This is a genomic window from Bradyrhizobium sp. HKCCYLRH3099 (assembly GCF_051167855.1).
Lineage (GTDB): Bacteria > Pseudomonadota > Alphaproteobacteria > Rhizobiales > Xanthobacteraceae > Bradyrhizobium.
Genome location: NZ_JBNPTW010000008.1, coordinates 114,803 through 227,183 on the forward strand (window position 1 = coordinate 114,803; position 112,381 = coordinate 227,183).

The 112,381-nt window shown below is 66.7% G+C and carries 105 protein-coding genes (2 of these 105 cut by a window edge); 54 read left to right on the forward strand and 51 right to left on the reverse strand.

The features are described from left to right. The 4 genes from gudD to ACQR1Y_RS17720 all read left to right on the forward strand — a co-directional run. Positions 1-88 carry the final stretch of a glucarate dehydratase gene (gudD, locus tag ACQR1Y_RS17705; RefSeq protein WP_434877549.1) on the forward strand. The gene continues 1,268 nt to the left of window position 1, outside the view, so 88 of the gene's 1,356 nt are visible here — the last part of the coding sequence; its start codon lies beyond the left edge, outside the window; the stop codon is at positions 86-88. 57 nt (positions 89-145) lie between these two features. Then, positions 146-1,594 (forward strand): aldehyde dehydrogenase family protein, encoded by a 1,449-nt coding sequence (locus tag ACQR1Y_RS17710; RefSeq protein WP_434877550.1) that lies wholly within the window; start codon positions 146-148, stop codon positions 1,592-1,594. A 261-nt stretch (positions 1,595-1,855) separates the two neighbouring features. After that, the gene (gene garD, locus ACQR1Y_RS17715; protein ID WP_434877551.1) at positions 1,856-3,394 is read left to right on the forward strand and encodes a galactarate dehydratase; all 1,539 of its coding nucleotides are present in this window, start codon (positions 1,856-1,858) and stop codon (positions 3,392-3,394) included. Between the two features lie 177 nt (positions 3,395-3,571). Continuing rightward, positions 3,572-4,369 carry a class II aldolase/adducin family protein gene (locus tag ACQR1Y_RS17720; protein ID WP_434877552.1) on the forward strand — a complete coding sequence of 266 codons (798 nt, stop codon included), beginning with the start codon at positions 3,572-3,574 and terminating at the stop codon, positions 4,367-4,369. 39 nt (positions 4,370-4,408) lie between these two features. On the opposite strand, the gene ACQR1Y_RS17725 is transcribed toward ACQR1Y_RS17720, so the two are convergent. Continuing rightward, positions 4,409-5,497, reverse strand: coding sequence for an SMP-30/gluconolactonase/LRE family protein (locus ACQR1Y_RS17725; protein WP_434877553.1), 1,089 nt, complete (start codon positions 5,495-5,497; stop codon positions 4,409-4,411). Positions 5,498-5,730: 233 nt separating this feature from the next. Here ACQR1Y_RS17725 and ACQR1Y_RS17730 point away from each other — a divergent pair, with 233 nt between their 5' ends. Continuing rightward, complete coding sequence (locus ACQR1Y_RS17730; protein ID WP_434856092.1) at positions 5,731-6,309, forward strand: hypothetical protein; 579 nt, start codon at positions 5,731-5,733, stop codon at positions 6,307-6,309. A 706-nt stretch (positions 6,310-7,015) separates the two neighbouring features. On the opposite strand, the gene ACQR1Y_RS17735 is transcribed toward ACQR1Y_RS17730, so the two are convergent. After that, positions 7,016-8,464: a PLP-dependent aminotransferase family protein gene (locus ACQR1Y_RS17735; RefSeq protein WP_434877554.1), complete on the reverse strand. Its 1,449-nt coding sequence runs from the start codon at positions 8,462-8,464 to the stop codon at positions 7,016-7,018. A 65-nt stretch (positions 8,465-8,529) separates the two neighbouring features. Between ACQR1Y_RS17735 and ACQR1Y_RS17740 the strand changes: the two genes are divergently transcribed. Then, positions 8,530-9,252 (forward strand): pyridoxamine 5'-phosphate oxidase family protein, encoded by a 723-nt coding sequence (locus tag ACQR1Y_RS17740; protein WP_434877555.1) that lies wholly within the window; start codon positions 8,530-8,532, stop codon positions 9,250-9,252. A 359-nt stretch (positions 9,253-9,611) separates the two neighbouring features. On the opposite strand, the gene ACQR1Y_RS17745 is transcribed toward ACQR1Y_RS17740, so the two are convergent. From ACQR1Y_RS17745 to ACQR1Y_RS17775, 7 genes are read right to left on the reverse strand one after another with little or no spacing between them, the layout of a single operon-like run. Further along, entirely contained in the window at positions 9,612-10,658 is a 1,047-nt protein-coding gene (locus ACQR1Y_RS17745) for an ABC transporter substrate-binding protein (protein ID WP_434877556.1), read from the reverse strand. Further along, the gene (locus ACQR1Y_RS17750; RefSeq protein ID WP_434877557.1) at positions 10,655-11,827 is read right to left on the reverse strand and encodes an NAD(P)/FAD-dependent oxidoreductase; all 1,173 of its coding nucleotides are present in this window, start codon (positions 11,825-11,827) and stop codon (positions 10,655-10,657) included. Before ACQR1Y_RS17750 ends, ACQR1Y_RS17745 begins: the two co-directional genes overlap by 4 nt. Next, positions 11,811-13,205 carry an FAD-dependent oxidoreductase gene (locus ACQR1Y_RS17755; protein ID WP_434877558.1) on the reverse strand — a complete coding sequence of 465 codons (1,395 nt, stop codon included), beginning with the start codon at positions 13,203-13,205 and terminating at the stop codon, positions 11,811-11,813. Before ACQR1Y_RS17755 ends, ACQR1Y_RS17750 begins: the two co-directional genes overlap by 17 nt. Continuing rightward, on the reverse strand, positions 13,198-13,491 hold the full coding sequence (locus ACQR1Y_RS17760) for a (2Fe-2S)-binding protein (protein WP_434877559.1): 294 nt from the start codon (positions 13,489-13,491) through the stop codon (positions 13,198-13,200). Before ACQR1Y_RS17760 ends, ACQR1Y_RS17755 begins: the two co-directional genes overlap by 8 nt. A 4-nt stretch (positions 13,492-13,495) precedes the next feature. Next, positions 13,496-14,290, reverse strand: coding sequence for an ABC transporter permease (locus tag ACQR1Y_RS17765; RefSeq protein WP_434877650.1), 795 nt, complete (start codon positions 14,288-14,290; stop codon positions 13,496-13,498). 5 nt (positions 14,291-14,295) lie between these two features. Further along, a complete protein-coding gene (locus ACQR1Y_RS17770) occupies positions 14,296-15,153 on the reverse strand; it encodes an ABC transporter permease (RefSeq protein WP_434877560.1) in 858 nt (285 codons plus the stop codon). Next, positions 15,150-16,205 carry an ABC transporter ATP-binding protein gene (locus tag ACQR1Y_RS17775; RefSeq protein WP_434877561.1) on the reverse strand — a complete coding sequence of 352 codons (1,056 nt, stop codon included), beginning with the start codon at positions 16,203-16,205 and terminating at the stop codon, positions 15,150-15,152. Before ACQR1Y_RS17775 ends, ACQR1Y_RS17770 begins: the two co-directional genes overlap by 4 nt. Before the next feature lie 177 nt (positions 16,206-16,382). Here ACQR1Y_RS17775 and ACQR1Y_RS17780 point away from each other — a divergent pair, with 177 nt between their 5' ends. After that, a complete protein-coding gene (locus tag ACQR1Y_RS17780) occupies positions 16,383-17,204 on the forward strand; it encodes an IclR family transcriptional regulator (RefSeq protein ID WP_434877562.1) in 822 nt (273 codons plus the stop codon). Between the two features lie 189 nt (positions 17,205-17,393). Here ACQR1Y_RS17780 and ACQR1Y_RS17785 read toward each other — a convergent pair whose 3' ends face one another. The 6 genes from ACQR1Y_RS17785 to ACQR1Y_RS17810 all read right to left on the reverse strand — a co-directional run bounded on the left by ACQR1Y_RS17785 (position 17,394) and on the right by ACQR1Y_RS17810 (position 24,131). Next, positions 17,394-18,404 (reverse strand): CobW family GTP-binding protein, encoded by a 1,011-nt coding sequence (locus ACQR1Y_RS17785; protein WP_434877563.1) that lies wholly within the window; start codon positions 18,402-18,404, stop codon positions 17,394-17,396. Further along, entirely contained in the window at positions 18,401-20,008 is a 1,608-nt protein-coding gene (locus tag ACQR1Y_RS17790) for an amidohydrolase family protein (protein WP_434877564.1), read from the reverse strand. Before ACQR1Y_RS17790 ends, ACQR1Y_RS17785 begins: the two co-directional genes overlap by 4 nt. Before the next feature lie 259 nt (positions 20,009-20,267). Further along, a complete protein-coding gene (locus ACQR1Y_RS17795; RefSeq protein WP_434856105.1) occupies positions 20,268-21,098 on the reverse strand; it encodes an ABC transporter permease in 831 nt (276 codons plus the stop codon). 81 nt (positions 21,099-21,179) lie between these two features. Further along, positions 21,180-22,211 carry an ABC transporter substrate-binding protein gene (locus ACQR1Y_RS17800; protein ID WP_434856106.1) on the reverse strand — a complete coding sequence of 344 codons (1,032 nt, stop codon included), beginning with the start codon at positions 22,209-22,211 and terminating at the stop codon, positions 21,180-21,182. Positions 22,212-22,242: 31 nt separating this feature from the next. Next, the gene (locus ACQR1Y_RS17805) at positions 22,243-23,307 is read right to left on the reverse strand and encodes an ABC transporter ATP-binding protein (protein ID WP_434877565.1); all 1,065 of its coding nucleotides are present in this window, start codon (positions 23,305-23,307) and stop codon (positions 22,243-22,245) included. Next, the gene (locus ACQR1Y_RS17810) at positions 23,307-24,131 is read right to left on the reverse strand and encodes an ABC transporter permease (RefSeq protein WP_434877566.1); all 825 of its coding nucleotides are present in this window, start codon (positions 24,129-24,131) and stop codon (positions 23,307-23,309) included. Before ACQR1Y_RS17810 ends, ACQR1Y_RS17805 begins: the two co-directional genes overlap by 1 nt. Before the next feature lie 436 nt (positions 24,132-24,567). Between ACQR1Y_RS17810 and ACQR1Y_RS17815 the strand changes: the two genes are divergently transcribed. The 6 genes from ACQR1Y_RS17815 (at position 24,568) to ACQR1Y_RS17840 (ending at position 33,781) form a co-directional block, all read left to right on the forward strand. Beyond that, complete coding sequence (locus tag ACQR1Y_RS17815) at positions 24,568-25,458, forward strand: ABC transporter substrate-binding protein (RefSeq protein WP_434877567.1); 891 nt, start codon at positions 24,568-24,570, stop codon at positions 25,456-25,458. A gap of 333 nt (positions 25,459-25,791) precedes the next feature. Further along, positions 25,792-27,420, forward strand: a complete 1,629-nt coding sequence (locus ACQR1Y_RS17820; RefSeq protein ID WP_434856110.1) for an amino acid ABC transporter permease/ATP-binding protein — start codon at positions 25,792-25,794, stop codon at positions 27,418-27,420. Between the two features lie 193 nt (positions 27,421-27,613). Further along, entirely contained in the window at positions 27,614-28,855 is a 1,242-nt protein-coding gene (locus ACQR1Y_RS17825; protein WP_434877568.1) for an acetamidase/formamidase family protein, read from the forward strand. Positions 28,856-29,137: 282 nt separating this feature from the next. Then, complete coding sequence (locus tag ACQR1Y_RS17830) at positions 29,138-31,471, forward strand: acetamidase/formamidase family protein (RefSeq protein WP_434877569.1); 2,334 nt, start codon at positions 29,138-29,140, stop codon at positions 31,469-31,471. A 189-nt stretch (positions 31,472-31,660) separates the two neighbouring features. Continuing rightward, on the forward strand, positions 31,661-32,044 hold the full coding sequence (locus tag ACQR1Y_RS17835) for a RidA family protein (RefSeq protein WP_434877570.1): 384 nt from the start codon (positions 31,661-31,663) through the stop codon (positions 32,042-32,044). A gap of 141 nt (positions 32,045-32,185) precedes the next feature. Next, the gene (locus ACQR1Y_RS17840; RefSeq protein ID WP_434877571.1) at positions 32,186-33,781 is read left to right on the forward strand and encodes a gamma-glutamyltransferase family protein; all 1,596 of its coding nucleotides are present in this window, start codon (positions 32,186-32,188) and stop codon (positions 33,779-33,781) included. 22 nt (positions 33,782-33,803) lie between these two features. Here the strand turns inward: ACQR1Y_RS17840 and ACQR1Y_RS17845 are convergent, their stop codons facing one another. Further along, positions 33,804-34,664, reverse strand: a complete 861-nt coding sequence (locus ACQR1Y_RS17845) for a LysR substrate-binding domain-containing protein (RefSeq protein WP_434877572.1) — start codon at positions 34,662-34,664, stop codon at positions 33,804-33,806. A gap of 151 nt (positions 34,665-34,815) precedes the next feature. Between ACQR1Y_RS17845 and ACQR1Y_RS17850 the strand changes: the two genes are divergently transcribed. Continuing rightward, a complete protein-coding gene (locus ACQR1Y_RS17850) occupies positions 34,816-35,559 on the forward strand; it encodes a haloacid dehalogenase type II (protein WP_434877573.1) in 744 nt (247 codons plus the stop codon). Positions 35,560-35,576: 17 nt separating this feature from the next. On the opposite strand, the gene ACQR1Y_RS17855 is transcribed toward ACQR1Y_RS17850, so the two are convergent. The 4 genes from ACQR1Y_RS17855 to kynU form a co-directional block, all read right to left on the reverse strand. Then, positions 35,577-37,082 (reverse strand): amidase, encoded by a 1,506-nt coding sequence (locus ACQR1Y_RS17855; protein ID WP_434877574.1) that lies wholly within the window; start codon positions 37,080-37,082, stop codon positions 35,577-35,579. A 207-nt stretch (positions 37,083-37,289) separates the two neighbouring features. Then, positions 37,290-38,117 (reverse strand): alpha/beta hydrolase, encoded by an 828-nt coding sequence (locus ACQR1Y_RS17860; RefSeq protein ID WP_434877575.1) that lies wholly within the window; start codon positions 38,115-38,117, stop codon positions 37,290-37,292. 31 nt (positions 38,118-38,148) lie between these two features. Then, entirely contained in the window at positions 38,149-38,988 is an 840-nt protein-coding gene (gene kynA / locus ACQR1Y_RS17865) for a tryptophan 2,3-dioxygenase (protein WP_434877576.1), read from the reverse strand. After that, positions 38,985-40,178 carry a kynureninase gene (gene kynU, locus ACQR1Y_RS17870; RefSeq protein WP_434877577.1) on the reverse strand — a complete coding sequence of 398 codons (1,194 nt, stop codon included), beginning with the start codon at positions 40,176-40,178 and terminating at the stop codon, positions 38,985-38,987. The genes kynA and kynU overlap by 4 nt, the downstream gene beginning before the upstream one ends. A gap of 256 nt (positions 40,179-40,434) precedes the next feature. Here kynU and ACQR1Y_RS17875 point away from each other — a divergent pair, with 256 nt between their 5' ends. Further along, positions 40,435-40,839, forward strand: coding sequence for a DUF4864 domain-containing protein (locus tag ACQR1Y_RS17875; RefSeq protein WP_434856549.1), 405 nt, complete (start codon positions 40,435-40,437; stop codon positions 40,837-40,839). A 5-nt stretch (positions 40,840-40,844) separates the two neighbouring features. On the opposite strand, the gene ACQR1Y_RS17880 is transcribed toward ACQR1Y_RS17875, so the two are convergent. From ACQR1Y_RS17880 to ACQR1Y_RS17895, 4 genes are all read right to left on the reverse strand, one after another. Beyond that, the gene (locus ACQR1Y_RS17880; RefSeq protein ID WP_434877578.1) at positions 40,845-41,240 is read right to left on the reverse strand and encodes a thioesterase family protein; all 396 of its coding nucleotides are present in this window, start codon (positions 41,238-41,240) and stop codon (positions 40,845-40,847) included. A 228-nt stretch (positions 41,241-41,468) separates the two neighbouring features. Beyond that, the gene (locus tag ACQR1Y_RS17885) at positions 41,469-41,795 is read right to left on the reverse strand and encodes a tautomerase family protein (RefSeq protein ID WP_434877579.1); all 327 of its coding nucleotides are present in this window, start codon (positions 41,793-41,795) and stop codon (positions 41,469-41,471) included. 12 nt (positions 41,796-41,807) lie between these two features. Beyond that, positions 41,808-43,406, reverse strand: coding sequence for a histidine--tRNA ligase (gene hisS / locus ACQR1Y_RS17890; RefSeq protein ID WP_434877580.1), 1,599 nt, complete (start codon positions 43,404-43,406; stop codon positions 41,808-41,810). Between the two features lie 429 nt (positions 43,407-43,835). After that, positions 43,836-44,915: a branched-chain amino acid aminotransferase gene (locus ACQR1Y_RS17895; protein ID WP_434877581.1), complete on the reverse strand. Its 1,080-nt coding sequence runs from the start codon at positions 44,913-44,915 to the stop codon at positions 43,836-43,838. A 346-nt stretch (positions 44,916-45,261) separates the two neighbouring features. Here ACQR1Y_RS17895 and ACQR1Y_RS17900 point away from each other — a divergent pair, with 346 nt between their 5' ends. The 3 genes from ACQR1Y_RS17900 (at position 45,262) to ACQR1Y_RS17910 (ending at position 48,399) form a co-directional block, all read left to right on the forward strand. Next, positions 45,262-45,813, forward strand: a complete 552-nt coding sequence (locus ACQR1Y_RS17900) for a MarR family winged helix-turn-helix transcriptional regulator (RefSeq protein WP_434877582.1) — start codon at positions 45,262-45,264, stop codon at positions 45,811-45,813. Further along, a complete protein-coding gene (locus ACQR1Y_RS17905) occupies positions 45,810-46,541 on the forward strand; it encodes a response regulator (RefSeq protein ID WP_434877583.1) in 732 nt (243 codons plus the stop codon). The genes ACQR1Y_RS17900 and ACQR1Y_RS17905 overlap by 4 nt, the downstream gene beginning before the upstream one ends. A gap of 469 nt (positions 46,542-47,010) precedes the next feature. Further along, positions 47,011-48,399 (forward strand): ATP-binding protein, encoded by a 1,389-nt coding sequence (locus ACQR1Y_RS17910; RefSeq protein WP_434856126.1) that lies wholly within the window; start codon positions 47,011-47,013, stop codon positions 48,397-48,399. A gap of 281 nt (positions 48,400-48,680) precedes the next feature. Here the strand turns inward: ACQR1Y_RS17910 and ACQR1Y_RS17915 are convergent, their stop codons facing one another. Continuing rightward, a complete protein-coding gene (locus ACQR1Y_RS17915) occupies positions 48,681-49,232 on the reverse strand; it encodes a DUF3617 domain-containing protein (protein WP_434877584.1) in 552 nt (183 codons plus the stop codon). 98 nt (positions 49,233-49,330) lie between these two features. Next, the gene (locus tag ACQR1Y_RS17920; protein ID WP_434856128.1) at positions 49,331-49,636 is read right to left on the reverse strand and encodes a hypothetical protein; all 306 of its coding nucleotides are present in this window, start codon (positions 49,634-49,636) and stop codon (positions 49,331-49,333) included. Positions 49,637-49,803: 167 nt separating this feature from the next. Here ACQR1Y_RS17920 and ACQR1Y_RS17925 point away from each other — a divergent pair, with 167 nt between their 5' ends. The 4 genes from ACQR1Y_RS17925 (at position 49,804) to ACQR1Y_RS17940 (ending at position 52,563) form a co-directional block, all read left to right on the forward strand. Next, the gene (locus ACQR1Y_RS17925; RefSeq protein ID WP_434856129.1) at positions 49,804-50,283 is read left to right on the forward strand and encodes a hypothetical protein; all 480 of its coding nucleotides are present in this window, start codon (positions 49,804-49,806) and stop codon (positions 50,281-50,283) included. 107 nt (positions 50,284-50,390) lie between these two features. After that, positions 50,391-51,095 (forward strand): ribonuclease T2 family protein, encoded by a 705-nt coding sequence (locus tag ACQR1Y_RS17930; RefSeq protein WP_434877585.1) that lies wholly within the window; start codon positions 50,391-50,393, stop codon positions 51,093-51,095. Positions 51,096-51,234: 139 nt separating this feature from the next. Beyond that, entirely contained in the window at positions 51,235-52,095 is an 861-nt protein-coding gene (locus tag ACQR1Y_RS17935; protein WP_434877586.1) for a 23S rRNA (adenine(2030)-N(6))-methyltransferase RlmJ, read from the forward strand. 252 nt (positions 52,096-52,347) lie between these two features. Beyond that, entirely contained in the window at positions 52,348-52,563 is a 216-nt protein-coding gene (locus ACQR1Y_RS17940; RefSeq protein WP_006612991.1) for a cold-shock protein, read from the forward strand. Positions 52,564-52,807: 244 nt separating this feature from the next. Here ACQR1Y_RS17940 and ACQR1Y_RS17945 read toward each other — a convergent pair whose 3' ends face one another. Further along, positions 52,808-53,443: an outer membrane protein gene (locus tag ACQR1Y_RS17945; RefSeq protein WP_434856132.1), complete on the reverse strand. Its 636-nt coding sequence runs from the start codon at positions 53,441-53,443 to the stop codon at positions 52,808-52,810. A gap of 246 nt (positions 53,444-53,689) precedes the next feature. On the opposite strand from ACQR1Y_RS17945, the gene uvrC reads away from it, so the two are divergent. From uvrC to ACQR1Y_RS17980, 7 genes are all read left to right on the forward strand, one after another. After that, complete coding sequence (gene uvrC, locus ACQR1Y_RS17950) at positions 53,690-55,753, forward strand: excinuclease ABC subunit UvrC (protein ID WP_434877587.1); 2,064 nt, start codon at positions 53,690-53,692, stop codon at positions 55,751-55,753. Between the two features lie 309 nt (positions 55,754-56,062). After that, positions 56,063-56,398, forward strand: a complete 336-nt coding sequence (locus ACQR1Y_RS17955) for a GIY-YIG nuclease family protein (RefSeq protein WP_434856134.1) — start codon at positions 56,063-56,065, stop codon at positions 56,396-56,398. Positions 56,399-56,664: 266 nt separating this feature from the next. Further along, positions 56,665-57,282 carry a CDP-diacylglycerol--glycerol-3-phosphate 3-phosphatidyltransferase gene (pgsA, locus tag ACQR1Y_RS17960; protein WP_035647124.1) on the forward strand — a complete coding sequence of 206 codons (618 nt, stop codon included), beginning with the start codon at positions 56,665-56,667 and terminating at the stop codon, positions 57,280-57,282. Then, positions 57,279-57,530 (forward strand): molybdopterin converting factor subunit 1, encoded by a 252-nt coding sequence (gene moaD, locus ACQR1Y_RS17965; RefSeq protein WP_434877588.1) that lies wholly within the window; start codon positions 57,279-57,281, stop codon positions 57,528-57,530. Before pgsA ends, moaD begins: the two co-directional genes overlap by 4 nt. 21 nt (positions 57,531-57,551) lie before the next feature. After that, positions 57,552-58,016, forward strand: coding sequence for a molybdenum cofactor biosynthesis protein MoaE (locus ACQR1Y_RS17970; RefSeq protein ID WP_434877589.1), 465 nt, complete (start codon positions 57,552-57,554; stop codon positions 58,014-58,016). Continuing rightward, on the forward strand, positions 58,016-58,981 hold the full coding sequence (prmB, locus tag ACQR1Y_RS17975) for a 50S ribosomal protein L3 N(5)-glutamine methyltransferase (RefSeq protein WP_434877590.1): 966 nt from the start codon (positions 58,016-58,018) through the stop codon (positions 58,979-58,981). Before ACQR1Y_RS17970 ends, prmB begins: the two co-directional genes overlap by 1 nt. A 306-nt stretch (positions 58,982-59,287) precedes the next feature. Next, entirely contained in the window at positions 59,288-60,631 is a 1,344-nt protein-coding gene (locus ACQR1Y_RS17980; RefSeq protein WP_434877591.1) for an aspartate aminotransferase family protein, read from the forward strand. 163 nt (positions 60,632-60,794) lie between these two features. Here the strand turns inward: ACQR1Y_RS17980 and ACQR1Y_RS17985 are convergent, their stop codons facing one another. After that, positions 60,795-61,406, reverse strand: a complete 612-nt coding sequence (locus ACQR1Y_RS17985; RefSeq protein ID WP_434877592.1) for an imm11 family protein — start codon at positions 61,404-61,406, stop codon at positions 60,795-60,797. Positions 61,407-61,648: 242 nt separating this feature from the next. Between ACQR1Y_RS17985 and ACQR1Y_RS17990 the strand changes: the two genes are divergently transcribed. The 3 genes from ACQR1Y_RS17990 (at position 61,649) to ACQR1Y_RS18000 (ending at position 64,961) form a co-directional block, all read left to right on the forward strand. Next, on the forward strand, positions 61,649-62,200 hold the full coding sequence (locus ACQR1Y_RS17990) for a phage holin family protein (RefSeq protein ID WP_434877593.1): 552 nt from the start codon (positions 61,649-61,651) through the stop codon (positions 62,198-62,200). A 334-nt stretch (positions 62,201-62,534) separates the two neighbouring features. Continuing rightward, positions 62,535-64,091 (forward strand): EAL domain-containing protein, encoded by a 1,557-nt coding sequence (locus ACQR1Y_RS17995; RefSeq protein WP_434877594.1) that lies wholly within the window; start codon positions 62,535-62,537, stop codon positions 64,089-64,091. A gap of 15 nt (positions 64,092-64,106) precedes the next feature. Continuing rightward, on the forward strand, positions 64,107-64,961 hold the full coding sequence (locus ACQR1Y_RS18000) for a TIGR01459 family HAD-type hydrolase (protein WP_434877595.1): 855 nt from the start codon (positions 64,107-64,109) through the stop codon (positions 64,959-64,961). A gap of 70 nt (positions 64,962-65,031) precedes the next feature. Here ACQR1Y_RS18000 and ACQR1Y_RS18005 read toward each other — a convergent pair whose 3' ends face one another. Further along, the gene (locus ACQR1Y_RS18005) at positions 65,032-65,427 is read right to left on the reverse strand and encodes a response regulator (protein ID WP_006613531.1); all 396 of its coding nucleotides are present in this window, start codon (positions 65,425-65,427) and stop codon (positions 65,032-65,034) included. 266 nt (positions 65,428-65,693) lie between these two features. On the opposite strand from ACQR1Y_RS18005, the gene ACQR1Y_RS18010 reads away from it, so the two are divergent. From ACQR1Y_RS18010 to ACQR1Y_RS18060, 11 genes are all read left to right on the forward strand, one after another. Beyond that, a complete protein-coding gene (locus tag ACQR1Y_RS18010) occupies positions 65,694-66,674 on the forward strand; it encodes a bifunctional riboflavin kinase/FAD synthetase (protein ID WP_434856143.1) in 981 nt (326 codons plus the stop codon). Positions 66,675-66,999: 325 nt separating this feature from the next. Continuing rightward, positions 67,000-70,011: an isoleucine--tRNA ligase gene (gene ileS / locus ACQR1Y_RS18015; RefSeq protein ID WP_434877596.1), complete on the forward strand. Its 3,012-nt coding sequence runs from the start codon at positions 67,000-67,002 to the stop codon at positions 70,009-70,011. A gap of 194 nt (positions 70,012-70,205) precedes the next feature. Beyond that, complete coding sequence (lspA, locus tag ACQR1Y_RS18020) at positions 70,206-70,703, forward strand: signal peptidase II (RefSeq protein ID WP_434877597.1); 498 nt, start codon at positions 70,206-70,208, stop codon at positions 70,701-70,703. A gap of 184 nt (positions 70,704-70,887) precedes the next feature. Next, positions 70,888-71,583 (forward strand): hypothetical protein, encoded by a 696-nt coding sequence (locus tag ACQR1Y_RS18025; protein ID WP_434856146.1) that lies wholly within the window; start codon positions 70,888-70,890, stop codon positions 71,581-71,583. 177 nt (positions 71,584-71,760) lie between these two features. After that, positions 71,761-73,146: a M16 family metallopeptidase gene (locus ACQR1Y_RS18030; RefSeq protein ID WP_434856147.1), complete on the forward strand. Its 1,386-nt coding sequence runs from the start codon at positions 71,761-71,763 to the stop codon at positions 73,144-73,146. Then, entirely contained in the window at positions 73,146-74,525 is a 1,380-nt protein-coding gene (locus ACQR1Y_RS18035; RefSeq protein WP_434877598.1) for a M16 family metallopeptidase, read from the forward strand. Before ACQR1Y_RS18030 ends, ACQR1Y_RS18035 begins: the two co-directional genes overlap by 1 nt. Before the next feature lie 331 nt (positions 74,526-74,856). Further along, positions 74,857-75,276, forward strand: a complete 420-nt coding sequence (gene arfB, locus ACQR1Y_RS18040) for an alternative ribosome rescue aminoacyl-tRNA hydrolase ArfB (RefSeq protein WP_006610408.1) — start codon at positions 74,857-74,859, stop codon at positions 75,274-75,276. A gap of 457 nt (positions 75,277-75,733) precedes the next feature. Beyond that, on the forward strand, positions 75,734-76,051 hold the full coding sequence (locus ACQR1Y_RS18045; protein ID WP_434877651.1) for a c-type cytochrome: 318 nt from the start codon (positions 75,734-75,736) through the stop codon (positions 76,049-76,051). 1 nt (position 76,052) lies between these two features. Then, positions 76,053-76,448, forward strand: a complete 396-nt coding sequence (locus ACQR1Y_RS18050) for a VOC family protein (RefSeq protein ID WP_006610406.1) — start codon at positions 76,053-76,055, stop codon at positions 76,446-76,448. Positions 76,449-76,497: 49 nt separating this feature from the next. After that, positions 76,498-77,046: a gluconate 2-dehydrogenase subunit 3 family protein gene (locus ACQR1Y_RS18055; RefSeq protein WP_434877599.1), complete on the forward strand. Its 549-nt coding sequence runs from the start codon at positions 76,498-76,500 to the stop codon at positions 77,044-77,046. 38 nt (positions 77,047-77,084) lie between these two features. Then, positions 77,085-78,653: a GMC family oxidoreductase gene (locus tag ACQR1Y_RS18060; RefSeq protein ID WP_434877600.1), complete on the forward strand. Its 1,569-nt coding sequence runs from the start codon at positions 77,085-77,087 to the stop codon at positions 78,651-78,653. Between the two features lie 222 nt (positions 78,654-78,875). Here ACQR1Y_RS18060 and ACQR1Y_RS18065 read toward each other — a convergent pair whose 3' ends face one another. Beyond that, the gene (locus ACQR1Y_RS18065; RefSeq protein ID WP_434877601.1) at positions 78,876-79,187 is read right to left on the reverse strand and encodes a ribbon-helix-helix domain-containing protein; all 312 of its coding nucleotides are present in this window, start codon (positions 79,185-79,187) and stop codon (positions 78,876-78,878) included. A 168-nt stretch (positions 79,188-79,355) separates the two neighbouring features. Here ACQR1Y_RS18065 and mutL point away from each other — a divergent pair, with 168 nt between their 5' ends. Next, positions 79,356-81,206: a DNA mismatch repair endonuclease MutL gene (gene mutL, locus ACQR1Y_RS18070; RefSeq protein WP_434877602.1), complete on the forward strand. Its 1,851-nt coding sequence runs from the start codon at positions 79,356-79,358 to the stop codon at positions 81,204-81,206. Positions 81,207-81,412: 206 nt separating this feature from the next. On the opposite strand, the gene rsmD is transcribed toward mutL, so the two are convergent. Together rsmD and ACQR1Y_RS18080 are read right to left on the reverse strand one after the other, a co-directional pair. Continuing rightward, the gene (gene rsmD, locus ACQR1Y_RS18075) at positions 81,413-81,967 is read right to left on the reverse strand and encodes a 16S rRNA (guanine(966)-N(2))-methyltransferase RsmD (RefSeq protein WP_434877603.1); all 555 of its coding nucleotides are present in this window, start codon (positions 81,965-81,967) and stop codon (positions 81,413-81,415) included. 246 nt (positions 81,968-82,213) lie between these two features. Next, the gene (locus ACQR1Y_RS18080; protein WP_434877604.1) at positions 82,214-84,322 is read right to left on the reverse strand and encodes a pseudouridine synthase; all 2,109 of its coding nucleotides are present in this window, start codon (positions 84,320-84,322) and stop codon (positions 82,214-82,216) included. Positions 84,323-84,453: 131 nt separating this feature from the next. Between ACQR1Y_RS18080 and ACQR1Y_RS18085 the strand changes: the two genes are divergently transcribed. Continuing rightward, entirely contained in the window at positions 84,454-84,900 is a 447-nt protein-coding gene (locus ACQR1Y_RS18085) for a nucleoside deaminase (RefSeq protein ID WP_434877605.1), read from the forward strand. Between the two features lie 2 nt (positions 84,901-84,902). Here the strand turns inward: ACQR1Y_RS18085 and ACQR1Y_RS18090 are convergent, their stop codons facing one another. The 9 genes from ACQR1Y_RS18090 to ACQR1Y_RS18130 form a co-directional block, all read right to left on the reverse strand. Further along, entirely contained in the window at positions 84,903-85,808 is a 906-nt protein-coding gene (locus ACQR1Y_RS18090; protein WP_434877606.1) for an alpha/beta fold hydrolase, read from the reverse strand. Positions 85,809-85,856: 48 nt separating this feature from the next. Further along, the gene (locus ACQR1Y_RS18095) at positions 85,857-87,170 is read right to left on the reverse strand and encodes a cytochrome P450 (RefSeq protein ID WP_434877607.1); all 1,314 of its coding nucleotides are present in this window, start codon (positions 87,168-87,170) and stop codon (positions 85,857-85,859) included. Next, positions 87,170-87,886 (reverse strand): methyltransferase domain-containing protein, encoded by a 717-nt coding sequence (locus ACQR1Y_RS18100; RefSeq protein ID WP_434877608.1) that lies wholly within the window; start codon positions 87,884-87,886, stop codon positions 87,170-87,172. Before ACQR1Y_RS18100 ends, ACQR1Y_RS18095 begins: the two co-directional genes overlap by 1 nt. Further along, complete coding sequence (locus ACQR1Y_RS18105; protein ID WP_434856160.1) at positions 87,883-88,374, reverse strand: hypothetical protein; 492 nt, start codon at positions 88,372-88,374, stop codon at positions 87,883-87,885. Before ACQR1Y_RS18105 ends, ACQR1Y_RS18100 begins: the two co-directional genes overlap by 4 nt. 49 nt (positions 88,375-88,423) lie before the next feature. Next, complete coding sequence (locus tag ACQR1Y_RS18110) at positions 88,424-91,654, reverse strand: AAA family ATPase (RefSeq protein ID WP_434877609.1); 3,231 nt, start codon at positions 91,652-91,654, stop codon at positions 88,424-88,426. A gap of 135 nt (positions 91,655-91,789) precedes the next feature. Further along, positions 91,790-93,073, reverse strand: a complete 1,284-nt coding sequence (gene purD / locus ACQR1Y_RS18115; RefSeq protein ID WP_434877610.1) for a phosphoribosylamine--glycine ligase — start codon at positions 93,071-93,073, stop codon at positions 91,790-91,792. A 72-nt stretch (positions 93,074-93,145) separates the two neighbouring features. Continuing rightward, complete coding sequence (locus ACQR1Y_RS18120; protein WP_434856163.1) at positions 93,146-93,460, reverse strand: winged helix-turn-helix domain-containing protein; 315 nt, start codon at positions 93,458-93,460, stop codon at positions 93,146-93,148. Positions 93,461-93,464: 4 nt separating this feature from the next. Continuing rightward, on the reverse strand, positions 93,465-94,013 hold the full coding sequence (locus ACQR1Y_RS18125; RefSeq protein WP_434856164.1) for a hypothetical protein: 549 nt from the start codon (positions 94,011-94,013) through the stop codon (positions 93,465-93,467). A gap of 13 nt (positions 94,014-94,026) precedes the next feature. After that, entirely contained in the window at positions 94,027-94,950 is a 924-nt protein-coding gene (locus tag ACQR1Y_RS18130; RefSeq protein ID WP_434877652.1) for an alpha/beta hydrolase, read from the reverse strand. A gap of 189 nt (positions 94,951-95,139) precedes the next feature. Between ACQR1Y_RS18130 and xseA the strand changes: the two genes are divergently transcribed. After that, on the forward strand, positions 95,140-96,753 hold the full coding sequence (xseA, locus tag ACQR1Y_RS18135; protein ID WP_434877611.1) for an exodeoxyribonuclease VII large subunit: 1,614 nt from the start codon (positions 95,140-95,142) through the stop codon (positions 96,751-96,753). Positions 96,754-96,760: 7 nt separating this feature from the next. Here xseA and ACQR1Y_RS18140 read toward each other — a convergent pair whose 3' ends face one another. Continuing rightward, entirely contained in the window at positions 96,761-97,591 is an 831-nt protein-coding gene (locus tag ACQR1Y_RS18140; RefSeq protein WP_434856166.1) for a dienelactone hydrolase family protein, read from the reverse strand. Positions 97,592-97,763: 172 nt separating this feature from the next. Here ACQR1Y_RS18140 and ACQR1Y_RS18145 point away from each other — a divergent pair, with 172 nt between their 5' ends. Next, the gene (locus tag ACQR1Y_RS18145) at positions 97,764-97,991 is read left to right on the forward strand and encodes a DUF2093 domain-containing protein (protein ID WP_434877612.1); all 228 of its coding nucleotides are present in this window, start codon (positions 97,764-97,766) and stop codon (positions 97,989-97,991) included. Here the strand turns inward: ACQR1Y_RS18145 and lpxK are convergent. From lpxK to ACQR1Y_RS18175, 6 genes are all read right to left on the reverse strand, one after another. Then, positions 97,988-98,995, reverse strand: coding sequence for a tetraacyldisaccharide 4'-kinase (lpxK, locus tag ACQR1Y_RS18150; RefSeq protein WP_434877613.1), 1,008 nt, complete (start codon positions 98,993-98,995; stop codon positions 97,988-97,990). The genes ACQR1Y_RS18145 and lpxK overlap by 4 nt on opposite strands. After that, positions 98,985-100,292 carry a 3-deoxy-D-manno-octulosonic acid transferase gene (locus ACQR1Y_RS18155; protein WP_434856169.1) on the reverse strand — a complete coding sequence of 436 codons (1,308 nt, stop codon included), beginning with the start codon at positions 100,290-100,292 and terminating at the stop codon, positions 98,985-98,987. The genes lpxK and ACQR1Y_RS18155 overlap by 11 nt, the downstream gene beginning before the upstream one ends. Beyond that, positions 100,285-101,040, reverse strand: a complete 756-nt coding sequence (locus ACQR1Y_RS18160) for a lysophospholipid acyltransferase family protein (protein ID WP_434877614.1) — start codon at positions 101,038-101,040, stop codon at positions 100,285-100,287. The genes ACQR1Y_RS18155 and ACQR1Y_RS18160 overlap by 8 nt, the downstream gene beginning before the upstream one ends. Positions 101,041-101,055: 15 nt before the next feature. Next, positions 101,056-101,298: a DUF4170 domain-containing protein gene (locus ACQR1Y_RS18165; RefSeq protein ID WP_006610384.1), complete on the reverse strand. Its 243-nt coding sequence runs from the start codon at positions 101,296-101,298 to the stop codon at positions 101,056-101,058. A gap of 66 nt (positions 101,299-101,364) precedes the next feature. Beyond that, a complete protein-coding gene (locus ACQR1Y_RS18170) occupies positions 101,365-102,111 on the reverse strand; it encodes a 3'(2'),5'-bisphosphate nucleotidase CysQ (protein ID WP_434877653.1) in 747 nt (248 codons plus the stop codon). A 73-nt stretch (positions 102,112-102,184) separates the two neighbouring features. Then, the gene (locus ACQR1Y_RS18175) at positions 102,185-103,579 is read right to left on the reverse strand and encodes a TldD/PmbA family protein (RefSeq protein ID WP_434877615.1); all 1,395 of its coding nucleotides are present in this window, start codon (positions 103,577-103,579) and stop codon (positions 102,185-102,187) included. A gap of 284 nt (positions 103,580-103,863) precedes the next feature. Between ACQR1Y_RS18175 and ACQR1Y_RS18180 the strand changes: the two genes are divergently transcribed. Further along, the gene (locus tag ACQR1Y_RS18180; protein ID WP_434856172.1) at positions 103,864-104,388 is read left to right on the forward strand and encodes a DUF6101 family protein; all 525 of its coding nucleotides are present in this window, start codon (positions 103,864-103,866) and stop codon (positions 104,386-104,388) included. Here ACQR1Y_RS18180 and ubiA read toward each other — a convergent pair whose 3' ends face one another. The 3 genes from ubiA to ACQR1Y_RS18195 form a co-directional block, all read right to left on the reverse strand. Next, positions 104,389-105,321, reverse strand: a complete 933-nt coding sequence (gene ubiA, locus ACQR1Y_RS18185; RefSeq protein ID WP_434877616.1) for a 4-hydroxybenzoate octaprenyltransferase — start codon at positions 105,319-105,321, stop codon at positions 104,389-104,391. Continuing rightward, entirely contained in the window at positions 105,318-105,998 is a 681-nt protein-coding gene (locus ACQR1Y_RS18190) for a hypothetical protein (RefSeq protein WP_434856553.1), read from the reverse strand. Before ACQR1Y_RS18190 ends, ubiA begins: the two co-directional genes overlap by 4 nt. 206 nt (positions 105,999-106,204) lie before the next feature. Next, positions 106,205-106,672: a hypothetical protein gene (locus ACQR1Y_RS18195; protein WP_434877617.1), complete on the reverse strand. Its 468-nt coding sequence runs from the start codon at positions 106,670-106,672 to the stop codon at positions 106,205-106,207. A 163-nt stretch (positions 106,673-106,835) separates the two neighbouring features. On the opposite strand from ACQR1Y_RS18195, the gene ACQR1Y_RS18200 reads away from it, so the two are divergent. From ACQR1Y_RS18200 to ACQR1Y_RS18225, 6 genes are all read left to right on the forward strand, one after another. After that, on the forward strand, positions 106,836-107,585 hold the full coding sequence (locus ACQR1Y_RS18200; RefSeq protein ID WP_434877618.1) for a 16S rRNA (uracil(1498)-N(3))-methyltransferase: 750 nt from the start codon (positions 106,836-106,838) through the stop codon (positions 107,583-107,585). Between the two features lie 117 nt (positions 107,586-107,702). Further along, complete coding sequence (locus ACQR1Y_RS18205; RefSeq protein WP_434877619.1) at positions 107,703-108,863, forward strand: ATP phosphoribosyltransferase regulatory subunit; 1,161 nt, start codon at positions 107,703-107,705, stop codon at positions 108,861-108,863. Then, complete coding sequence (gene hisG / locus ACQR1Y_RS18210) at positions 108,860-109,837, forward strand: ATP phosphoribosyltransferase (RefSeq protein ID WP_434877620.1); 978 nt, start codon at positions 108,860-108,862, stop codon at positions 109,835-109,837. Before ACQR1Y_RS18205 ends, hisG begins: the two co-directional genes overlap by 4 nt. Before the next feature lie 71 nt (positions 109,838-109,908). Next, on the forward strand, positions 109,909-110,949 hold the full coding sequence (locus ACQR1Y_RS18215; RefSeq protein ID WP_434877621.1) for a glycosyltransferase family 2 protein: 1,041 nt from the start codon (positions 109,909-109,911) through the stop codon (positions 110,947-110,949). Next, on the forward strand, positions 110,946-111,788 hold the full coding sequence (locus ACQR1Y_RS18220; RefSeq protein ID WP_434877622.1) for a ChbG/HpnK family deacetylase: 843 nt from the start codon (positions 110,946-110,948) through the stop codon (positions 111,786-111,788). Before ACQR1Y_RS18215 ends, ACQR1Y_RS18220 begins: the two co-directional genes overlap by 4 nt. Before the next feature lie 186 nt (positions 111,789-111,974). Next, positions 111,975-112,381, forward strand: partial view of a DUF2076 domain-containing protein gene (locus tag ACQR1Y_RS18225; RefSeq protein WP_434877623.1) — the start only. The gene runs 409 nt beyond the window's last position; the window shows 407 of its 816 coding nt (coding positions 1-407); the start codon lies at positions 111,975-111,977; its stop codon lies beyond the right edge, outside the window.

Consider the following 112,381-nt stretch of genomic DNA (forward strand, 5'->3'; position numbering starts at 1 on the left):
GCTCGGCGCACGAGACGACGCCGTCGCGATGCAGTATCTGATCCCCGGCTGGACCTTCGACGACAAGCGGCCCTGCCTCGTGCGGTAACGGACCTGATCGGCTAGATTGTGCCAGCACAGTCGCGCAAGCCTGGAGAGTTTTGACATGAACGCGATCCTCAAGAATTTCATTGCCGGCGAGTGGGTCGACGGCAGCGGGGTCACCCGCAACATCAACCCGTCGAACACCAACGATGTCGTCGGCGAATACGCCAAGGCCGACAAGGCGCAGACCGAGAAGGCGATCGCCGCCGCCAAGGCCGCCTTCCCCGCCTGGTCGCGCTCGACGCCGCAGGAGCGCTATGACGCGCTGAACAAGATTTCTGCCGAGATCCTGTCGCGCAAGGAAGAGCTCGGCCGCCTGCTCGCCCGCGAGGAAGGCAAGACGCTGCCGGAGGGCATCGGCGAGGTCGCACGCGCGGGGCAGATCTTCGCGTTCTTTGCCGGCGAGGCGCTGCGCCTGACCGGCGAGAAGGGGGCCTCGGTCCGTCCGGGTCTCGATGTCGAGATCACCCGCGAGGCGGTCGGCGTCGTCGGCATGATCACGCCCTGGAATTTCCCGATCGCCATTCCCGCCTGGAAGATCGCCCCCGCGCTCTGCTACGGCAACACGGTGGTGTTCAAGCCGGCCGAGCTGGTGCCGGGCTCGGCGCATGCGCTCTCCGAGATCATCGCGCGCTCCGGCATTCCGGCCGGCGTGTTCAACCTCGTCGTCGGCTCCGGCTCGGTGGTCGGCCAGACCTTGCTCGAGCACCCCGATGTCGCGGCGATCTCCTTCACGGGTTCGGTCGGCACGGGCCGCAAGATCGCGCAGGCCTGCGTGCTGTCGAACCCGATGAAGAAGTTCCAGTTGGAGATGGGCGGCAAGAATCCGCTGGTCGTGCTCGACGACGCCGACGTCAAGGTCGCGGTCGAAGCCGCCGCCAACGGCGCCTACTTCTCGACCGGCCAGCGCTGCACGGCCTCGTCGCGCCTGATCGTCACCGAGGGCATCCACGACAAGTTCGTCGAAGCGCTGACCGAGCGCCTGAAGGGCCTCGTCGTCGACGACGCCGTCAAGCAGGGCACGCATATCGGCCCTGTCGTCGACGGCAACCAGCTCGAGCAGGACCAGCACTATCTCAAGATCGGCCAGGACGAAGGCGCCAAGCTGGCCTGGGGCGGCGAGCTGCTCAACCGCGAGTCTCCCGGCTTCTACATGCAGCCGGCGCTGTTCACCGAAGCCAACAACACCATGCGCATCGCGCGTGAGGAGATCTTCGGACCGGTCGCCTGCGTCATCCGCGCCAAGAACTACGACGAGGCGCTGGCGATCTCCAACGACACCGAGTTCGGCCTCGCCGCCGGCGTCTGCACCACCAGCCTGAAATACGCCTCGCACTTCAAGCGCAACAGCGAGGCCGGCATGGTGATGGTCAACCTGCCGACCGCCGGCGTCGACTATCACGTCCCGTTCGGCGGCCGGAAGGGCTCGAGCTACGGCGCCCGCGAGCAGGGCTCCTACGCGCGCGAGTTCTACACCACGGTGAAGACGGCCTACACCTTCCCGGTGTGAGCCTGACGATCGTGAACTAACAGCCGGGCCGCATCCGCGGTCCACTCCCTCTCCCCGTTCTTCACGGGGAGAGGGCTGGGGTGAGGGGCAGCCGCACGGGAAGTGCTCGCGGTGAGACCTGTACCCCCTCACCCGGATTGTATCTTCGATGCAATCCGACCTCTCCCCGCAAGCGGGGCGAGGTGAAGAGAGTTCGGAGCAAGAAGACCGGTGGGCACGCTTCGCTTTGCCCACCCTACGAGTTGAGGGAACGGAGCCAGCATGAACCAGCAGGTCGTGAACCAGGAGCCGCGGGTCATCAAGCTCAACGCGCGCGACAACGTCGCGATCGTGGTCAACGATTTCGGCCTGCCTGCCGGCACCAAGCTTCCCGACGGACTGACGCTGAAGACCTTCGTCCCGCAGGGCCACAAGACCGCGCTGGTCGACATCGCCGAGGGCGCGCCGATCATCCGCTATGGCGAGATCATCGGCAGCGCCAAGTCGCCGATCGCCGCCGGCGAGTGGGTGGATGAGGCCCGCATCGACATGCCCGAGGCCCCTGCCCTCGACCAGCTCGAAATCTCCACCGCCGTCCCCGCGCCGCTGCCGCCGCTCGAAGGCTACACCTTCGAGGGCTATCGCAACGCCGACGGCTCGGTCGGCACCCGCAACGTGCTGGGCATCTCCACCTCGGTGCAATGCGTGAAGGGCACGCTCGAATTCGCGATCAAGCGCATCAAGAGCGAGCTCTTGCCGAAGTACCCCAACGTCGACGACGTCGTCGCCCTCACCCATGCCTATGGCTGCGGCGTCGCGATCACGGCGCCTGACGCCGTGGTGCCGATCCGCACCTTGCAGAACCTCGCGCTCAACCCGAATTTTGGCGGCGAGATCCTGGTCGTCGGCCTCGGCTGCGAGAAGCTCGCGCCGGAGCGGCTTCTGCCGGAAGGCACTGAAGACTCGATCGTGCGCATGCAGGACGAAGCGTTCGACGGCTTCGGCGCCATCGTCGACGCCATCATGACTCAGGCCGACCGCCGTCTGGCCGAACTCAACAAGCGCACGCGCCAGACTTGCCCGGCCTCCGATCTCGTCATCGGCCTGCAATGCGGCGGCAGCGACGCGTTCTCCGGCGTCACCGCCAATCCCGCGGTTGGCTTTGCCGCCGATCTCTTGGTGCGCGCCGGCGCCACCGTGATGTTCTCGGAAGTCACGGAAGTGCGCGACGCCATCCAGCTGCTGACGCGACGCGCCATCAACGAGGAGGTCGGCCGCGCGCTGATCCGCGAGATGGACTGGTACGACGCCTATCTCGCCCGCGGCGGCGCCGATCGCAGTGCCAATACGACGCCGGGCAACAAGAAGGGCGGGCTCGCCAACATCGTCGAGAAGTCGCTCGGCTCGATCGTCAAGTCCGGCTCGGGCCCGATCCACGGCGTGCTGGCGCCGGGCGAGAAGGCCAAGCAGAAGGGCATGCTGTTCGCGGCGACGCCGGCCTCCGACTTCATCTGCGGCACCCTGCAGCTCGCCTCTGGCATGACGCTCCAGGTGTTCACCACCGGCCGCGGCACGCCCTACGGCCTCGCTGCCGCGCCCGTCATCAAGGTCGCGACCCGCACCGAGCTGGCGCGGCGCTGGAAGGACCTGATCGACTTCGACGCCGGCCGCATCGCCACCGGCGAGATGACCATCGAGGAGACCGGCTGGGAGCTGTTCAAGCTGATCCTCGACGTCGCCTCCGGCCGCACCAAGCCCTGGTCCGACCGCTGGGGCATCCACAACGACCTGACGCTCTTCAATCCGGCGCCGGTGACCTGAGGCCGACGTGCTCACCCCGCTATGAGAATTGCCTTGCTCAAACCTCTCCCCGTCATTGCGAGCGCAGCGAAGCAATCCAGAGTCCCGCCCACCATCCTGGATTGCTTCGCTTCGCTCGCAATGACGCGTAGGGTGAAGCAACGAGCCTCGACAACGAAGGCCGGGAGGAAGAGCCAGATGTCCAGCTTCAGCCGCTTCGCCGCGATCGCCGTCGCTACCCTCCTCTCCATTGCGACGTCCCACGCGCAAGACGCCATCTCCGGCGTTCCGCGCGAGCTGCTCGAGGACATCGCGACCGGCAGCCGCGTGCTCGCCGATCTCGGCGTGGTCGATGCCTTCGGCCATGTCAGCGCGCGGCACCCGACCAATCCCAAGCACTTCCTGATGGCGCGCTCGATTGCGCCGGCGCAGGTGACGGCCAACGACATCATGGAGTTCGACGAGAACGGCGAGCCGGTCGACGCCAGAAACCGCGCCGTCTTTCTCGAGCGCTTCATCCATGCCGAGGTCTACAGGGCCCGTCGCGACGTCAACGCCGTCGTGCACACCCATTCGCCCGGCGTGGTGCCGTTCAGCGTCAGCCGCACACCGTTGCGGCCGCTGTATCACAACGCTGCCTTCCTCGGCGAGGGCGCGCCGGTGTGGGACATCAGCAAGGAGTTCGGCGCCACCGACATGCTGGTGCGCAACAATGCCATCGGCAAGTCGCTGGCGGCGGCGCTCGGCGACAAGGCCGTGGTGCTGATGCGCGGCCATGGCGACGTCACGGTCGGTCCCGCCGTGCAGGCGGCCGTGTTCCGCGCCTACTACACCGACGTCAATGCGCGGCTGCAGGCGCAGGCCATCGGCCTCGGCTCTGACGTCACCTATCTCAGCGCCGAGGAAGCTGCCAAGGCCGACGGCGTCAACATGGTGATCATGGACCGCGCCTGGGCGCTGTGGAAGCAGAAGGTTCAGGCGCCGGCGGCGAAGTAGTGTCCCGATCTTCGCCACCGTGCTGATCATAAAACCCTCCTACACCGCGCCTTCCGTCTCGACATAGAGCGCGTAGAGCGAATGCGACGCCGCCATGTAGAGACGGTTGTTCTTCGGACCGCCGAACGTCAGATTGGCGCAGCGCTCCGGCAGCCGGATGAAGCCGATCGGCTTGCCCGAGGGATTGAACACCATGACGCCGTCGAGATCCTCCGACCTGCCCTTGAGCGGAAACACCTTGCGGCCGTTGACCTCCAGCGGCTCGGAAGCCAGCGCGCCGTTCGAGCCCCAGCCGCACCAGAGATTGCCATCGCGGTCGACGCGGAAGCCGTCGAGTGAGCCCTGGTCGGCCGCATCGATCAGCTTCACCTTGTTGCCGACCGTGCCGTCGGCATTGACGTCGTAGCTCCAGATGCTGCGGTTCGGCGTGCCCTTCCACTCCACGACATAGAGCTTCTTCTCGTCGGGCGAGAACGCGAGCCCGTTCGGATTGACGAGGTCGGTGATGACGGCGGTCAGCTTGCCGTCGGTGCCGATCCGGAACACGTTGGTCGTGGCCTGCTCGGACTTCGCCTTGAAGCCTTCCCAATTGCCGTTGATGCCGAACAAGGGATCGGTGAACCAGATCGTGTCGTCGGACTTCACGACGATATCGTTCGGCGCGTTCAGCCGCTTGCCCTCGAAGCTGTCGGCGAGCACGGTGACTGTGCCGTTCTTCTCGGTGCGGGTGATCCGGCGGGTCACCGAATGCTCACAGCTCACCAGCCGCCCCTGGCGATCCCGCGTGTTGCCGTTGGCGTAGTTGGCCGGGCTGCGGAAGACGGTGAAGCTGTCGTCCTTCTCGCTGTACTTCATGATCCGGTTGTTCGGAATATCGCTCAGCAGCAGATAGCCTTCGTCCGGGAAATAGGCCGGACCCTCGGCCCAGCGCATCCCGCTGGCGAGCTGCTCGACGGTCGAGCTGTAGAGGCGATACTTGGCAAAGCTCGGATCGAGGATCTCGACCGCGGGATCGGGATAGCGCTGGTTCGGCTTGAAAGCAAAGGATTGCGCTCTCGCCTGGCCGGAGATGGCGAGCGCCGCACCGCTCAGCGCGGCCGACAGGATGCCGCGACGCGACAAAGTCATCAGTTTCCTCCAAATGGTTCTTGTGTTGGGCCATGGCTTGGCCGTGTCTTTCCCATAGATGCTGGCTGTGGAACTTTCTATTGCTTTTGCGGTATCGATCGCACCACGCCCCGCCCTGCTGCATCACGCCACATGCGAGGGGGCCCGACCGTTCGCGGCCCGGACCTCTTTTTGCCGCAAAGTTGACACATCGCTCAATGCGAGAGATGATTCCTGCCAGGCCTATCCCGCGCATGCCCCTGCCCATTCTTCGCCTCGCCGCCGTTGCGCTCGGTCTGAGCCTGGCCACGCCATGCAGCGCTCAGCAGCCGGTGGCGGCGGCGACCTCGCCGGAGGAGCAGCCCGACATCGATCTTTACGCGCTGATGTCCGGGACCTGCCGCACGCTGAAGGTCGACGGCCGGGATTTCCCCTGCAAGACCGTCGCGTTCTTCCATAGCGAAAAGGGCCGGGCGCATTTCACGGTCGCACTCGACGATCCCGCCGACGAGAGCCACATCATCGCCTTCTCCGGGGTCAACGGCCGCCGCTCGATCCAGAACATCTACGAGCTGCCGATCGACCGCATGCTGCTGAACTCCAAGCACCGCCCGAAGGTCGACGGCATTCCGGTTCCTGCCACGCAGAGCTCGTCGGGACACTGCCGGCAGGTCGGCAACTTCGCGCTGCTCAAGGTGACGAGCGTGACCTGCTCCGCCAAGGACGACGCCGGCCGCGCCTATGAGCTGCAATTCGTCTCCGACGGCACGCCGATCACGTTGCGCCGGGTGCGGCAGACGATGACCAACGCCGAGCACAATCCGTATCAGTAGTGCAGCGCGACGGCATCGGACGTTCGATTTCACACATTCAAACATCGACATGAAAGCGCGATCTCGCGGCATGTGATGCCCGAGTTGTTCGATCCGTTCGTCCCTCGCAAGACATGCAAGGGCGCAGGGAATGCCGGGTGACAGCTTCACCCATGGCCCGCCTGCGGAAAAGAATGCAGGCGGCAGGTACCACAGGCAAAGCCGAAACACGCCGGCATTCCCTGCGCGATGGTCTTCACGCTTATACGCAGTCTCCCTGGTGCGCCGGGCTTGTTGGCCACCATCACCACGCGGCACGTCAGTGCCATCGCGGCTTGATACCAGCGTCGGGGTATCAGGACGCTGCGACTTCACGTCCGCGAGCGATCGTTCGTCCGCGCCCTCGTTTCCGAGGACGCTGCGATCTCTCGCGGCCACCGCATCCCCGCCTCGCGTGTCGTGACGATCGCGCGCAACGCCCCTTGCAGTGAGGCGGGATGCGCGGAGATAAACATGAATTCCGGAAAAACGAAAGCAAAAAATGCGGTCGCACGATCATCCATGCGGATTTCATTGACCGGATTGAGAAAAAGCTCGCGGAGCGATTAGGGGCGACGCGCCTGCAAACCGCTACAAACAAGCTCAACAACTCATCAGCACGTCGTCGGCACGAGTGATTTGCCCGTCGTGTCGGATCGGCAACAGCCTCCTTCTCACGATCGACATGTCAGCGCCCGCGCGACGCAGCCGACAGCACCTCCTTCGCGGCCCGCGCGAGATCCCTGGCCGCGTTTGCCAGATCTCGCGTGGCGAAGCCCGAATAGCCCAGGATGAATCCATCCGGCCCGCGCTGAACGATCCGCGCGTCCGACAGCAGCCGGCATTCGACGCCGGCGCGGTCGCGGATCAATCTCGCCGCGCCCTTCGGCGCTCCCGGCGGCAGGGTCGCCAACAGATGCAGCCCCTGCGATGGCGCGGCGAGCTGCAGGACGTCCCTGCCATGCCTGGCGAGCGCCTCGGCGACGGCGTCGCGCGCCTGGCGGTAGCGCGGGCGCATGCGCCGCATATGGGCCGAGATGACGCCATCGGCCATCAGGTCCGCCAGCGCATCCTGCATGAACACCGGCGGGAAACGGTCCTGTGCCGCGCGCGCGCCGACGACGCGCGCGACCAGCGCGGGCGGCACCACGAGATAGCCCAGCCGCAGGCCGGCAAACAATGTCTTGCCGAAGGTGCCGAGATAGATCACGCGCTCAGCACCGATCCCGGCCAGCGCGGTCAGCGGCGGACCGGCAAAGCGGTATTCGCTGTCGTAGTCATCCTCGAAGATGTAGGCATCCGCCCTGCGCGCCCAGTCGAGCAGCGCGATGCGTCGCGCCATGCTCATCGCGACGCCGGTCGGAAACTGATGCGAAGGCGTGACATAGGCCGCCCTCGCCGTTCGATCGGCGCTCTCGCCCGCGCTCACCACGATGCCCTCGCCGTCGACCGGCACGGGCACGAGCTTCGCGCCGGTCGTGCCCAACGTATGGCGCGAGGCGACATAGCCGGGATCCTCGAACCAGACGGCGTCGCCAGGCGCAAGCAGCGCATCGATGCACAGCCGCAGACCGTGCTGCGTGCCGCTGACGATCAGGATGCAACTGGGATCGCAGCGAACGCCGCGATTGGCGGCGAGGTAATGCGCGACCTGGGTGCGCAGATGCAGGCTGCCGCGCGGGTCGCCGTAACCGAGATCATCAGGCAGCGCCTGCGCGATGCGGCGTCGGCTGGCGGCAGCGAGGCGCTTCAACAGCGACGGATCGACCAGCGTGACGCCGAGCGCAAACGGATGGCGCGCGGGAATGCGGATGTCCAGCTCGGCCACCGGCGCGGCCGTCTGCGGCGCAGGCAATTGCGTGGCGACATAGGTGCCCGCACCATGCCGCGGTTCGACCAGGCCGTCGGACAACAGCGCCTCGTAGGCTGCGACGATCGCGTTGCGGCGGACGCCGAGCTGTTCGGCGAGGCCGCGTGACGAGGGCAGCCGCAGGCCGGGTGCGAGCAGCCCGTCGACGATGGCGGAGCGCAGGGCCGCATGCACCTGCTGCGACTGACCGCGAATGGCGCGGTCGAGCCGGATCGGCAGCGCCAGCACGACGTTGCGGCGACGCGAAGTGGTTGCGGACTTTGGCATCGAAGTGGAACTCCCGGCAACCACTTTGCCATGGCATGACGTCGCCCGCAAACAGGAGACAAGCGATGACCGAGCAGCAGGTGGCGAGCTATCCCGTCGACGAGACCAACCGGGTCAAGCGCCGCCATGACCGCGGGCGCTACGATCATGCGACCGTTCATGCGCTGCTCGATTCCGCCGCGCTCTGTCACGTCGCCTATGTCATCGACGGCCAGCCCTACTGCACGCCGACGCTGTATTGGCGCGAGGGCAGCACGCTGTATTGGCACGGGTCGAGCGCCAGCCGCATGCTGCGCAATCTGTCGGAGGGGCAGCCGGCCTGCCTCACCGTGACCCATCTCGACAGCCTCGTGCTGGCGCGCTGCGGCTTCAATCATTCGGCCGACTACCGCTCGGTGATGGCGTTCGGACATGCCAGGCTGATCGAGGATCTGGCGGAGAAGGAGCGTGCCCTGGTGATGATGGTCGACCGCTTCTTCCCGGGACGGACGGCGACCTTGCGTCCGAGCACGGCGCAGGAGATCAAGGCGACCGCGGTCGTCGCCATGGAGATCGAGAAGGCGTCGGCGAAGATCCGCAGCAAGGGTCTTGCGGACGACGAGGAGGACTACGCCTTCCCGACCTATGCCGAGCGCATTCCCGTGCGCACCGTGCTCGGCGCGCCCGAGCCGTGCGACCGGCTGCTGCCCGGGGTCACACGGCCGGCCACCCTCGCCGGCTTCAGCGCCGGCCGGCTGCTGGATGAGGCGCTGACGGAGGCGTATGCGATGAGCTATCCGGCGGGGTAGTTCGCCTTCTTCCATGATTGCGCGCAGCGCTGCTCCAGAGCGACGCAGTGCCGTGCAGCCCTGGATTGCTTCGTCGCTCCGCTCCTCGCAATGACGCTTGGGGCGCGTTGTGTGCCACAAATCAGCGTCATCGCCCGGCTCGACCGGGCGATCCAGTACGCCGAGACGGCTGTGATGGCATCGATGGGCCGCTGCGTACTGGATACCCCGCTTTCGCGGGGTATGACAGCGGTACTCTGAGGCGCAGCTAGCGCTCCTCGCCGTCATCGCGAGCGACAGCGAAGCGATCCAGGGGCCGTACGAGAGCTCTGGATGGCTTCGCAATCGCCCCTGCGCGGGCAACGAGACGGTTGGAAAGCCTACCGCTCGATCATCCTGTTCCAGCGTGTATTCCACTCGGGGCGCTTGGCGTTGATGACATCCCAATCCAGCGTGATCGCGGTCTTCATGTAGGTGTGGAAGGTCGCGAGCTTCTGCTCGGCGGCCGGCGTCGTGGCCTTTGCCATGGTGTTGGACGGCACGATGTTGCCGGCCGCGAGCGCCTTGGCCTGGGCCTCCGGCGACAGCAGATAGGCGGCGAGCTTCTGCGCCAATTCGGCGTCCGGATTGTTGGCGATCACGCATTGCGCGACCATCAGCACCACCGAGCCTTCCTTCGGCTGCGCATACTCCACCGCGATGCCCTTCTCCTTCAAGGTCGACACCGCGGTCGGCGTCAGCGGGAAGATCGCGGCTTCACCGGTCTGCACCATCTCGGAGATCTTGGCCGAGTTCGGGATGTATTCGAGCACGTTCTTGCCGATCGTGTCGGGAAACGCCTTGAAGCCGGGCTCGACATTGGCCTCGCTGCCGCCCTTGATGCGGTTGACCATCAGGAAGGCGTGCAGGCCGAAGGTCGAGACCGAGGCCGACTGGAACACGACCTTGTCCTTGAACTTGGGATCAGCGAGATCGAGCCAGGAGGTCGGCGCCGCCCAGCCCTTCTCGTCGAACAGCTTCTTGTTGTAGGCCAAGCCCGTCATGCCGATGTCGATGCCGGCGGCCATGTCGTCCTTCAGCCGCGCGAATGGCTCGAGCTGCGCCAGCCCCTCGCTCGGCTTCAGCTTCTCGCACAGGCCGAGGCCGGCAGCGCGGATCATCACGCCGTCGTCGAGAAACATCACATGCATCTGCGGCTTGTCCTTGGCCGCGATCGCCTTGGCGAGGATCTCCGAGGACGTGCCGGGCACGACGACGATCTTGACGTCGTTGGCCTTCTCGAAATCGGGGAATACCGCCTGCGTGTAGGTGCGCTCGAAATTGCCGCCGTTCATCCCGACATAGAGTGTCTTGGTTTCGGCATGCGCGGAGGCAGTAGCGAGCATCAACGCGAGGGCTGAGCCGAGCGCGGCGCGAGCATTGATCATGGCGAGGTCTCCTTCGATCCTGTCGTCATTGCTGCTGGAGTTGCATCGCCCGGCTGCGATGCGGGTGAGAAACGGGTGATCGCAAAAGCATCGATCGGCGTCGCGGTCCGGCCGTCGCGCACCAGTTCGGCGAGGACCTCGCCGACCCCCGGCGCGATCTGGAAGCCGGCACCGGAGAAGCCGAAGGCGTGAATCAGTCCCGGCGTCGTCGCGCTCGGACCGATCACCGGATTGCGGTCGGGCATCGTCGCCTCGGTACCGCTCCAGAACCGGATCGCCTGCGCATGCCGCAACGGGCCGAACAGCTCGCTGGCGCGCTGCATGATCGTGAGCGCGCCGTCGCTGCGCGGGCGCGAATAGTCGGGATCTGCGAGCGGCATAGCGCGTTCGCCGCCGACGACGACATTGCCGCGCGCGACCTGCCGCGCATAGATGCCGCCGCCCTCGATGCCGATATTGACCGACAGGAACGGATCGAGCGGCTCGGTGACGATCATCGACGGATAGGTGCGCTCCAGCGGCACCGGCTCATTGAAGCCGCGCGCGAAACCATCAGCCCAGGCGCCGGCGCTGTTGATCAGCGTGCGCGCGGTGATGGCCACCCCCTCAGCTTCGACCGCGAAGCCGCCACCCGTGCGTGTCGCGCCAGTGACCCCCGTGTTTTCCAGCACTTCGGCGCCAGCCCTGCGCGCCGCGACGGCAAACGCCGTCGACACCAACCGCGGATTGGCATGGCCGTCGCCCGGACAGAACGAACCGCCGATCACGCCGCCGGCAATGCCGAAGCGCTCGCTGAGCTGATTGTGGCCGACCAGTTCGAGATCGAGTCCGAACGGCGCGACCTCGGCGGCGTAGCGCTCCAGGCTCGCCATGTCCTCGGGCGTCCGCGCCAGCTTGAGATGACCGGAGCGCAGGAACTCGCCGTCGATGCCGATGAGCTGTTTCAACCGCGGCCAGATCGCGTGCGAGCGCTGCGACAGCGGCAGCTGCTCGGGCGGCCGGCCCTGCCGGCGCACGCCGCCATAGTTGACGCCGCTCGCCTGCGCCCCGCAAAAGTCCTTGTCCAGCAAGGTGACCGAAAAACCCATGCCGCGCAGCGCCAGCGCCGCGGAGCTGCCGACCAGCCCGCCGCCGATGATCGCGACGTCGCAGTCAATGCGCCGGGTCATGCTGCTTCTCGTCGACGGACAGACTCACGGCCAGCGGGATCGGCTTGATCGGCGCCTGCATGCGCAGCCGGCCGACGGCGCCGATGCCGCGGTTCGTTTGCGCAGCCAGCAGCTCGGCCGCCGCCGCGCCGCACATCCGGCCCTGGCAGCGGCCCATGCCGATGCGCGTGACGGCCTTGAGACGATTCATCTCGGTCAATGAGAAATCATCGATCGCGCGCCGCGCCTCGCCGGCGCTGATCTCCTCGCAACGGCAGAGCAGCGTGGCATCGGGGATAGTATCGGCCCAGTGCGATGGAAACGGAAAGGCGGCTTCGAGCGCGTCGCGCAGGCGATCGATTGTCGCAAGCGTCCGTTCGAGGGCAGCGGCCCGTGCGGCATCATGCGCCAGGCCGCGATCTTCCAGTAGCGCCAGCGCCGCACGTTCGCCGGCGGCCTCCGCCGCATCGGCGCCGGCGATGCGCGCGCCGTCGCCGGCGAGATAGACACCCGCCACGCTGCTGCGGCCGCTGGCATCGCGCACTGGCAGATGCGCACGGTCGCGGGACTCGAAGCGGAAGGCACAGCCGGCGAGATCGGCGGCTTGCGTCTCGGAGCGCAGGTTCAGGCCATAACCGACGCCGTCGCAGGTGATCGCGTGCTCACGTCCGCCGGACCGATAGATGATGCGTGCAACCCGGCGCTCGCCTTCGATGCGAAGATCGGAGACGCCGAGTTGCACGCGCGTGCCGCGCAGCGCCAGCTCCGCCGCCATGCGTATGCCGCGCAGCACGAGATCAGGCGCCAGTGGCAGCGCCCGCAGCAGATTGAGTTTTGCAGACGGCGGCGCGGCGTCGAGCACGGCCGCGACCTCGGCGCCGGCCTTCATGTATTGCCAGGCGACGAGATAGAGCAGCGGGCCCGAGCCGGCGAACACCACCCGACGGCCGATCGCGCAGCCCTGCGCCTTCAGCGCGATCTGCGCGCCGCCGAGCGTGAACACGCCGGGCAAGGTCCAGCCGGGAACCGGCAGCACGCGATCGGTCGCGCCTGAGGCGAGGATCAGGCCGTCGTAGCTCACGCGATGATTGACGCCGTCGCGGAGCACGTCGGCTGCGCCGTCGCGCAGATTCCACAGCAGCGTGTTCGAACGATAATCGACATCGGTGCCGAGCGCCGCGAAGTCGCGATGCAGCCGGGTCGCCTTCGCAGCCTCTGAGCCGTAGCGCGCCTCGGCATCGCGCCCATCCGAAGCGAGCGGCTGACGATAGATCTGGCCGCCGCAGGCATGGCCCTCGTCGATGACGATCGGCCGCAGACCGGCGGCGGCCAGCGTGATCGCAGCGCGGATGCCGGCCGGGCCGGCGCCGACGATGAGGGGCGGTGCGCGCTCAGCCATGGCTGCGGCCCCGCTGCGTGACGATGTGCATGCCCTCTATCAGCGGCGTCGTGCAGGCGCGCAGCCGCTCGCCGCTGTCGAGCTGCACCCAGCAATCCTGGCACGCGCCCATCTGGCAGAAGCCCGCGCGCGGCGATCCCGTGAATTCGCTCTCGCGCAGCCGCTCGCCATGACAGAGCACGGCGGTCAGCACGGTGTCGCCGGCGCGGCCCTCGCAGGGCACGCCGTCGATCGTGAAGACGATGACGGGACTGTCGGTGCGGACGAGACGATGCAGCAGCGGCATGATGTCAGCCCTGGCCCACGAGAATCTTGTCGAGGCCGAAGATGCGGTCGAGCAGCAGCATCGCCGCCGCCGTGACCGCGATCATCAGCGCCGAGACCGCGGCCATCATCGGATCGATCGACTCGGTCGCATACATGTACATGCGCACCGGCAACGTGACGGTGGCAGGCGAGGTGATGAAGATCGACATCGTGAGCTCGTCGAAGGAGTTGATGAAGGCGAGCAGCCAGCCGCCGGTGATGCCGGGCAGGATCATTGGCACGGTGATGCGTCGGAACACGATCCAGCCGGAGGCGCCGAGCGTCACGGCCGCCTGCTCGGCGCTGCGGTCGAGCCCGGAGAGCGCGGCCAGCACGAGGCGGAGCACATAGGGCGTGATCACCACGATGTGGCCAGCCGTCAGCCACAACAGGCTGCCGGTGGCGCCGAGCAGCGCGAACAGCCGCAGAAGCGCGACGCCGAGCACGAGATGCGGGATCATCAGCGGCGACAGGAACAGCGCGTTCAGCGCGGCGCGGCCGCGGAAGTCGTAGCGGTCGAGCGCGAGCCCGGCGGCGACCGCGAGCACCACCGCAATCGTCGCGGCAATCGCTGCCACCCACAGGCTGTTGAGGAACGAGGCGACGAAGTCTGGATGCGCGAATACGGCCGTGAACCATCGCAGCGAAAATTGCGTCGTCGGCAAGGTCAGCGTGTTCGCGGGCGTGAAGGCCACGAGGCAGATCACGATCAGCGGCGCCAGCACGAAGCCGACGACGAGGGTGTGAAACAGCAAGGCGATCGGGCCGTTGCGATGCATGCTGATCACCCCAACGTCCGTCGCGCGCGGGCTTCGACCACGCGCTGATAGGCGAGCATGATGACGAGGTTGATGACCAGCACGAGAATCGCGATGGCCGCGCCGAGCGGCCAGTTCAGCTCATGCATGTATTCGTCATAGACAAGGGTCGCCGCCATCTTCAGCCGGCGGCCGCCGAGCAGCGCGGGAATCGCGAACGCCGACGCCGAAAGGCCGAACACGACGAGGCTGCCGGACAAGAGACCCATCGTCACCTGCGGCAGCACCACGCGGCGCAGCGCGGTGAAGCGGGAGGCGCCGAGCGTCCAGGCGGCGGCTTCCACCATCGGATCGAGCTTCTGCAGCGAGGTCCAGACCGGGATCACCATGAACGGCAGCATGACATGGACCAGCGCGATGACGATCGCGGTCTCGGTGTAGAGGATCTTGATCGTGCCCAGACCGAGCGCGCGGAACGCCTCGTTCACGAGGCCCGTGGGTCCGAGCAGCATGCTCCAGCCGAAGGCGCGCACCACGACGGACACCAAGAGCGGGCCGATGATCGCGAGCAGGAAGATCGAACGCCAGGGCTCGCGCATGCGCGACAGGATGTAGGCCTCGGGCGCGCCGATGACGGCGCAGATCAAGGTCGTCAGCGCCGCGAGCCGCAAGGTGCGCCAGAAAATGTTGAGGAAGTAGCTGTCCGAGAGAATGGTCGCGTAGTGCGCCAGCGTCGTCTCGTCCTTCACGCCGGTCGCCGTGTCGTAGACGTGGAACGACAGGATCAAGGTGAGCACGAGCGGCACGACGACAAGCGCCGTAAACAGCAGCGCGCCGGGCACGGCGAGCAGCCAGGGCATGGTGCCGGCGCGCGCGCTGCTCATGCCGGCTGTGCTCCCTCCGGCTTGGCGGCCTTGGCGCTGTATCTGCTCCAATCCAGCCCGACCGGATCGCCCTCGCGCGCCGGCTCCTCGCCGGCATTGGGCAGGGAGACACCGATTAGTCCGGCATCTGTCTCGATGGTGAAGAACCACGCGCTGCCGAGGAAGAAGCGCGCCTTGACGCGGCCGTCGAGCACGCCGGCGCCGGGCGAAGTCAGCGCGATCTTCTCCGGCCGGATCGCCAGCACGGCGGCAGCGCCATCGGCGAGACCCGCGTCATCGCACGGCAGCACGCGGCCATTGCTTTCGATGCCGCTGTGACGCCAGACGCCGGGCAGCCGGTTCATCTTGCCGACGAAGGAGGAGATGAACGGCGTCGCCGGATTCTCATACAGCCGGTATGGCGCATCGACCTGCATGATGCGGCCCTGCTCCATCACCACGACGCGGTCGCTCATCGACAGCGCCTCGCTCTGGTCGTGCGTGACCATGATCGTGGTGGTGCCGACGCGCTGCTGGATGCCGCGCAGCTCGAACTGCATCTCCTCGCGCAGCTTGGCATCGAGATTGGACAAGGGCTCATCGAGCAGCAGCACCGGCGGATCGATCACCAGCGCGCGCGCCACCGCGACGCGCTGGCGCTGCCCGCCGGAGAGCTGGCGCGGATAGCGGTCGGCGAGCGCGGCGAGCTGCACCAGCGCCAGCGCCTGTTTGACGCGGGTGTCGCGCTCGGCGCGCGGCACCTTGCGCATCTCCAGTCCGAACGAGACGTTCTGCGCCACCGTCATGTGCGGAAACAGCGCGTAGCTCTGGAACACGATGCCGAGGCCGCGGCGGTCGGGCTTCTCATGCGTAATGTCGCGGCCATCGAGCGTGATGCGGCCAGCGCTCGGCTCGACCAGGCCGGCGATCATCTGCAGCGTCGTGGTCTTGCCGCAGCCGGAGGGTCCGAGCAGCGAGATGAACTCGCCCTTGGCGACATTGAGAGTGACGTCGCTGACCGCAGCGGCCTCGCCGTAGCGCTTCGTCAGACCGTCCAGCGTCAGGAAACCCATGAATCCTCGCGCGGGAGGCTCCCTGCCATTGCCCGGAAGTGGCCGCCCTGGGCGGATTTCACGTCGGGCGGCGACCAACCGTCAATCATGAATTCCGACATTCTGAATTTATCTCGCTAGAATTCTGCTATATGAAATCTTCAATCGCTTACTCCCTCCCGCCTTTCGCTAATGCAGATGACAACCGCCGAGAACGCCTCCCCATCCAGCCTGCGACGGGCTTTGACACTGCTGCGCGTGCTTGCCGAGGGCGATCCCGAGGGGCTGCGGCTGAAGGACATCGCCGAGGCCGCCGGTTGCAGCCAGCCGACCGCGCATCGCATGCTGCAGGACCTCGCCGCCGAAGGCTTCGCCGAGCAGGCCGCGGGCAAGCGCTATCGCCTGGCGCTCGACTTCTATGTGATCGCGGCGCGCGCCGGCCAGGCCAGCGGCCTGCGCGATGCCGCGCGGCCGGCGCTGCTGCGGCTCTCCGCCACCCTGAGCGACACGATCTTCCTGCTGGTGCGCAACGGCTTCGATGCGGTGTGCCTCGACCGCGTCGAGGGCCCGTTCCCGATCCGCTCCTTCACCGGCGACATCGGCGGCAAGGTGCCGCTCGGCCTCGGCCAGGGCAGCCTCGCCATTCTCGCCAATCTGCCGGAGGACGAGCAGGAGGCGGTGATCCGCTTCAACATCCCCCGCCTGCTCGACCGCGGCTTTCTCGACGAGGCCTCGCTGCGCAGCGCGCTGGCGCAGGCGCGCATGCAGGGTTGGGTCAACACCAGCACGGGGCTTATTCCCGGCATGGCCGGCGTCGGCGTGCCCGTGCTCGATGCGCAGGGCCGTGCAGTTGCGGCGCTCAGTGTCGGCACGTTGGCGGAGCGGCTGAACGCGGAGCGCCTGCCGCACGTGGTGAAGATCCTGCAGAGCGAGGCGCAGGCGCTCGCCGGCAAGCTCAACCCGTTCGACGTCGCCTTGCGCTATCCGTCGCGAAGCCTGAGCACGATCGGCGGGGGCTGATCTTCATGCATCTCCAAGCCGTCATTCCGGGGCAAGGCCGGAGGCCTTGAACCCGGAATCCCGAGATTGGCTTGCGTTCTTGTCACCAACCTCGGGATTCCGGGTTCAATCGCGCACACGCGAGCGCGTGTGCACGATTGCCCCGGAATGACGGTGCGTGGCTTGGGACGGCGCTGCTGTTCGCAGCGTTCAGGTCACCCACTCCGCGCGGATGCCACGCGGCGCGTCTCTGGTCTCGGGCTCGCGCCATGAGAACGTGAACAGCCCCGACGGGTCGACCTGTTCGAGTTCTGTGCGGACGATGTCGCGCGCGATCACGACGATGAAGGGCGGTGGCGGCTTGTCGGCCGTGAGTTGCCGCGGCGGCGAGAACACCGTGCCGACGCTTTCGACCAGCAGCGGGCGCGGCGCCTCGGGCACCTTCACCAGCCCCTTGATGCGCAGCAGGCGTTCGCCGAGGCGGCCGGCGACATTGTCGAGCCAACCGGCGAGATCGGCGTAAGCGATCTCGGCGTTCGGGCGGACGAGACAGAGCGCAAGGCGCGGATGCGCGGCGGCCAGGGCGGGCGCGATCTCGCGCAGCGGCGGTGCTGATGATAACGGCGCGAAGGCGGCAGACACGATGGCCCCACGATTCGCATCGGCGATGGCCTCGGCCACGGGATTGAGCTGGGCGATCGCAACCGGCGCTCCAGTAAGCGCCTCCAGCGCGAGATCGGCCTTGGTCGCGACGATACGATGCGCCGCCGCCCATTGCGCCGCGGCTTCCTCGAACGTCGCAACCGCAAGCCCGCGGGTGAGATCGTAGGTCGCAACGACAGCGACGCGCATGCGGTGCTCGGCCAAGGTCGCGAGCTGGCGCAGCACCGGGCCGGGCATCGACAGGCCGGACGTTTCCAGGATGATCCTACGCAACGGCGGCAGGCCGTCTGGGCGCGGCGCCATGATCAGGCGGTCGATGGTGAAGGCGAGGTCGCTGCCGACCTGGCAGCAGACGCAGCCGTTCGACAGCATCGCCATCGGCACGTCGTCGCCGCTCTCGCGCAAGAGCACGCCGTCGAGCCCGACCTCGCCGGCCTCGTTGACGATGATCGCCGTGTCGGACGCCGTCTCGGCACTCAGCACGTCGCGCAGCAGCGTCGTCTTGCCCGAGCCGAGGAAGCCGGTGAGGACGAAGAAGTCGATCGTCGCGGCGCTCATGGCGCCGCGGCGTCCTTGGTGGCGTATTTCTCCGGCACGTCGCTCTCCCAGCTGGCCTTCACCAGCTCACGCACGTCGGCCAGCAGCTCCTCGGCGTCGTAGATGATGCCGTCCTTAATGGTGTATTTCAGGCCGCGATGCCATTCGACGGCGTTGGTCGCGTCGTTGAAGCGCATCGCGCCGGTACCGTAGAGCAGCTTGAAGTCCGTCAACGGATTGTGGTCGTGCACCAGCAGGTCGGCGCGCATCCCGACGTCGACGGTGCCGATCTCGTTCTCCAGCCCGCACAGCGCAGCCCCCTGCGAGGTCGCCGAGCGGAGCACCTCGAGCGGATGGAAGCCGGCCTCCTGCAGCAGCTCGAGCTCACGGACATAGCCGAAGCCGAAGATCTGGTAGATGAAGCCGGAATCCGAACCGGTGCAGACCCGGCCGCCGCGGTTCTTGTACTCGTTGATGAAGGCCATCCAGAGCCGGTAGTTCTCCTTCCACTCGATCTCGTTCTGGGTCGACCAGCGATACCAGTACGAGCCGTGGCCCCCCCGCTGCGGGGTGAAGTAGTCCCACATCGACTTCCAGGTATACTCCTTGTGCCAATAGGCCTGGCGCGCCCGCATCAGGTCGCGGTTGGCGTCGTAGATCGTGAAGGTCGGCACGAACGTAAAGCCGATTTCCAGAAACTGCTCCAGCACCTCGTTCCACTTGGCCGAGCCCGGCTCGGCGCCCTGCCTGAACATCTGGCCAGAGACGGAGAAGCGGAAATATTCATCCGTATAGTTGTAGTCGAGCGGGAAGTTCTGGATGACGCGGTCCTCGAACAGCGCCTCCGGCAGGCCGTAATAGTGCTCGGCGCTGGTCAGGCCCCATTTCGCGGTCGTCAGCGCATTCATGCGCGACACCGCCATCTGGGCGTGGTGGCAGCCGGTGCGCAGGCCGATCTGCTTGCACTCGTCGAGCGCGGCTTCCATGATCGCGGGCGGCGCGCCGAAGAACTTGATGCCGTCGGCGCCGCGCTGCTTGACCTGACGCAGCCACTCCCGTCCCTGCTCCGGTGTGTAGATCGTCTTGACCATGTCGTTGACGGCCGGGAAATAGGCGTAGGCCAGCAGCCGCGGCGCGGCGATCGTATTGTTCTCGGCGCGCTCTTTCTGGTCGAGCATCCAGGACAGGCCGTTCATCGAGCCCATCTCGCGCACCGTGGTCACGCCATGCGCCAGCCAGAGCTTGTAGACATAGTCGACCGGTGGCACCCAGCCATTGGCGGAGTGATAGGCGACGCCGGCATGGGCGTGGCAGTCGACGAAGCCGGGCGTCACCCATTTGCCGCGGCAGTCGATCTCGTGATCGGCCGGCTCGCCGGTGTTGCCGGCATAGCCGTAGCCCACGACCTTCTTGATGCTGACGATGCGGCCATTCTCGACGATGATGTCCACCGGCCCGATCGGCGGCGCGCCGGTGCCGTCGATGACCGTGGCGCTGCGCAGCGCCAGCCGCTTAAACGGCCCGATGCCGCGATCCCGCGTCGTCGCCTTCGGCACGATCGGCGCCGCGCCCTTGTTCCGGATGAGGGCGAGCTCATCGCCCGGCAGTGTGGCTTGGTCGGTCATGCCGTTTCTATCCTTGTTATCCCGAACTACCAGCGAAGGAGGCGGTGCGCTCCCTCTCCCCGTCCTTCACGGGGCCGCGACGAGCTTCGCTCGCGCTGAGAGGGTTGGGGTGAGGGGCCGCCGCACGGGGAGTGTATGCGGTGAGACCTGTACCCCCTCACCCGGATTGCATCTGGCGATGCAATCCGACCTCTCCCCGCAAGCGGGTCGAGGTTGCACCGCGTCCGCGGCGAAGCCTCCGCCCCACTCATTTCGTACCTCATCCCGTCCGATATTTCCGCGCGAACGCCACGCTGCCGAACACGGTGAACGCCATGGTCACCGCGAGCAGCATGAAGGCGAGCGCGGCGCCCATCGGCCAATTGTTGCCGCGCACGAACTGGTCGTACACCGCGGGCGCCATCATCTTGAATCGCGGGCCGCCGAGAAGCACCGCCGTTGCATAGGTGTTCATGCATAAAACGAACACCAGGATCGAGCCGGCGGCGACGCCCGGGCCGGACAGCGGCAGGATCACCCGCCAGAACACGCGCGCGCCGGAGGCGCCGAGATTGGCCGCGGCATACTCCAGGTCGCGCGGAATGCTCTCGATCACGGCCGACAGCGTCAGGATCATGTAGGGCAGCACCACCGCGATGATGCCGATGATGACCGCCTTGGTCGTGAACATGATTTCCAGCGGCGCCGAGATCACGCCGAGCTTCAGCAGGCTCGCGTTGACGAGGCCGTCACGCGCGAACAGCGCCATCCAGCCGGCGGAACGCACGACATTGCCGACCAGCAGCGGGAACAAGGTCGCGATCACGACCAGGCTCTTCCAGCGGCTTTCCATGCGGCCGAGCCAATAGGCGGCCGGAAACGCCAGGATCAGCGTGAGCAAGGTGCACAGCATGGAGATGCCGAGCGTCGCCAGGATGATCTGCTGGTAGTACGGGTCGGTCGCGGCCTTGATGTAATTGTCCGGCGACAGCGCCTGCACCATCAGCTGGGTCGGGCTGAACTGGTTGAGCGAGATCCGGAACATCAGGATCATCGGCCCGATCAGCAGCGCCAGGACCAGGAGACAGGCAGGGACGATCAGCAGCGCCATCGCGCGAGCTCCGATTGCAGATGAGCGGCGGATCGGCCGCGTGCTCCTGCGGCCGAGGCCGCAGGAGCGATGAGACAAGGCTCAGGCCTTGAACTCCTTGTTCCAGAAGTCGAGCGTGCGCTGCGAGCGTCCGGCGGCATAGGCATAGTCCGGCTTCAACAGCCGCGCGCGCTCGGCCTCGGTGAGGCTGACCTGCTTGGCGAGATCCTCCGGCAGCGGCGCGTCGGTGACGGTCGGGACATAGCCCATCTTGTCGGCGAACCCGCCCTGCGCCTTGGCGTCGAGCATCGCGTCGAGATAGGCGAAACCGCCGGCCTTGTTCTTGGCGTTCTTCGGCACCGAGGCCTGGAACACGATCGCCGGCGTGCCTTCCTTCGGCACGACATGGGCGAGCGGAATGCCGGACTTCTTCCACATGAAGCCGCGCGCGAGCCACATCGTGGTGATCCACACCTCTTCCGACTTCAGCGCAGCTGCCAGCGCCTCGTTCGACGGATAGATCTTCACGTCGAGCGAGCGCCATTCCATCAGCTTCTTCTCGGCTGGATCGAGATTGCTGACGCCACCGCCGCCGGCGAGCGCAGCGGCCAGCGTGTTGTTGGGATAGAGAATGTCGGCGAGACCGATCTTGCCGCGCCATTTGGGATCCCAGAGATCCGCGAAGGATTGCGGCGGCGTCTTCACCTGGTTGGTGTTGTAGAGGATGACCTGCGCCGAATAGATGTGCGGGATCGCGATCTCGCTCTTGAGCTCCGGGAAGACCTTGTCGAGCCGCTTCACCTGCGCCGCGTCGATCTTCTCGAACACGTCGGACTGCGAGACGATGTAGGCGTCGTTGTCGGACAGGCAGGAGACGTCCATCGAGCCGCGCCGGCTCTGCCGCTCGGCGAGCAGCTTGGTCTTGCGCGGATCGGCGTTGGCGACGTCCTGCACGATCTCGAAGCCCTTCGGCGTCATGATCGGCTTGTCGATGATGTCGGACAGCAGTTGGCCATAATCGCCGCCCCAGGTGCCGACCACCACCTGCCCGCCCTCGGCGCGGGCGGTCGGCATGCCGGAAGCCAGCGCGGCGACACCGGCGCTTGCAGAGAGAAAATGACGTCGCGAAATCATGGGAGAACCTCTCGCTGGGGATGAACGATCTTTACTTCGATGTTTGCGGCACGAGACGCGGGACCTTGCGGTCCCATTGCAGCGACACGGCATCATTGGGCTTGAGCGCGGCCAGCGGCTCACCGGCATCAGGCGTCGGCCTCACGGCGACCAGCGTCTCGTCGCCGAGCGCCACCACATATTCGGTCTGCGCGCCCATATAGGTGATCGCCTGCAGGCGGCCGCGCACCTCGCCGGCGTCGCCGGGCACGATATCTATCCGTTCCGGGCGCAGCGCGAAGGCGTCGGCATCATCGCGCTCGCCCGTGATGACATCGACCGGGAGCAGCAGGCCACCGCTGGTGCGGAACTGGCCGTCATTCGCGCGGCGGCCAGTCAGGATGTTGCAGCGGCCGACGAAGTCGGCGACGAACGCATCGACCGGCGAATCATACAGCGCTTGCGGCGTGCCGATCTGGCGCACGCGACCGCCCTCCATGACGACGAGACGGTCGGCCATCGTCAGCGCCTCCTCGCGGTCATGCGTCACCATCAGCGTGGTCAGGCCGAGCCGCTGCTGCAGCGCGCGGATCTCCAGCCGCACCTCGGCGCGCAGCTTGGCGTCGAGATTGGACAAGGGCTCGTCGAGCAGGAAGATGCGCGGATTGATCACCAGCGCGCGCGCCAGCGCCACGCGCTGCTGCTGTCCGCCGGACAATTGCCGCGGCAGCCGGTCGGCGAGATGCGACAGCCGCACCAGCTTCAACGCCTCATCGATCTTCGTCTTGCGCTCGGCCGCATTGAGGCCGCGCATCTCCAGGCCGAAGCCGACATTGTCGGCCGCGCTCATATGCGGAAACAGCGCGTAGGACTGGAACACCATGCCGGTGGCGCGCTTGTAGGCCGGCAGAAGCGTGACGTCCTCGCGGTCGAACAGCACGCGGCCGCTGCTCGGCGGCAGGAAGCCCGCGACCATGCGCAACGTCGTCGTCTTGCCGCAGCCGGAGGGGCCGAGCAGCGCGACCAGCTCGCCCTGGTTGACCGAGAGATCGAGGCCCTCGACGCCGATCGACGTGCCGAAGCGCTTGGTGAGCTTCTCCAGAATGAGCTGCGCCATCACACCACCCGCGACAGTTTGACGAAGCGGTCGGTGATCACCATCAGCAGCCCGACCAGCGTGATCTGCACGGTGGCGACGGCGGCGAGCGTCGGATCGATGCGAAATTCGAGATAGTTGAGCATGGCCACAGGAAGCGTGATCCGTCCGGGGCCGACCAGCAGCATCGACAGATCGAGATTTTCAAAACTCTGGATGAAGGAGAACATCGCGGCGGCGACGATCCCCGAGCGCATCATCGGCAGCGTGATGCGGCGGAACACGGTCAGCGGGCTGGCGCCGAGATTGGCGGCGGCCTCTTCGGCGGCACGGTCCAGCCCCTGCAGGCTGGCGACGACCAGCCGGACGGTCCACGGAATTGCAAGCAGCGTATGCGCGGCAACCAGGCCTTCGGTCGTCGCCTTGATGTCGCGGTCGAGCAGGTCCTCGGCCAGCACGTAGAACATGTAGAGCCCGGAACCGGCGACCACGCCGGGCACCGCGAGCGGTGCCAGCAGGAACGATGACAGCGCCTGCCGGCCGCGGAATTCGCCGCGCACGATCGCGAGCGCCGCGGCGGTGCCGAGGGGCACGCCGATCGCGGTCGCGAGCAGCGCCACCTGGAAACTGGTACCGAGGCCACGTAAGAATTCCGGCTTGCCCAGCGCGTTCGCGTACCATTTCAGCGACAGCCCCGACGGCGGGAAGCTGACGATCTCCTGCGCGAAGAAGCTGGTCATCACGATCATGACGACCGGCGCGAAGATGATGGCGTAAGCGACGACGATCAGTGTCCGCACTGCGAATTGGCCAAAAGACAGTTGTCCCGTAAAACGGAACAGCATTGCAGACACCTCAACAAACAAAGGGGCAGGTTGCGCGGCGGCATCGTAGTCGGCAGCTCCGCCCCCGCCAAGCCCGCGAGGCGGCCTATCGCAATGCACATGTGCATGGGCGAGCCGGCATGCGGTGCCACGATCCTGACGCGTGAGTCGCCATCCGCTCCATCTCGGCGTTAGCGCCGCAAGCAATTTCCGATTTGCAGAATTTCATGTGCCGCCGCCCCGAAGACCGCTCCCGAGCAGCAGCCATTCCGCAGAGGCGTCGTTTTGGGCAACCGCTGCTCAATTCTTGCACCGGCGCGATCCAATTTTTTGTGCGCCCAGGGACAAGTCATGCGCGCGGGCGCGCACCTAAGCTTCGTCTCAAGCTTGGACCGGGGCGACGGCACCCATGCACCGCCGGACCAGCGCGACATCATCGTTCGAAGGAGCTGGCAACATGCAGACGAAGCTATTCACTGGAGCGCGGCGCGCGTGGCTTGCCGCGCTCGGCGCCATCATCGCGGTGGGGCTTCTCGCCCCCATCGACGCGCAGGCGGCGACGCCGGCGGGCTGCGCGGCGCTGAAGGAGAAATATCCGGACTGGAAGGGCAAGACGCTGGTCAACGCCATCAATCCGCACACGCCGGGCTACGAGTCGATCGACCCGAAGGATCCGAGCAAATATGTCGGCTTCGACATCGATCTCGGCGAGGCGATCGGCGACTGCCTCGGCTTCAAGCTGACCTACAAGGCGGTGACCTTCGCCGCGCTGCTGACGACGCTCTCAAGCGGCCAGGCCGACATCGTCATCTCCGACATCTATGCCACCAAGGAGCGCGCCAAGGCCGCCGACTTCATCACCTATTCCAAGGTGTTCGACGGCGTGCTGGTCGCCAAGGGCAATCCGAAGGGCATCAACGGCATCAACATGTCGATGTGCGGCGCGGCCGCGGCCGAGAATACCGGCTATGTCGAGGTGCCGCTGATCCAGGATCTCGCGCCGAAATGCAAGGAAGCCGGCAAGCCTGAGCCGACCATCCAGCTCTACGACAACAACGCCAACTGCATCCAGGCCATCCTGGCCGGCCGCGCCGACACCTATGTCAACGACGTCAACACGGTCGACCAGGCGGTGAAGGCCTATCCGGACAAGCTGGAGAAGGCGATCGCCGTGACCATCCCTTATTCGGTCGGCATCGCCGTGCCGAAGGACAAGCCCAAGTTCCGCGACGCCGTGCTGGCCGCGCTGATCGAGGTACAGAAGGAAGGCATCCACCAGGAGCTGTTGAAGAAGTGGCAGCTCGATCCGGCCAACTTCAAGGAGCCGGATATCCTGACGGCGGACTAATAGGCATCTCCTGAGAGCAAGACTGCGTCGACACGCGGCGGTGCGCTCCCTCTCCCCGTCCTTCACGGGGAGAGGGTTGGGGTGAGGGGCAGCCGCACGGGAAGTGTTCCTCGTGAGACCTGTACCCCCTCACCCGGATTGCATCTAGCGATGCAATCCGACCTCTCCCCGCAAGCGGGGAGAGGTGAAGACCGCCGCTGCCGCACGACGCGACTCGTAGGGTGGGCAAAGCGAAGCGTGCCCACCGTCTTTCTTCCGCACCACCGCGGTGGGCACGGCGCGTCGCGCCTTTGCCCACCCTACGAATCTACGCACCTCGCAGGCCGACCGCTCATGTCCCTTTTCCTGCACTATCTCAGCATGCCGTACCTGCTGCAGGGCATCGAGCTGACTCTGCAGGTCACCGCGCTCGGCCTGGTCGGCGGACTGATCCTTGGCCTGGTCCTCGCCGCGATGCAGCTCAGCCGGTTCTGGCCACTGTCTGTGATCGCGCGCGGCTACACGGTGATCTTCCGCGGCACGCCGCTGATCCTGCAGATGGTGTTCGCCTACGATGCCCTGCCGCATATCGGCATCAAGCTGCCGGCGGTGCTGGCGGCCGGCCTTGCGCTCGCCTGCAACGAGGCGCCGTTCATTGCCGAGATGCTGCGCTCCGGCGTGCTCGGCGTCGATCGCGGCCAGTTGCTCGCGGGCCAGGCGCTCGGCATGACGCCGGGTGTGCTGATGCGCCGGATCATCGCGCCGCAGGCGATCCGCACCATGATCCCCGCCTTCGGCAACGAGGCGGTCAGCGCGCTGAAGAACTCCTCGCTCGCTTCCGTGATTGCCGTACAGGAGCTGACGCTGCGCTCGACGCAGCTCGCCTCCTCCACCTTCGATTTCTTCTCGATCTTCTTCGCCTCCGGCCTGCTGTATCTCGGCCTGACGGGCGCGATCAGCGTCATCCAGCTCGCGCTGGAACGGCTTTTTGATCTCGATCGCACGGCGAAGCAGCGCAAGCTTGCGGATTATCTGCCGTGGCGTCGCGTTGACCTCGCGACCAAGCTGGAGCTTGCGGACAAGACAGCGCCCGCCGTCGAGGCCGCTGCGCTCGAACCCGCGGAACTGAAGGAAACGCCGCCGCTTGCCCTCTCGATCGAGGACCGTGCGCGGCGCGCCGCGACGATCGCCCGCAACAACGTCGCCGTCGAAGTCAAGGATCTGCGCAAGGCCTATCACGGCAACAAGGTGCTCGACGGTCTCGATCTCACCGTCCGGATCGGCGAGGTGATCGCGCTGCTCGGTCCATCGGGCTCCGGCAAGAGCACCCTGCTCCGCTGCATCAATCATCTGGAGAACTGGGATGCCGGCGAGATCCGTGTCGGCGGCCGCAAGCTCGGTTTCGACGACAAGGACCGCAAGCTGTCGCCGCGCGCGGTCGCCAATGAGCGCGCCAATGTCGGCGTCGGCATGGTGTTCCAGCAGTTCAATCTGTTCGCGCATCTCACCGCCAAGGAGAACATCGCCGGTCCCTTGCGCTGGGTGCACGGTCTCGGCCGTTTCGAGGCGGAGCGGCGTGCCCTCGAGCTGCTGGAGCGCGTGGGCCTCTCGCATCGCGCCGATGCGCTGCCACGGCATCTCTCCGGCGGCCAGCAGCAGCGCGTCGCGATTGCGCGTGCGCTGGCGCCGAACCCGAGCGTGCTGCTCTTGGATGAGCCGACGTCGGCGCTCGACCCCGAGCTGGTCAACGAAGTGCTGGAGGTGATCCGCCGCCTCGCCATCGACGACGGGCTGACCATGATCATCTCGACGCATCAGATCCGCTTCGCCGACGAGGTCGCCGACCGCGTCGCCTTCCTCAATGGCGGAATCATCCTCGAACAGGGACCGGCGCACGAGGTGCTGACCAATCCGCGCCATCCGCTGACCGCGCGCTTCCTCTCGGTGATGGAGGCCGAGCGGCCGAAGGACGCGGTGGCATGAGCGCGTTGTTCGCACCGACCCCGCGGCCATCCTTCGAGACGCCCGCCTGCGGCGGGCTCCTCAGGATGAGGTCTGAGGGTGCGGCGCGCTCACTCTCTCCCCTCATGGTGAGGAGGCGCGCAGCGCCGTCTCGAACCATGAGGCCCCATCCGTCTCGATCACATCGCAACGATCTGAGCAAAGAGGCCCTCGCATGAAGCACCATCTGCTGCCGGTGTCCAACAAGACCGTCCATTGGGGCTATTTCTCCAAGGTGGTGACACCCGCCCTTACCTTGCGCTCCGGCGACCGCGCCACGATCGAGACGCTGACCCACCACGCCAATGACGACTACGAGCGCATGATCAAGGACGACCCCGGCGCCGAGAGCGTGTTCAAGTGGACGAAAGAGCACAAGGCGGTGGCGCGGCGCGGCTCCGGGCCGACCGAGGGCCCGTTCATTCGCGGCGCGGGCGAAGGCATCGGCGTGCACCTGCTCACCGGCCCCGTGGCGATCGAGGGCGCGGAGCCCGGCGACGTGCTGGAGGTGCGCATCCTCGACATCCGGCCGCGGCCGAGCCAATGCGGCTGCCACGCCGGCAAATGCTTCGGCTCCAATGCCGCCGCCAATTGGGGCTTCCAATATCACGATCTGATCGAGGAGCCGAAGCCGCGCGAGGTCATCACCATCTTCGAGCTCGACACCGCGGGCGAGCCGTTCGCGAAGGCGGTCTACAACTACGTCTGGACGCCGCAGACCGACCCCGACGGCATCATGCACCCGACGATCGACTATCCCGGCGTGCCGGTCGACCACACCACGATCAAGAAGCGCGAGAACATCCTGCCCAACGTGAAGGTTCCGGCGCGGCTGCATTTCGGCACCATGGGCCTGGCGCCCTCGGAGGCGGACTATGTCTCCTCGATTCCCCCGAGCTACACCGGCGGCAACATCGACGACTGGCGGATCGGCAAGGGCGCGCGGATGTATTATCCGGTCGCCGTGCCCGGCGCCTATTTCTCGGTCGGCGATCCCCACGCCGCGCAGGGCGACAGCGAGCTCGGTGGCACCGCGATCGAGACCTCGCTGACCGGCGATTTCGAGTTCATCCTCCACAAGAAGAACGATCTCGCCGGCACCTCGCTCGAAGGCCTGACGCATCCGCTGCTGGAGACCAATGAGGCATGGTCGGTCTACGGCTTCACCTATCCGAACTACCTCGCCGAGCTCGGCGCCGACGCCCAGACCGAGATCGCCAACCACTCCAGCCTCGACCGCGCCATGCGCGACGCCTTCCGCAAACTCCGCCGCTTCCTGATGACGGTGCATCATCTCAGCGAGGACGAGGCGATCTCGCTGATGTCCGTCGGCGCGGATTTCGGGGTGACGCAGGTGGTGGATGCGAATTGGGGCGTGCACGGCACGATCCGGAAGAACGTCTTCCGGTGTGATTGATGACGATGTGACGCAAGTTCTCGCCTTACGGCAGGTGCGCTCCCTCTCCCGCTTGCGGGGGAGGGCTGGGGTGGGGGCGCCCCCGGGCGACACTGCCGCCGGGGACCCCCACCCCTAACCCCTCCCCGCAAGGGGGAGGGGACAGACCGCTGATGGGGCAGCAGAATCGAACACAATGACCTTGAGAGCAGAAGACTGAGGAACGCCGACATACCGCTGAAGCAAACCGTCAAGCTCATCTGGCACGGGGGTTGCTTCGCATTCCCCGACCCGGGGCGTGCCATGAGTTTCCGTCCGTTCACCAGCGAATCCTATGCGCAGGGCGAGCGCCCCGAGGCGTGGCGCGATGTGCTGAATTCGGTCGGGCTGCAGCCTGCCGCGAAGTCTCCGTTCGATGACGGGCACGCGACCGCCTCGAATCGCAGCGCGCCGGGCGTTGCACTGTCGCGGCTGTCGGCGGGCGCGCAGGCCATCGCTGCGGTTCCGCAGCTCCAGGAGGACCTGCCGATCGCGCTGCTCGCGATCGAGGATGGCGCCGTGCTCCGTTGCGGCGACGCGCATCGCATCATCCCGTCCGGCCATCTCATCCTGCTGCCGCGCACGGGCGATTGGAGCCTCGCCTTCCAGCGCGACCTGCGCGCGATCGTGCTGTCGGTCACATCGGCCGCCCTGCACGGGCGTATCAGCGGCAGGCTGAAATTCGCCAAGCCCCAGGTGATCGCGCCAAGCGGGCTCGCCGACGTGGTCTGCCGCACCATGGAGGCGACCGCGCGGACCCTCGACACGCTGAGCGACGCCGAATGGAGCACGGTGGCGCAGAGCCTGGTCGATCTCCTGCTGACGCTCGCGCATCAGCAGGCGGTGCCGACCTCCGAGGCTGGCAGCAGCGCGACCCAGGCCGCGATCCTGCACCGGATCTGCCAGGCGATCGAGCGTCGGCTCGAAGACGCCGAACTGACGCCCACGCGCGTCGCCCAGGCGGAAGGCATCTCCGAGCGCTATCTGCAAAAGCTGTTCGAGAGCGCCGGCGACAACTACACGCATTACGTCAAGGAACGGCGGCTGCAGCGCGCCTGGGCCGATCTCTCCAATCCGGCCGAGGCGCATCGCTCGATCTCCGAGATCGCCTATCGCTACGGCTTTGCCGACTCGGCCCATTTCAGCCGCAGCTTCCGCGCCCGCTTCGGCCTGTCGCCGCGCGAGTTCCGGCAGCAGAAGGCCGAGCAGGCGGTGACCTCCGTGGCGCCGCGCGGCCAGCGCGGCTGGCCGCAGGATGCGCTGGCGCAGCAGCGCGGCTGCCAGGCGCCAGCCACGCTGAAAAGCAGCACCGCCCTGCCCGCGCCAGCCAACGACCGGGATGCACAACAGCGGCATCATCATCTCGCTGTATCGGCCGAGCGCGTGCATTGGGGCTATTTCAGCCGCTCGCTGCCGCCGCAGCTCGAGATCGCCTCCGGCGACACGATCACGGTGGAGACGCTGACCCAGCATGCCTCCGATGATCCGGAGCTGATGATCGCAGGCGATGACGGCGCGCTCAGCGTGTTCGGCTGGAGCAAGACCAGGAAGAACGTCGACCGCCGCGGCGCGGGCCCGATGGACGCCAGCGTGTTCGGGCGCGGCGCCGGCGAGGGCTTTGGCGTGCACATCTGCACCGGCCCGGTGGCGATCAAGGATGCGCAGCCCGGCGACGTGCTGGAGGTGCGCATCCTCGACATCGTGCCGCGGTCGAGCCGGAGCCCCCAGCACAAGGGCCGCGTGTTCGGCTCCAGCGTCGCGGCATGGTGGGGCTATCACTACAACGAGCTGATCTCAGCACCGGCTCCGCGCGAGGCGGTCACGATCTACGAGATCTTCGCCGACGCTGCCGAGCCGCATGCGCGCGCGCTGTATTCCTATCGCTGGGAGCCGCAGACCGATCCGTCCGGCGTGGTGCATGCGACCTACGACTATCCCGGCGTGCCCGTCGCGCCCGACAGCATCAAGCGACGCCACGGCGTGCTCGACAACATCCGCATTCCCTTGCGGCCACATTTCGGCGTCATCGCGGTGGCGCCGCGCGAGGTCGACTTCGTGGATTCGATTCCGCCGTCCTATTTCGGCGGCAATCTCGACAATTGGCGGCTCGGCAAGGGATCGACGGTGTATCTGCCAATCGCGGTGCCCGGCGCGCTGCTCTCGGTCGGCGATCCCCATGCGACCCAGGGCGACGGCGAACTCGGCGGCACCGCGATCGAATGCTCGATGACCGGAACCTTCCAGGTCATCCTCCACAAGAAGTCGCAGCTCGCGGGCAAACCCTTTGCCGATCTCAGCTATCCCCTGATCGAAACCGAAACCGATTGGGTGCTGACCGGCTTCAGCCACCCGAACTATCTCGCCGAGTTCGGCGCGCAGGGCCAGAGCGAGGTCTACGCGAAGTCGTCGCTCGACCTTGCGATGAAGGACGCGTTTCGCAAGATGCGCCGCTTCCTCATGCACATCAAAGGGCTCAGCGAGGACGAGGCGATCGCGCTGATGTCGGCTGCGGTGGATTTCGGCGTCACGCAGGTGGTCGACGGCAATTGGGGCGTCCACGCGATCCTCAGCAAGCGGCTGTTCGAGGATGCGGATTGAGTTGACTCCGCCAGCTCCCAGACCTCCGTCATTGCGAGCGAAGCGAAGCAATCCAGGGCGTCACGCGCAGCCCTGGATTGCTTCGTCGCGGAGCCTGTCATCGGGCCGCGCTTCGCGCGGACCCGTTAGCTCCTCGCAATGACGACCGTTATCGTCTTTCCATTTAGCCACACACGAGAGGACACCACCATGCAGTTCCACATGATCGCCGGCGCGACCAAGCCGGTGGCGCCGTTCAGCCATGCCGTCGAGACCGACGGCTTCGTGTTCGTCACCGGCCAGATGCCGGACTCACCGGAGGCGAAGGGCGTGCTGCCAGAGGGGATCGTGGATCAGACGAAGGCGGTGATGCAGAACTTGAAGTACATCCTCCAAAGTCTCAACCTCGGCCTCGAACATATTGTGATGTCTCGGATTTACCTGACCGAGTTCAAGCGGGATTACGCGGCAATGAATGAAACCTATCGTTCATTCTTCCCCGCGGACCGGCTGCCGGCCCGTACCTGCGTCGGCGTCACCGGCCTCGCCTATGACGCGCTGATCGAGATCGATCTGGTCTGCCGACGACCATAAGGCCTGAATGGTAAATTTCTCCTCAACGCCTGGTACGGCCATTCGATCTGAGCTGAGGAGGCAGGCGCGGTTGCCGATTGTGTGTCGGCGGCCGACGGTGTCAATTCGCCCGACCAATGAGGCGGATCGAAGGGAAGTGCCATGCCGTATCAGTTTTCCAATCGCCAGGAGATCCGCAAGCCGGCGGTGACAGCCAAGGGCGGCATCGTCGCGGCGCAGTCGCGGCGGGCGGCCGAAATCGGCGCCGAGGTGCTGGCGGCCGGCGGCGACTGCATCGACGCGGTCATCGCGACCGGCTTTGCGCTCGGCGTCGTCGAGCCGTGGATGAGCGGGCTCGGCGGCGGCGGCGCCATGGTGCTGTATCGCGCCAAGGAGAACAAGGTCGAGGTGATCGACTACGGCATGCGCGCGCCGGACTCGCTGCGCGTCGAGGACTATCCGCTGACCAATGACGGCAGCGTGTCCCCCGACATCTTCCCGTGGCCCCGCGTCAAGGACGACCGCAACCTGCATGGTCCGGGCGCGATCGCCGTGCCCGGCGTCGTCGCCGGCATGGAGGCGGCGCACCGCCGCTATGCCAGGCTGCCTTGGCAGGACCTGGTGAAGCCGAGCGTCGCGCTGGCCGCCGAAGGCCTGCTGGTGGACTGGTGGACCACCGTGATGATCTCGAGCTGCGCCGCCGATTTGCGCCGCTATCCCGGCAGCGCCGCGGCCTATCTCAAGGATGGCCTGCCGCCGAACCCGCAATGGGGCGCCAAGGCGGTGACACGGCTGCCGCTGGAGCAGCTCAAGGCGACGCTGTCGCATCTCGCCCAAGCCGGCGCGCGCGACTTCTACCAGGGCGACATCGCCCGCTCCATGACCCGCGACATCCAGGCCGCCGGCGGCGCGTTGTCGGTCGAGGATCTCGCTGCGTTCGAAGCGCATGTCCGCGAGCCGCTGCGGATTCCCTATCGCGGCGGCACCGTGTTCGCGACGCCGGAGCTCACCGCAGGCCCCACGCTCGCACACGCGCTGCGGCTGATGCAGGCGAGCATCACGGCCAGCGGCAAGACGCCCGATGCCGGTGCGTTCGTCGCCTATGCGGAAGCGCTGCAATCGGCCTATCGCGAACGGCTGAACGACATGGGCGACGCCGCGGGCAAGCGCGCGCTCGGCGCCGAATATCTCGCGCCCGCCTGCACCACGCACTATTCGGTGGTCGATCGCGACGGCAACATGGCCGCGGTGACGCAGACCCTGCTGTCGGGCTTCGGCTCGAAGTTCCAGGCGCCGCAGAGCGGCATCATGATGAACAACGGCATCATGTGGTTCGACCCGACGCCGGGCACCACCAACTCGCTCGCGCCGGGCAAGCGCTGCCTCACCAACTACACGCCCGTCGTGGCGGAAACTGCGGCAGGACAACGTCTCGCGCTCGGCGCTTCCGGCGGCCGCCGCATCCTGCCCGCGGTGGCGCAGATGCTGTCCTTCGTGATGGACTACGGCATGGATCTCGACGCTGCGATCCATCAGCCGCGCATCGACGCCAGCGAAGGCGACGTGGTCGGTGCCGACACGCGGCTGCCGGCGGAGGTGATCAATGCGCTCTCGGCGAAGTTCGAGACGATTCCGGCGCCGGTCCAGACCATGCCGATGAAGTTCGCCTGCCCCAGCATCGTGCTCCGCGATGGCGAGACCAACAGCGGCGCGACCGAGATTGCGCATGCCTGGGGCGATGCGGTGGCGGAGAGCTGATCTCCGCGCGTATCTGCGGCCATTACGCCGGCAGGCTGGCTCCCGTCAGCCTGTCGGCGAGGAAGGTGGTCAACTCCCCGACCGTCCGGGAGTTGGTCCGGCCGCGGGCATAAGCGAGTTCCACGGCCGGCAGGCGGGGAAGGCCGAGATCCTGCCGGATGATGCGCAGCGGCGGCTGCACCAATGCGCGTGCCAGGACCGTGATCCCCAAGCCTTCGAGCGTCGCCGCCTTCAGGCACTCGAAACTCGGGCTGACGAAGCTGAGATGCCAGCGCCGGTCATGCTGCTTCAGCGACGACAGCGCGAAGCGGCGATAGGCACAGCCCTCCGGGAACAGGACCAGCGGGATGGATGCATCATCCGGGCTGTAGTTCGGGCCGCTGACCCAGACCAGTTGCTCCGTCAGCATCGAGGTTCCGGTCCGGGCGCCGACGTCCTGCTTGAAGAAGGCGAGGTCGAACTCGCCGCGGGCGCTCCGCTTCATCAGGCTTTCCGACTGATTGGCCTCCACCTCGATGCCGACCATGGGATTCTTTCGCTTGAACCGCGCGAGCCAGGTCGTGAAGTCGCGGCCGAAGAAGTCGAGCGGAACGCCGAGCCGGACGAACCCGACCAGAACGTCGTCGCTCATCGACGCATAGGCTTCGTCATTGAGCTGCAGGATGCGCCGGGCGTATTGCACGAAGCGGTCGCCCTCGGGGGTCAGCTCCAGCACCCGGCCCTTCCGCCGCGCCAGCAACGGCTTGCCGACCTGCATTTCGAGCTTGGTCATCTGCTGGCTGATCGTCGACTGCGACCGGCCGACGGTCTCGGCGGCGCGCGAGAAGCTCATCGTTTCGGCGATGACCAGAAACGATCTGAGGCAGTCGATATCGAAGTTCACGACAATCCCCGCTATCGAAAAAGACGATACTGACATCGTCATTTTTCACTTTGTCGGCCGAGCCGCGGTCCGTAAAGACCAGACTTGCGGCATCGGCTGGCGGACCCCGCATCAGCCCTCCGGTCGCACCCTCGACACAAGGACAGGTCCCGTGGCGATCAACACCGTGGTTTTCGACGCTTACGGTACGCTCTACGACATCCAATCGGTGGCGGCCGTTACCGATGCAGCCTTTCCGGGCCATGGCGACATGATCACCCAGGTCTGGCGCATGAAGCAGCTCGAATACACCTGGCTCCGCTCGCTGATGCGGCGCTACGAGGATTTCGAGACGGTCACCCGCCAATCCCTGATCTACACCTTGCGGATCCTCGGGCTGCGCTACGAGGAGGCGCTGCTCGACAGGATCATGGACAAATACGTCCATCTCGATCTCTACCAGGACGCGCTGCCGGCCCTGAACCATCTCCAGGGATGCCAACTGGCGATCCTCTCGAACGGTTCGCCCGCGATGTTGAACACCCTGGTCCGAAACACCGGGCTCGATCGCCTGCTCGACAAGACCATCAGCGTCGATGCCAGGAGGATCTTCAAGCCCAGCCCCGAGGCCTATTCCCTGATCGAATCCGAACTCGGCGCCAAGCCGGCCGAGGTGCTGTTCGTCAGCTCCAATCCCTGGGACGCGATCGGCGCCAAGGCCTTCGGGCTGAACGTCGCGTGGATCGAGCGGGTCACACAAGAGGCGATGGCCGCGGCTTGCGACAGCACTGCAGTCGTGCCGCCGCTGACGATGTTCAAGGCGATGCGGACGCAGATGGACGAGCTCGGGCTCGCGCCGGATCACCGGATCCGGGGATTGTCCGAGCTCGCCGGGCTGCTGCCATCGCGGCCGTAGGCCGATCAGCAGGCTCGCTACTGATAGCACGCCTCGAGCGCCGCGGCGGCGCGGTACAACGTCATTTCGTCGAGATGACGCGCGATCAGCATCGCGCCGATCGGCCGGCCGTCGGAGGTCTTTCCGACAGATACGGAAATCGCTGGATGGCCGGTGAGGCAGGTCGGCGCGGTGTTGCCGACCATCTCGAACGCACGGCCGATGATCTCCTCGCGCGAAGCACCGGGCGGAGGCAGCCGCGTCGCCGCCATCGGCGTCGTCGGCATCAGCAGCAGATCGGCCTCTCCGAGAGCGCGATCATAATCTGCCGTGAGCAGGCGGTTGAGATTCTGCGCCTTGCCGTAATAGCGGCCGCGGTTGCGCGACGACATGTAGTGGCCGGTCAGGATGCCGAGCTTCAGCGTCTCCGACAACTCGCCGGCCCGATCGCGCCAGCGCGCATGGGCATCCAGCAGGCTCTCGAGAAACACGCCCTTCATGTTGGTGCCATAGGCGTTGCCACGCATCATCAGATCGGTAGCGCCTTCGAGAAAGATCGGCGTCCAGATCGCCGCGCCGGCGGCATGCAGCGGCACCGAGACCTCGCGAATGTCGGCCCCTTTTGCCTGAAGACGACCCGCCGCCTCGCGCACGCGGTCGTCGACCTCCGTCTCGGCGCCGGCCGTACCGAACCCTTCGGGCACAATGCCGATGCGTAAGCCGGCCGCGCCTTGCGACAGCGCCTGCGTGTAGTTCTGCCTGGGTGCCCCGCGCTGCCGAGGATCGAGGCCGTCAGGTCCCGCCATCACCTCGAGCATCAGCGCATTGTCGGCCACGGTGCGGGTGATCGGTCCGGCGTGATCGACCGTGAGCTCGACGGCAAAGATGCCCGTGTAGGGCACGAGGCCGTGCGTGGGCTTGAGACCGACCGCGCCGCAATACGACGCAGGGATGCGGATCGAGCCGCCCTGATCGCCGCCGGTGGCCATGTCGACGATGCCGGCCATCACCAGGGCGGTCGATCCCGATGACGATCCGCCGGCATTGTAGCCGGGCACAACAGGATTCTCGACGACGCCATTGGCGGAGGTGTGACTGCCGCCGGAGGCGCAGTAATACTCGCAGACCGCCTTGCCGAGGATATCAGCGCCTGCGTCCAGCAGGCGCGTGACGATGGTCGCATCCATCTCCGGCACATAGCCTTCGAGGATGGTGGCGCCGTTCATCATCTGCACGCCGGCAACGCAGACATTGTCCTTGATGGCGACGCGCTTGCCCTTCAGCCTGCCCTCCGAAGCGCCACGGATATGCGTGGTCACCGCCCAGGCGCCGAACGGATTGTCCTGCGGCGCCGGACGGACGCCCGGAGGCCGCGGATATTTGACCTCGGGCAGCGGAGTGGCCATGCCGTCGACGAGATCGTAGGCGTCGAGCTGGCCCTGCATCAGCGCGAGAAACGACAGCGCATCGGCATCATCGAGATCCAGGCCAATCTCACGCGCAGCTTGCTGCAGCTCGGGTGCACTCGGACGGCGGACTGGCATCGATGCCTCTCGTCAAGGTGAGAGCCGGCCCACCCGCGACGATGCGAGTGGACATCAGCGTTCAACATGCGATGAGACTAGCCAGCCGTGAGATCATTCCATAATGAGTTATGTCGATAGCAGTAATTGGTTTTGACGATAGTGTTCTCACGTACGGTCGCGACGGCGATAGCTACCGCCATCGCCGTTCTCGCCGCGAGTGCGCGCTTATTGCGCCACCAGCGCCTTCACCAGCCCGCTCTCCGCGTCTGCCAGCTCATCGATCACGTCGAAATGGTGCCGGTCCGGCGCCTCGACATAGGCCGTGGACGCGCCGAGTCCGGTCCAGATATTCGCGAGCAGCTGGGCCTGGCGGCGGAATTCGTTGCGCTCGGCGCCGCCGACCCAGGCGGTGACGTCGACGCCATCGATGGGCACCAGCAGCGCCGGGCTCTCGCGCAGCGCCGTGGCATCGTCGATATGCAAGGTCTCGTTCATGGCGGTCCGCTGCAGCGGACGCAGGTCGTGCAGGCCGGAGATCGACACCACGCTGGTGATGCGCTTCTGCCGCTCTGCCGAGAGCGGCGCGCCGCGGCAGATCATGCGGCTGACGAGATGGCCGCCGGCGGAATGGCCGGTCAGCGCGACAGGCCCGTCAACCTCGTCCATCGCCTTCGCGATGGCCTGCGCCACGTCGACCGTGATGTCGGCGAGGCCGACCTCGGGACACAGCCGATACGACGGCATCGCGACGGCAAAGCCGTGGGCGATCGGTCCCTTCGCGAGATGCGACCAGAAGCTCTTGTCGAGCCGCATCCAGTAGCCGCCATGCACGAACACGACGAGACCCTTCGGCTTTCCTTCCGGCAGGAAGAGATCGAGCCGCTGCCGCTCATGCGCGCCGTAGGCGATGTCGAGATTCGCGCGGCCCTGCCCCGCAAGTTCTTTCCGATACGCTTCCGCAGGCGCGACCCACAGCCCAGGCCAGCGCTCGCCGCCGGGAATGTTCGGGCCGTTGGCATAGGCGTTGTCCCAGTCCTTGACGGCATACAGCATTGATATCTCCTGATCGAATGTGCGCGCGGCCTCACAGCCCGGTGCGTAGCTTCCAGAGTTCGGGGAACAGCACGATCTCCAGCATCTTGCGTAAGTAGTTCACGCCCGAGGTGCCGCCGGTGCCGGTCTTGAAGCCGATGATGCGCTCCACCGTCGTGACATGGTTGAAGCGCCAGCGGCGGAAATAATCCTCGAAATCGACCAGCTTCTCGGCGAGCTCATACAGCTCCCAATGCCGCTGCGGATCGCGATAGACGCTGGTCCAGGCCGCGGCGACCTCGGGGCTCTCAGCCCGCGTGCCGCGCCAGTCGGTGCGCTGGCCGTCGGCGCCGATGAAGAAGCCGCGCCGCGCGAGCAGCCGCAGCGCTTCGTCATAGAGGCTGGGCTTCGCCAGGATCGACTCCAGCTCCGCCGTCAGCTCTGGATGATGCGCATGCGGGCGCAGCATCGCGAGATTGCGGTTGCCGAGCAGGAATTCGATCGAGCGATACTGGAACGACTGGAAACCGGAGGACTCGCCGAGCTTGTCGCGGAACAGCGTGTACTCGCTGGGCGTCATCGTGCGCAGCACGTCCCAGGCGCCGTTGAGCTGCTCGAAAATGCGCGACACCCGCGCCAGCATCTTGAACGCCGGCTGCACGTCGTCCTTGGCGATCGCGGCCATCGCGGCCTTGATCTCGTGGATCGCGAGCTTCATCCACAGTTCGGAGGTCTGGTGCTGGATGATGAACAACAGCTCGTCATGCGCCGTCGATAGGGGCTCCTGCGCGTCGAGCAGGCGGTCCAGCATCAGATAATCGCCATAGGACATCCGTCCCTTGAAGTTCATCCGCGCACCTTCGGTGGCGGGATCGTAAGGGGCGTTGCTCATGTCACGAGCTCCTTCTGGCGATATTCGGGCTTGTCCCAGAGCTTGTTGTCGAGCACCTCCGCGAGAATGTCGACGGCGCCGCGCACCTCGGCCTCGCCGATGTAGAGCGGCGTGAAGCCGAAGCGCAGCGCGTCCGGCGCGCGGAAGTCACCGATCACGCCGCGCGCGATCAGCGCGCGCATGATCGCATAGCCGTCGGGATGGCGGAACGACACCTGGCTGCCGCGCCGCGTCGCATCGCGCGGCGACGCCAAGGTGAGCGACGGACAACGCGTCTCGACCTCTGCGATGAACAGCTCGGAGAGCGCGATCGAGGCCTTGCGCACGTCGTGCATCGATACGCCCTCCCACGCATCGAGCGCTGCATCGAGCGCCGCGAGCGCGATGATCGGCGGCGTGCCGATGCGCATGCGCTCGATGCCGCCGCCGGGGCGATAATCGAGATCGAAGGCGAACGGCGCCTCGTGGCCCATCCAGCCCGACAGCGCCGGGGGCGCGATCTCGGCATGGCGCGGCGCGACATAGATGAAGGCCGGCGCGCCGGGCCCGCCATTGAGATATTTGTAGGTGCAGCCGACGGCGAAATCGGCATCGGCCCCGGCGAGATCGACCGGCACGGCGCCGGCGGAATGCGCGAGGTCCCACACGGTGAGCGCGCCGGCGGCATGCGCCTTCTTCGTCAGCGCGGCCATGTCGTGCATGCGGCCGGTGCGGTAGTCCACTTCGGTCAGCATCAGCACGGCGACGCTGTTGTCGATTGCGGCCTCGACCTGTTCGGGCTCGACCACTTTCAGCGACGCGCGATCGCCGAGCATGCGGATCAGGCCCTGCGCCATGTAGAGATCGGATGGGAAATTGCCGCTGTCGGACAGGATCACGCGGCGACCGGGATTGAGCGACAGCGCCGCGGCGAGCGCCTGATACACCTTGATCGACAGCGTATCGCCCATCACGACCGTGCCGGGCGCCGCACCGATCAGCCGAGCGATGCGATCGCCGACGCGGCGCGGCTGCACCATCCAGCCGGCGCTGTTCCAGCCGCGGATCAGCTCCTGCCCCCACTCCGCCTGGAGCATATGCGCGACGCGCGCAGGCACCGCGGAGGGCAGCGCGCCGAGCGAATTGCCGTCGAGATAGATGACGCCCTCAGGGATCGTGAAGAGCCCCCGGGTCCTGGAAAAATCGGTCATGCTGCCCCTGTTTCGTTCGCGGCCCTGCATGCATGATTCGCGCCGCATCCGACCAGATCAAGCCGGACGCGGCGCGGCGGGCATCGCGCCGGTCGCATGGCTCGCGGATATTGGCTCGCGAAGACGTGACGGCGTCGACACAGTCCGGCCGGTGGATCGACACCGGCCCGCGACATTGACGCGCCACGGCAGGCTTGTCACGGGCGGCGCGTGGCGCATGATATCTATGATCCGAACTGCCGATGGAGGACACGACATGCGCATTCTGATGCCGCTCGTCCTGCTGCTGTCGTTATGGGCGCAATCCGCAAGCGCAGCCGACGCCGGCGCCGCGCAAAGCGTCATTCGCGCCCAGGAGCAGGCCTTAGCTCGGGATGACGGCGCGACCGCCTATGCGCAGGCAGCGCCCGAAATCCAGGCGCTGTTTCCGAGTATCGAGATCTTCATGAGCATGGTGAAGAGCGGCTACCCGCCGGTCTATCGCCACCGTAGCTTCGAGTTCGGCGCGGCGCAGGTCGAAGGCGACAGCGTCGCGCAGCGCGTCCACATCGTCGATCCCGACGGCCAGGCCTGGGAGGCGCTGTACACGCTGCAGGTCCAGCCCGATGGCAGCCTCAAGATCACCGGCTGCTCGCTGTTGAAAACGGGCCAGTCGGTCTAACTGCCCTACGGCACGCCGAAGCGCTTCTTGAACTGCTCGACATTGATCAGGCCGCGGCCGTGGCGGCCGTCGCCGATCTTGGTCTCGCCATGATAGGCTTCAACGTTGAAGCGGATGACGCGGCGCTCGACCTCGATCACCTCGGCCACGGTGCGGATGGTGGCTCCGACCGGCGAGGCCGCGAGATGGCGGATATTGACCTCGGTGCCGACCGTGACCCAGCCCTGCGGCAGCACCGGATTGATGGCGTCGCCCGACGTCATCTCCATTTCCAGGATCATCATTGGCGTCGCATAGACCATCGGCATATGCGGCGCGAAGTGCCCGACGGTGCGCTCCGGCGGCACGACCAGCAGGCGCTCGGCGCGCATGCCCGGCTTGATGATGTCACGTGCGTCCATGGGTGGCTCCAAATTCCGCGGTCATCCCGGACAAGCCACGACGCGCGACAGCGCGGCGAGGCGCCGATCCGGGATCCATACGCCGTGCCGGTCGTGTTGGGCAAAAGGCCAACGACCGGCGTGCCTCAAACCGCTCCCTGGGGGTATGGGTCCCGGCTTTCGCCGGGACGACGGCGGTGTTTGTCGATGCCGGCTGGGCTGGCCCCGCTTCGCCGGAACGACCGCGCACTACTTCTTCTGCTCGGCCAGGCGCTCGACGAAGGTCTTGCCGCCCTTCATCTTGTGGGTCAGCGGCGCCTCGTTGATCTGGATGACGACGGCCTCGGGATCGACGCCGAGATGCGTCACCAGCGCCTTGCTGATGTCGCGCATCATGTTGGTCTTCTGCTCGTCGGTCCGGCCGGCGGCCATGTTGATGGTGATCTCGGGCATTGGTTGCTCCCTGTTAGTCAGCCTTGTCTGAAGCTCGTCATTGCCGGGCTTGACCCGGCAATCCATCTTCTGAAATCGTCGGAATTGTTTGAAGTGATGGATGCGCGGGTCAGGCCCGCACATGACGGCCTTCCCCTACCCCCAGCTCACGTCATGCCGCGCGAGCACCTCGCGGACGGCGGCGACGAGTTCGTCTTCCTTGGCCGAAACCTGCGCCGGGCGGCTCTCGCGCCATTCCTGGTTGGAGGCGATCGCGGCCGCGGCCTTGGCGCCCTCGATCAAATCCTTGATCTGCACCTCGCCGCGCGCCTTCTCGTCCGAGCCCTGGATGATGACGCAGGGCGCGTTGCGGCGGTCGGCATATTTGAGCTGGTTGCCCATGTTCTTCGGATTGCCGAGATAGAGCTCGGCGCGGATGCCGTGGCCGCGCAGGGTCGAGACCATCTTCTGATAGTCGGCGACGCGGTCGCGATCGAACACGGTCACCACGACGGGGCCGAAGGCCGGCCGCGTGTCGAGCTTGCCGAGCAAGGTCAGCGCGGCCTGCAGACGGGAGACACCGATGGAGAATCCGGTCGCCGGCACCGGCTCGCCGCGGAAGCGCGAGACGAGACCATCGTAACGGCCGCCGCCGCCAACCGAGCCGAACACCACCGGCTGGCCCTTCTCGTTCGGGATCGCGGCCAGCAGCTGCGCCTCGAACACCGGGCCCGTGTAGTATTCGAGGCCGCGCACGACCGAGGGATCGACCATGATCTGGCTGTGATAGCCGGCGGCATCGACCAGGCGCGCGATCTCGATGAGCTCGTTCAGGCCGTCGACCGCGAGCTTCGAGTCGGCAAAGGTCTCGCGCAGCATGTCGACGATGCGGCGCGCCACCTCGTACTCGCTCTCCTTGCGATCGGCATCGCCCGCGAGCCGCTGCGCGACATCCTTGTCGCCGGCGTAAGCGAGCGTCGGCGGCGCCACCAGCGCGCGCGCATTGACGAAGGTCTCGATCTTCCTGATCTGCGTCTCGTCGAGCCCCGCGCCCTTGGTGAAGTCGCCGCTCTCGTCCTTGCGGCCGGCGCCGAGCAGTTCGCGCACGCCGCGTTCGCCGAGCCGATCAAGCTTGTCGATCGCGCGCAACACGGTCAGCCGGCGGCCGATGTTCTCGTCGCCGCCGAGGCCGATCGCCTCCATGACGCCATCGAGCACCTTGCGATTGTTGACCTTGATCGCGTAGTCGCCGCGGGCAATGCCGAGCGCCTCCAGCGTGTCCGCCGCCATCATGCACATCTCGGCATCGGCCGCCGGCGATGCGGAGCCGACGGTGTCGGCATCGAACTGCATGAACTGGCGGAAGCGGCCGGGGCCGGGCTTCTCGTTGCGGAACACGTAGCCCGAGCGGTAGCTGCGATACGGCAGCACCAGGCCATCGGTGCCGTAGCGCTCGCCGACATAGCGCGCCAGCGGCGCGGTGAGGTCGTAGCGCAGCGAGATCCACTGCTCGTCATCGTCCTGGAACGAGAACACGCCCTCGTTCGGGCGATCCTGGTCGGGCAGGAACTTGCCGAGCGCATCGGTGTATTCGAACGCCGGCGTCTCCACCGGCTCGAAGCCGTAGCGCTCGTAGACCACGCGGATCTTCTCGACCATCTCGCGCGTCGCCGCGATCGCCGCGGGGCCGCGATCCTCGAGCCCGCGCGGCAGCCGCGCCTTCAGCTTCTGGGGTTTCTTGGGTTTGTCGGACATGGGGACTCGACCGTAGGGTGGGCAAAGCGCAGCGTGCCCACCATGGGCTAGATGACATCGCAGCGGTGGGCACGGCCCGCTATCGCGGTCCTTTGCCCACCCTACAGGATGGAATGCGTTGAGAGGGTGGTAGCAGCCGAGGAAGGGTGCGGCAACCGGAAGGGCGGGTATGACGTTGAACGCGATGGCTGGGCTTCAGCCTGCAATGTGGGCCGAGCATTTCGCTCCGCATGCGGTGCGCCCCCCCTCCCCCTTGCGGGGAGGGGTTGGGGGTGGGGGTCCACACGGGGAGTCTTTGCTGGGGACCCCCACCCCCGACCCCTCCCCGCAAGGGGGAGGGGAGAAGACCGTCATCGCGGCTCGACTGTGCCAGAACTCGACTGTGCCCAGAAATTGCCAGCCGAAGGGGGCTGCCCCTGCTTCACACCCCTACTTCACATCCCTGATCCACTGGTGCGGATCCGGGGTTCGGCCGTATTGGATATCCACCAGCTGCTTGCGCAGGCCCATGGCGACCGGGCCGGCGTCGCCGCCGTTGATCAGGACGTCGCCGCTCACCGAGCGGACCTTGCCGATCGGCGAGATCACCGCGGCGGTGCCGCAGGCGAACGCTTCCTTGAGCTTGCCGCTCGCGGCATCGGCACGCCACTGGTCGATCGCATACGCCTCCTCGCGCACCTCGCGGCCGGCGTCCCGCGCCAGCTTGATGATGGAGTCGCGGGTGATGCCGGGAAGGATGGTGCCGAGCGGCGGCGTCGACAGCGAGCCGTCGGCGAACACGAAGAACACGTTCATGCCGCCGAGCTCCTCGACATAGCGGCGCTCGATCGCGTCCAGGAACACGACCTGGTCGCAGCCCTGCGCCATCGCCTCGGCCTGCGCCTTCAGGCTCGCGGCGTAATTGCCGCCGCATTTGACGCCGCCGGTGCCGCCGACCGCGGCGCGGGTGTAGTTCTCCGACACCCAGATCGAGACCGGGGCCGGGCCGCCCTTGAAATAGGAGCCGACCGGAGACGCAATGACGGCGAAGATGTATTCCGCCGACGGCTTCACGCCGAGGAACACCTCGTTGGCGATCATGAACGGGCGCAGATAGAGGCTGCCCTCGCCGCCGGGGATCCAGGCGCGGTCGATGCGGACGAGCTGCTCGACCGCCTCGATGAAGACGCTCTCGGGCAGCTGCGCCATCGCCATGCGCTCGGCCGAATTCCAGAACCGCTTGGCGTTGGCGTCGGGCCGGAACAGATTCACGCCGCCATCGTCGCGCTTGTAGGCCTTCAGGCCCTCGAAGATCTCCTGCGCGTAGTGCAGGACGGCGGCGGCCGGATCGAGCGGGAAGTTGGCGCGCGACTCGACGCGGGCGCTGTGCCAGCCCTTGTCCTGGCTGTACTGGACCACGGCCATGTGATCGGTGAACACGCGGCCGAAGCCGGGGTTGGCGAGCTTGGCCGCCCGCTCCTGGTCGGAGGTCGGGTTCGCAGTCGGCTTGATGTCGAATGTCAAAGTCATGTCCTTGCTTCCCCCGCTCTGGTCGCCGTTCGCGAGTTCTGGCGCCGCCCCGTCGATCCGGGCCGTCGTCCTTTGAATTTTCAGACCTGCCGTGACCGGCGTCGCGCCGGGTTGCCAAGCAAGCATGCCACGACAGGACATGCTTTTGCGCCTCGCGGAAGTCCAGTATGGTTTGCCGAAATGCCGCTCGACATCACACGGTTGTTGAATACACCGCCAAGGGTTGCCCGTCGGGGTTGCTTTCGGCCCGTTCGGACACGTCTTGAGACGATCACCCGCCGATGAAACGATCTAAAATTTCGTGGCGGGCGATTGTTTTGTAACATTGAACCGCAGAAACGTCAATATGGCTGACATAAATTTCTCGTCTCCGACGTTGAGCCCCGATGTGCGCCCGGCCGAGCCCGCTGCGGCCGCCGGCGGCGAGCCGCTGCGCTGGGACATCATCGAGCTTCTGTTCTTCGCCTATCGCGACTTCGTTGGCGATGCCGACCACGAGCTGGAGGCGTTCGGCTTCGGCCGCGCGCACCATCGCGTGATGCATTTCGTCACACGCTATCCCGGCCTGAAGGTCGCCGATCTGCTCGACGTCCTGCGCATCACCAAGCAGTCGCTCGGGCGCGTGCTGAAGCAGCTGCTCGACGAAGGCTACATCGTGCAGAAGACCGGCAACAATGATCGCCGGCAGCGCCTTCTTTTCGCCACCCCCAAGGGCGAGGCGCTGGTGGCCAAACTGGCCGGCCTGCAGACCAAGCGCATCGATCGCGCGCTGGAGCAGATCGGACCGGCCGGTGCCGAGAAGGTCCGGCAATTCCTGCGCGCGATGATCGATCGCGACGATCCGGACAAGGTGCTGGAAGCGATCTTCAGGACGCCCGTCGCCGCTGCCAAGGAGTGACCGTGACGATCACCGCCATCGCCCCGCATCAGCAGCAGACGCCGGCCGACGACGCGCCGCATCTCCTGCTCGTCGACGACGACCGCCGCATCCGTGATCTCTTGTCACGCTTCCTGCGCGGCGAGGGCTATCGCGTCACCACGGCGGCGAGCGCGAGCGATGCCCGCGCCAAGCTGACGGGGCTGCATTTCGATCTCCTGATCCTCGACGTGATGATGCCCGGCGAAAGCGGCTTCGATCTCGCCCGCTTCATCCGTACGCAGTCATCGGTGCCGATCGTGATGCTGACGGCGCGCGCGGAGCCCGAGAGCCGGATTGAGGGCCTGCAGCTCGGGGCCGACGACTACGTGGCCAAACCGTTCGAGCCGCGCGAGCTCGCGCTGCGCATCGGCAATATCCTCAAGCGCGCCGCGCCGCCGCCGGCCGAGGAGGTCATCGAGCAGATCAGCTTCGGCCCGTTCGTGTATCATCTGGCGCGCGGCGAGTTGAAACAGGGCGAGGAGATCGTCCACCTCACCGACCGCGAGCGCGAGATGCTGCGCATCCTCGCCAATGCCCGCGGCGAGACCGTGCCGCGCGGCGCGCTGACCGGCAACGGCACCGTCAACGAGCGCGCCGTCGACGTCCAGATCAACCGCCTGCGCCGCAAGCTCGAGATCGACCCCGCCAACCCGCTGTTCCTGCAAGCCGTGCGCGGCATCGGCTATCGGCTGATGACGTCGGGGTGAGGATGAGCGGGCTTTTGAAGCAGCGCACTGACCCGCTCGTCCTTGGTACGAGGGCATATAGGGCCTCCTCCATGTTGGCGTCGGGGAGCAAGTTGGAGCCGAGATGGAGCACCGCGCTCGGTGCGCTCCCTCTCCCCGCTCTTGTCCGCCGTAGCTCGAAGAGCGAAGGCGGATGCGGGGACGCGACGAGCTTCGCTCGCGCTGAGAGGGTTGGGGTGAGGGGGTACAGGTCTCACCACGAACACTCCCCGTGCGGCTGCCCCTCTCCCCAGCCCTCTCCCCGTAACGACAGGGAGAGGGAGCAGACCGGCGCCTGGGCGAAGGCTGTCGCCTCGCCGCTGCAGGACGTGAAGCGCCCCGATCTCTCCTCGTCATTGCGAGCGAAGCGAAGCAATCCAGGGTCCCGCAATGACTCTGGATTGCGTCGCTTCGCTCGCGATGACGGACGCATGCAGCGATTGCGCACATCATGACCACGCTCGACACCGGCCTCACCCTGATCCGCACCGCCTCCCGCCGCGTGTCGCGCGCCAACAGCATTGTCGGCAATGCCTTCAAGGGCTGGATGCCGACCGGACTCTATGCCCGCGCGCTGCTGATCATGATCGTGCCGATGGTGATCCTGCAGACGGTGGTCGCCGGCGTGTTCATGGAGCGGCACTGGAACACGGTGACGCGGCGCCTGTCGGCCGCGGTGGTGCAGGACGTCGCCGCGCTGATCGACATCTACAAGGGCTATCCGCAGGACAAGGACCGCACCATGCTGCGCCGGATCGCGCAGCAGCGGCTGAATCTCGTGGTCGACTTCCTGCCCGCCGGCGATATGCCGCCGCCCGGACCGAAGCCGTTCTTCAATCTGCTCGACCAGTCGCTGTCGAGCCAGATCGGCCGCCAGATCAGCCGCCCCTATTGGATCGACACCGTCGGCCGCTCCAATTTGGTCGAGATCCGCATCGCGCTCGATGATGCCGTGATGCGGGTGTTCGCGCAGCGCGGCGCGGCCTATGCGTCGAACACCGACATCTTCCTGTTCTGGATGGTCGGCACGTCCTCGATCCTCTTGATCGTCTCGGTGCTGTTCCTGCGCAACCAGATCAAGCCGATCCTGCGGCTCGCCGACGCCGCCGAGAGCTTCGGCAAGGGCCGCGAGGTGCCGAACTTCCGGCCGCGCGGCGCGCGCGAGGTGCGGCGCGCGGCGCATGCGTTTCTGGAGATGAAGGCCCGCATCGAGCGCGCGATGGAGCAGCGCACGGCGATGCTGGCCGGTGTCAGCCACGACCTCCGCACCATCCTGACGCGCTTCAAGCTCGAACTGGCGCTGCTCGGCGACAGTCCCGAGATCGACGCCATGCGCAAGGACGTCGACGAGATGTCGCATATGCTGGAGGACTATCTGGCGTTCGCGCGCGGCGACAATGGCGAGATCGCGCAGCCGACCGACATCTCCAACGCGCTGGAGGAATTGCGCGGCGATGCCGAGCGCAACGGCCATTCCGCCACGGTGTCGTTCCACGGCCTGCCGGTGGTGACGGTGAAGCCGCAGGCGCTGAAGCGCTGCCTCGGCAATCTCGTCTCCAACGCCGCGCGCCACGCGGACGCCATCGCCATCACTGGCCATCGCGACCACCGCTACCTCACCATCACCGTCGACGATGACGGCCCCGGCATTCCCGCGGCCATGCGCGAGGAGGTGTTCAAGCCGTTCCTGCGCCTCGACGACGCCCGCAACCAGGACGAAGGCGGCACCGGCCTCGGCCTCGCCATCGCCCGCGACATCGCGCGGTCGCATGGCGGCGACATTACCCTGAGCGACAGCCCGATGGGCGGCTTGCGGGCGAGCGTGCGGATTCCGGTGTAGGCGCAGCGCTGCGCGGCAGTCGGAGTCGATATATCACAACACGAGCAGTCCTCTCCCCTCCCCCTTGCGGGGAGGGGTCGGGGGTGGGGGTCCACAAATTCCGCTGTCAGTGAGACGACGACCCGGCTCCTCCGACAGAATGCATGTGTGTTGTCGGTCTAAAGCCCGCCAAACGCAACGAAGAGAGAACAGACTCCCAACCGCGCTCCGCGCCCGGGGGACCCCCACCCCCGACCCCTCCCCGCAAGGGGGAGGGGAGCGGACCGAGCCCGCGGCGAGAGCTACTGCTTCACGCCCGGAATCAGGTTCTTCAGCTTGTTCATGTCCTTGATGTTCATCTTCATGCCGCCGGGCATGACGATGTCGCCGGGCTTCTGGTCCGGCTTGCAGGCGCCGAGCCATTTGGCCTCGATCGTCATGGCGGTGTCCTTCACGCCCGTCGTGCCTGCGGCGCCGCCCTGGACCTTCGACATCGTCTTCACCGTATAGGCCGAGTTGAAGTCGCCGGTGATGTCGGCATGCGACGTCGTATTGATGCCACCGAAATTGCAGACGGAATCGCTGACATAGCCGGTCGCCGTCTTCTGGATCTCCTGCTTGGAGCAGACCTGCTGCGCCATCGGCGAAGCGAAGTTGTTCATCTCCTTGTCGGTCGACTCGTCGGTGCAATGCTGCATCGTCGCGTCCGGCTGCTGGCTGCCGGACCGCATCATCTTCAGCTCCCATAGCCCCGCCTTGCGGACCGGCAGGTCCACGGCGCGAGCCTCATGGCTGGCGGCCACACTGAGAAGGCAGCAGGCCAACAGGCCGAGGGCGGTGCGGGTGCGGGTCATCAGCTTCGTTCCAGATCGTTGCGCGATGCCGGAGCGAATGCCGCCAAAAGATGGCAATTAGGAGAACGTCGATCGAGCGAACGGCAGTGGATCGAAGATCAGTACAGCGTCCGCAGCGGCCGTTGCGCCGAGCCGTAAGGTACCCAGCGGCAGGCGAACGACACATAGCCGCCATAGCGGGCATCGACAGCCTTGAACTTCGCGACCTTGCCGTAGGAGGCGCAATGATCCACTGCGAGCTGGCGCGCATCCGTGGTCTGGGCCAGCTGATAGGCGATGATGCCGCCGGTGTCGTTGCCCTTGAAGGCCGGCACATAGTCAGCCTGGGCGGATGCGACCGCCAACAGCGTCCCGACGGCCGCGAGGCCTGCAGTCTTCACGAGTCCGGCCTTCAGCGTCCGCATTGCAATCTCCTTGAGCTGGCTGCCATTCTAAAGGTCCTGTCCGGCCAAGAAAAGAACACCGCGCCCGGGTTAACAGGACTAATCGTGGAGTGTTGCCGCGTTGCACTTGACCTCCTGTGGCCGCCACGGCACGGTCCATGCTCCCGGATCAGACTTGCGGACGCCCCATGCGCGACTTCAGCACCTCCTTTAAGACGCTCGGCATCAAGACGTTCGGCGCCGCCTGCGGCGCGCTGCTCGCCGGCCTCGTCGCGAGCGCTCCGGCCCAGGCCGCCAATCCGCTGGAGATGAATTTCTGGCTGTCCGGTCCGAAATATGAAGGCCGGGTCGCCCCTTGCGAAGCGGCCATTCCGACCGTGGTGTCGCGCTTCCAGGAGAAGGAAAGCACCTTCTGGAATTCGTCGTTGACCATTACCGGCGTTGCGAACGTGCATGAGATCGCCTTCCGCCCCTGGCAGTCCGACAACATTCCGCGCCGCTTCTGCACCGGCAGCGTGATGATCAGCGACGGCAAGGCGCGCACCGTGAATTTCTCGATCATCGAGGACGGCGGCTTTGCCGGCTATGACCAGGGCGTCGAGTTCTGCGTCGTCGGCCTCGACCGCAACTGGGCCTACAATCCGGCCTGCCGCGCCGCCAAGCCCTGAGTCGCTGACACCAGCCGAATCAGTCGGCCGCCCGCCAGGGCGGCCTTTTTGTTCTTGAAATGTTCCGGCGGACTGCTACCCTCCCGGCATTGTCCGGGGAGCCCGCCATGTCCGATTGCCTGCGCCGACCTGCCGTCCGTGTATCCCAACTGGTTGCCTGCCTCACGCTCCTGCTCTGCCTGCTGGCGGCCCTGCCCGTGCGGGCCCAGGACCGCCGTCAGAATGCGCCCGGCGCATTCGACTTCTACGTGCTGTCGCTGTCCTGGTCGCCGTCGTTCTGCGCCGAGGCCGAGGAGCGCGGCGGACGCGGCAGCAAGTCGCAGCAATGCAGCGGCCGGCCCTACTCCTTCGTCGTGCATGGGCTGTGGCCGCAATATGAGACCGGCTATCCCGAATATTGCGAGCAGCCGGCGCCGCGCCTGCCGCGCAACATCATGACCTCGATGCTGGACCTGATGCCGGCGCCGGGGCTGATCTACAACGAATGGGACAAGCACGGCACCTGCGCCGGCCTGTCGGCGAAGGCCTATTTCGAGGCGATCCGCAAAGCGCGCGCCGCGATCAAGATCCCGCCGGAGTTTCTCGATCTGGCGCAGGCCAAGACGGTCTCGCCGGCCGCCGTCGAGGACGCCTTCATCAAGGCCAATCCCAAGCTCACGACGTCGGGCATAGCCGTGACCTGCAACCGCACCCGGCTCAGCGAGGTTCGCATCTGCCTGTCGAAGGATCTGGAATTCCGCAGCTGCGACGAGGTCGACCGCCAGGCCTGCCGCCGCGACGAGGTCAACATGCCACCGGTGCGCGGCGGCTAGAATCTCGCCGAGAGAGCGGTGGCAGCGCCCCTGCTCTCGCCATGCGGCGATGTCGGCGCGGCCGGCAGATGCAGCGTCATGAACCGCCGACGCATCGACGGGGTACCCTTTTGGCGCGGAACGGCGTAACCCGTGCGGCATGAACTACCGACACGCCTTTCACGCCGGCGGCTTTGCCGACGTCATCAAGCACATCGTGCTGACGCGCATCCTGGTCTACCTCCAGGAGAAGCCGGCGGCATTCCGGGTGATCGACACCCATGCCGGCGCCGGCCTCTACGACCTCACCGGCGACGAGGCCACGCGCAGCGGCGAATATCTCACCGGCATCGCACGGCTGTTGCAGGCGCGGCTGTCCGAGCAGGCCTATGCACTGTTGTCGCCATATCTCGACATCGTCAGATCGTTCAATCCGAAAGCCGAACTCGTCGCCTATCCCGGCTCGCCGCTGATCGCACGCGCTCTGCTACGGCCGCAGGACCGCATGACCCTGTGCGAGCTGGCGCCCGTGCCGCGCAAGCAGCTGATCGACGCACTGCGGCGCGACACGCAGGCCCGCGTCGTCGATCTCGACGGCTGGGTCGCCCTGCCCGCCTTCGTGCCGCCGAACGAGCGCCGCGGCGTGGTGCTGATCGATCCGGCCTTCGAGGCCAAGGATGAGTTCGCGCGGCTCGCCGAGCGCTTCGCCGCAGCCTATGTGAAGTGGCCGACCGGTATCTATGTGCTGTGGTATCCCGCCAAGACCCGCCGCGCGACCGAGGAACTGACCGATCGTGTCGCAGAGCTGGTAGGTAGCTCCAAGCCGGCGGGCAAGCTGTTGCGACTCGAGTTCAGCGTTGCACCGCAAATCGAGGGGGAGGCGCTGACCTCGACGGGACTGCTGATCGTCACCCCTCCCTGGACATTGCATGATGAGTTGAAGCTCATCATGCAGGAGTTGCAGCGGCCGCTCGGCCAGGGCGGCGCCGCACGCTTCCGGCTGGAAATCCCCAAAGGTTGAAGCCTGTATACCTCGAAAAGCCATGGTCAACGGACGCGGAACCGTATTATTGTGTCTGATTGTAAGACTGGCTTTACGTTCCGCTTCCGCGAATGGTTGCGGCGGGGTGATCAAGGCCTAATAAGTACCGACGATCCGGCGCGACGAGCGCCGGTCGTTAAGGTGGCCAACGCTTTCCGATCAAAGTGATGTCCGGTCGGACGCTGCGCAGGGCGCGCAGTGGAGGAAGCATTGCGGGGGAGGAGTTTCCCGATGGCCATGACTGGGACGGTCAAGTTCTTCAATGGTGAGCGCGGCTACGGCTTCATCAAGCCGGACGACGGTGGACGCGACGTGTTCGTGCACATCACGGCGGTGGAGCGCGCGGGCCTGAAGGACCTGACCGAGGGACAGCGTATCAGTTTCGAGGTCGAGCCCGACAAGAAGGGCAAGGGACCGAAAGCGGTGAACCTGGTGCTGTCGTCTTGACGGAGGCCCGCGCGATCGTCGCGGCGCTTCGGCGCAGCCGGTCGTAGCGGGCGCGCTCCGACGTCAATCGATCCGACTCTCGAAAGCTGACGGCCGTGCAGCCGACGCTTGCCCGCGCGATCCATGCGGACAGGCTGCGCGATCACGCGCGTGCGTCAGCGACGGCGACAACAAAAAAATCCCGGCCGCGCGAGCGGCCGGGAGGTTGTCGTTCGACGTTTCTTCTTCCTATCCCGTCTTGCCATCAGAACCGGAAGTTGATGCCCAAGCGCACCAGTCCCGTCCGATAGTCGTTCTTCGCCCCCGTGATCACGAAATTGCTGCTGTCGAGATCGACATAGAGATACTCGATCTTGGCGCTCCAGTTCTGCGCGAGGCCGACCTCGGTGCCGACGCCGAGCGTCCAGCCGACCGTGGTGTGCGATTCCGACAGGCCGAAGGTCTCCGCGCGCAACGAGCCGAAGGCGAGACCGCCGGTGCCGTAGAACAGGATGTTGTTGAAGGCGTAGCCGGCGCGGCCCCGCAGGGTGCCGAACCACGGGTTGGAGAACTTCCACGGCGCGAAGGTGTCGTTGGCGCCGGTCAGGTTGAAGTCGCCCTCCGCGCCGAACACCCAGGGGCCGTTCTGCCAGTTGTAGCCCGCGGTGATGCCGCCGGTGAGGCCCGAGGGCTTGGTCGGGTTGTTGCCGACCGTACCCCATTCATAGCCCAGCGTGCCGCCGAGATAGGGTCCGGCCCAGCTATAGGCATTGAGCGGCTGATTCACCGTGTAGGGCGCGCGGCGCCCATAGCCGAGGTCGGCCGCCTGCGCCGACACCGATCCGAGAGCCGCTGCGCCCAACCCCGCCACAGCGGCAGCACCGACCAAGAACCTGTTCATCGCTCACTCCACGCCACTTGCCGCCACCACCCGGAGCAAGCGCCGCGCGACGGCGCGGGCCGGTGTGGTTACGGAACTCCAACTTTTTTCGTGAGCATTTATCGAGAGTTTTAGGTTAAGCCGTTGTTAAGCCGGGTTAGCGAGCCATTAACGTGCTTAACGAAGCGTTACCGCCGTCGGCCCTGCCCTGTGCATGGCGCGCGCGCACGCTGGCGAGACGGCGCGGCAGCGCTTAACTTGTCGGACATGACCACCCACAGCTCCGATCCACCCAAGGCGCCGGCGCCTGACAGCCGCCGTGGCGCCGCGGCCGACCTGCCGCCCGAGGCGGCCGACACGCCAGATCTCGATCCCGCGGCGCCCGCCGATGAGGATGACGAGGGCCGGCTGCCAGAGCTGACCGAGGAGAGCCTGGAGCCGATCGGCGAAGGCCCGCTCGCGACCGGCCATGCCGCCATCGAGAACGCGGTGCGGCTGGCGCCGACCTCGCCCGGCGTCTACCGCATGCTCAATGCGGCCCATGACGTGCTTTACGTCGGCAAGGCCAAGAACGTCAAAAAGCGGCTGTCGTCCTATGCGCGCGCCAACGCGCCGCTGCCGGCGCGCATCTTGCGCATGATCGCGGCCACCGTGAGCGTCGAGATCGTCTCGACGACGACGGAGACCGAGGCGCTGCTGCTGGAAGCGAACCTGATCAAGCAGCTCAAGCCGCGCTTCAACGTGCAGCTGCGCGACGACAAATCGTTCCCCTATATCCTGATCACCGGCGACCATTGGGCGCCGCAGATCCTCAAGCATCGCGGCGCGCAGTCGCGGCCGGGGCGCTATTTCGGCCCGTTCGCTTCGGCCGGTGCGGTCAACCGCACCATCACGGCGCTGCAGCGTGCTTTCCTGATCCGCTCCTGCACCGATTCGTTCTTCGAGAGCCGCAGCCGGCCCTGCCTGCTGCACCAGATCCGCCGCTGTGCCGGGCCCTGCACCCAGGAGATCGACTTTCCCGGCTACACCGAGCTCGTGCGCGAGGCGACCGACTTCCTGTCCGGCCGCAGCCAGGCGGTGAAGTCGCTGCTCGCAGGCGAGATGGAGAAGGCCTCCGCCGAGCTCGAATTCGAGACCGCGGCCGTCTATCGCGACCGTCTCGCCGCGCTGTCGGCGATCTCCTCGCAGCAGGGCATCAATCCGCGCACGGTCGAGGAAGCCGACGTGTTCGCCATTCACCAGGAGGGCGGCTTCTCCTGCGTCGAGGTGTTCTTCTTCCGCACCGGCCAGAACTGGGGCAATCGCGCCTACTTCCCGCGCGCCGAGAAGACGTTCACTCCGGAGGAGGTGCTGTCCGCCTTCCTCTCGCAATTCTACGACGACAAGCCGCCGCCGAAACTGATCCTGCTGTCGCACGAGATCGAGGAGGCCGAGCTGCTCGCCGAGGCACTGTGCGTCAAGGCCGGCCACAAGGTCGAGGTGTCCTGCCCGAAGCGCGGCGAGAAGAAGGATCTCGTCACGCATGCGCTGACCAATGCGCGCGAGGCGCTGGGCCGCAAGCTCGCCGACACCGCAACGCAGAGCCGCTTGCTGGAGGCGATGACCGCGACGCTCGCGCTGCCGCAGGTGCCGAAGCGCATCGAGGTCTACGACAACAGCCACATCCAGGGCACCAACGCGGTCGGCGCGATGATCGTCGCCGGTCCCGACGGCTTCATGAAGAACCAGTACCGCAAGTTCAACATCAAGTCGGAGGGGCTCACGCCCGGCGACGACTACGCGATGATGAAGGAGGTGCTGCAGCGCCGCTTCAAGCGGCTGGTCGCTCCGTCGGAGAAGGACCTCGCGCGCGCCGCGAAGGAGGACGACGTGCCGCAATGGCCTGATCTCGTCATCATCGACGGCGGCCGCGGCCAGCTCAATGCCGTCCGCGAGATCTTCACCGAGCTCGGCGTCAGCAACGTCGCGCTGATGTCGGTCGCCAAGGGCCCGGATCGCGACGCTGGCCGCGAGACGCTGTTCATTCCCGAGCGCGAAGCCATCAAGCTCGAGCCGCGCGACCCCGTGCTGTATTTCATCCAGCGCCTGCGCGACGAGGCGCATCGCTTCGTCATCGGCTCGCACCGCAAGCTGCGCAAGAAGGACATCCGCGAAGCCGGCCTGCAGGAGATCCCCGGCATCGGCCCGTCCCGCAAGCGCGCGCTGCTGCACCATTTCGGCACCCTGAAGGAGATCGAGCGCGCCTCGATCGCCGACCTCGGCAAGGTGCCGGGCGTCTCCGCGGAGAGTGCGCGGAAGATTTTCGAGTACTTCCACAGCAATGTGAGCTGAGGGCGGTTCGCCGATCCGGCGAGAGTCCCGCCGCGGCTTGAGCCCGCCCCTCTCCACCGTCATTCCGGGGCGCGCGCAGCGCGAGCCCGGAATCCATAGCCACAGGCGGACGTGTGAACGGGACAGGCTGTGGCGATCATCCCGCATCACCACTCACTCTCGTGGTTATGGATTCCGGGCTCGCCCTTCGGGCGCCCCGGAATGACGTCGATGGGCTGGTGCCCTGCTTCTTGCACTGGGGGCACGGAAAGCATTTTACCCGGATATAATTATCTGATATCCACCCGGACGAAAATCCGGAGCACCACCATGACCCCCGATCAGCGCAAGGCGGCCGCAGCCGCCTACAAGGAACGCAAGACCCCCGCCGGCATCTATGCCGTGACCTGCGCCGCCACCGGCGCGCGCTGGGTCGGCTGCGCGCCCGATCTCGACAAAATCCAGAATCGGCTCTGGTTCACCCTGCGCCAGGGCGGCCATCGCCGCGGCGGACTGCAGGCGGCCTGGACGGCGCATGGCGAAGCCGCCTTCAGCCTGGAGGTAATCGAGACCTTCGACGACGAGACGCTGGCCTATGTCCGCGACCGCGTGTTCGCGGAGCGCCAGGCGCATTGGTGCGCAGTGCACGCGGCCGAGGCGATCTGACAAGCCGGAGCCGCGCCGCGCGGTCGCGCAGCTGTCACTGCACCGCAATAAGAAGGATCGGCGGGCCCACCGCGGCGCGCCGATCTCGACACTGGCGCGGGCGCGCCGGGTTGCTTAAGGAAGCGTTACCGCTCTCTTTGTATCCGGGCGGGAGAGTTCCTATCTCCGCAGGACCTCGTTGCGATTTGCGTCATATCTGCGTCATCCTGCCCGGGCGGCCCGGCTCGGAGGTTGACGTTCGAACGGCGGCAGTATTGGTACACCGGATGAATATTGCGACCACACGCGTGCCCAGCAAGACGTCGACGTCCCTGCCGAACATCCTGACCTATACGCGCATCGCCGCGATACCGGTCGTGGTCGGTTGCATCTACGCGCAGTCCATCATGGATTATCCGCTGTGGCTGCGCTGGGTCGCGGTGGCCGTGTTCATCGCCGCTGCCATCACCGACTATCTCGACGGCTATTACGCCCGCATCTGGAACCAGCAATCGGCGTTCGGCCGCATGCTCGACCCGATCGCCGACAAGCTGCTGGTCGCCTCGTGCCTGCTGATGCTGGCCGCCGACAACAGCATCCATGGCTGGACCCTGTGGGCCGCGATCGTGATCCTCTGCCGCGAGATCCTGGTCTCGGGCCTGCGCGAATATCTCGCCGCGCTGCGGGTCAGCGTGCCCGTGACCAAGGTCGCGAAGTGGAAGACCACGATGCAGCTGATCGCGATCGGCTTCCTGCTCGCGGGCGAGGCCGGCGACCAGGTGGTTCCGGTGGTGACCATGATCGGCATCGTGCTGCTGTGGGCCTCGGCGATCTTCACGATCTACACCGGCTACGACTATTTCCGGGCCGGCATCCACCACCTCATCGAAGAGGATTCGCGATGAAGGTGAAATATTTCGCCTGGGTGCGCGAGCGCATCGGCAAGGCCGAGGAGACCATCGAACCGCCGGCCGACGTCCGCACCGTCAGCGAGCTGATTGCGTGGCTGACCGAACGCGGCGAGGGCTATGCCTATGCGTTCGAGAAGCCCAAGGTGATCCGCACCGCGATCGACCAGACCCATGTGCAGCCGGACACGGCGATATCAGGCGCCCGCGAGATTGCCTTCTTCCCGCCGATGACCGGCGGCTGACGCGCGCCGGAAACAAACACCATGACCGCGATCGTCACCGTCCGCGTGCAGCACGAGGATTTCGACACCGCCGCCGAGATCGCGGCGCTGGGCCGAGGCCGCACCGACGTCGGCGCCGTCGTCAGCTTCTCCGGCCTGTGCCGTGGCAACGACCACGCCACGCCGATCTCGGCGCTGACGCTCGAGCATTATCCGGGCATGGCGGAAGCCGAGATCATGCGCCATGCCGAGCAGGCGATGGCGCGCTGGCCGCTGCAGGGCCTCACCGTGATCCATCGCTTCGGCCGCATCACGCCGGGCGAGAACATCGTGCTGGTGGTGACCGCATCGAGCCACCGCCGGGCCGCGTTCGAGGCGGCCGAGTTCCTGATGGATTATCTCAAGACCAACGCGCCGTTCTGGAAGCGCGAGGAAACCGAAGATGGCGGCAGCTGGGTCGAGGCCAAAAGCCACGACGATGCCGCCGCGGCGCGCTGGACGAAGTGATGGCAAAGAAGGCGAAGGCGGCTGCGCCGCGCAAGCCGGCGGCACTGAGGCTGCCGAAGGTCAATGCCGGCGAGCTGGCGACACTGCTCGACTACCTGCGCTACGCCGTGAGCTGCTTCCAGAACGCCGATTTGGTGTTCGCGCATGGCACAACCGATCCGGTGTCGGAGGCCGCGTTCCTCATCGGCGAGGCGCTGCATCTGCGGCCCGAGCAGTTCGAGACCTTCGTCACCGCGCGGGTCACCGCGGCCGAGGGCAAGACCATCCTCGACCTGATCACGGCCCGAATCGCCACGCGCAAGCCGGCAGCGTACCTGGTCAACAAGGTCTACATGCGCGGCCTGCCGTTCTATGTCGACGAGCGCGTCATCGTGCCGCGCTCGTTCATCGGCGAGCTGCTGGAGACGCATTTCGGTGGGGCCGAAGCTGACGGCACCTCGCTGATCGACGATCCCCTGGCGGTCGACAGCGTGCTCGACCTCTGCACCGGCTCCGGCTGCCTCGCCATCCTCGCCAGCCGCCACTTCCCGAACGCTGTCATCGACGCGGTCGACATCTCCAAGGATGCGCTTGCCGTCGCCGCCAAGAACGTCGCCGACTACGACCTCGGCGAGCGTGTCACGCTGCATCGCGGCGATCTGTTCGCGCCGCTGAGCCAGCGCCGCTACGATTTGATCATCAGCAATCCGCCCTATGTCGATGCCGAGGGCATGGCGGGCCTGCCCCGGGAATGCCGCGCCGAGCCGGCACTTGCCTTCGACGGCGGCGCCGATGGGCTCGATATCATCCACCGCATCATCAGCGAGGCCCGCGATCACCTGACCGCCGAAGGCGGGCTGCTGTGCGAGGTCGGCCGCGACCGGCCGCAGATCGAGGCCGCCTATCCCGACCTGCCGCTGCTGTGGCTCGATACCGAGGACTCCGAGGGCGAGGTGTTCTGGATCACCGCGCGCGATCTGGTGTGAGGCTCCGCACCGCCGCGCGCTGGCGCGAAATGACGCAGCGGACTTCCAGGATTCGGCACAAACTGCTGCCGCTGTGCAGAATTCGCTCACCAGGGCAGCGGGAACGCCGGACCTTTGGCGTTTCCGTCCGTCCGCGAAACTGATAGCTTGGCGCCGGCCCGGATCATCCGCTGACGACGTCGGCGCGCGCATTCAGGCCCCTCACGCACGATCCGTTTCGGTCAGTGTCTGGCAACCGGTTTGCCACCTTTCCGGGTCATGCTGTCGCCGTCGCACAATCTGCCTTGAACGTCCGAAGAGGTCCCCATGCTGGACAAGAGCCCCCGCCCCGCCGTCACCGTTCCGAATGATCTTGCCGCGCATTGGATGCCGTTCACCGCGAACCGCGCGTTCAAGAAGAATCCGCGCATGCTCGCCGGCGCCAAGGACATGCACTACATCACCGTCGACGGCCGCAAGATCATCGACGCTGCCGCGGGCATGTGGTGCTGCAACGCCGGTCACGGCCGCACCCAGATCGCGGAAGCCATCGGCCAGCAGGCCGCAGCGCTCGACTACGCGCCGCCCTTCCAGTTCGGCATTCCCCAGGCGTTCGAACTCGCGAACCGCATCGCCGACCTCGCGCCCGCCGGTCTCGACCACGTGTTCTTCTGCAACTCCGGCTCGGAGGCTGCCGACACCGCGCTGAAGATGGCGCTCGCCTATCACCAGATCAACGGCCAGGGCAGCCGCACCCGCCTGATCGGCCGCGTCCGCGGCTATCATGGCGTCGGCTTCGGCGGCACCTCGGTCGGCGGCATCGTCAACAACCGCAAGCTGTTCGGCACCCTGCTCACCGGTGTCGACCACATCCCGGCAACCTATGACCGCGAGAAGCAGGCCTTCACCAAGGGCGAGCCGGAATATGGCGCGCACTTCGCCGAGGAGCTCGAGACCCTCGTCGGCCTGCACGGCGCCAACACGATCGCCGCCGTCATCGTCGAGCCGATGGCCGGCTCCACCGGCGTGATCCCGGCGCCGAAGGGCTATCTCAAGCGCCTGCGCGAGATCACCCAGAAGCACGGCATCCTCTTGATCTTCGACGAGGTCATCACCGGCTTCGGCCGTCTCGGCCATGCCTTCGCCGCTGAGCGCTACGGTGTGACGCCGGACCTGCTGACCTTCGCCAAGGGCGTCACCAATGGCGCGGCACCGATGGGCGGCGTGCTGGTGCGCGACACCATCCACGACGCGTTCATGAGCGGCCCGGAGCACATGGTCGAGTTCACCCATGGCTACACCTACTCGGCGCATCCGATCGCCTGCGCCGCCGGGCTCGCCACGCTCGACATCTATCGCGACGAAAAGCTGTTCGAGCACACCAAGGCGATCGAGCCGAAATGGGCCGACGCCGTGATGTCGCTGAAGGGCTTGCCCAACGTGCTCGACATCCGCACCGTCGGCCTCACCGCCGGCATCGACCTCGCGCCGCTGCCCGACGCCGTCGGCAAGCGCGGTTATCAGGCGATGGAGCAGGCCTTCCACAACACCGACCTGATGCTGCGCATCGCCGGCGACACCCTTGCTCTGACGCCGCCGCTGATCATCAACGAGGACCAGATCGGCGAGATCGTCGAGAAGGTCGGCAAGGTGATCAAGGCCGTGGCGTAAGCCGCGCGTTCATCGAGCTCGATGAAATGGCGGCCCTCGCGGCCGCCATTTTGTTTTGACCGGACTAGAAGGCCGTGATGCTGGAGTTGGCTTCTTGCTTAGAACGGGCGGCGCAGAGCAGCTACGATCGAAGCCCCCCCGCAATCAGCCACTGGCCAGTTGCTCAAATTTCTGCATATAGCGGAGCATCATAGAACGAGCGGATTTCCGCTCCTTTCAGTCTCTTGAACAACTCCTCAGTGACCAGCGGCCCCTTCGTCGGCATGTGCGGATCGACCCACATGTGCATGCCCCCGATACGGTCTTTGTCGAATGCAAATATCTCACCCGGTTTGGGTTGCCACAATCCGCCGCGAGGTGTCGGAGCCCACGTCGCATTCGTCTTCTCTCGGTTGACCGCATCGCGCAGCACCGTCGTGAAGAAGAAGTAGAACTGGCCGGCCTCGGAGCCGTCGCGCCAGATGCATTCGACTGGAAAATACTGGATGTCCTTCTGAAGGCCCTCGACCAGGTCAAGGAATCGGCGGCTGACCAGCAGCATGTGAAACTGGTTGTCGAAATCGACCAGCTTCCGCTTGCGGCCTCTCAAACGCAGTCTCGTCGGCATGTGGCAGCTTGAGACCCGCGCACCGCCGCCAAACCCTCGCCAGGGACGATAGAGCTCCAGCGCGTAAGCCACAGGCTCTTCGAAGGCGATCTTGTCAACGTCCCCGTCGAGCGCGTCGGCGCCGTAAGTGTACATCCATGGATTTTCAGGCAGCAGAAACCGAGCCATCACCGCGGGACCTTCCCGTTCCATTGACGCCAACGATCTTTCCGGCAGAAAATTACTATTTCTTCCGAGTTGTGCCACCTGTTTGGCTGCTTCCGGACAGGGCATCAATCGATGCTAGACCGCGCTTCCGGCAACAATCGTCGTGAGCCCCGCCCCCTCCCCGCCGGGAACCTTCGCAAATCCTCCACGTTCATGTCGCGAGCCGGCGGTTCGCGCGCGGCGACGATTTTCGGAGGACGCGCATGCTCGCACCGCCAGGAGAGCTCCTGCAATTGGGCCTCGAGCAGAGGCTGAACCGCGTCAAGCGCGCCACCCAGGCCTATATGCGGGATCGCACGCGACAGGCGACGGGCACGGTGACCTCCTATGCCGTCGCGGCCGGGCTGTTCGCCACGGCGGGAATCTTCCTGATCGCAGCCTGCATCGTCGGCCTGACCGCGCTATTCCGGTGGGTGGAAATGACCTACGGCCTGTTCACCGCCTTCGCGGTGGTCGGCGGCATCATGCTGGCGCTGGCGGTCATCTGCGCGGTGATCGCGGCGGTCAAGCTGCGCAGCCCGACGCCGCATTATCCCTCGCTCGGCAGCCGGCTGCGCGTGGCGATCGCCGCGCCGGTGGCGCGGCAGCCCGACGCCGACGAGATCGATCCCGACACCATCCCGCTGGCGCCATCGGCGAGTTCGACGAATCACAGCGGTGGTCTCGGCCGGGTCAACGTGCCCGTCGGCGTCGCCGTTGCCGCCCTGCTGCTCGGAGTTGCGGCGCTGCGCCGGCGTCGCCAGCACAACGACTGAGCGCTTCGATCGCCGTCGAAGCATCGGCGAATTATCTGAGCTGATCAGCAACGCGCGCATGCCGGGACGGCGGTCCCGGCTGACGCGCGTGTTTTGCCACGGTCTTCGAGACGCCTCGGAGCAGTGAACACATCCAGACACATGTCGGGATGGTGCACCCCGTCGTTCTACGGGACCATCCCACTACGATGACACTTCGCTGTCAGACGCGAACATGCGTAAATGACACGCGATGGGGAAATCGTCAGCCACGCCCGGTATTTGAATCCTGCCGACTATCCTCGCGAATCAACAGAAGTGCTAAGGTTGCATTCGGTTGGGAGCGTCGCGCAGCATGATCCGTATTTCCACGATTTTCATCGCCATCTGCATGGTTCTGGTCGCGGCGTCGCTCGGCCTGATCTTGTATTCGGTGGCCGGCATCAGTGGGTCGGAATCCGCGATCGTCGCGCTGACGGCGCTGACCTTCCTCATCCTCTACAACGCCGTCTCGATGCGGCTGCGCGACCGCACCGATGTCGGCAGCCAGATCGCCGATCTGTCGCGCGGAACGGCCGACCTCGCCCGTCAGGTCGCCGAGTTCGGCCGGCGGCTGTCGGCTGTCGAAGGACGCATCGTGTCGTCGAACTCGGTCAGCTCCGATCGCCTGCAGGGCGTGATCGGCGAGATCAACGAGCTCGGCGGACTGATGAAGCAGCTCGCCGTCACCGTGGCCCAGCATGAGGATCTGATCGCCGCGATGCCGGCAGCAGCGGCGGACGCAACGTCCGTGCCTGCGCGCGAAGCTCCGGCCGCGGTCGCGCCCCCCGCGGCGTCGGCCGTCTATCCCGATCCGAAGGCCGCGCCGTCCGCGCCGATCGAGCTCAAGAAGGAAGCGATCGCGACCGTCGGGCCGGCGCCGGCTCCGGTGGCGAAAGCGCCGGTCGCCGCGCCCGTCGCTGCCACGCCTGCGGTCGCCCCGCCGGCACCGGCAGTCCCGCGGACCCAGGCCCAGATCCTTGCCGCCGTCAAAAGCGCCATAGACGACAACCGCATGGACATCTACCTGCAGCCGCTGGTGACGCTGCCTCAGCGCAAGGTGCGCTTCTACGAGGCGGTGACCCGGTTGCGCGACGAGCGCGACCAGGTCGTTGCGGCGGAGGATTTCATCGGCATCGCCGAGGGCGCCGGGCTCGTCGGTCGGATCGATCACATGGTGATGCTCCGTTGCGTCCAGGTGCTGCGGCGCCTGATGGTGCGCAACAAGGATGTCGGGATCTTCTGCAACATCTCCGCCGCGACCTTGAGCAACCCCGAGAACTTTTCGCAGTGCCTCGACTTCCTCGAAGCCAACCGGGCGCTGGCGTCGTCTTTCGTGCTCGAATTCAAGCAGTCGACCTTGCGCAACCTCGGCCCGACAGAGACCGAGCACCTCGCGGCGCTGGCGCAGCGCGGCTACCGGTTCTCGATGGACCACGTCACCGACCTCCGCTTCGAGCCGCGCGAGCTTGCCGATCGCGGCGTCCGCTTCATCAAGGTGCCGGCCGCGCTGCTGCTCGACCCGAAGCAGAGCTCGGTGTCCGACATCCACCCGACCGATCTATCCGACCTGCTCGGCCGTTTCGGCATCGACCTGATCGCCGAGCGGATCGAGGGCGAGGGCAGCGTCGTCGACCTGCTCGACTACGACGTCCGCTTCGGCCAGGGCTTCCTGTTCGCGCCGCCCCGCCCATTGCGACCGGAAGGCGCATCTGCTACCGGCGAGGCCGCTTCCACCCCCTCGGGCGGGCAGGACATCAAGATTCAGGACCAGAATGCCGCCGGCAATACCACTTTGGACGTCTCGAACAGCATCGGTCCGACGCGCAGCGGCAATGCCGCGCTCGTCCGCCGTATCGCCGGCACGCACTGAGGCACGGCCCCTCGCATGACCGCGCTCCACTTCGAGGCGCGGCTGCGCGATCTTCTCGTCCGCAAGCAGGTTCTGCTGAGCGACATCTGGGGCGTCGTCCATAACGGGCTGGAGTCGTTCCCCGAGGCCTGCGAGGCGCTGCATCGGTTCCGGCAGCAGGGCGGCACGGTGATCCTGATCACCAACGCGCCGCGTCCCGCCGATTCGGTGCAACGGCAATTGCGCAAGCTCGGCGTAGCCGACGAGGTCTATAGCGCGATCGTCTCCTCCGGCGACCTGACCCGGCACTACGTCGCCGATCATCCCGGCGGCAAGGTGTTCTGGCTCGGCCCCGAGCGCGACAACTCCATCTATCGCGGCCTCGACGTCACCCTGTCGCCGCTGGAGGACGCCTCCTACATCATCTGCACCGGCCTGTACGACGACGAGACCGAGACCGCCGAGGACTACCGGGCGATGCTGCTGCAGGCGCGCGAGCGCAAGCTGCCGCTGATCTGCGCCAATCCCGACATCGTGGTCGAGCGCGGCGACCGGCTGATCTACTGCGCCGGCGCCATCGCCGAGCTGTATCGCGAGCTGGGCGGCGAGGTGATCTTCTACGGCAAGCCGCACCGGCCGATCTACGAGCGCGCCATGCAGCTCGCCGAGCAGCATGCCAGGCGACAGGTCGCGCGCGAGGAGGTGCTGGCGATCGGCGATTCCGTCCGCACCGATCTCGCCGGCGCGCACGGCTTCGGCATCGACTGCCTGTTCGTCACCCGCGGCATCCATTCCGAGGAGTTCGCCGGCGTCGAACAGCTCGACCCCGCCTCGGTCAAGGAGCTGTTCGGCCACCCTCCCCGCGCGCTGATGCGCGAATTGAAGTGGTGAGCGGAGCCTGAAACGAAAAACGCCCGGCAATGCCGGGCGTCTTTTTTCCGTGATGAGATCGGATCGGCCCTCAGGCCGTCGCCATGTCCGGGAACACCGCATCGATCTTGGTCTTCAGGGTCGCGGCGTTGAACGGCTTGACGATGTAGTTGTTCACGCCGGCCTTCTTGGCCGCGATCACGTTCTCGGTCTTGGATTCCGCCGTGATCATGATGAACGGCGTGGTCGCCAGGTTCGGATCGGCGCGGACCTCGCGGAGCAGGTCGTAGCCGGTCATCGGCTCCATGTTCCAGTCGGAGATCACGAGGCCGTACTTCTTGGCGCGCATCTTGTTGAGCGCCATCGAGCCGTCGCTCGCGTCGTCGATGTCCTCGAACCCGATCTGCTTCAGAAGATTCCTGATGATCCGGATCATGGTGCTGTAATCGTCGACGACGAGCACCGGCATCGTCAAATCAACCGCCATCTTGACTCCCCCAACGCGAACACAACGCGCAGACTGTTACCAAAACGCTCTTTCGGCTCAGGTCTTTCAGCGACCCCGCCATCCGGTCCAAGCAGTAGCATCAGCCGTTAAACAGCGCGTTAACTGCGCTGCGGCCGCATGTCGCTATTGCTGCGCTGCATGAATTCGCGGCCCCTTTGGCTTGACTTCGGCAGGCCGCCCGCCCACGGTCGAAGGCACCCCGCCGGATCGGGGAACTTGACAAATTCGCGAGATATTTCCGTCAGATGTCAGCTTTCACGATCATCCGCGATTCCACCCCGCCACAGGACATCCTCAAGGGCGCGGTGGTGGCGATGGGGAATTTCGACGGCGTTCACCTCGGCCATCGGGCCGTGATCGACGCCGCCATCGCGATGGGCAGGGCCAAGGGCCGCCCGGCGCTGGCCCTGACCTTCGAGCCGCATCCGCGGCGCTTTTTCAGCCCGAATACCCCGCAATTCCGGCTGACCGACGAGGCCGCCAAGCTGCGGCTGCTGGCCGGCGCCGGGCTCGACGGTGCCGTGGTCATGACTTTCGACAAGGGCCGGGCCCAGACCCCGGCGCAGGACTTCATTCACCACGATCTCATCGGCCGGCTCGGCGTGGCCGGAATTGCCGTCGGCTACGACTTTCATTTCGGCAAGGGCCGGGTCGGCTCCCCGACCCTGCTCGCCAATGAGGCGCCCAAGCTCGGGATCACCGTCGAGGTCCAGCCGCATGTCGACATCGACGAGCGGCCGGTGTCGTCGACCGCGATCCGCGAGGCGCTGGCCGAGGGCCAGGTCGCGGAGGCCACCGCCATGCTGGGCGGTCCCTGGTTCGTCTCCTCGGAGGTCATCCATGGCGAAAAGCGCGGCCGCGACCTCGGCTACCCCACCGCCAACATGCGGCTCGATCGCGATTGCGGCCTGCGTCACGGCATCTATGCCGTCCGGGTCGGCCGCGGCCGCGGCGCCAACCGGGTTCTGATCGACGGCGTCGCCAATTTCGGCCGCCGGCCGACCTTCGACAATGGCGCGCCGCTGCTGGAGACGTTTCTGTTCGATTTCAAGGACAGCCTCTATGGCGAGGTGCTGGATGTCGCCTTCATCGGCTTCATCCGCGAGGAGGCGAAATTCACCTCGATCGACGCCCTGATCCGGCAGATGGACGACGACAGCGCCAAGGCCCGCGCCCTGCTGGCGGCGAGCGCCGGCCTCTTCCCCCGGCTCGGCGAGATCGGCTGACCTGCGTCCTCCATGCACGCCGTCATTCCGGAGCGATGCGCAGCATCGAACCCGGAATCTCGAGATTCCGGGTTCAGCCCTGACGGGCTGCCCCGGAATGACCGCATCTGGAGAGCGCTGACGCGCAGATCACTTTGCGATTTGGCCGCCCGGCTGCTATGAGGGAGCCCCATGTTGATACGGCGCACCATCGGCATTAGCGGCCCGGCTTCCGCCTGAGCTTTTCGAGCTCGGCGCAAGACCGGGATGTCTCTGCTCGTTCCGCCGCCCGCGATCGCAGATCGCGCCTCCGCGCCCCTCTTTGAGCTCATCAAGCCAGATCACGATGTCCGAGAAGCCGCAAAAGTCCGACGCCCAAAAAGCCGACAAAGATTATTCCAAGACCCTCTATCTGCCGCAGACGGACTTCCCGATGCGCGCCGGCCTGCCGCAGCGCGAGCCGGAGCTGCTGAAATATTGGAACGACATCGACCTCTACGGCAAGCTGCGCGCGACCGCGAACGGACGGCCGAAATTCGTCCTGCATGACGGCCCGCCCTACGCCAACGGCAACATCCATATCGGGCATTCGCTCAACAAGATCCTCAAGGACGTCGTGACCAAGAGCCAGCAGATGCTCGGCCACGATTCCAACTACGTGCCGGGCTGGGACTGCCACGGCCTGCCGATCGAGTGGAAGATCGAGGAGGAGAACTATCGCAAGAAGGGCAAGACCAAGCCCGACTTCCGCGACAGCGCCGCCATGGTCGCGTTCCGCAAGGAGTGCCGCGCCTATGCCGAGCACTGGCTCAACGTGCAGCGCGAGGAGTTCAAGCGTCTCGGCGTGATCGGCGACTGGGACCATCCCTACGCCACCATGACCTATCCGGCCGAGGCCCAGATCGCGCGCGAGCTGATGAAGTTCGCCGCCAACGGAACGCTGTATCGCGGCTCCAAGCCCGTGATGTGGAGCGTGGTCGAGAAGACCGCGCTGGCCGAGGCCGAGGTCGAGTACGAGGACTATCAGTCCGACACGGTGTGGGTGAAGTTTCCGGTGACGTCGCCAGCGCATGGCGCGCTGGCCGGCGCCTCGGTCGTGATCTGGACCACCACGCCCTGGACCCTGCCCGGCAACCGCGCCATCTCGTTCTCGCCCAAGATCGCCTACGGCCTCTATGAGATCACCGACGCACCGGCGGACAACTGGGCGAAGGCCGGCGACAAGCTGATCCTGGCCGACGCGCTCGCCGACAGCGTGTTCAAGCAGGCGCGCGTCACGAGCTACGCCAAGCTGCGCGACATCCCCGGCGACACGCTGGATGCCGTCGAATGCGCCCATCCGTTCAAGGGCCTCGCAGGCGGCTACAATTTCGTCGTGCCGCTGCTGTCGGGCGAGCACGTCACCGACGACACCGGCACCGGCTTCGTGCACACCGCCCCCGGCCACGGCCGCGAGGACTTCGACGTCTGGATGGCGAATGCGCGCGAGCTCGAGGGCCGGGGCATCGCGACCACGATCCCCTACACCGTCGACGAGAACGGCGCGCTGACCGACCACGCGCCGGGCTTCACCGGCAAGCGCGTCATCAACGACAAGGGCGAAAAGGGCGACGCCAACGAGGCCGTCATCAAGGCGCTGACCGACGCCGGCCAGTTGCTGGCGCGCGGCCGTCTGAAGCATCAGTACCCGCATTCCTGGCGCTCCAAGAAGCCGGTGATCTTCCGCAACACGCCGCAATGGTTCATCGCGATGGACAAGGACATTGCGGACCACGGCCAGGCGAAGTCCGGCGACACCCTGCGCGCGCGCGCGCTGCGCGCGATCTCGGTGACGCAATGGGTACCGGCCGCCGGCCAGAACCGCATCAACGGCATGATCGCCAACCGTCCGGATTGGGTGATCTCGCGCCAGCGCGCCTGGGGCGTGCCGATCGCCGTGTTCGTGCGCGAGAAGGGCGACGGCTCCGCCGAGATCCTGCAGGACGAGGCGGTGAACGCCCGCATTTCTGACGCCTTCGAAAAAGAAGGCGCCGACGCCTGGTACGCCGATGGCGCGCGCGAACGTTTCCTCGGCCCCAAGGCCAACGAGGACTGGAAGAAGGTCGACGACATCTGCGACGTCTGGTTCGACTCCGGTTCGACCCACGCCTTCGTGCTGGAAGACCCCGTGCACTTCCCGGGCCTCGCCGGCATCAAGCGCAAGGTCGATGGCGGCCAGGATACGGTGATGTACCTCGAAGGCTCGGACCAGCATCGCGGCTGGTTCCACTCGTCGCTGCTCGAGAGCTGCGGCACCCGCGGCCGTGCGCCTTACGACGTCGTGCTGACGCACGGCTTCACGCTCGACGAGAACGGCCGCAAGATGTCGAAGTCGCTCGGCAACACCATCGAGCCGCAGAAGGTCATCAAAGACTCCGGCGCCGACATCCTCAGACTCTGGGTCTGCGCCACTGACTATGCCGACGACCAGCGCATCGGCCCGGAGATCCTGAAGAACACCATCGAGACCTACCGCAAGCTGCGCAACAGCATCCGCTGGATGCTCGGCACGCTGCATCACTACAAGCGCAGCGAGGCCGTCGCGTTCGCCGACATGCCGGAGCTGGAGCGGCTGATGCTGCATCAGCTGTCGCAGCAGGCCGAGGTGATCCGCCGCGCCTATGCCGCGTTCGACTACAAGACCGTGATCGCCTCGCTCGCGGCGTTCATGAACACCGAGCTGTCGGCGTTCTATTTCGACATCCGCAAGGACACGCTGTATTGCGATCCGCCGTCATCGGTGGCGCGCAAGGCGGCGCTGACCGCGATCGACCTGATCTGCGACGCCATCCTGAAATGGCTGGCGCCGGTGCTCTCCTTCACCACCGATGAGGCTTGGCGGATGTATCGCCCGGACGCCGAGCCGTCTGTGCATCTGACCTTGTTCCCGGATGCGATGGACGGCTACCGCGACGATGCGCTCGCCGCGAAATGGGAGGCCATCCGCAACGTCAGACGCGTCGTCACCGGCGCGCTGGAGCTGGCGCGTGCGGCGAAGACCATCGGCTCCTCGCTGGAGGCCTCGCCGATCATCTACGTCGCCGACCGCGCCCTGCTCGGCACCTTGTTCGACACCGACCTCGCCGAGGTCTGCATCACCTCGAACTACGAGGTCCGCGAGGGCGACGCGCCGGCCGAGGCGTTCCGGCTGGATGCGGTGCCGGGTGTGGCGGTGGTGGTCGAGAAAGCCGTCGGCAGGAAGTGCGCCCGCTCCTGGAAGATCCTGGAGAGCGTCGGCGAGGACAAGGACTATCCCGACGTCTCCCCCCGCGACGCGAAGGCGCTGCGCGAATGGAAGGCGCTGGGAGTGGGCGTGTGATCCGCGATCGCGCGTCACACTCCGCCGTCGTCCCGGCGAACGCCGGGACCCATAATCACCGGCCGTCCTGGTGAGCAAAGACTGATGACTCCGAGTCCTTTCCACCAATTGGCCGTCCGCAGTATGGGTCCCGGCGTTCGCCGGGACGACAGCTGTGTTCGTGGCCGGCTTGGTCGTCAACTCACCAGCGTCCAATGACCCCCCGTCTCCGCCTCGGCCTGCTCGCCGCCGTCGCCACCCTCATCATCGACCAGGCCACCAAGCTGTGGCTGCTCTACGGGTTCGATCTGCCGAACCGCGGCACCGTCAAGATCACGCCGTTCTTCGATCTCGTGCTGGCCTGGAACATCGGCATCAGCTTCGGCTGGCTGCAGAACGACTCACCGCTGGCGCAATACGGTCTGATGGCGGTGAAGGTGGTCGCGGTGATCGCGCTGGGCATCTGGATGCTCAGGGCGGAAACCAAGCTGGCGACGCTGGCGCTCGGCCTGATCATCGGCGGCGCGATCGGCAACGGCATCGACCGGCTGGCGTTCGGCGCCGTGGTCGATTTCGCGCTGTTCCACGTCCAGATCGGCGGCACGGTCTACAATTGGTACATCTTCAACATGGCCGATGTGGCCATCGTTGCCGGGGTGGCGGGCCTGCTGTATGACTCCTTCTTCGGGGGCTCCGCCGCAAAAGCGCCCTGATCCGGGTCGATACCGGCCGGTGCCGATCCCCGGGGTGACTTGGGGTCAAGAGCCTGACGTTCTTCACGTTTTCGAGATCGGCGCGATGACCGGACGGCCCCTGGGGGCGCGGGTTATTCAGACGATGGAGTCGCGGCCGGTTCGTCGGAGCACGACCACTGGACAAGCGAGGACAGGGAAAGCCATGCGCAAGACCGAAGTCAGCGGCCGGATCGTGAGCCGCCCAGCCATTCGCGCCCTGCGCCTTTCGGCAGTCGTGCTCGGCATCGGCGTCATCATGGCCACGGGCGCGGCCCGTGCCCAGGAGGACGAGGAAGACGACAAGACCTTCGAAGAGAAGATCATCGACAACGTGATGCGCGGCCTCGGCGGCACCAACATGGAGACGCCGACCATCAATTACCGCGAGCGCTCGCCGCTGGTGGTCCCGCCCAAGCTCGACCTGCCGCCGCCGGCCTCCGCGGCCCAGGCGACCGCGCCGAACTGGCCGAAGGACCCCGACGAGCAGCAGCGCCGCGCGGCCGCCGCCGCGCGCAAGAAGGACAACAAGGATCCGGTCGCCGCCTCGCGTCCGCTGACCCCCGCCGAGATGCGCGCCGGCCGCACGGCGTCCGCCAAGTCGACCGAGCCGATCCAGCCCGGCGTCAGCAACAACCCGATGATGAGCCCGTCGCAGCTCGGCTTCAAGGGCGGCCTGTTCGGTATGTTCAAGGGCACGGACACCGAGACCAAGCAGTTTACCAGCGAGCCGCAGCGCGAGAGCCTGACCCAGCCGCCGCCGGGCTACCAGACCCCCTCGTCCAGCTATGCCTATGGCACCGGCAAGATGGAGCCGATCGGCGGCAAGCAGCTGGACATCATGACCGGCAAGGAACGGTGACGGCGGCGACCGCCTCACCCTCTCCGGGGATGCCGGCTCAAGCCGGCGTTAGCGAAATTTAATGTCTTGGGGCGGCACCATGTCGCCGTTTTGTGACGCCGGGCGCCGTCCCGCGCGGTGTAGCATGCTGCGCTCAAACCCGATCGCCCCGCCCTCCCGCGGGCTTTCAGAAGGATCATGATGTCCTCGCACCGGTTCATTCCCGTCGCCGCCGCACTCGTCTCCCTGTTTGCGTTCACGGCCGGCGCTTCGGCGCAAACGACGTTCGCCTCCGAGCCCCCCGCCAGCTTCACGCTTCCCAACGGCCTGCAGGTCGTCGTCATCCAGGATCACCGCACCCCAGTGGTGACGCAGATGATCTGGTACAAGGTCGGCTCCGCCGACGAGACGCCCGGCAAATCGGGCCTCGCGCATTTCCTCGAACACCTGATGTTCAAGGGTACCGAGAAACATCCGGCCGGCGAGTTCTCCAAGACCGTGCTGAAGATTGGCGGCAATGAGAACGCCTTCACCTCGGTCGACTACACCGGCTATTTCCAGCGCGTGCCGCGCGACCAGCTGCCGAAGATGATGGAGTTCGAGGCCGACCGCATGACCGGCCTCGTGCTCAAGGACGAGAACGTGCTGCCCGAGCGCGACGTCGTGCTCGAAGAGTACAACATGCGCGTCGCCAACTCGCCGGAGGCCCGCCTCAACGAGCAGATCATGGCGGCGCTCTACGTCAACCATCCCTATGGCCGTCCCGTGATCGGCTGGAAGCCGGAGATCGAGAAGCTCAGCCGCGAGGATGCGCTGGCGTTCTATCGCCGCTTCTATGCACCCAACAATGCGACGCTGGTGATTGCCGGCGACACCGACGTCAACGAGGTTCGTCCGCTCGTCGAAAAGACGTTCGCGAAGATCCCCTCCCAGCCCGACATCCCCGCCCGCCGCATGCGGCCGCAGGAGCCGGAACCGGTGGCGCCGCGCACCGTCACGCTCGCTGATCCGCATGTCGAGCAGCCTTCGATGCGGCGCTTCTATCTGGTGCCCTCGGCCACGACCGCAGCGCCCGGCCAGTCGGCCGCGCTCGACGTGCTGGCGCAGCTGATGGGCAGCGGCAGCAACTCCTATCTCTACCGCGCGCTGGTCGTCGACAAGCCGCTCGCGATCAATGCCAGCGCGTCCTATCAGGGCACCTCGCTCGATCCGACCCAGTTCTCGATCGCGGCCTCGCCGCGGCCGGGCGTCGAGTTTGCCCAGGTTGAAGCCGTCGTCGACAGCGTCATCGCCGAGCTCGCGCAGAACCCGGTGCGCGCCGAGGATCTCGAGCGCGTCAAGACGCAGCTTATTGCTGAAGCGATCTACGCCCAGGACAACCAGGCGACGATGGCGCGCTGGTATGGCGGCGGCCTCACCACGGGGCTCTCGATCGAGGACATCCGGAGCTGGCCGGACCGCATCCGCGCCGTCACCGCCGAGCAGGTCCGCGCCGCCGCGCAGACCTGGCTGCAGAAGAAGCGCTCGGTGACCGGCTATCTGATCAAGGACAATGCGGCCAAGCGCGAGGAGAAGCGGTCGTGATGAGCACAATGAGCTTCGCCCGCCGTTTCGCCTGCACGCTTGCCGTTGCCGCTGCCGCGCTCACGCTGGCACCGGCCGCGCAGGCCGCGACCAAGATCCAGCGCCTGGTCTCGCCCGGCGGCATCGAGGCCTGGTTCGTCCAGGACGCCACCGTCCCCTTGATCGCGATGGAATACGCCTTCCAGGGCGGCGCCTCGCAAGATCCCCAGGGCAAGCCCGGCGTCGGCAATCTCGTCGCCGACCTGCTCGACGAGGGCTCCGGCGATCTCGATTCCAAGACCTTCCACGAGCGCCTCGACCGCCGCGCCATCGAGCTGTCGTTTCAGGTGTCGCGCGATCAGTTCCGCGGCTCGCTGCGCATGCTGCGTGACAATAAGGACGAAGCGTTCGACCTGTTGCGCACGGCGCTGACCTCGCCGCATTTCGACAGCGCCGATGTCGAGCGCATCAAGTCGCAGGTGCTTTCGGGGCTGCGTCGCGAGACCACAAACCCGAGCTCGCTCGCGGGCCGCAAATTCCTCGAGCTCGCCTTTCCGAACCATCCCTATGGCCGTCCCGCCAACGGAACGCTCGACAGCGTGCCGAGCATCACCGTCGACGATCTCAAGGCCTATGTCGGCCGCGTCCTCGCCAAGGACACGCTGAAGGTTGCCGTCGTCGGCGATGTCGATCCGGCGACGCTCGGCAAGCTGCTCGACCAGACCTTCGGCAGCCTGCCGGCCAAGGCGCAGTTGACGCCGGTGCCAGACGTCGTCGCCACCAAGCCGCCGCAGCGCGTGCTGGTCTCGCTCGACGTGCCGCAGACCGTGATCACCTTCGGCGGCCCCGGCATCCGCCGCCACGACCCGAACTTCATGGCGGCCTATGTGGTCAACCACATCCTCGGCGGCGGCGGCCTGTCGTCGCGGCTGTACAAGGAGGTGCGCGAGAAGCGCGGCCTCGCCTACTCCGTCTATGACGCGCTGCTGTGGATGGATCACTCGGCCCTCTTCATCGGCAACACCGCGACCCGCTTCGACCGCGCCAGCGAGACCATCGCCGCGGTCGAGGGCGAGATCCGCCGTATGGCCGAGGAAGGTCCGACCCAGCAGGAGCTCGACGAGGCCAAGTCCTACATCAACGGCTCGCAGATGCTGGCGCTCGACACCTCCTCCAAGCTGGCGCAGGCGATGCTGCAGTACCAGCTCGACAAGATGCCGATCGACTACATCGAGAAGCGCAGCGAGATCGTCAACGCGGTTACGCTCGACGATGCCAAGAAGGCGGCCAAGCAGCTCTGGAGCCAGGGCCTGCTGACGGCGGTGGTCGGCCGCACGCCGCAGGCGGCGGCCGAGCCGGCGCAGGCGCCGGTCACCGCGCCGGTGACGAAGACGAACTGAGCGGAGGCGACGCCGCATCACACCTCGGTGCGGTTGACCACAGCTGCCACAACACAAATGGTGTCGTCCCGGACAAGCCGCGACGCGCGAAGCGCGGCGTGGCGCCGATCCGGGACCCATACGCCGCAGCCGAAATGATGCGAAAGGTGGTCATGACCAGCCTGCCCCAAACCGCTCCCTGTGGTTATGGATCCCGGCGTTCGCCGGGATGACAGCGGAGGTTTTGGTAGCGTCGCGGCACCATCATAAATCTGGTCACTGCCCACCCGCGCACACCGCCGCTAAACCCGCTATGGTGCCCACGAAAGCCTTCGAATCTCCCTGGTGCCCCATGCTGCGGATCTCCCGCGACCTTGCCATCGACGAGAACGACATCGAGATCTCGTTCGTGCGCGCCTCCGGCCCCGGCGGCCAGAACGTCAACAAGCTGTCGACCTCGGCGCAACTGCGCTTCGACACCAGCCGTATCACGCTGCCGGAGGATGCCGCCGCACGGCTCGCCCGTCTCGCCGGCCAGCGCATGACCAAGAACGGCGTCATCGTCATCCAGGCCGAGCGCTTCCGCACCCAGGAGCGCAACAAGGCCGATGCGATCGAGCGCCTCGTGACCCTGCTGCGCGAGGCGATGGTGCGGCCGAAGGTCCGCCGCCCGACCAAGCCGACCTTCGGCTCCAAGCAGCGCCGTCTCGAAGGCAAGAAGCTGCGCAGCGACGTCAAGGCCGGCCGCGGCGCAAGACGTTTCGACGATTAGTTGGCCGGCCTTGAGCTTGTCATCCAATCCCGTCATTCCGGGGCAATCGTCGATGCGCGTTTGCGCATCGGCGATTGAACCCGGAATCTCGAGATTGTTGGAAACGAACGCAAGCCAAGCTCGAGATTCCGGGTTCAAGGCCTGCGGCCTTGCCCCGGAATGACGATCGGTGTGGCGCTGAAGATAGATTCGTACAGAGCCGCCCGTACAACGTCGCACCCCTGATGACAGCACGATGAGTCTGCATTGCTGACTCATCTCCCGCGCTGCAACGAGCCGCGCCTGCTTTGTTCTCGCTGAAACAGCCGGCTACTACCACGCCACATCGGCTGCAACCTACTCTCAGAAAAAACGAGAGCGAGGATCGATGTCGGGATGGCGTGCGGCGCGGCTTGCGCCTGTTTTTGTCGGGCTGTTTTGCAGCGCGGTGCTCGGCACCACGATCGCCTCCGCGCAGATGGCACTGCCCTCGCCCAAGCCCGCCGATGGCGCCACCTTGTTCAAGCAGCAATGCGGTGTCTGCCACACGCTGAGCAGCACCGAGCCGATGCGACAGGGACCGCCGCTGTCGACGATCGTCGGTCGCCGCGCCGGTTCCATCGAAGGCTTCCGTTATTCCGCCGGCTTCGCGAAAGCCGACTTCACCTGGGACGAGGCCAAGCTCGACGCCTGGCTGACCAATCCGCAAGAGCTGATCCCCGGCGCCGTCATGGCCTATCGCCAGGCCAAGCCCGACGTTCGCGCCGCGATCATCACCTACCTGAAGGACAATTGAGATGGCAAAGCCCGTACATTCCATGATCCGCGTCTTCGACGAGGCCAAGGCGCTGGACTTCTACAAGCGCGCCTTCGGCCTGGAGATCGCCGACAACCTCCGCTTCGACGGCTTCGCGCTGATCTATCTGCGCCATCCCTCGTCGCCGTTCGAGGTCGAGCTGACCGTCAATTTCGACCGCAAGGAGCCGTACACGCTCGGCGACGGCTACGGCCATCTCGCGGTCGTGGTCGACGATGTCGATGCCGAGCACGCCCGCTTCGAGCGCGAGAACCTGGCGCCCGGCCCCTTGCGCGACTTCAAGCACAATGGCGCGACCTTGGCCCGCTTCTTCTTCGTCAGCGATCCCGACGGCTACAAGATCGAGGTGATCCAGCGCGGCGGCCGCTTCGGCTGAGCCGCAAGACCACGGAATTACAAATAAAAATCACACGGAGGAAACTGCCATGAGAGAAGTCGATCGCCGTAACAAATACGACCGCCGCGTCTTCCTGAAGGGCGCGGCAGCGACAGTGCCGGCCGCCGCCGTCGCCTCCGCGACCGGCGTCGGCGTCACCGATGCCTGGGCGGAGGATGCCAAGGCGCTGACGCCGGCGACCTTGAAGACGCTGGTGAAGGTCGCGCGCGACATCTATCCGCACGACTTCCTCGCCGACCGCTACTACATCACTGCCGTCAAGCCGTGGGACGGCAAGGCGGCGGAAGATGCTGCCGTCAAGGCGATGATCAATGATGGCATCGCACGCCTCGACCAGGACGCCAGGGATCGCCACAAGGTGCCGTATGCGAAGGTGCCGTGGGAGACCGATCGCGTCGCGCTGCTCGTGGGCATCGAGCAGACCACCTTCTTCAAGACCTTGCGCGGCGATCTCGTGGTGTCGCTCTACAATCAGAAGGAGCTCTGGCCGAAGTTCGGCTACGAGGGCTCCTCCGCCGAGCATGGCGGCTACATCAACCGTGGCTTCTCCGACATCGACTGGCTGCCCAAAGCCTGACGCCGGCGAACAACAACGAGAACACGGAGGAAACCACAATGGCAAAATTCGATCTGAACGATTCGGGCGTAGTGGTGATCATAGGCTCGGGCGCCGGCGGCGGCACCCTGGGCAACGAGCTCGCGCAGAAGGGCATCAAGGTCGTGATCCTGGAGGCCGGCGGCCGCTACGAGATCCCCGACTTCATCAACGACGAATGGGAGAGCTTCACCCAGCTCGCCTGGACCGACATGCGCACCACGTCCGGCACCTGGCGCGTGGCGAAGGACTTCGCCAATCTGCCGGCCTGGATCGTCAAGGCGGTCGGCGGCTCCACCGTGCACTGGGCCGGCGCCTCCTTGCGCTTCGAGGAGCACGAGTTCAAGGCGCGCACCACCTATGGCGGCGTGCCGGGCACCACGCTGCTCGACTGGCCGGTGACCCTCGCCGAAATGACGCCGTGGTACGCCAAGGCCGAGTTCAAGATGGGCGTGACGCGCACCAACGACATTCCCGGCCTGCCCGGCAACAACAACTTCAAGGTCCTCGAAGCCGGCGCCAAGCGGCTCGGCTACAAGACGGTGCACACCGGCAACATGGCGATCAACTCGCAGCCGCGCGACGGCCGCGGCGCCTGTCAGCAGATCGGCTTCTGCTTCCAGGGCTGCAAGTCCGGTGCGAAATGGTCGACGCTCTACACCGAGATCCCGAAGGGCGAGGCCACCGGCAATCTCGAGGTCCGCTCCGGCTGCATGGCGATCAAGATCGAGCATGACGCCTCCGGCAAGGTCACCGGCGTGGTCTATGCCGATGCCGACGGCAAGATGCAGCAGCAGAAGGCCCGCATCGTCGCGGTGGCCGGCAACTCCATCGAGAGCCCGCGGCTTCTGCTGAACAGCGCCTCCAGCCTGTTCCCCGATGGCCTTGCGAACTCCTCGGGCCAGGTCGGCCGCAACTACATGCGGCACATGACCGGCAGCGTCTACGCGACGTTCGAGAACCCCGTGCACATGTATCGCGGCACCACGATGGCCGGCATCGTCCGTGACGAGGCCGCGTTCAACCCGAAGCGCGGCTTCGTCGGCGGCTACGAGATGGAGACCTTGTCGCTCGGCCTGCCGTTCATGGCCGCGTTCCTCAATCCCGGCGCCTGGGGCCGCAGCTTCACCGCGGCGCTGGAGACCTATCCGCGCATGGCCGGCATGTGGCTGGTCGGCGAGGACATGCCGCAGGAGACCAACCGCATCACGCTCGATCCGGTCGCCAAGGACAAGTTCGGCATGCCGGTGGCGTCGGTGCATTTCGACGATCATCCCAACGACGTCGCGATGCGCGCCCACGCCTACAAGCAGGGCTCGGCGATCTACGAGGCCGTCGGCGCCACTGTGACCTATCCGACCACGCCCTATCCCTCGACGCACAATCTTGGCACCAACCGGATGAGCGAGAAGGCGAAAGACGGCGTCGTCAACAAGTTCGGCCAAACGCACGACGTGAAGAATCTGTTCGTGTCGGACGGCAGCCAGTTCACCACGGGCGCGGCATGCAATCCGACGCTGACCATCGTAGCGCTGGCGATCAGGCAAGCCGACTACATCGCGGGCGCGATGCAGAAGAAGGAGATATGAGTCTGCTCAATCGTATCGGGCATCCCCGTCACCGCAACGACGGTCAGCGCCTCCCCCGCTTGCGGGGGAGGTCGTATCGCATCGAAGATGCGATGCGGGTGGGGGAACGCTCAGCAAAGATTGCTGATGATGGAGCTCATACGGCAAAGACTAATCCGTGGGGCGCCCCCACCCCGCCCTCCCCCGCAGGCGGGGGAGGGAGACGAAAGACTGCCCGTGTGGCTACTCGGCCGCGTCCATGATCGCGGCCGCGGTGAACTCCGGCATCGCCGCGCTCACCTTCGCTCGGTAAATCAGACAGGAGCACCGCAGCAGCGACGCGAAATTCTTCACCTCGCCGTGATGGTCGAGCACCTCGGCATACAGGGTGGTCACGAATTTGGCGACGCTCATGCCTTCCTTGGCCGCGATCTCCTCGAGCGTGTCCCAGAACGCCATTTCAAGCCGGATCGACGTGCTATGGCCGCCGATCCGCAAGGAGCGGGTCTGCGACTCATAATCGCGCTGAGGCTGGTGTGCGAACAGACGGCACATGGGCTTCCTCCGGCAGATTGTCATTTTCGCAAAACGATATACCGGCCCCGCCCGCCTCACAATCCCGTTGGAGAACGTGGCTTTCGCCTGCCGCACTGCATAAAACGCGCTATTCTCGCCGCTCGCAGCAGCGTGCTCGTGCCTTCAAGATCCAAGCCAGTCAGCCCCATGCCCGTCCGCCAGCTTCCCGAGCAGATCATCAACCGCATCGCGGCAGGCGAGGTGGTCGAGCGGCCCGCGAGCGTGGTCAAGGAGTTGGTCGAGAACGCCATCGACGCCGGCGCCCACCGCATCGACATTTTCACCGACGGCGGCGGACGGCGGACAATCGCGATTACAGATGATGGCGGCGGCATGACCTCGGCCGATCTCGCGCTCGCGGTCGAGCGCCACGCGACCTCCAAACTCGACGACGAGGATCTGCTGCAGATCCGCACGCTCGGGTTCCGTGGCGAGGCGCTGCCCTCGATCGGCTCGGTGGCGCGGCTGTCGATCACGACACGGCACAAGAGCGAGCCGCATGCCTGGGCGATCACCGTCGATTGCGGCGACAAGTCCGAGATCGTGCCCGCTGCGTTGAACCAAGGCACGCGCGTCGAGGTCGCCGATCTCTTCCACGCGACGCCGGCACGGCTGAAGTTTCTCAAGACCGACCGCACCGAGGCCGAGGCGATCCGCGAGGTGGTGCGGCGGCTGGCGATGGCACGGCCCGACATCGCCTTCACCATCGCCGGCGAGGAGCGCGCGCCGGTGACCTGGGCCGCCGCGCTGCCCGGCGCGCCGGGACAATTGACGCGGCTCGGCGATATCCTCGGCGCCGACTTCCGCAGCCATGCGATCGCCGTGCGCAGCGAGCGCGATCATGTCGTGGTGGAAGGCTTCGCCGCGGCGCCGGCGCTGACGCGGGCCAATGCGCTCGGCCAGTATCTGTTCGTCAACGGCCGCCCGGTGCGCGACAAGCTGATCCTCGGCGCGGTGCGCGCGGCCTATGCGGACTATCTGCCGCGCGACCGCCATCCGGTGGTGGCGCTGTTCGTCACGCTCGATCCGCGCGAGGTCGACGCCAACGTGCATCCGGCCAAGACCGAGGTGCGCTTCCGCAACGCCGGTCTCGTCCGCGCGCTGATCATCCACGCGCTGAAGGAAGGCTTGGCGCGCGAAGGCCGCCGCACCGCGGCCAATGATGGCGGTGCGACCATCGCGGCGTTCCGCCCGGCATTCTCGCCGCCGCGACCGAACGCTGCGCCGATGAACTGGGACTGGCAGCGCTCGCCGTCGGCGCCGGTGGCGCCGATGCCGCTCTATGACGATGCGGCTGCGGGCCCGGCAGCATTCTCGTCTGCCGCCTTCGCCGAGCCGATGCAGTCGGCGTTCGACGTCGGCGGCCCGCGCGCCGATTTGCGGCTGCACGAGCAGCCGGCGGCGCCCGACCTGCTCGACCGTCCGCTGGGCGCGGCGCGCACGCAGATCCACGACACCTACATCGTGGCGCAGACGCGCGACGGCCTCGTCATCGTCGACCAGCACGCCGCCCACGAGCGCATCGTCTATGAGCGCCTGAAGTCTTCGCTTGCGACCCACGGCGTGCAGCGGCAGATCCTGCTGATCCCGGATATCGTCGAGCTCGACGAGGCCACCGTCGAGTCGCTGCTTGCGCGAACCGATGAGCTCGCCTCCTTCGGGCTCGCGATCGAATCCTTCGGCCCCGGCGCGGTCGCGGTGCGCGAGACGCCGTCGCTGCTCGGCAAGGTCAATGCGTCGGCGCTGCTGCGCGATCTCGCCGAGCACATGGAGGAATGGGGCGAGGCGCTGCCCCTGGAGCGCCGCCTGATGCACGTCGCCGCCACCATGGCCTGCCACGGCTCCGTCCGCGCCGGCCGCCGCCTCAAGCCGGAAGAGATGAACGCGCTGCTCCGCGAGATGGAGGACACGCCGAACTCGGGCCAGTGCAACCACGGCCGCCCGACCTATGTCGAGCTGAAGCTCGCCGACGTCGAGAAGCTGTTCGGAAGGAGATAGCGACGCTCGAGGCCACGACGATAGCTACAAATCCGGTGTCGTCCCGGACAAGCCGCGGCGGCGCAAAGCGCCGCCGAGGCGCCGATCCGGGACCCATACGCCGCAGCCGCCGTGAGGAAAAAGAACGGGGCGGCGAGCAGCCTGCCTCCCAACGTGATCCTGTGATTATGGGCCCCTGCGTTTGCAGGTGCGACACCGAGCAAGGATCACGAGCGGCGCAGGAACACGAATTCCGTGTCGTCGTAGGCGCGCCGCTCGAGCTCCTCGAACCCGTCTGGCGCCTTGAACGCCGCGGCCTTGGACTCCTCGACCACCAGCAGCGCCGATGGTACCAGCCAGCCGCCATCGCGCAGCGACACCAGAGCCGTCTCCGCCAAGCCTTTGCCGTAAGGCGGATCAAGAAACACCAGCGAAAACGGCTCGACCGGATGCGCCGGACCGAGATTGGTGGCATCACGGCGATACACCTTGGTGACGCCGCCGAGCCCCAGCGCCTCGACATTGTTGCGCAACAGCGCCCGCGCCTCGGCGCCATTGTCGACGAACAGGGTGAACTCAGCCCCGCGCGACACCGCCTCGATGCCGAGCGCGCCGGTGCCGGCAAACAGATCGAGCACACGCGCGCCCTCGATCGGATTGTCGTAGGCGTGCACCAGAATGTTGAACAGCGCCTCGCGCAGCCGGTCCTGCGTCGGCCTGATATCGCGCGACGCCGGCGACGCGATGTTGCGGCCCTTCAACCGTCCCCCGACGACCCGCATCACTTGCCTCTGCCTGCTTTGGGAGATGCAGTAACAACGCGGGAGCTATGCTCCCCTCCCCCCGCGCGAAGAGCTTCGCTAGGCGGGGAGGGGTCGGGGGTGGGGGTGCCACGAGCGAGACTGCCTGCTGGGTTACCCCCCTCCCCGCCCCTCCCCCACAAGGGGGGAGGGAGAGGAGAGACCACCCGAGCGTCGGAGATTAGCAAGACTGAGTCCGCGGCATACATCGCAGCAGGCCGCATCGCCCTACTCGTCGTCCCGCGGCGCGATATCACGCTTGCCGTGATAGCCGCGCTTCGGCCGCTTCGGCGGGCCGGGGAAGCGCGCCTCGGCCTCGTGGCGCTCGCGGGCCTCCTCGCTGCCGGTGCGCTGGACGAGGACGCGGCGGCCCTTGCGGTCGGCGACGACCTCGCGCTTCGGCTTGGGCTTCGGATCCGGCAGCGGCTCGCGATTGCTATTACCAGCCGGCCCGAGATCGGCGCCGGACTGCGCGATGACCTTCTCGCCAAGCTGCTCGCGCAGCACCCGCGTCTTGACCTCCTGCACCTCGCCCTCCGGCAGCTCCAGGAGCTGGAACGGACCATAGGAGACGCGGATCAGGCGGTTCACCTCGAGGCCGAGATGCGCCAGCACATTGCGTACCTCGCGGTTCTTGCCCTCGCGGATCGCCACGACGAGCCAGACATTGGCGCCCTGGTCGCGCTCGAGCGTCGCTTCGATCGGACCATACTTCACGCCATCGACCTCGACACCAGCGGCGAGCTGGTCGAGCTGTCCCTGCGTGATCTCGCCATGAGCGCGGACACGGTAGCGCCGCGTCCAGCCGGTGTCCGGCAGCTCGAGCACGCGCGCGAGACCGCCGTCATTGGTCAGCAGCAGCAGGCCTTCGGTGTTGAAGTCGAGCCGGCCGATCGAGATCAGCCGGGGCAGTCCCTCCGGCAGATTGTCGAACACCGTCGGGCGGCCCTCGGGGTCGCTATGCGTCGTCATCAGCCCGCGCGGCTTGTGATACAGGAACAGCCGCGTCCGCTCGCGCTCCGGCAGCGGCGCGCCGTCGACCTTGATCTCGTCGTTCTCGGTGACGTCGAGCGCCGGCGAGTTGATGATGCGGCCGTTCACGCTGACGCGGCCCTGCGTCACCATCTCCTCGGCGTCGCGGCGCGAGGCAAGGCCGGCGCGGGCCAGCACCTTGGCGATGCGCTCGCCGGTCTTGCCGGGCTTCGGCGCCTCGTCGGGCACGACGCGCTTGCTGCGCTTCTCCGTCTCAGGCTTGCGCTCGCGGTACGGGCCGCGGCCGCCGAACGCCGGGCGCTTGGCGAAGATCTCGCCGTCGTTCTCATTGTCGCGGCGCGGCCGATCGCCGAACTCGCGGCGCTCGCTGCGCGGATGCTCCTGCCAGTCGGTGCGGCCCTCGGGACGACGACGCGGCTTGTCGAAGCCCCGGTCCTCGCCGCGATCACGCGGACGATCGAATTTCGGCCGGTCGAACTTCGGACGATCCTCACGCGGGCGATCGGATCGCGGACGGTCGTAGCTGCGGCCACCCTCGCGCGGCGGACGCGCGCCGCGCTCGGCGCGATCGCCATCGCGCTTCTGCCACGGCTTGCTTTCACCCCGCGGCGGTCGGTCGCCGAACTCCTTGCGCGGACCACGTGCGCCGCCACCAAACTTTCGCTCGCCGCGATCCCCCTCGGCGCCGCGCGAGAACTTGCGCTCGCCGCCGAACTTGCGCTCCGGACGATCACCTCCACGCGACGGACGGTCACTGAAGCTACGCGCGGGCCGGTCGCCGCGATCGCGCGCGCCCTCGCCACGCGGCGTATACGGACGCTTCTCACCGTCACGCTCTCGCGGCGCGTAAGGCTTGCGCTCACCGAAATTGCGCTCCGACGACCGCCCCGCAGGACGGGCCTCGTCGCGGCCGGCACGCGGCGTATAGGGGCGCTTCTCACCACCGCGCTCATCACGATCGAATTTCGGCCGGTCGCCACGCGGCTTGAAGGCGCGCTTCTCACCATCGGCGGCCCGGGCGGGGCGAGCGGCATAGGGCCGGTCGCCACGCGGACGCTCATCGCGATTGAAGCGCGGCTTGTCGCCAAAGGATTTGCGCGGCGCATCGCCGTCGTCGCGCCGGCGCGGCGCGCGGCCCTCGTCGAACGAGCGCTTGTCGCCGTCGCGCTTGGCAAAGCTCTTGCCGCCGTCCTTGGCCCCGAAACCGCGCTTGGCGAACTTCTTCTCAGGCCCGCGCGCGGCGCCCGAGCGTCCCTTAGGTCCCTTGGCCCCCTCGGACCGCCCTCGCGGGGCGCCACCGCGGCGGCCGCGGGTATCGTTGTCTTTGTCGGTATCACGGGGCATGAAGGTCTCGCTTCGAGGTGCAGGACGCGGGGTGATACGCGCGCTCTGAGCAGCGCATGTCACGCGGGAAATCGGTGTCCGGTTTTGCTGAAGGGCGATGCAGTAGCAGACTTGACCGGGTAATACGAGCCATGAACAGCCCTTCTTTCATGGATTTGGCCCTGAAAGCGGCCGAATCGGCCGGAATTTCCGGCGAGGTGCCGATCGGCTGCGTGGTCGTCCGTAACGGCGAGGTGATCGCCACCGCCGGCAACCGCACGCTGACCGACCGGGATCCCACCGCCCATGCCGAGATCCTGGCCTTGCGCCAGGCCGCCCAGGTGATCGGCAGCGAGCGGCTGGTGGATTGCGACCTCTACGTGACCCTCGAACCGTGCACGATGTGCGCCGGCGCCATCTCCTTCGCCCGCATCCGCCGGCTGTATTATGGGGCGGCCGACCCCAAGGGCGGCGCCGTCGAGTCGGGCGTGCGCTTCTTCGCCTCCCCGACCTGCCATCACGTGCCGGACGTCTATTCGGCCGTCGGCGAACAACAAGCGGCGCAGATGCTGAAGGAGTTCTTCAAGGCGCGGCGCTGATGTCACTCGCTCAGAAAGAACTCCCGCAACAGCCGCGCCGTCTCGGATGACGCCTCCTCGGTGAGGAAATGCCCGGAATCAACCGGCGCGCCGCGCACGTTGGTCGCCCATTTCCCCCGGGTGTCGAGCGGTGTCGCCGCCGCGCTGGCAATCCCGGCATCGCCCCACAGCGCCAGCATCGGGATCGTGATCTTCTTGCCGGCGCCGAGATCGGCCTTGTCGATCTCATAGTCGGCATAGGCGCCGGCGCGATAGTCCTCGCACATCGCATGGATTCGCGCGGGGTCGCGGAACGGCGCGAGATAGTGCTGAAGCGCGCGAGGATCGATCGCGTCAAGCGTCTTGCTCTTGGTCTGGCTCGCCATCTTCTGCTTCAGGAAGAACTCGCCCGCCCCCGCGATCAGCGTCTCCGGCAGCGGCGCCGGCTGGGCCAGGAATGCCCAGTGGTAGATCTTGAGCGCATAGGCGCGGTTGATACGTTCCCAATAGTCATAGGTCGGCAGGATATCGAGCACGGCGAGCTTCGACAGCCGGCCGGGATGATCGAGCGCCAGCCGATAGGCGACGCGGCCGCCGCGATCGTGGCCGGCCAGCGCGAAGTGGACATGGCCGAGCTGCTCCATCGCCTCGATCATCGTCTTCGCCATCGCGCGCTTGGTGTACGGCGTGTGCTCCGGATCGCTGTCGGGCATGTCGGACCAGCCGTAGCCAGGGAGGTCGGCGACGATCAGCGTGAAGCGATCGGCCAACGCTGGCGCCACGCGGTGCCACATCACGTGCGTTTCGGAGAAGCCGTGCAGCAGCAGCAGCGGCGGACCACTGCCGCCGACACGCGCGAAGACGCGCCCCGCGGATGTGTTGATCCATTCGGACGCATAGCCTGGAAACAGATCGGCGAGGTCACTCATGTCAGCCTCAAAGCACTCGTCGCACGGACGGCCCGCGGATCGCCCGCGCTATGCTACAGCCGCCCTGTGCGGCGCGCAAAACGAGATGCGTAGCGGCAGCGCGCTCACACCGCTCATGAAGGGCGACTCGACGCGGCGAACCCGCCCCGCCAGTTCGATCCGCTCCGTGCGCCGCAACAGTTCCGTCAGCAGCGCCCGCATCTGCATCCGCGCCAGATGCAGCCCCAAGCAGACATGCGGTCCGCGGCCAAAGGCAATGTGCGGATTCGGCCGGCGATCGATCCGGAATGTGCCGGCGTCCTCGAACACCGCCTCGTCGCGATTGGCAGAATGAAAGAACAGCGCCAACGCCTCGCCCTCGCGAATGCGCCGGCCGGCAATGTCGGTGTCGCGAATAGCGGTCCGCATGAAATGACGGACGGGGCTGGTCCAGCGCAAGATCTCCTCGATGGCGCTGTCGAGGAGATCAGGCCCCGAGCGCAGCCGTGCAACCTGGTCGGGCGCGGCCAGCAGCGCCTCCAGCCCTCCGGCGAGCGCGAGCGCCGTGGTGTCGTGACCGGCGGTGACCAGCAGGATGAAGTAGGAGATCAATTCGTAATGCGGCATTGCCGCGCCATGCGGCGTGGCCGTCGCGATCATCGTCGCGAGGTCATCGCGCGGATGAACGCGGCGATCGGCGGCGACGGCTTCGAAATAGTCGCGCAGCGCCAGCATGGCCATCCGCATGGTGTCGGCCGGCGACTCCGCGAGCCGCCGCTGGGGATCCTCGGCACCAACGAAGGCCTGGGCGAGCCGCGCCAGCCGCGCATCATCGGCTTCGGGCGTGCCTAGCATGCGGCCGATGACGCGGAAGGTGAACGGCCGCGCGATGTCGGCGGCGAAGTCGCATTCATTGCCGCGCGCCGCCACGCGATCGATGATGTCGGCCGCCCATCGCGGCAGCCAGGCTTCCATGTCGCGCAAGGCCGGCGGCGAGAAGGCCGCTTGAATGATCGCGCGATAGGCGGCGTGATCGGGCGGATCCATCTCCGTCAGGCCGCGCACGAGCTGCGGCTTGCCGGTCACACGCTGCAGCACAGCCTCGGAGGCTTCGCTGGCGAGATAGGCCCGAGGTCCCGCGGCGAAATCCCGGCTTTGCGTTTCGATGGCCGCGATATCGGCATGGCGCGTGACGGCCCAGAACGGGCGCACGCCGGGGCGCTCGACCCAGTGCAGCGGCGCCTGCCGTCGCAGCAGCGCGCAAGCGCGTTCGAGCCGCGAAGGGCTCGCATGGCCTCGCGGCGAGATCAGCACGTCGACCGCACCCTCGATGGCGTCACTGCGACGATCGGCGCGCGACGATGATATCGGCCGGCCCGGCATCAGGCTGGCGGGCTCGCCTGGAGCGGGCCCGGGTCCGGCTTGCGGCGCACCAACAGCGTGAATTCCTTCATGCCGTAGTTGCCGAGGATATCGACCGTGACCGGAAATTCGCGCGCGCAATGCTCGGACCAGATGTCCGGCGTCGTCCGATACAGACGCGTCGCCGCCGGCTCGCGATCCAATTCATCGACGGCATCTGCGTGCATGAAGTTGACGCTGAAGCCGCGCCGGCTGGTCGCATGCATCTGCCGCAACAGATCCTTGACGTAGCTCTCCCAGACCTCGCGCGGATAGCCCACATTGACGTTCATGATCCCTGAAGCGACCGAATAGTCGGCGACGCGCGGGCTCTGCGCGGCGACGATGAAGCGCCGCCGGGGGCCGGAGAAACGCCGGCGGGCGCGGCTGATCATGGCGCGCGACAAGTCGATGCCGAGATAGTCGATGTCGCAGGACGAATGACGGACAGCCAGGAACGGCACCAGCGCGCCGTAGCCACAGCCGACATCGTTGAGGCTGAACGGCGCCGACGTGTCGCACAGCTTCATCAGCTGCACGAAGCGCAGGCTCTGCGTCGCCTCGCACGACCAATCGACGCCACGCGGCGTCGCGCCATGACGCGCGACGCAATCGGTGTAGTAGGCATCGACGCCGGAGCAGACGGCTTCCCAAGGAGGATCCGTCCGCTCAGGACCGTCGCCCTGCGTCTCGCTCACTTCTTGCGTTTCTCGACTCGCCTCGCCCGCGCGGTCTCGGCCGCCTGACGGCGGACTTCACGCCCCGGCGTCGTCGGAATCGAGACCATCACGTGAACATCGAGGGAGAACACCACGGGGCGTCCTTCGGACACGGTGACGCGCGGATCATCAGCCGCGGCATGGCACACGATCGAGACGGGAAGCGGCTTCTCGGCTTCGAGATTGTCCTTGAACGCCTTGATGACGCGGTCATGCCCATTCACGTTGGGCATATCCGATGGGTAGGTCTTGAGAAACTCGAGGAACTTGTACCAGCGGCGCCGCTCGGACCAGTCGGACGGAACGATTCCGAGCAGGGCGAAAGACTGCTGCAGCCCGTGCTGCAGTGAGAAAACACCGAACTCACGCTGCAACTCGACCATTTCGGCCAACGCATCCGCATCAAAACGCTTGTTCAACTGCACGACGATATCCAGCGTCGTGCTGTCCTTGATCATTGCACCCATGGGTCCCTCGCCATCGTTTGGTCATACAAACGCCGGCACTCTGCCCATATCATCTTACTTGTTCAAGGGAGGACCTCAGCGCCATCAACAGCGGCTGATGCAAATCCGCCCCCGTGATCGACAGCAGTCCTTCGCACTCCGCCAGCAAGCGACGAGCATCATCTGCTGCAGCTACATGCGGAGCGGAGCTCATGATGTGTCCCTTCAGCAGCAGGCCGTGCAACTGCGCGATGCGATCCGTTCGTCTTTGACCGACGGCAATGGCCTCTTCGGCCGCCGAAAGAGCCGACTCCATCCGCTTGGCCTGCCAGAGCAACGCGGCGTAGGACGCCAGCATGCGCGGCTCGAACTCGAGGCCGGCCCTCTTCTGGCGCGCATAGGCGATCGCGTCCTGAAGCTCCTGCGCCGCCGAAGGGAGATCACCCGCGGCACCGAGCGCGAGGCTCGCGCACCAGAGGGCCGCCATGCGGATGTATGGCATGCCCGATTGCTCCGCGATGTCGTTCACGCGGGCCGCGTGGTCGCGCACCATTGCGGCGTTGCCGGTCGCCCACCCGAACTCGACCGAAGCAAAATGCGGAATGAAGCGCACGACGGCGGCCACTTGCTGAGCCGACTCGCCAAGCAGATGGGCCAACTCCTTTTCGACGTCTTCAAAGCGGCCGAGCTGGAGCAGGATCCGCGACTTCAGACATCTGATCCAATATTCGACGTCGAAACCCAGGATCTGGTTGGGCGTCAGGCCGAGCGTCACGTTGCTGTCGAAGCCACCCTGGCTGCGAATGACATCCTGGGCGGTCTCGGCCGCGGCCAGCGCCTCGCGCGGGCGCCCCGACATGAAGAACGCCTGGGCCAGCATGGCATTGACGGTGGCATAACGTCCGACGTCGCCCTCCTCCGACGTCAGCTTGACGGCGTTCTGCACCAGATCGACGTAGTCGTCAGCCGCTCCGGTCGACGCAAGCACCCGGCCATACGCGCCGATGAGAATAGGCTCATGCATCTTGTCGGAAGAGCGCGCATAGCGCAGGGCCTCCTCGGCAAACGGCCTCACCTCGTCGGCCGACATGCCCTCGCGCCATCCGCAATTGAGGATCTGGCCGCTGGCCAAAGCACGCAGGCGATCGACGTGCTCCGACGGCGGCAACGCCTGGAGCATGTTGCGGATCTTGCGCCAGAGCCGAAGCGCCTCCGGCGTGTTGGTGCGTCCGATCCAGCGCGCTGCCCGCTGCAGATGCTCGACGGCCTGCATGGTCTGGCCTGCGAACTCGTAGTGCGAGGCGATCAGGGCGGCAAACTCGTCCTGGCTGCCCCAATCGAGTGACTCGATCGCCTTGGCCACGGCCAGGTGCACGCCGGTCAGCCGCGAGCGCAGCTGCATCGCATAGGCCACCTCCTGGATCAGCGGATGACGGAAGGCGAGCACGCCCATGTCGAAGGGCGGGAGGTCGTAGAGCAGGTCGGCCTGTCGCAATTGCGCAAGCGCCTCATAGAGCTCGGCATCGGGGAGCTCCATCACCGGCCTGAGCACCGCAAGTGCGACCGAGCGGCCGATCACGGCGGCGGTTTCGAGCACGCTCTTGGCAGTCTCGCCGAGCCTGTCGATGCGCGCGGCCACCACGGCATGCACGGTCGGAGGCAGCGGAATGGGGCCAATGCCGCCCTTGAGCCGGTAGGCGCCGCGCTCGCCTTCGAAGCCGCCGCTTTCCGACACCGCGCTCGCCAGCTCCTCGAGAAAGAAAGGATTGCCTTGCGCGCGCTCGACGATGTCGCCGGCCAATTGCTCCAGCGATGGATCGTCGCCGAACACGCCGCGCAGCAGCTCGCGCGCCTCGGTGGAGGCCAGCGGGACGATATGCAGCTCGTGAAACAGCGCCCGCTGCATGAAGGACGCGGCAAAACCCGGCCGATAGTTGACGACCAGCAGCGTCTTGGTGCCGATCGTGGCCTCGGCGAGAGCCTCGACGAATTCCTCGCTGGCCTCGTCGAGCCAGTGCAGATCCTCGATCATGATCACGACGGCGCCGTCGGCGGGCGCCGTGCGGAACAGCGTCTTGAAGACGTTCAGGAGGCGCGTCTTGAACACGCCGGGATCGAGCCGCAGCGCAGGCCGCGCCGGGTCGGCGAGGCTCATGAAGTCCAGGAGCAGCACCAGCGCCGTGTCGGGCATGCCGATGGCTTCAAGCTTGTCGACGACACGCTGGCGCGACACCTCGACGGGCTCCTTGGCACGGATGCCGAAGAAGTCGCGCAGCAATTCCAGCACCGGCTGGAATGGCGTGGTGCGGCTGTGCGCGAGCACGCGCGCCTCGTAGACACGAATGCCCTGCCGGCGGCAGTGCTCGGCGAACTCGAAGCACAGCCGGCTCTTGCCGATGCCGGCGTCGCCGACGATGCCGACCACGGCGCCGCGCGCGGCCAGCACGTCGTCGAGCTCGCGTTCGAGCACCCGGAGCTGGGCGTTGCGCCCGATCAGCGGCAGCAGGCGCTGTCCGCTGCGGAAGACGTCGCTCGCCGGCGCGCTGAGGCGGCCGATCAGCTTGTAGATGGAGACGGGCGACGCAATGCCTCGCAGCGTGTGCGTGCCGAGTGATTCCGCTTCGACGAACTGGCGGGCGCCGAGATAGGTTTCCTTGCTGATCAGGATCGTCCCGGGCTCGGCCATGTGCTCCAGACGGTTGGCCAGGTGCACGTTGGCACCGGCCGCGTCGTAGGTCTGGTACATGCTGTTTTCGACGACCTGGACGATGACCTCGCCGGTGTGCAGCCCGACGCGGACCTGCAGATGCGGGTCCGCCAGACGCCCGATCGAATCCTGCATCGCGAGCGCGCCAAGGCAGCCGCGCACCGCATGGTCCTCATGCGGCACCGGCGCGCCGAACAGCGCCATCACGCCGTCGCCCTGCGTCTTGTTGACGACGCCGTCGTAGCGGTGAACGGCCTCCTTCATCAGGTTGAGCACCGGATCAAGCCGCTGCATCGCGAGCTCGGGATCGCCGAGGCTGTCGATCAGCTGGGTCGAATCGCGAATGTCGGCGAACAGAATGGTGAGGCGCTTGCGCTCGCCGCCCTTGCTGCTCAGCGTCCTCAAGACGCGCTGAGCGGCCTGGTCGGGCGGAGCGACCCGGCCCGGCAGCGGCGAGCCGCATTGGCCGCAGAAGCGATTCGACGGGTTGTTCGCGTGGCTGCACGCCTCACATCTGAGGCCGAGCGGCTCACCGCAGAGATCGCATGACGCTCTCCCTGGCTGATTTTGCCTCCCGCACCGCGCGCATTCCATGGCCCCTCCGTTCCACGGCGGAACTGAATCATCCCGTCACGGCATGATAGTATGGAACTGCCACAGATTTCCGGGGAAACATAGCGTTTCGCAGATTCAAGGCAGAGGCCGGATTTTGGAACCGCCACCGCCGGCTCAGCCGTTGCCGCTCTCCTGAGCCACGGCCTGCCAGGCAATGTCGCGGCGACAGAAACCGTCGGTCCATTTGATGCGGTCGACGGCCTGGTAGGCCCGCGCCTGCGCTTCGGTCACGGTCTTTCCCGACGCGCACACATTGAGGACCCGTCCGCCATTGGCGAGAACAGCACCGTTCTTGGCGACCGTTCCGGCGTGGAAGATCTCGACCCCGTCGACCTTCGCGGCGTCATCGAGCCCCTCGATCACGCCGCCCTTCGCGTAGTCGCCCGGATAGCCCTTGGTGGCCATCACCACGGTGACGGCGGCGTCGGGAAACCAGCGCAGATCGAAATTCTTGAGCTGACCGTCGCAGGCGGCGAGCATCGCGGGGACGAGATCCGACATCATCCTGAGCATCAGGACCTGACATTCCGGATCGCCGAAGCGCACATTGTACTCGAACAACTTCGGCCCCTGGGCGGTCAGCATCAGGCCCGCATACAGGATGCCCTTGAACGGCGTGCCGCGCGCGTTCATGCCGGCAATCGTCGGCAGAATGATGCGATCCATGATCTGATCATGGATCTCCTGGGTCACGAACGGCGTCGGGGAATAGGCGCCCATGCCGCCGGTGTTGGGCCCCTGGTCATGATCGAACACCCGCTTGTGGTCCTGGGCGGATGCGAGCGGAATGGCGGTCTGGCCGTCGCACAGCGCGAAGAACGAGACCTCGCGGCCCTCGAGATATTCCTCGATCACGACCTCGGTGCCGGCGACGCCGAAGCCGCCATCGAACATCATCCGCACCGCGTCCTCGGCCTCGGCCAGCGTCTTGGCGACGACGACGCCCTTGCCGGCCGCGAGCCCATCGGCCTTCACGACGATCGGCGCGCCGTGCTCGCGGACATAGGCGAGCGCCTCCGGCGCATTGTCGAAGCGGCAATAGGCACCGGTCGGAATGTCGTACTCGGCGCAGAGATCCTTGGTGTAACCCTTGGAGCCCTCGAGCTGCGCGGCGAGCCTGGACGGCCCGAACGCCTTGATTCCGGCCGCCTCGAGATCATCGACGATGCCGGCCGCCAGCGGAGTTTCCGGGCCGACCACCACGAGGTTGACCTTGTGGGCGCGGCAGAAGGCGATCACGGCCGCATGGTCGGCGACGTCGAGCGTGACACATTCGGCCTCCTTGGCGATGCCGGCATTGCCCGGGGCGCACCAGAGCTTGGTGAGCAGCGGGGAGCCTGCAATCTTCCAGGCGAGCGCGTGCTCGCGGCCGCCGGAACCAAGGAGGAGAATGTTCATCGTCGAAGCCGTTGCAGGGGGTGTAAGCCAATCTGGACGCCCCAATTGCCCGGCCGTCGCTACAGAGTCAAATCATGGCTCGGACGGCTTGGCGGCGGCGCCAGCGATGATCTCCTGCAGGGTGGCGACGTGCCGGGCGAAAGCGGCCCGGCCGGCCGCGGTGACCGTGACCGTGGTCTGCGGCTTCTTGCCGACAAAGGCCTTGTCCACCGCGACATAGCCGGCGCGCGCCAGCGTCTCGATATGGGCGCCGAGATTGCCGTCGGTGGCGCCGGTCAGCTTCTTCAGGCGGACGAATTCCAATCCGCCCGCGGTCGGCAGCGCATTCAGCGCCGCCATGATCTTCAGCCGCAGCGGCTGGTGGATGATCTCGTCGAGCTCCGCCACCCCCTTAGCTCCGCCGCATCCACAGGCCGCCGAGGACGAGGCCGCCGCCGTTGACGAAGGCCATCCACAGCGGGAAGGCCGCGCCGATGAAGGCATAGCCGATCAGGGTCAGCGCGGTCACGCCGAGGCCGAAGATCATGAACGCGATGCCGAACCACAGGCCGGCCAGGCAGTAGAACAGCATGAAGTAGATCGGCCAGAACGCGCCCATCTCGCGCGGCCCGAAATGACCGATGGTCTCGACGAAGGAGCCGAAGGCGAAGAACATCACGAAGGCGAGCAGCGCCCGGATATCGAAGCCGCGCACGCCGGTGCGGAATTTCTGTCCCACGCCGAGCATCGCCGAGCCGGCGATGCCGAGCACGTAGACCGCGAGCCACGCTTTGTCGGCGTAGACCGGGGCGAGATAGGTGATGAGGTTGGCGGGGAACACCAGCACGCCCCACAGGATCATCAGCAGGCTGGAGAGCCTGTAGATCTGCGATTGCCGCACGCGCTTCGTGACGTCCTCGATGTCGCCGAGCGCACGCGCGGCCTCCCGGCTGTCGATCATGGCAATAGACCCTCTAGCGCGTGGCCACGTCCTCGGCGATCGCGTGGATGGCCTGCGGCGCCGACACGATCTCCATGTGATTGACGCCGGCGATCAGCTTCACGTCAACCGCGGGCGCAACCGCATGCACAGCCTCGGCATATTTGTCGGCGAGCATCAGTTCGTCGTCGGCACCGGCAATCAGGGTCACAGGATGCTTCGCCGCTGTGAGGTCGGCTTTGTAGCCACCGGTCGCGAAGTTGCGCAGCAGCCGATAGCTGTAGGTCGAGACGACGTATTTCTCCGCGTTCGGCCGCACGGCAAAGGCGAGAGCGGGCAGCGCCTCGCAGCAGGACAGGCCAATGCGGCTCAGCACGGCGAGCGCGAGGATGCGCGGAATATCGGGACTGGCCCAGCCGCCTGAATTGTCACGGTTGGTCGGCGCGTCGTAGCCGAGATAGGGCGAGAGCAGAACGGTGCGAGCGAACAGGTCCTGGATCGGTCCGCCCGCGGCGCGCAGCGCGAAGCCGCCGCCGGCCGAATGCCCGAGCAGCACGAATGGCTGGGCCGGTACGGACGTCCTCACCTCCGCAACGAAGTCAGCGAGGTCGTCCTCGAGCTGCCCGAGATAGCCGATGTCGCCACGGGTGCCGGAGCCGCCATGGCCGCGCATGTCCGGGGCGAAGGTCTCGACGCCACGTGCGGCCAAGGCGTCGGCCAGCGCATGGACGGCGATGCTGGAGCCGGCGGAGCCGTGCACCAGAACCGCGACCTTGCCGACCGGCGTCCCTCGCGCCGGATAGTGCCGGTAGGCGAGCTCGGTGCCGTCGCGGGCCGTGAAGCGCTGCAGGCCGGGCATGGTGCTGCGGTCGACCTGGCCCGCTGTGTTCGAGATCGACTTCAGCTCGGGCGGCCGCACCAGGGGCCGGGCGATCATTGCCCCCAGGGTGAGGGCCATCGCTCCTGCGAGAGCCAACGGCCAGCCCACCAGCCGCACGGCGATCCGAACACCCCGTTTCATCGTCCTCTCCAGCTCTGTAATAGAGAACTCTGTAATACAGAGTTATCGAAAAGGCAACGGCTTGATTGGCGATGGGAGCCGAAAGCTCCTACCTTGGCGGCTGCTCCCCGAACCGAATCAGAAGCAATGCCGCCTGCGGAAGCCCTGCCCAACGCGCCCGAATTCACCGTCACCGAACTGTCCTCGGCGCTGAAACGCACGGTCGAGGATCAGTTCGGGCACGTCCGCGTGCGCGGCGAGATCACCGGTTTTCGCGGGCCGCATTCCTCGGGGCACTGCTATTTCGCGCTCAAGGACGAGAGCGCCAAGATCGAGGCCGTGATCTGGAAGGGCGTGCACGGCCGCATGCGCTTCAAGCCGCAGGAAGGGCTCGAGGTCATCGCGACCGGCAAGCTCACGACCTATCCCAACTCCTCCAAGTACCAGATCGTCATCGAGGCGCTGGAGCCCGCCGGCATCGGCGCGCTGATGGCGCTGATGGAGGAGCGCAAGCGCAAGCTCGGCGCCGAGGGCCTGTTCGATCCCGCGCGCAAGCAGCTCTTGCCATGGCTGCCCGAGGTGATCGGCGTCGTGACGTCGCCGACCGGCGCGGTGATCCGCGACATCCTGCACCGGCTGGAGGACCGCTTCCCCCGCCGTGTCCTGGTATGGCCGGTCAAGGTGCAGGGCGACGGCTCGGCCGAGCAGGTGGCGGCCGCGATCCGCGGCTTCAACGCGCTGCCGGAGGATGGCCCGATCCCGCGGCCCGACGTGCTGATCGTCGCGCGCGGCGGCGGCTCGCTGGAGGACCTCTGGTCGTTCAACGAGGAGATCGTGGTCCGCGCCGCGGCGGAGAGCATGATTCCGCTGATCTCGGCCGTCGGCCACGAGACCGACGTGACCCTGATCGACTTCGCCGCCGACAAGCGCGCGCCGACCCCGACGGCCGCCGCCGAAATGGCGGTGCCGGTGCGCAGCGAGCTGATGCAGGAGGTTGCGAGCCTCGCCCGCCGCGTCAGCGTGTGCTGGCAGCGCAGCCAGGAGAGCCGGCGCAACGAACTGCGCGCGGCCGCGCGGGCCCTGCCCGGCCCGAGCGATCTGCTCGCCATCCCGCAGCAGCGTCTCGACTCGGCCGCCGCCAGCCTGCCGCGCGCGCTCAAGACCAACACCCATGTGCACTTCCGGCAGTTCGCCGCGGCGAGCGCCAAGCTCACGCTGCGCGTGCTGCACGCGCAGATCGCGCACTCGCGCCATCGCCTGATCGCGTCATCCGAGCGCTTGTCGCTGTCGTCGCGTGGCCAGCTGCATCGGCGGCGCGAGCGGTTCGAGGCACTCGATGCGCGCTTCAAGGCTTCGCGCCAGGCCTACGCGCAAGCCAAGCACCAGGCGATCGCCAGGGAGCGCGACCGCACCGAACGTCTGGCCGAACGTGCCAGGCGCGCGCTGGTCACACAGTTGCAGCGGCTGTCGGCGCGCGTCGGCCAGAGCGACAAGCTGCTCACCGCTCTGTCCTATCGCAGCGTGCTGGCGCGCGGCTTCGCGCTGGTGCGCGACGAGGCCGGCCACCCGCTGCATCATGCCGCAAGCATCGGTCCGGGCGCCGCGCTGTCGATCGAATTCGCCGACGGCAAGGTCACGGCGACGGCGGGCGCGGACCGGCCGCAGCCGTCGGTGAGTTCAGCCGCGCCGAAGCCGTCGCGCGACAGCAAGCCTGCGCCGAAGCGCACGCCCGATCCCGCCGATCAGGGCAGCCTGTTCTAAGGGGCCCTCAGCGCGCCAGCCACTCGGCGACGAGCTTCTGCGCATCGGCGCGCGCCTCGGGGTCGGAACCGACATGGCCGCGCTCGGGCGCCGCGGCATCGGCGCCGGCGACCTGATGCACCGGCAGATTGACGCGATCGAAATCATGATAGGCGCCGGGATAGATGACGATGCGGGTCAGCGCGCTGCGGCCGCGCGCACCGTCGATCATCTGCCGGCACGCCGGCGGCGAATAGACGTCGTCCAGTCCGCCGATCAGAACGAGGGTCGGGACTCGCGTGCTCCAGCCGAGGCCGGACGAGGCGCGGCAATCCGGATAGAACGCGACGGCCGAGCGGAAATCCGGCGAGACGTGATCAGGCAGTTGCGGGCGCACCGCCCAGAGCAAAGCGCTGGCGCCGCTGGCCCAGCCCACCAGGCTGACGCGGTCCGGCATCGCCCAGGGCTGCTGGATCAGCCATTTCTGCGCGATGACGATGTCCGCCACGCGCTCGCGCCGGCCGCTGATGCGGCGATCCTTGACGCGGCATTGGGGCCCAAGCCCGCGCGAGCCGTAGCTGTCCGGCAGCAGCACGGCCTTGCCGTCCTTGACCAGCTCCTCGGCCCAATCGCGATAGCGCGGCAGCACCGGCTCGGAGCGGCCCGACAGCCCGCCGCAGCCATGCAGCGCGACGACCGCTGGAAACGGGCCCGTCCCGCGCGGCTTGTAGAGCTGCGCGTGCAGAACGTAGTTGTCCGAGGGGATTTCGACAGCGACCGGCGCCGGCAAAGGCTCCGCCGAGGCGATGGAGGCCGTGGCACAGAGCAGAGCAGCAACAACGGTGATCAGGGAGCGCATCAAACCAGCCGGACGGCGGATATTTCAGCCTAGCTAGCACGGAGTTTCGCGCGAAAGCATCACAAATCGGTGGGTTTGCGGGAGGGACAGGTCCGCCTATCTATGTTACCAGATCATCGAATTTGGCGTGTCGTGTGCCCCTCGGCGGGTGCAGGGATTGGAGATCGCGGACGTGCTCAACAAGTTTGGTCCCTCGGGCCAGGGCGAAGCACAGGTACAGTATCTGGATGGCGATTTCCGCGTGATTTCGCCCGGAAGCTATGTGCGCTGCGCGATCACCGACGCGCGGATCCCGCTCGATGAGCTGAAATATTGGAGCGTCGACCTGCAGGAGGCCTATGCACTGCCGAGCGCGGTGCTGCAGCGGCATTATCCGGGCGCGCTGAAGGCCGACGGCTAGACGTTCCGCACGTTCAAGCGTTGCGCGACGAGCGCGCGCAGTGCGTGCGGATCAGCGAACTGCAGCGTCACGGGAAATGCGGCAATGGCGAGGTCGAGCCTCGCCGCCTTGCTGCCGCGAAGACGCGCGAGATCCTTCTCCGTCGTTACCAGGGTCAGCCGTTCGCGCCCGGCCTGTTCGGCCAGTTCGGCGATCTCATCCGTCGAATAGGAATGGTGGTCGGCAAAGGCGCGCTCGCGCCTGACATCGAGCCCAGCGGCTCGCAGCGTGCGAAAGAAGCGGCTGGGATCGCCGATTCCCGCAAAGGCCAGCAGCGGCCCTCCCTGCAACGCCTCGACCGCCTGCGGATCGGGCCGCAGCGTGGCCGCAAACACTGGTTTTCCGGCGGCGGACACGGTCGCGGCGACCCGAGCGCCGGCCTCACCGCTGCCGATCACCAGCAAGGCATCCGTCCGCGCCAGTTGCGGCGGCAAGGGCGCCCGCAACGGCCCGGCCGGGAAAACCTGTTCGTTGCCGAGCCCGCGCGCGCCATCGATCACGATCAGCGCGAGATTTTTGTTGATCGATGGATTTTGAAACCCGTCGTCCATCAGAATGACGGTGGCGCCCTGTGCCTTGACGAGGCCGACGCCTTCGGCCCGCGCGCGGGACACGACGACGGGCACGCACGCGGCCATCATCAGCGGCTCGTCGCCGACATCGGCGGCCGTGTGGGCGGCCGGGTCGACGAGCACGGGGCCAGACAGCCGCCCGCCATAGCCGCGGCTCAGCACCACCGGGGTCTCACCGAGGTCACGCAGGAGATCCGTCAGCGCCAGCACCGTCGGCGTCTTGCCGGCACCGCCGACATGGAAATTGCCGACACAGATCACCGGCACGCCGGCGTCGATCCCCGGCTGCTGCATCCGGCGCGCGGCCACCGTGCCGTAGAGCATCGACAGCGGGGACAACAGACGCGATTGCCAGGACTGAGGCCGGTGCCAGAAGGCCGGCTCACGCGCCACCGGCGGCTCCCATCTCCAGCCTGATCTGCAGGAGATACGGCTCGAGCGCCGACACCGTCCGGTCCAGCGCGCCGCCGAGTTGATCGACCACCCGTGTTCCCGCCGCCGCCAGATTGGCGACGGCCGCGGCGTCGCCGAGCAACTGCCGGAGCTGCCGGATCAGCGCATCCTGGTCACGCGCGAGGCGCGCGCCCGCCGCGCGATCCAGCGCCTCGTAGACCTCGGTGAAGTTGAAGACATGCGGTCCATGCACGATGGCGGCGCCGAGCTTCACGGCCTCGATCGGATTCTGTCCGCCATGCTCGACCAGCGAGCCGCCCATGAACACCACCGGCGCGAGCCGGTAGAACAGGCCGAGTTCGCCCATCGTATCGGCGACGTAGATGTCGGTGCCGGCGAGCGGCTGCTCGTCGCGCGAGCGCAAGGCGGGCTGCAACCCGGCGCCAGCGATCAGTTCGGCCACGGCGGGACCGCGATGCGGATGGCGCGGCACGATCACGGTGAGCAGCGAGCGATAGATCGTCGACAGCACCTTGTGGGTCGCGATCAGCATCTCCTCTTCGCCGGGATGCGTGGACGCCGCAACGATCACCGGTCGGCCCCGCGTCATCGCGGTGAGCCGGTCGAGCTTCGCCGGATCGGCGGGCGGCGCCGGCACGTCGAGCTTCAGATTGCCCGTCGTGACGACGTTGCGCGCCCCCAGCGCGGAGAAGCGGTCGGCATCGGCCTGCGACTGCGTCAAGAACAGATCGAAGCGTCCGAGCAGTGCGGAGATCGTGCCGGACATGCGGCGCCAGCGCGGGAACGAGCGCGGCGACATCCGGCCGTTGATCACGACCATCGGCACCCGCCGCGACGCTCCGGCCAGGATGAGATTGGGCCAGAGGTCGGATTCGATGAACAGCCCGAGCGACGGACGCCAGTGATCGAGAAAGCGCTCGACGAAGCGCGGCGTGTCATAGGGCACATATTGATGGATCACGTCGGGCGGAAAGCGCTTGGCGACGATCGCCGCCGACGTCACCGTGCCCGAGGTGATCAGGATGCGGATGTTGAGCGCGCGCAGCCGCTCGATCAGCGCCGCCGCAGCCAGCACCTCGCCGACGCTGGCGCCGTGAATCCAGACCAGCGGCCCCTCCGGGCGGGTATCGTGGCTCAAGCCACGCCGCTCGTCGGTCCGCTCAGGATCTTCCTTGCCGTTCTTGAGGCGCTGCCGGATCAGGGCCGGCGCAAGCGGCACCGCCGCCGAGGACAACCCGCGGTAGACGCGCAGGGCCATCGGCAGCGGGCTAGCCACTGGCGGCTCCCACAGCGTCGGCCCGCGAATTCACCGGCGGCGGACAGGCTTCGGGACGGCCGACGATCTCATAGGCGCGGCGCATGCATTCGTTGAGCGTGGCCTCGAGGTCGAGGCGCGCCTGCTCCATGGTCGCGGCGTCGGCATCACGCGGCACGTTGATTTCCTTGATTCCCACCAATGCGCCGCGGCCGAATGGCAAATTGATGGTCGTACTGTCCCAGTTCTTCAGGCGGACGAAGCGGCTCGTGACCATTGCGAAGGGCATGATCGGACGTCCTGACTCACGCGCGAGCATGATGATGCCGAGACCCGCGATCCGCGCGCGTTTCGGCACATCGGCAGTGGATGCCACATTATAGTTGTCTTCGAGCGCCTGCACCATCTCCCTGAACGCCCCCACGCCGCCTTTCCGGTGGAAGGAGCCGCCATGGTCGCCGGAGCCGCGGATGGTTCCGATCCCCAGCCGCTCCGCAGCGATGGCGTTGAACTCGCCGTCGCGATGCTTGGAGATCAGCACCTTGGCCCGATAGCTCGACTTGTTCCTGATGAAAGGCGTCAGCAGATGCTGGCCGTGCCAGAACGCGAAGATCGCCGGCATCTGCGGCTCGACGATCTCGTAGACCTCGGGCGGCTCGAAGGTGAAGCGGTTGGTCAGCCACACCAGGCGCAGATATTCGGCCGCGAGGAACCCGACGGCGCGCTGGAACCAGCCGCTACGCAGCGTATTGCGGATCAGATGTTTCAAGTCGTGAGCTTCGTCTTACGCCTTGGCGTCCTGGCCGGGATCGAGCAGCCGGTGCAGGTGCACGATGAAGTAGCGCATGTGGGCGTTGTCGACCGTCATCTGCGCCTTGGCGCGCCAGGCGGCATGGGCCGACGCGTAGTTCGGATAGACGCCGACGATATCGACCTTGTCGAGATCCTTGAACTCGTTCTTCTCGAGGTTGACGAGTTCGCCGCCGATCACGAGGTGAAGGAGCTGCTGCGAGGCGCTATCTGTCATCGGTATCGTTTCCTAATCAACGCGCCTTGCGGGGCGGCCTGGCCGGCGCGGTCCTGAAGGGTGTGATCAGCTCTGCGGCAGGCGGCGATAATGGCTGACTATGTCAGCATGTCGATCGCGTCCCGCTGCTACCAGCACCCCATGGGCCACGTCGGGACGATTATAGAGGATCGTCTCGCCGGACAATGCGCTCATTTTACCACCCGCTTCCTGCACGATCAAATGAGCCGCCGCAAGATCCCAATCGCGACTTTGCCCGCCTGCAAAAGCGGCATCGAGAGCACCATGCGCGACACGACACAGCCTGAGTGCCAACGATCCGATTCGCGGATGCAACTCAATCCGTGTCGATTCCGGTGCCAGCCTCTCAACCAGCGGTTTTGGTCCGGCGACGCGCGCGAAGTCGATGTCGTGGCCCTCCGAGGCGTGAACCTGCGCGTCGTTCAGCGTGGTGCCGCGTCCCTGCGCCGCGAAGAAGAACTCCTCGCTCATCGGGACGTGGACGGCCGCCAGGACGGGCGCACCGTTCTCGACCAGGGCGACGCTCACGCACCAGTCATTGCGGCCGCCGAGATAGGAGCGGGTGCCGTCGATCGGATCGACGATCCAGACCCGGGACCGGCCCAGCCTCACCGCATCGTCGGCGCTCTCCTCGGACAGCCAGCCATACTCAGGCGTCGCCGATCGCAGCTTGCGCTCCAGCAGCGCGTTGACGGCCATGTCGGCTTCGGAGACGGGCGACGAGGCGCCCTTGGTCCATTTGCGCAGGTCGGTGCCGAACATCGCGCGCGCGAGCTCGCCGGCTTCGCGCACCACCGCCTTCAGGAGTACGGCGTCCGCCGCAAGACTCTCCGTGCCGAGGCTCTCCGTATCAGAGGTTTCGAACTCACCGTCCGCCAAGCGTCAATCCTTCGATGCGCACGGTCGGCGCATTGACGCCGTAGCGGAATTCGAGGTCGCTGGCGGGCGTCATCGACTTGAAGATCTCGAACAGATGTCCGGCGATCGTCACCTCGCTGACTGCATAGGTGATCTCGCCATTCTCGATCCAGAAGCCGGAGGCACCACGGCTGTAGTCGCCGGTGACGCCATTCACGCCCGAGCCGATCAGGTCGGTCACGTAGAAGCCCTGCTTGATATCCGAGATCAGCTCCTTGGCGGTGACGACGCCTGCTTCGAGATGCAGGTTGAACGGCCCCGGGGACGGCGAGGACGACACGCCGCGATGGGCGTGGCCTGTGGTGGTCAGGCCGAGCTCGCGCGCCGTGGCGGAATCCAGCAGCCAGGTCGTGAGAACGCCGTCATCGACCAGCGCCGTCTGCTTCACCTTGACGCCTTCGGCGTCGAACGGCTGCGAGCGCAGGCCACGCCGACGCAATGGATCGTCGATGATGCGAATCCCCTTCGCGAACAGTTGAGCGCCGAGCTTGTCTTTCAGGAAGCTGGTCTTGCGCGCGATCGAGGCGCCGTTGATGGCGCCGACGAGATGGCCGACCAGCGAGCCGGATGCGCGGGGATCGAACACCACCGGGACCTGGCAGGTCGCAACCTTGCGCGGATTGGCGCGCGCCACCGCGCGCTCGCCGGCGCTGCGCCCGACCGCCGCCGGGCTCAGGAGATCCTCACCATGCGGCGCCGCCGTGTAGTCGTAGTCGCGCTCCATGCCGGTGCCTTCACCGGAGATCGCGGTGGTCGAAATGCTCTGGCTGGAGCGCAGATAGGCACCGTGGAAGCCGTCGCTGGTGACCAGCACCATGCCGCCGATGCCGGCCGAGGCCGAGGCGCCGCCGGACTTGGTGACGCCCTTCACGCCGAGGGCGGCGGCCTCCGCCTCCTGCGCCCGCCGCTCGAGTTCCGCCGTCCCGGGGATCGCCGGATCGAGCAGGTCGAGCTCGGGAATGTCGCGCGCCAGCAGCGCGGGATCGGCGAGGCCGACATATTTGTCGTCGGGCGCCACCCGCGCCATCGCCACGGCCCGCTCGGCCAGACGCGCCACGCCATCGCCGCTGACGTCATTGGTCGAGACCACCGCCTGCCGCTTGCCGACCAGCACGCGCAAGCCGACATCATCGCCTTCGGAGCGTTCGGATTCCTCGACGCGGCCGTCCCGGACCTCGACGCCTTGCGAGATGCCGCGCACCGCGATCGCATCGGCGGCGTCGGCGCCGGCCTTCTTCGCGGCCTCCACCAGCCGCTCGGCGAGCGTTCGCAGGGCGGACTGATCGAGCAGATCCGAATGGGCGGAGGTCGACGTTGCGGCGGCTGAGGAAGGAGAGGTCACGAACACGATCCGATCGATGTCAGGTGGGCGGCGAACACGGCTCAATCCAGACGAAATGTGGCCTCATCACGCCGACTTCAAGCAGGTCGGCAGACACCACGTCGGATTGTCGGCAAATCGGCAAGGTCTCGTCAATCATGCGGGGCAAGCGCTTGTCAATCATGACGGTAAGAGGATCATGCGTGAGGACTGATTAACCAGCCTTCTTAAGCTGATACGGGCGAGGTGCGTGGCAAGGTCTCACGCATCGACCGGGAGCATAATCCCGGCGGGGAGACCAAGCCGTGAGGCGTCAAACAGCAACAGGCGGAAGCAATTCCGCTGGGTCGAGCCGCGTGCTGCGGCTCGACCCTCTTTCCCTGCCCGTCTCGTACAGCGCGCACGATACCCGTGCCGATGGCGGGATCCGGCAGATCGAATTGCACCGGGAGCGGGTGGTCCTGCGCCGTGCCGTCAGCGGCATGCGCATGGCCGTGAATCTCCGGGTCAGCGACTTTCTCGGCATCGCGCTGCGCGAGGTCGACGACACGCAGATGATGCTGGTGCTGGTCCATCGCGACCCCTCGCTCAGCATTCCGCTGTGCGTCAGCGACGACCAGGACGACATCGTGACGGCCTGGGCGATGTGGAGCGAGACGTTCGCGCTGCCGCAGTTGCAGGACAAACGGCGCGAGGCCACGCCACGCCGCCGCCGCCGCAACGCGATCCGCGCACGCCGTCCGCGCTTCCTGATGCGGCGCCGCGTCGGCTACCAGCCCAATCCGGCCTCGGTGCATCGCGGCGAACGCGAGATCATCGCGCGCAACTGATCAGGTTGCGCGCAGCACCGCGTCGACCAGCAGGCCGGCGAACAACAGCAGTCCGGCATCGCGGTTCGATTTGAAGATGCGCAGGCACAGCGCCGGATCAGCAGCGTCGAGACGCCGGATCTGCCAGCCGAGATGGGCGGCAAACGCCGCCAGCCCAAGCCATGCCGCAACATGCACATGTGCGGTCACGAACGCGGCTCCGATCAAGACGACAGCGAGCCCGTAGAAAATCACCAGCGCCAGATGCGTGCGCTCGGCAAACAGCCGCGCCGTCGACTTGACGCCGATGAGCGCGTCATCCTCCGCGTCCTGATGCGCGTAGATGGTGTCGTAGGCGATCACCCACGAGATCGACCCGGCATAGAGCAGCAGCGCCGTGGCATCGATGCGGCCGAAGGCGACGGCAAATCCCATCAACGCGCCCCAGGAGAAGGCGAGGCCGAGCACGACCTGCGGCCACCAGGTGACGCGCTTCATGAACGGATAGACCGCCACGATCAGCAGCGAGGAAATGCCGGTGGCGATGGCGAACCGGTTGAACTGCAGCAGCACCAGAAGCCCGACCAGGGCCTGCGCGATCAGGAAAGCCAGCGCCTGCTTCACGCCGACCTGCCCGGCCGGAATCGGCCGCGAGCGGGTGCGCTCCACCTTGGCGTCGAGATCGCGGTCGGTGATGTCGTTCCAGGTACAGCCGGCCCCGCGCATCACGAAGGCGCCGACGAAATACAGCGCGATCCATACGGGAAGCATGGACAGATCGCCGAGCATCCCCGCGGCCAATGCGGCCGACCACCAGCACGGCATCAACAGCAGCCAGGAACCGATCGGTCGATCGAAACGCGCAAGCCGCAAATAGGGCCGGCTCCAGAGCGGCGCCAGCGTATCGACCCAGTTGCCGGTCGCGTCAGCAACGCGGACGGCGGTGGTGCTCATCGGGTGAGAACGTTGCCGGTCAGCGTATCGAAGGCCGAGCCGCCTTTCTTCATCGTGTTGGCCTCGGGCAACGCAGCCGACGTTCCCAGTACGTCGCTGAGGCCAGGGGCCGCCGGGCCGCCGCCGCCCTTCTGCATCTGGGCCGCCACCGCGCAGACCTTCTTCTCGAGCGCATCGGTGTTCTTGTGGCCGGCCTTGAGCTGATCGGCGATCTGCTGCGGGATGCCGCAGGTTGCGGAATTCTGCTCGACATATTTGATCATCTTCACTTCGGCCTTGCCGAAGTTGCCGATCAGCTTGCAGGCCTCGACAGGCGAGGCCTTGCGGTCGCTGGCAGCCTTGATCAGCTTGCCGCGGCGTTCAGCCTCCTCGCGCAGCGGCATGAATTCCTTCATGCAGCTGTCGGGCGGGCCACCCCGCGGGGCAGCGCCCATCGGCGCTGGTGCAAACCCGCCGCCGCCGAAGCCTCCTCCCCCGCCACCGGGAGCCGGGAACGCGCTCGACGGAGCGGCGGCCTGCATCGGCGGCGGCGCTGCGCCGTTGATGGGAGGAAATGGCGAGCTGCTGGCCGGAGCCTGGCCAGGAAGCGGCGCCGGAAAGGAGCCCTGTGCAAAGGCCGGCCCGGTGCAGAGCACGGTGGCGGCGACGGCGAGCGGCAACAACGTCTTGTGCACGATCAAGGCTGGTTCTCCGGTAAGACCAAGAATCCTCAACACTTCCGGATGAAAGCACGATCCGATCCGGGGCTTTTACGATTCTCGTCCGCCCAGCACAACCGCGGAGTTGATCACGGCCGCGGCGGAGGGCCGCAGTCGACATTTCAAGGCGAAAACGTGGCAGCGCGTCTCAGCTCGTGCCAAACGCCGTTCATTCAACGCCCTCCTCAGGATCTTGAGGCGGATGTGCCGGCAGCGGGAGCGAAGTTCCAGGTCACGGTACAGACCTTGCGCATCACCGCCAGGGTGTTGGCGTGATTCGCCTTGAGCTGATCGGTGATCTTGGCGGGGATGCCGCACATCGAGGCGTGCGCGACCGCGTAATCGATCATCTTGGTCTGGGCGAGCTCGTAATCATGCACCAGCTGGCAGGCCTCGCCGGGCGCGAAGCGACGCTCGGTCGCAGCCTTCAGCAGTTTGGCGCGCCGCGCGGTCTCGTCCCGCAGCGGCGTGAACTCCTTCAGGCAGCTTTCGGGAGGACGAAAGCCGGCCACGCCAGGGCTGCCGGGAACCGCGGGGACCGCCGGCTGCGGCGCCGCGGCCGCCTTGTCGTCGGCCCTGACAGAACCGGAGAGCGCCACCACGATGACCGCAGCGATGGCCCACATCGCCCACGTCGATTGTCTCAAGTTCACGGCTGTTCTCCTCGCAAGCCCCCATGAAGGCTTCCGGCAGCGCCAGAGTCCCGCCCGAATGGACGACCGCCATTTCCAGAGCTATCGAAGCGGACAAATCTGTCGGCAGCGCGGCGCAAAGGCGCCATCGCCGGTCCGGCTCCTCGTTACAACCGCCACAGACATGCCTGAATACGACTTCACCGCCCCGCGCCTGTACGTCGATGCACCTCTGCTGGAGGGCAACGCCGTCCCGCTCGATCGCAACCAGAGCAACTATCTCGGCAACGTGCTGCGGCTCGGCGCGGGAGATCGCGTCCTCGTGTTCAACGGCCGCGACGGCGAATGGCAGGGCGAAATCGCCGGCCGCAAACGGCCCGAGGGCGTGATCCCCCGGCAGCGAATCCGGCCGCAGGACCACCTGCCCGACATCGCCTATGTCTTCGCACCGTTGAAGCATGCCCGGCTCGACTACATCGTGCAGAAGGCGGTCGAGATGGGCGCGGCGCGGCTGGAGCCCGTCATTACCCGGCACACCCAGGTGTCGCGCGTCAACGGCGAGCGCATGCGCGCCAACGTCATCGAGGCGGCCGAGCAATGCGGCATCCTCAGCCTCGCCGAGGTCCGGGACCCCGTGCCGCTGGAGCGCTTCCTCGGCCAGCGGCCGGCCTCACGCCTGCTGGTGTTCTGCGACGAGGCAGCCGATGTCGCCGACCCGCTTCAGGCGCTGCGCGACGACGCGCCCGCCGGCATCGACCTGCTGATCGGCCCGGAAGGCGGCTTTGCCGTCCAGGAGCGCGAGCTGCTGCTGCGGCAGCCGCGCGTGATCCGGCTGGCGCTCGGCCCGCGCATCCTGCGCGCCGATACGGCCGCGGTGGCCGCGCTGGCCCTGATCCAGGCGACGCTCGGGGATTGGCGGGGCGCAGGCGGTTAAGGCATCGGCCCGATTGTGGCCCGACCCGGCCCTTCCCTGTCGAAACCGTCAAATGACCATGCTAAGGCCAGCCGCCGCCCCGCGAGGGGGCGCCATCCAGTTTGGAACCTGATCGACATGACCGGACCCGCTCCGACCGGACCCGCCGCGTGGGCGGACAAGCTGCTGCAGTCGTTCGCCGAGGCCGGCTACGCGCGGGCGACGCCTGCCATCCTGCAGCCGGCCGAACCGTTTCTCGACCTCTCCGGCGAGGACATCCGCAAGAGCCTCTACCTGACCACGGACCTCGGCGGCGAGGAGCTGTGCCTGCGGCCGGACCTGACCATTCCCGTCGCGCGCGACTACCTCGCCTCGCCCCGCGCCGGCCAGCCGGCCGGCTTCAGCTATCTCGGCCCCGTATTTCGTTACCGTGGCGGCCGGCCGAGCGAGTTCCTGCAGGGCGGCATCGAATCCTTCGGCCGCCAGGATCACCCCGCCGCCGATGCCGAGATGCTGGCGCTGGCGATCGAGGCGACCGCGGCCGCAGGTCTGGCCGAGGTCGAGATCCGCACCGGCGACGTGGCGCTGTTCACGGCCCTGATCGACGCGCTCGATCTCTACCCGGTCTGGCGGCGGCGCCTGATCAAGGACTTCAACCGCAAGCGCACCTTGGCGCAGGACCTGGAGCGGCTGGCGACCGCCGAGGTCGCGCCGCGCAACGAATATGAAGGCGTGCTCGCGGCATTGGCCGGCTCCGACCGCAAGGCGGCGCTGGCGCTCGTCACCGACCTGATGTCGATCGCCGGCGCCACCGCGTTGGGCGGCCGCTCCGTGGCGGAGATTGCGGATCGCTTTCTGGAGCAGTCCACGCTCAAGGGTGGCGCGCTGCCGCGCGACGCGCTCGACCGCATCAAGCGCTTCCTCGCCATCAGCGGCACGCCGACAGAGGCGGTGCAGCAGCTGCGCGCGCTCGCCGCTGACGCCAAACTCGACATCTCCGCCGCCATCGATGCGCTGGAATCGCGCACCGGCTTCATGGCCCAGCGCGGCCTCGATGTCGGCAAGGTGCGCTTCGCCACGGCGTTCGGCCGCGGCCTCGACTACTACACCGGATTCGAGTTCGAGCTGCATCATCCCGGCAATGGCGACGAGCCGCTGGTCGCAGGCGGCCGCTATGATGGCCTGCTGAGCCAGCTCGGCGCACCGCAGTCCATTCCGGCCGTCGGCTTCTCGATCTGGATCGAGCGCCTGGCCCAGAGCAGCGCCGCGGGGAAGGCCGCGCGCGGGAGAGCATCATGAGCGGCCCCCTCGTCCTCGCCGTTCCCTCAAAGGGCCGCCTGCAGGAGAATGCCGAAGCGTTCTTCGGCCGCGCCGGATTGAACCTCTCCAAGCCGGGCGGGGCGCGCGACTATCGCGGCACCATTTCCGGCCTCGACAATGTCGAGATTGCCTATCTCTCTGCGAGTGAGATCGTCTCGCAGCTGGCGCGCGGCACCGTGCATCTCGGCGTCACCGGCGAAGACCTCGTCCGCGAGGGCATCGCCGATGCCGACAAGCGCGTGCTGCTGATCGATACGCTCGGCTTCGGCGGCGCCAATGTCGTGGTCGCCGTGCCGCAGGCCTGGATCGACGTCCGCACCATGGCCGACCTCGACGACGTCGCCACCGGCTTCCGCGCCCAGCACAATCGCCGCATGCGCGTCGCGACCAAATACATCAACCTCACGCGCAGCTTCTTCGCGTCTCACGGCATCGTCGATTACCGCATCGTCGAGAGCGCGGGCGCCACCGAGGGCGCGCCGGCGGTCGGCACCGCGGAGCTGATCGTCGACATCACCAGCACCGGCTCGACGCTCGCCGCCAACGGGCTGAAGGTGCTGGACGACGGCGTCATCCTGCGCAGCCAGGCCAATCTGGTCGCCTCGCGCGACGCCGACTGGTCGGAGGGCCCGCGCGAGAGCGCCCGCATCATCCTGGATCACATCCACGCCAGCGCCCGCGCCAGGAAATACCGCGAGGTCCGCACGCGCTTCAAAGGGTGCGACGCAGCAATGCTGACCGAGGCGCACAACCGCTTCGGCGTCGTCGCGCCGTTCGGCGGCCCGACCTCGTCGGGCATGCTCACGCTGCACTGCCCGCCGGCGCAGATCTACGCGCTCGGGAGTTTCCTGCGGGCGCACGGCGCCGAGACGGTGTCGGTGGCTTCGCTGGACTACGTGCTCGACCGCGAGAATCCGCTGTTTGCCTGCCTCGAGGCCTTCCTGCGATCATAAATCGCCGTTCATCGTAGCGACAGGCAGCGGCTGCTACCATATGTTGGTCCGTGAACGAGGACTCCAAAGCGATGCTGGGAACTGACGTGTCCGACCTGACCACGACCGCGGCCGACGCCGCGTCGCAGGGACTGTCGATCGTTATCCCCGTCTACAACGAGGGCGCGGGACTGACGGCGCTGCACGAGCGGCTGAACAATCTCGCGCGCACCTTGCGCCAGCGCTTCGGCCTGGCCTGCGAGCTCGTCTATGTTGACGACGGCAGCCGCGACAACACGCTCGCGGTCGCGCGCACCCTGCAGGCCGATGCGCTCGACGTGCAGGTGGTGTCGCTGTCGCGCAATTTCGGCAAGGAGGCGGCGCTGATGGCCGGCCTCGATCACGCCCGCCGCGGCGCCGTGCTGTTCATGGACGGCGACGGCCAGCATCCGCCGGCGCTGGTCGAGCAGCTCGTCACGCATTGGATCAAGGACGGCTACGACGTCGTCTACACGGCCAAGGCGCATCGCGACAACGAGCCGTTCCTGCGCCGCGTCGCCGTGCACGGCTTCTACGCGCTGATCAATTGGGGCGCGCGGCAGAAGATCCCCGAGGATGCCGGCGACTTCCGCCTGCTGTCGCCGCGCGCGGTCGCAGCACTTCGCCAGCTCCCCGAACGCAACCGCTTCTTCAAGGGCCTGGCGAGCTGGATCGGCTTCCGCCAGATCCGCGTCGACTACGAACCCGCGGCGCGCGCGCATGGCGTCACGACCTTCAACGTCACCAGCCTGCTCGGCCTGTCGATCGAGGGCCTGACCTCGTTCTCGGTGGCGCCGCTGCGCGTCGCGAGCCTGCTCGGCATCCTGCTGGCCTCGGCCGCCTTCCTTTTCGGCCTGACGATTCTCTGGGAGACCTTCACCACCGGCAAGTCGGTGCCCGGCTATCCCTCGCTGATGGTCGGACTGATGACGATCGGCGGCGTGCAGCTGATCATGATCGGCATCATGGGCGAGTACATCGGCAAGATCCTGTCCGAGCTGAAGGCCCGGCCGATCTACTTCGTCGCCGAGCACAGCGAGAAGCGCGCCACGCTCGACGCGCGCAGCGACGGCGAGAGGACTGCCGCCGAATGAGCGAGGCGCCGCCCCGGCGCATCTGGCTGTGCGCCGATGACTACGGCATCAGCCCGGGCGTCAACCGCGCCATCCGCGACCTGATCGCGCGCGGGCGCTTGAACGCGACCTCGGTAATGACCGTGGGCGCCGCGATCGGGCGCGACGAGGTCAAGGAGCTCACCAAGGTCGCAGCCGACAGCCCGCGCTGCGCCATCGGCCTGCATGTCACGCTGACCGCGCCGTTCCGGCCGCTGACGATGCATTTCCTTCCGTCCGAAGGCGGCATGTTCCTGCCGTTTCCGAAACTGCTGCGCGCCGGATTGACCCGCCGGCTCGATCCCGAACTGATCCGCGCCGAGGTCATGGTGCAGCTGACTGCGTTCGGGGAGCTGTTCGGGCGCGCGCCCGATTTCGTCGACGGTCACCAGCATGCGCAGCTCTATCCGCAGGTGCGCGAGGGTTTTCTGGCCGCCGTGAAGGAGGCTGCGCCATCAGCCTGGGTGCGCCAGGGCGGCCGCAACGCGCCGCTGAGGCAGCGGCTGGCAGCGCCGAAGGCGCTGCTGCTGGACGTCTTGAGCGCGCAATTCCGCAAGCATGCGCAGCGCGCCGACATCGCCTTCAACCCCGCTTTTGCCGGCGCCTACGACTTCACCAAGGGCTCGGATTTCGGCGCGTTGATGGACGGCTTCCTTGACGCGCTGCCCGAGCATGGCCTCGTGATGTGCCATCCCGGCTTCGTCGACGACGTGCTGATCGCGCTCGATCCCCTGACCGGGCAGCGGGAGCATGAACACGCTTATCTGGCCGGCGAGCACTTTCCCGCGCTGCTCGACCGCCGTGGCGTGACGCTCGCCTGAACGGATTTGGCGGGCCGGCGACGAACAAATGCCAGCTGGCAGCGTTTTCACGCAATGGAGTTCGCAAGCCCGGCAGACGCTTTGTCGCATACGGAAATTTAATGCGCGGCCCGACTGGCCGAACCACAAAGTCCCCCCAAATGTTGGCCGCGCTTCGCTGGAACCGGCAAGCGGCAGGAGAACCACATGACACCGCAAGAACGCCAACTCATCGACGACCTGTTCGACCGGCTCGCCAAGCTGGAGAGTGCGCCGCGCGATCCGGAGGCTGCCGCCGCCATCTCCCAGGCGCTGCAGCGGGCTCCCAACGCCGTCTATGCGCTGGTTCAGACCGTGCTGGTGCAGGACGAGGCCCTGAAGCGCGCCAATGCCCGCATCGAGGAGCTGCAGCACGCCCAGGCGCAGGCGCAGTCGGGCGGCTTCCTCGATTCGATGCGCGACAGCATCTTCGGCTCCGGCGGCAGCCGCGGCTCGGTGCCGAACGTTCCTCCGCCGCTGCCGAACCGCCCGGTGTGGAACAGCGGCCAGGCGATGCCGCCGGCCGGCTATCAGGGCCAGCCCGGCTATCCCGGCCAGCCCGGCCCCTATGATCA

Excerpts from the sequence above, each read along its gene's own strand:
- ACQR1Y_RS17710 (WP_434877550.1), top strand. The coding sequence starts at position 146 with ATGAACGCGATCCTCAAGAATTTCATTGCCGGCGAGTGGGTCGACGGC.
- garD (WP_434877551.1), top strand. The coding sequence starts at position 1,856 with ATGAACCAGCAGGTCGTGAACCAGGAGCCGCGGGTCATCAAGCTCAAC.
- ACQR1Y_RS17720 (WP_434877552.1), top strand. The coding sequence starts at position 3,572 with ATGTCCAGCTTCAGCCGCTTCGCCGCGATCGCCGTCGCTACCCTCCTC.
- ACQR1Y_RS17725 (WP_434877553.1), bottom strand. The coding sequence starts at position 5,497 with ATGACTTTGTCGCGTCGCGGCATCCTGTCGGCCGCGCTGAGCGGTGCG.
- ACQR1Y_RS17730 (WP_434856092.1), top strand. The coding sequence starts at position 5,731 with ATGCCCCTGCCCATTCTTCGCCTCGCCGCCGTTGCGCTCGGTCTGAGC.
- ACQR1Y_RS17735 (WP_434877554.1), bottom strand. The coding sequence starts at position 8,464 with ATGCCAAAGTCCGCAACCACTTCGCGTCGCCGCAACGTCGTGCTGGCG.
- ACQR1Y_RS17740 (WP_434877555.1), top strand. The coding sequence starts at position 8,530 with ATGACCGAGCAGCAGGTGGCGAGCTATCCCGTCGACGAGACCAACCGG.
- ACQR1Y_RS17745 (WP_434877556.1), bottom strand. The coding sequence starts at position 10,658 with ATGATCAATGCTCGCGCCGCGCTCGGCTCAGCCCTCGCGTTGATGCTC.
- ACQR1Y_RS17750 (WP_434877557.1), bottom strand. The coding sequence starts at position 11,827 with ATGACCCGGCGCATTGACTGCGACGTCGCGATCATCGGCGGCGGGCTG.
- ACQR1Y_RS17755 (WP_434877558.1), bottom strand. The coding sequence starts at position 13,205 with ATGGCTGAGCGCGCACCGCCCCTCATCGTCGGCGCCGGCCCGGCCGGC.
- ACQR1Y_RS17760 (WP_434877559.1), bottom strand. The coding sequence starts at position 13,491 with ATGCCGCTGCTGCATCGTCTCGTCCGCACCGACAGTCCCGTCATCGTC.
- ACQR1Y_RS17765 (WP_434877650.1), bottom strand. The coding sequence starts at position 14,290 with ATGCATCGCAACGGCCCGATCGCCTTGCTGTTTCACACCCTCGTCGTC.
- ACQR1Y_RS17770 (WP_434877560.1), bottom strand. The coding sequence starts at position 15,153 with ATGAGCAGCGCGCGCGCCGGCACCATGCCCTGGCTGCTCGCCGTGCCC.
- ACQR1Y_RS17775 (WP_434877561.1), bottom strand. The coding sequence starts at position 16,205 with ATGGGTTTCCTGACGCTGGACGGTCTGACGAAGCGCTACGGCGAGGCC.
- ACQR1Y_RS17780 (WP_434877562.1), top strand. The coding sequence starts at position 16,383 with ATGACAACCGCCGAGAACGCCTCCCCATCCAGCCTGCGACGGGCTTTG.
- ACQR1Y_RS17785 (WP_434877563.1), bottom strand. The coding sequence starts at position 18,404 with ATGAGCGCCGCGACGATCGACTTCTTCGTCCTCACCGGCTTCCTCGGC.
- ACQR1Y_RS17790 (WP_434877564.1), bottom strand. The coding sequence starts at position 20,008 with ATGACCGACCAAGCCACACTGCCGGGCGATGAGCTCGCCCTCATCCGG.
- ACQR1Y_RS17795 (WP_434856105.1), bottom strand. The coding sequence starts at position 21,098 with ATGGCGCTGCTGATCGTCCCTGCCTGTCTCCTGGTCCTGGCGCTGCTG.
- ACQR1Y_RS17800 (WP_434856106.1), bottom strand. The coding sequence starts at position 22,211 with ATGATTTCGCGACGTCATTTTCTCTCTGCAAGCGCCGGTGTCGCCGCG.
- ACQR1Y_RS17805 (WP_434877565.1), bottom strand. The coding sequence starts at position 23,307 with ATGGCGCAGCTCATTCTGGAGAAGCTCACCAAGCGCTTCGGCACGTCG.
- ACQR1Y_RS17810 (WP_434877566.1), bottom strand. The coding sequence starts at position 24,131 with ATGCTGTTCCGTTTTACGGGACAACTGTCTTTTGGCCAATTCGCAGTG.
- ACQR1Y_RS17815 (WP_434877567.1), top strand. The coding sequence starts at position 24,568 with ATGCAGACGAAGCTATTCACTGGAGCGCGGCGCGCGTGGCTTGCCGCG.
- ACQR1Y_RS17820 (WP_434856110.1), top strand. The coding sequence starts at position 25,792 with ATGTCCCTTTTCCTGCACTATCTCAGCATGCCGTACCTGCTGCAGGGC.
- ACQR1Y_RS17825 (WP_434877568.1), top strand. The coding sequence starts at position 27,614 with ATGAAGCACCATCTGCTGCCGGTGTCCAACAAGACCGTCCATTGGGGC.
- ACQR1Y_RS17830 (WP_434877569.1), top strand. The coding sequence starts at position 29,138 with ATGAGTTTCCGTCCGTTCACCAGCGAATCCTATGCGCAGGGCGAGCGC.
- ACQR1Y_RS17835 (WP_434877570.1), top strand. The coding sequence starts at position 31,661 with ATGCAGTTCCACATGATCGCCGGCGCGACCAAGCCGGTGGCGCCGTTC.
- ACQR1Y_RS17840 (WP_434877571.1), top strand. The coding sequence starts at position 32,186 with ATGCCGTATCAGTTTTCCAATCGCCAGGAGATCCGCAAGCCGGCGGTG.
- ACQR1Y_RS17855 (WP_434877574.1), bottom strand. The coding sequence starts at position 37,082 with ATGCCAGTCCGCCGTCCGAGTGCACCCGAGCTGCAGCAAGCTGCGCGT.
- ACQR1Y_RS17860 (WP_434877575.1), bottom strand. The coding sequence starts at position 38,117 with ATGCTGTATGCCGTCAAGGACTGGGACAACGCCTATGCCAACGGCCCG.
- kynA (WP_434877576.1), bottom strand. The coding sequence starts at position 38,988 with ATGAGCAACGCCCCTTACGATCCCGCCACCGAAGGTGCGCGGATGAAC.
- kynU (WP_434877577.1), bottom strand. The coding sequence starts at position 40,178 with ATGACCGATTTTTCCAGGACCCGGGGGCTCTTCACGATCCCTGAGGGC.
- ACQR1Y_RS17875 (WP_434856549.1), top strand. The coding sequence starts at position 40,435 with ATGCGCATTCTGATGCCGCTCGTCCTGCTGCTGTCGTTATGGGCGCAA.
- ACQR1Y_RS17880 (WP_434877578.1), bottom strand. The coding sequence starts at position 41,240 with ATGGACGCACGTGACATCATCAAGCCGGGCATGCGCGCCGAGCGCCTG.
- ACQR1Y_RS17885 (WP_434877579.1), bottom strand. The coding sequence starts at position 41,795 with ATGTGCGGGCCTGACCCGCGCATCCATCACTTCAAACAATTCCGACGA.
- hisS (WP_434877580.1), bottom strand. The coding sequence starts at position 43,406 with ATGTCCGACAAACCCAAGAAACCCCAGAAGCTGAAGGCGCGGCTGCCG.
- ACQR1Y_RS17895 (WP_434877581.1), bottom strand. The coding sequence starts at position 44,915 with ATGACTTTGACATTCGACATCAAGCCGACTGCGAACCCGACCTCCGAC.
- ACQR1Y_RS17900 (WP_434877582.1), top strand. The coding sequence starts at position 45,262 with ATGGCTGACATAAATTTCTCGTCTCCGACGTTGAGCCCCGATGTGCGC.
- ACQR1Y_RS17910 (WP_434856126.1), top strand. The coding sequence starts at position 47,011 with ATGACCACGCTCGACACCGGCCTCACCCTGATCCGCACCGCCTCCCGC.
- ACQR1Y_RS17915 (WP_434877584.1), bottom strand. The coding sequence starts at position 49,232 with ATGACCCGCACCCGCACCGCCCTCGGCCTGTTGGCCTGCTGCCTTCTC.
- ACQR1Y_RS17920 (WP_434856128.1), bottom strand. The coding sequence starts at position 49,636 with ATGCGGACGCTGAAGGCCGGACTCGTGAAGACTGCAGGCCTCGCGGCC.
- ACQR1Y_RS17925 (WP_434856129.1), top strand. The coding sequence starts at position 49,804 with ATGCGCGACTTCAGCACCTCCTTTAAGACGCTCGGCATCAAGACGTTC.
- ACQR1Y_RS17930 (WP_434877585.1), top strand. The coding sequence starts at position 50,391 with ATGTCCGATTGCCTGCGCCGACCTGCCGTCCGTGTATCCCAACTGGTT.
- ACQR1Y_RS17935 (WP_434877586.1), top strand. The coding sequence starts at position 51,235 with ATGAACTACCGACACGCCTTTCACGCCGGCGGCTTTGCCGACGTCATC.
- ACQR1Y_RS17940 (WP_006612991.1), top strand. The coding sequence starts at position 52,348 with ATGGCCATGACTGGGACGGTCAAGTTCTTCAATGGTGAGCGCGGCTAC.
- ACQR1Y_RS17945 (WP_434856132.1), bottom strand. The coding sequence starts at position 53,443 with ATGAACAGGTTCTTGGTCGGTGCTGCCGCTGTGGCGGGGTTGGGCGCA.
- uvrC (WP_434877587.1), top strand. The coding sequence starts at position 53,690 with ATGACCACCCACAGCTCCGATCCACCCAAGGCGCCGGCGCCTGACAGC.
- ACQR1Y_RS17955 (WP_434856134.1), top strand. The coding sequence starts at position 56,063 with ATGACCCCCGATCAGCGCAAGGCGGCCGCAGCCGCCTACAAGGAACGC.
- pgsA (WP_035647124.1), top strand. The coding sequence starts at position 56,665 with ATGAATATTGCGACCACACGCGTGCCCAGCAAGACGTCGACGTCCCTG.
- moaD (WP_434877588.1), top strand. The coding sequence starts at position 57,279 with ATGAAGGTGAAATATTTCGCCTGGGTGCGCGAGCGCATCGGCAAGGCC.
- ACQR1Y_RS17970 (WP_434877589.1), top strand. The coding sequence starts at position 57,552 with ATGACCGCGATCGTCACCGTCCGCGTGCAGCACGAGGATTTCGACACC.
- prmB (WP_434877590.1), top strand. The coding sequence starts at position 58,016 with ATGGCAAAGAAGGCGAAGGCGGCTGCGCCGCGCAAGCCGGCGGCACTG.
- ACQR1Y_RS17980 (WP_434877591.1), top strand. The coding sequence starts at position 59,288 with ATGCTGGACAAGAGCCCCCGCCCCGCCGTCACCGTTCCGAATGATCTT.
- ACQR1Y_RS17985 (WP_434877592.1), bottom strand. The coding sequence starts at position 61,406 with ATGGCTCGGTTTCTGCTGCCTGAAAATCCATGGATGTACACTTACGGC.
- ACQR1Y_RS17990 (WP_434877593.1), top strand. The coding sequence starts at position 61,649 with ATGCTCGCACCGCCAGGAGAGCTCCTGCAATTGGGCCTCGAGCAGAGG.
- ACQR1Y_RS17995 (WP_434877594.1), top strand. The coding sequence starts at position 62,535 with ATGATCCGTATTTCCACGATTTTCATCGCCATCTGCATGGTTCTGGTC.
- ACQR1Y_RS18000 (WP_434877595.1), top strand. The coding sequence starts at position 64,107 with ATGACCGCGCTCCACTTCGAGGCGCGGCTGCGCGATCTTCTCGTCCGC.
- ACQR1Y_RS18005 (WP_006613531.1), bottom strand. The coding sequence starts at position 65,427 with ATGGCGGTTGATTTGACGATGCCGGTGCTCGTCGTCGACGATTACAGC.
- ACQR1Y_RS18010 (WP_434856143.1), top strand. The coding sequence starts at position 65,694 with ATGTCAGCTTTCACGATCATCCGCGATTCCACCCCGCCACAGGACATC.
- ileS (WP_434877596.1), top strand. The coding sequence starts at position 67,000 with ATGTCCGAGAAGCCGCAAAAGTCCGACGCCCAAAAAGCCGACAAAGAT.
- lspA (WP_434877597.1), top strand. The coding sequence starts at position 70,206 with ATGACCCCCCGTCTCCGCCTCGGCCTGCTCGCCGCCGTCGCCACCCTC.
- ACQR1Y_RS18025 (WP_434856146.1), top strand. The coding sequence starts at position 70,888 with ATGCGCAAGACCGAAGTCAGCGGCCGGATCGTGAGCCGCCCAGCCATT.
- ACQR1Y_RS18030 (WP_434856147.1), top strand. The coding sequence starts at position 71,761 with ATGATGTCCTCGCACCGGTTCATTCCCGTCGCCGCCGCACTCGTCTCC.
- ACQR1Y_RS18035 (WP_434877598.1), top strand. The coding sequence starts at position 73,146 with ATGAGCACAATGAGCTTCGCCCGCCGTTTCGCCTGCACGCTTGCCGTT.
- arfB (WP_006610408.1), top strand. The coding sequence starts at position 74,857 with ATGCTGCGGATCTCCCGCGACCTTGCCATCGACGAGAACGACATCGAG.
- ACQR1Y_RS18045 (WP_434877651.1), top strand. The coding sequence starts at position 75,734 with ATGGCACTGCCCTCGCCCAAGCCCGCCGATGGCGCCACCTTGTTCAAG.
- ACQR1Y_RS18050 (WP_006610406.1), top strand. The coding sequence starts at position 76,053 with ATGGCAAAGCCCGTACATTCCATGATCCGCGTCTTCGACGAGGCCAAG.
- ACQR1Y_RS18055 (WP_434877599.1), top strand. The coding sequence starts at position 76,498 with ATGAGAGAAGTCGATCGCCGTAACAAATACGACCGCCGCGTCTTCCTG.
- ACQR1Y_RS18060 (WP_434877600.1), top strand. The coding sequence starts at position 77,085 with ATGGCAAAATTCGATCTGAACGATTCGGGCGTAGTGGTGATCATAGGC.
- ACQR1Y_RS18065 (WP_434877601.1), bottom strand. The coding sequence starts at position 79,187 with ATGTGCCGTCTGTTCGCACACCAGCCTCAGCGCGATTATGAGTCGCAG.
- mutL (WP_434877602.1), top strand. The coding sequence starts at position 79,356 with ATGCCCGTCCGCCAGCTTCCCGAGCAGATCATCAACCGCATCGCGGCA.
- rsmD (WP_434877603.1), bottom strand. The coding sequence starts at position 81,967 with ATGCGGGTCGTCGGGGGACGGTTGAAGGGCCGCAACATCGCGTCGCCG.
- ACQR1Y_RS18080 (WP_434877604.1), bottom strand. The coding sequence starts at position 84,322 with ATGCCCCGTGATACCGACAAAGACAACGATACCCGCGGCCGCCGCGGT.
- ACQR1Y_RS18085 (WP_434877605.1), top strand. The coding sequence starts at position 84,454 with ATGAACAGCCCTTCTTTCATGGATTTGGCCCTGAAAGCGGCCGAATCG.
- ACQR1Y_RS18090 (WP_434877606.1), bottom strand. The coding sequence starts at position 85,808 with ATGAGTGACCTCGCCGATCTGTTTCCAGGCTATGCGTCCGAATGGATC.
- ACQR1Y_RS18095 (WP_434877607.1), bottom strand. The coding sequence starts at position 87,170 with ATGCCGGGCCGGCCGATATCATCGTCGCGCGCCGATCGTCGCAGTGAC.
- ACQR1Y_RS18105 (WP_434856160.1), bottom strand. The coding sequence starts at position 88,374 with ATGGGTGCAATGATCAAGGACAGCACGACGCTGGATATCGTCGTGCAG.
- ACQR1Y_RS18110 (WP_434877609.1), bottom strand. The coding sequence starts at position 91,654 with ATGGAATGCGCGCGGTGCGGGAGGCAAAATCAGCCAGGGAGAGCGTCA.
- purD (WP_434877610.1), bottom strand. The coding sequence starts at position 93,073 with ATGAACATTCTCCTCCTTGGTTCCGGCGGCCGCGAGCACGCGCTCGCC.
- ACQR1Y_RS18125 (WP_434856164.1), bottom strand. The coding sequence starts at position 94,013 with ATGATCGACAGCCGGGAGGCCGCGCGTGCGCTCGGCGACATCGAGGAC.
- ACQR1Y_RS18130 (WP_434877652.1), bottom strand. The coding sequence starts at position 94,950 with ATGGCCCTCACCCTGGGGGCAATGATCGCCCGGCCCCTGGTGCGGCCG.
- xseA (WP_434877611.1), top strand. The coding sequence starts at position 95,140 with ATGCCGCCTGCGGAAGCCCTGCCCAACGCGCCCGAATTCACCGTCACC.
- ACQR1Y_RS18140 (WP_434856166.1), bottom strand. The coding sequence starts at position 97,591 with ATGCGCTCCCTGATCACCGTTGTTGCTGCTCTGCTCTGTGCCACGGCC.
- ACQR1Y_RS18165 (WP_006610384.1), bottom strand. The coding sequence starts at position 101,298 with ATGACAGATAGCGCCTCGCAGCAGCTCCTTCACCTCGTGATCGGCGGC.
- ubiA (WP_434877616.1), bottom strand. The coding sequence starts at position 105,321 with ATGAGCACCACCGCCGTCCGCGTTGCTGACGCGACCGGCAACTGGGTC.
- ACQR1Y_RS18200 (WP_434877618.1), top strand. The coding sequence starts at position 106,836 with ATGCCTGAATACGACTTCACCGCCCCGCGCCTGTACGTCGATGCACCT.
- ACQR1Y_RS18205 (WP_434877619.1), top strand. The coding sequence starts at position 107,703 with ATGACCGGACCCGCTCCGACCGGACCCGCCGCGTGGGCGGACAAGCTG.
- hisG (WP_434877620.1), top strand. The coding sequence starts at position 108,860 with ATGAGCGGCCCCCTCGTCCTCGCCGTTCCCTCAAAGGGCCGCCTGCAG.
- ACQR1Y_RS18215 (WP_434877621.1), top strand. The coding sequence starts at position 109,909 with ATGCTGGGAACTGACGTGTCCGACCTGACCACGACCGCGGCCGACGCC.
- ACQR1Y_RS18220 (WP_434877622.1), top strand. The coding sequence starts at position 110,946 with ATGAGCGAGGCGCCGCCCCGGCGCATCTGGCTGTGCGCCGATGACTAC.